Source organism: Bradyrhizobium sp. Tv2a-2 (genome assembly GCF_000472425.1).
In the GTDB taxonomy this organism is placed as follows: Bacteria; Pseudomonadota; Alphaproteobacteria; order Rhizobiales; family Xanthobacteraceae; genus Bradyrhizobium.
The window spans coordinates 1-90,108 of sequence record NZ_AXAI01000024.1 but is presented as its reverse complement, the minus strand read 5'-3'; the positions used below and the strand labels follow the sequence as shown (position 1 = coordinate 90,108).

79 protein-coding genes and 5 pseudogenes are annotated in these 90,108 nt (G+C 62.6%); 38 read left to right on the top strand and 46 right to left on the bottom strand.

Annotated features, from left to right (window positions below):
* A pseudogene (locus A3AI_RS44005) lies at positions 1 to 192 on the top strand (IS256 family transposase); the annotation flags it as partial.
* Between the two features lie 27 nt (positions 193 to 219).
* Here the strand turns inward: A3AI_RS44005 and A3AI_RS0134485 are convergent.
* Positions 220 to 666, bottom strand: a pseudogene (locus A3AI_RS0134485) (FAD-binding oxidoreductase); the annotation flags it as partial.
* Between the two features lie 92 nt (positions 667 to 758).
* Between A3AI_RS0134485 and A3AI_RS0134480 the strand changes: the two are divergent.
* Positions 759 to 1,325, top strand: coding sequence for a TetR/AcrR family transcriptional regulator (locus A3AI_RS0134480; protein WP_024519918.1), 567 nt, complete (start codon positions 759 to 761; stop codon positions 1,323 to 1,325).
* Positions 1,326 to 1,369: 44 nt separating this feature from the next.
* Here the strand turns inward: A3AI_RS0134480 and A3AI_RS0134475 are convergent, their stop codons facing one another.
* Positions 1,370 to 1,732, bottom strand: a complete 363-nt coding sequence (locus A3AI_RS0134475) for a type 1 periplasmic-binding domain-containing protein (protein ID WP_024519917.1) — start codon at positions 1,730 to 1,732, stop codon at positions 1,370 to 1,372.
* Between the two features lie 321 nt (positions 1,733 to 2,053).
* The gene (locus A3AI_RS0134470; RefSeq protein ID WP_024519916.1) at positions 2,054 to 3,034 is read right to left on the bottom strand and encodes an ABC transporter substrate-binding protein; all 981 of its coding nucleotides are present in this window, start codon (positions 3,032 to 3,034) and stop codon (positions 2,054 to 2,056) included.
* 212 nt (positions 3,035 to 3,246) lie between these two features.
* Between A3AI_RS0134470 and A3AI_RS0134465 the strand changes: the two genes are divergently transcribed.
* On the top strand, positions 3,247 to 3,753 hold the full coding sequence (locus A3AI_RS0134465) for an NUDIX domain-containing protein (RefSeq protein ID WP_024519915.1): 507 nt from the start codon (positions 3,247 to 3,249) through the stop codon (positions 3,751 to 3,753).
* 403 nt (positions 3,754 to 4,156) lie between these two features.
* Here A3AI_RS0134465 and A3AI_RS48230 read toward each other — a convergent pair whose 3' ends face one another.
* The 3 genes from A3AI_RS48230 to A3AI_RS0134450 form a co-directional block, all read right to left on the bottom strand.
* Positions 4,157 to 4,402 (bottom strand): hypothetical protein, encoded by a 246-nt coding sequence (locus A3AI_RS48230; protein WP_156928066.1) that lies wholly within the window; start codon positions 4,400 to 4,402, stop codon positions 4,157 to 4,159.
* A gap of 212 nt (positions 4,403 to 4,614) precedes the next feature.
* Complete coding sequence (locus A3AI_RS0134455) at positions 4,615 to 4,803, bottom strand: hypothetical protein (protein ID WP_024519913.1); 189 nt, start codon at positions 4,801 to 4,803, stop codon at positions 4,615 to 4,617.
* A 117-nt stretch (positions 4,804 to 4,920) separates the two neighbouring features.
* Entirely contained in the window at positions 4,921 to 5,406 is a 486-nt protein-coding gene (locus A3AI_RS0134450; protein WP_198030297.1) for an Lcl C-terminal domain-containing protein, read from the bottom strand.
* Between the two features lie 316 nt (positions 5,407 to 5,722).
* Between A3AI_RS0134450 and A3AI_RS0134445 the strand changes: the two genes are divergently transcribed.
* Both A3AI_RS0134445 and ppx read left to right on the top strand, forming a co-directional pair.
* Positions 5,723 to 7,909 carry an RNA degradosome polyphosphate kinase gene (locus tag A3AI_RS0134445; RefSeq protein ID WP_024519911.1) on the top strand — a complete coding sequence of 729 codons (2,187 nt, stop codon included), beginning with the start codon at positions 5,723 to 5,725 and terminating at the stop codon, positions 7,907 to 7,909.
* A 30-nt stretch (positions 7,910 to 7,939) separates the two neighbouring features.
* On the top strand, positions 7,940 to 9,442 hold the full coding sequence (gene ppx / locus A3AI_RS0134440; protein WP_024519910.1) for an exopolyphosphatase: 1,503 nt from the start codon (positions 7,940 to 7,942) through the stop codon (positions 9,440 to 9,442).
* A gap of 82 nt (positions 9,443 to 9,524) precedes the next feature.
* Here ppx and A3AI_RS0134435 read toward each other — a convergent pair whose 3' ends face one another.
* Positions 9,525 to 10,382, bottom strand: coding sequence for a YjbE family putative metal transport protein (locus A3AI_RS0134435; protein WP_051382612.1), 858 nt, complete (start codon positions 10,380 to 10,382; stop codon positions 9,525 to 9,527).
* 41 nt (positions 10,383 to 10,423) lie between these two features.
* A complete protein-coding gene (gene ndk, locus A3AI_RS0134430; protein WP_024519908.1) occupies positions 10,424 to 10,846 on the bottom strand; it encodes a nucleoside-diphosphate kinase in 423 nt (140 codons plus the stop codon).
* Between the two features lie 307 nt (positions 10,847 to 11,153).
* Between ndk and A3AI_RS0134425 the strand changes: the two genes are divergently transcribed.
* The 3 genes from A3AI_RS0134425 to A3AI_RS0134415 all read left to right on the top strand — a co-directional run bounded on the left by A3AI_RS0134425 (position 11,154) and on the right by A3AI_RS0134415 (position 13,689).
* A complete protein-coding gene (locus A3AI_RS0134425; RefSeq protein ID WP_024519907.1) occupies positions 11,154 to 11,405 on the top strand; it encodes a hypothetical protein in 252 nt (83 codons plus the stop codon).
* Positions 11,406 to 11,572: 167 nt separating this feature from the next.
* On the top strand, positions 11,573 to 11,770 hold the full coding sequence (locus tag A3AI_RS0134420) for a hypothetical protein (protein ID WP_024519906.1): 198 nt from the start codon (positions 11,573 to 11,575) through the stop codon (positions 11,768 to 11,770).
* Between the two features lie 56 nt (positions 11,771 to 11,826).
* Positions 11,827 to 13,689 (top strand): ABC-F family ATP-binding cassette domain-containing protein, encoded by a 1,863-nt coding sequence (locus A3AI_RS0134415; RefSeq protein ID WP_024519905.1) that lies wholly within the window; start codon positions 11,827 to 11,829, stop codon positions 13,687 to 13,689.
* 22 nt (positions 13,690 to 13,711) lie between these two features.
* Here A3AI_RS0134415 and A3AI_RS0134410 read toward each other — a convergent pair whose 3' ends face one another.
* The 3 genes from A3AI_RS0134410 to A3AI_RS0134400 form a co-directional block, all read right to left on the bottom strand.
* A complete protein-coding gene (locus A3AI_RS0134410) occupies positions 13,712 to 14,194 on the bottom strand; it encodes a hypothetical protein (protein ID WP_245287015.1) in 483 nt (160 codons plus the stop codon).
* 310 nt (positions 14,195 to 14,504) lie between these two features.
* Positions 14,505 to 14,957 carry a DNA polymerase III subunit chi gene (locus tag A3AI_RS0134405; RefSeq protein WP_024519903.1) on the bottom strand — a complete coding sequence of 151 codons (453 nt, stop codon included), beginning with the start codon at positions 14,955 to 14,957 and terminating at the stop codon, positions 14,505 to 14,507.
* 1 nt (position 14,958) lies between these two features.
* Positions 14,959 to 16,461, bottom strand: coding sequence for a leucyl aminopeptidase (locus tag A3AI_RS0134400; protein WP_024519902.1), 1,503 nt, complete (start codon positions 16,459 to 16,461; stop codon positions 14,959 to 14,961).
* Between the two features lie 377 nt (positions 16,462 to 16,838).
* Here A3AI_RS0134400 and lptF point away from each other — a divergent pair, with 377 nt between their 5' ends.
* From lptF to A3AI_RS48980, 9 genes are all read left to right on the top strand, one after another.
* Positions 16,839 to 18,008 (top strand): LPS export ABC transporter permease LptF, encoded by a 1,170-nt coding sequence (gene lptF / locus A3AI_RS0134395; protein ID WP_024519901.1) that lies wholly within the window; start codon positions 16,839 to 16,841, stop codon positions 18,006 to 18,008.
* Positions 18,005 to 19,102: an LPS export ABC transporter permease LptG gene (gene lptG, locus A3AI_RS0134390; RefSeq protein WP_024519900.1), complete on the top strand. Its 1,098-nt coding sequence runs from the start codon at positions 18,005 to 18,007 to the stop codon at positions 19,100 to 19,102. The genes lptF and lptG overlap by 4 nt, the downstream gene beginning before the upstream one ends.
* Entirely contained in the window at positions 19,102 to 21,600 is a 2,499-nt protein-coding gene (locus A3AI_RS0134385; protein ID WP_024519899.1) for an LPS-assembly protein LptD, read from the top strand. Before lptG ends, A3AI_RS0134385 begins: the two co-directional genes overlap by 1 nt.
* A gap of 75 nt (positions 21,601 to 21,675) precedes the next feature.
* A complete protein-coding gene (locus A3AI_RS0134380; protein ID WP_024519898.1) occupies positions 21,676 to 22,617 on the top strand; it encodes a SurA N-terminal domain-containing protein in 942 nt (313 codons plus the stop codon).
* 2 nt (positions 22,618 to 22,619) lie between these two features.
* On the top strand, positions 22,620 to 23,648 hold the full coding sequence (gene pdxA / locus A3AI_RS0134375; RefSeq protein ID WP_024519897.1) for a 4-hydroxythreonine-4-phosphate dehydrogenase PdxA: 1,029 nt from the start codon (positions 22,620 to 22,622) through the stop codon (positions 23,646 to 23,648).
* A complete protein-coding gene (gene rsmA, locus A3AI_RS0134370; protein ID WP_024519896.1) occupies positions 23,645 to 24,511 on the top strand; it encodes a 16S rRNA (adenine(1518)-N(6)/adenine(1519)-N(6))-dimethyltransferase RsmA in 867 nt (288 codons plus the stop codon). The genes pdxA and rsmA overlap by 4 nt, the downstream gene beginning before the upstream one ends.
* Positions 24,512 to 24,520: 9 nt before the next feature.
* Positions 24,521 to 25,579, top strand: a complete 1,059-nt coding sequence (locus A3AI_RS0134365; protein WP_024519895.1) for an alcohol dehydrogenase — start codon at positions 24,521 to 24,523, stop codon at positions 25,577 to 25,579.
* 57 nt (positions 25,580 to 25,636) lie between these two features.
* Positions 25,637 to 26,842: an ABC transporter substrate-binding protein gene (locus A3AI_RS0134360; protein ID WP_024519894.1), complete on the top strand. Its 1,206-nt coding sequence runs from the start codon at positions 25,637 to 25,639 to the stop codon at positions 26,840 to 26,842.
* 229 nt (positions 26,843 to 27,071) lie between these two features.
* Positions 27,072 to 28,043: a hypothetical protein gene (locus A3AI_RS48980; RefSeq protein WP_024519893.1), complete on the top strand. Its 972-nt coding sequence runs from the start codon at positions 27,072 to 27,074 to the stop codon at positions 28,041 to 28,043.
* Between the two features lie 24 nt (positions 28,044 to 28,067).
* Here A3AI_RS48980 and gmk read toward each other — a convergent pair whose 3' ends face one another.
* The 9 genes from gmk to A3AI_RS0134310 all read right to left on the bottom strand — a co-directional run bounded on the left by gmk (position 28,068) and on the right by A3AI_RS0134310 (position 36,668).
* Positions 28,068 to 28,724: a guanylate kinase gene (gmk, locus tag A3AI_RS0134350; protein WP_024519892.1), complete on the bottom strand. Its 657-nt coding sequence runs from the start codon at positions 28,722 to 28,724 to the stop codon at positions 28,068 to 28,070.
* A 19-nt stretch (positions 28,725 to 28,743) separates the two neighbouring features.
* Positions 28,744 to 29,631, bottom strand: coding sequence for a YicC/YloC family endoribonuclease (locus A3AI_RS0134345; protein ID WP_024519891.1), 888 nt, complete (start codon positions 29,629 to 29,631; stop codon positions 28,744 to 28,746).
* 99 nt (positions 29,632 to 29,730) lie between these two features.
* Complete coding sequence (gene mltG / locus A3AI_RS0134340) at positions 29,731 to 30,993, bottom strand: endolytic transglycosylase MltG (protein WP_024519890.1); 1,263 nt, start codon at positions 30,991 to 30,993, stop codon at positions 29,731 to 29,733.
* Between the two features lie 132 nt (positions 30,994 to 31,125).
* On the bottom strand, positions 31,126 to 32,391 hold the full coding sequence (fabF, locus tag A3AI_RS0134335; RefSeq protein WP_024519889.1) for a beta-ketoacyl-ACP synthase II: 1,266 nt from the start codon (positions 32,389 to 32,391) through the stop codon (positions 31,126 to 31,128).
* Positions 32,392 to 32,488: 97 nt separating this feature from the next.
* Entirely contained in the window at positions 32,489 to 32,728 is a 240-nt protein-coding gene (locus tag A3AI_RS0134330; RefSeq protein WP_024519888.1) for an acyl carrier protein, read from the bottom strand.
* Between the two features lie 287 nt (positions 32,729 to 33,015).
* Positions 33,016 to 33,753 (bottom strand): 3-oxoacyl-[acyl-carrier-protein] reductase, encoded by a 738-nt coding sequence (fabG, locus tag A3AI_RS0134325; RefSeq protein ID WP_024519887.1) that lies wholly within the window; start codon positions 33,751 to 33,753, stop codon positions 33,016 to 33,018.
* Positions 33,754 to 33,826: 73 nt separating this feature from the next.
* On the bottom strand, positions 33,827 to 34,780 hold the full coding sequence (fabD, locus tag A3AI_RS0134320; RefSeq protein ID WP_024519886.1) for an ACP S-malonyltransferase: 954 nt from the start codon (positions 34,778 to 34,780) through the stop codon (positions 33,827 to 33,829).
* A 164-nt stretch (positions 34,781 to 34,944) separates the two neighbouring features.
* Entirely contained in the window at positions 34,945 to 35,970 is a 1,026-nt protein-coding gene (locus tag A3AI_RS0134315) for a fatty acid desaturase family protein (protein WP_024519885.1), read from the bottom strand.
* Positions 35,967 to 36,668: a TetR/AcrR family transcriptional regulator C-terminal domain-containing protein gene (locus A3AI_RS0134310; protein ID WP_198030295.1), complete on the bottom strand. Its 702-nt coding sequence runs from the start codon at positions 36,666 to 36,668 to the stop codon at positions 35,967 to 35,969. The genes A3AI_RS0134315 and A3AI_RS0134310 overlap by 4 nt, the downstream gene beginning before the upstream one ends.
* A 356-nt stretch (positions 36,669 to 37,024) precedes the next feature.
* Here A3AI_RS0134310 and rpsF point away from each other — a divergent pair, with 356 nt between their 5' ends.
* The 4 genes from rpsF to rplI all read left to right on the top strand — a co-directional run bounded on the left by rpsF (position 37,025) and on the right by rplI (position 39,491).
* Positions 37,025 to 37,507, top strand: a complete 483-nt coding sequence (gene rpsF, locus A3AI_RS0134305) for a 30S ribosomal protein S6 (RefSeq protein ID WP_024519883.1) — start codon at positions 37,025 to 37,027, stop codon at positions 37,505 to 37,507.
* Positions 37,508 to 37,512: 5 nt separating this feature from the next.
* Positions 37,513 to 37,752: a 30S ribosomal protein S18 gene (rpsR, locus tag A3AI_RS0134300; RefSeq protein ID WP_007592020.1), complete on the top strand. Its 240-nt coding sequence runs from the start codon at positions 37,513 to 37,515 to the stop codon at positions 37,750 to 37,752.
* 125 nt (positions 37,753 to 37,877) lie between these two features.
* Entirely contained in the window at positions 37,878 to 38,843 is a 966-nt protein-coding gene (locus tag A3AI_RS0134295) for a hypothetical protein (RefSeq protein ID WP_024519882.1), read from the top strand.
* A 42-nt stretch (positions 38,844 to 38,885) separates the two neighbouring features.
* Positions 38,886 to 39,491, top strand: a complete 606-nt coding sequence (gene rplI / locus A3AI_RS0134290; RefSeq protein ID WP_024519881.1) for a 50S ribosomal protein L9 — start codon at positions 38,886 to 38,888, stop codon at positions 39,489 to 39,491.
* A gap of 198 nt (positions 39,492 to 39,689) precedes the next feature.
* Here the strand turns inward: rplI and A3AI_RS0134285 are convergent, their stop codons facing one another.
* Positions 39,690 to 40,739 (bottom strand): hypothetical protein, encoded by a 1,050-nt coding sequence (locus A3AI_RS0134285; protein ID WP_051382609.1) that lies wholly within the window; start codon positions 40,737 to 40,739, stop codon positions 39,690 to 39,692.
* Between the two features lie 316 nt (positions 40,740 to 41,055).
* Between A3AI_RS0134285 and A3AI_RS0134280 the strand changes: the two genes are divergently transcribed.
* Positions 41,056 to 42,306: a cyclopropane fatty acid synthase gene (locus A3AI_RS0134280; RefSeq protein ID WP_024519879.1), complete on the top strand. Its 1,251-nt coding sequence runs from the start codon at positions 41,056 to 41,058 to the stop codon at positions 42,304 to 42,306.
* Positions 42,307 to 42,330: 24 nt separating this feature from the next.
* Here A3AI_RS0134280 and A3AI_RS0134275 read toward each other — a convergent pair whose 3' ends face one another.
* The gene (locus tag A3AI_RS0134275) at positions 42,331 to 42,537 is read right to left on the bottom strand and encodes a hypothetical protein (protein WP_024519878.1); all 207 of its coding nucleotides are present in this window, start codon (positions 42,535 to 42,537) and stop codon (positions 42,331 to 42,333) included.
* A 508-nt stretch (positions 42,538 to 43,045) separates the two neighbouring features.
* Between A3AI_RS0134275 and A3AI_RS0134265 the strand changes: the two genes are divergently transcribed.
* Genes A3AI_RS0134265 through xth form a run of 3 tightly spaced genes read left to right on the top strand, consistent with a single transcriptional unit; the run spans position 43,046 to position 46,598 of the window.
* On the top strand, positions 43,046 to 44,545 hold the full coding sequence (locus A3AI_RS0134265; RefSeq protein WP_024519876.1) for a replicative DNA helicase: 1,500 nt from the start codon (positions 43,046 to 43,048) through the stop codon (positions 44,543 to 44,545).
* Between the two features lie 55 nt (positions 44,546 to 44,600).
* Positions 44,601 to 45,809 carry an alanine racemase gene (gene alr, locus A3AI_RS0134260; protein ID WP_024519875.1) on the top strand — a complete coding sequence of 403 codons (1,209 nt, stop codon included), beginning with the start codon at positions 44,601 to 44,603 and terminating at the stop codon, positions 45,807 to 45,809.
* A gap of 18 nt (positions 45,810 to 45,827) precedes the next feature.
* Positions 45,828 to 46,598 carry an exodeoxyribonuclease III gene (gene xth, locus A3AI_RS0134255; RefSeq protein ID WP_024519874.1) on the top strand — a complete coding sequence of 257 codons (771 nt, stop codon included), beginning with the start codon at positions 45,828 to 45,830 and terminating at the stop codon, positions 46,596 to 46,598.
* Positions 46,599 to 46,779: 181 nt separating this feature from the next.
* Here the strand turns inward: xth and A3AI_RS44000 are convergent, their stop codons facing one another.
* The 5 genes from A3AI_RS44000 to A3AI_RS0134230 all read right to left on the bottom strand — a co-directional run bounded on the left by A3AI_RS44000 (position 46,780) and on the right by A3AI_RS0134230 (position 54,070).
* Positions 46,780 to 47,031, bottom strand: a complete 252-nt coding sequence (locus A3AI_RS44000; RefSeq protein WP_051382608.1) for a hypothetical protein — start codon at positions 47,029 to 47,031, stop codon at positions 46,780 to 46,782.
* A gap of 275 nt (positions 47,032 to 47,306) precedes the next feature.
* Positions 47,307 to 48,905, bottom strand: coding sequence for a sensor histidine kinase (locus A3AI_RS0134245; RefSeq protein WP_024519873.1), 1,599 nt, complete (start codon positions 48,903 to 48,905; stop codon positions 47,307 to 47,309).
* A 97-nt stretch (positions 48,906 to 49,002) separates the two neighbouring features.
* Positions 49,003 to 50,553, bottom strand: coding sequence for a DHA2 family efflux MFS transporter permease subunit (locus A3AI_RS0134240; protein ID WP_198030293.1), 1,551 nt, complete (start codon positions 50,551 to 50,553; stop codon positions 49,003 to 49,005).
* A 53-nt stretch (positions 50,554 to 50,606) separates the two neighbouring features.
* Entirely contained in the window at positions 50,607 to 52,139 is a 1,533-nt protein-coding gene (locus A3AI_RS0134235; RefSeq protein WP_024519871.1) for an HlyD family secretion protein, read from the bottom strand.
* A 359-nt stretch (positions 52,140 to 52,498) separates the two neighbouring features.
* Entirely contained in the window at positions 52,499 to 54,070 is a 1,572-nt protein-coding gene (locus A3AI_RS0134230; RefSeq protein WP_024519870.1) for a winged helix-turn-helix domain-containing tetratricopeptide repeat protein, read from the bottom strand.
* A 154-nt stretch (positions 54,071 to 54,224) separates the two neighbouring features.
* Between A3AI_RS0134230 and A3AI_RS43995 the strand changes: the two genes are divergently transcribed.
* Positions 54,225 to 54,443 carry a DUF1127 domain-containing protein gene (locus tag A3AI_RS43995; protein ID WP_036050610.1) on the top strand — a complete coding sequence of 73 codons (219 nt, stop codon included), beginning with the start codon at positions 54,225 to 54,227 and terminating at the stop codon, positions 54,441 to 54,443.
* A gap of 222 nt (positions 54,444 to 54,665) precedes the next feature.
* Here A3AI_RS43995 and A3AI_RS0134220 read toward each other — a convergent pair whose 3' ends face one another.
* The gene (locus A3AI_RS0134220; protein WP_024519869.1) at positions 54,666 to 56,084 is read right to left on the bottom strand and encodes a cytochrome P450; all 1,419 of its coding nucleotides are present in this window, start codon (positions 56,082 to 56,084) and stop codon (positions 54,666 to 54,668) included.
* Between the two features lie 674 nt (positions 56,085 to 56,758).
* On the opposite strand from A3AI_RS0134220, the gene A3AI_RS0134215 reads away from it, so the two are divergent.
* The 7 genes from A3AI_RS0134215 to A3AI_RS0134185 all read left to right on the top strand — a co-directional run bounded on the left by A3AI_RS0134215 (position 56,759) and on the right by A3AI_RS0134185 (position 64,976).
* Complete coding sequence (locus A3AI_RS0134215; RefSeq protein WP_024519868.1) at positions 56,759 to 57,487, top strand: sulfite exporter TauE/SafE family protein; 729 nt, start codon at positions 56,759 to 56,761, stop codon at positions 57,485 to 57,487.
* A 136-nt stretch (positions 57,488 to 57,623) separates the two neighbouring features.
* Positions 57,624 to 59,072, top strand: coding sequence for a DNA repair protein RadA (gene radA / locus A3AI_RS0134210; protein ID WP_024519867.1), 1,449 nt, complete (start codon positions 57,624 to 57,626; stop codon positions 59,070 to 59,072).
* 182 nt (positions 59,073 to 59,254) lie between these two features.
* Positions 59,255 to 59,884: a CvpA family protein gene (locus A3AI_RS0134205; protein ID WP_024519866.1), complete on the top strand. Its 630-nt coding sequence runs from the start codon at positions 59,255 to 59,257 to the stop codon at positions 59,882 to 59,884.
* Positions 59,885 to 59,979: 95 nt separating this feature from the next.
* Positions 59,980 to 61,500 carry an amidophosphoribosyltransferase gene (gene purF / locus A3AI_RS0134200; protein ID WP_024519865.1) on the top strand — a complete coding sequence of 507 codons (1,521 nt, stop codon included), beginning with the start codon at positions 59,980 to 59,982 and terminating at the stop codon, positions 61,498 to 61,500.
* 92 nt (positions 61,501 to 61,592) lie between these two features.
* A complete protein-coding gene (locus A3AI_RS0134195) occupies positions 61,593 to 62,333 on the top strand; it encodes an SDR family NAD(P)-dependent oxidoreductase (protein ID WP_024519864.1) in 741 nt (246 codons plus the stop codon).
* Positions 62,334 to 62,471: 138 nt separating this feature from the next.
* On the top strand, positions 62,472 to 63,623 hold the full coding sequence (locus A3AI_RS0134190; protein ID WP_024519863.1) for an NHL repeat-containing protein: 1,152 nt from the start codon (positions 62,472 to 62,474) through the stop codon (positions 63,621 to 63,623).
* A gap of 126 nt (positions 63,624 to 63,749) precedes the next feature.
* Positions 63,750 to 64,976 carry an ABC transporter substrate-binding protein gene (locus tag A3AI_RS0134185; protein ID WP_024519862.1) on the top strand — a complete coding sequence of 409 codons (1,227 nt, stop codon included), beginning with the start codon at positions 63,750 to 63,752 and terminating at the stop codon, positions 64,974 to 64,976.
* Between the two features lie 11 nt (positions 64,977 to 64,987).
* Here A3AI_RS0134185 and A3AI_RS0134180 read toward each other — a convergent pair whose 3' ends face one another.
* The 8 genes and pseudogenes from A3AI_RS0134180 to A3AI_RS0134145 all read right to left on the bottom strand — a co-directional run bounded on the left by A3AI_RS0134180 (position 64,988) and on the right by A3AI_RS0134145 (position 72,888).
* The gene (locus A3AI_RS0134180; protein ID WP_024519861.1) at positions 64,988 to 66,229 is read right to left on the bottom strand and encodes a TCR/Tet family MFS transporter; all 1,242 of its coding nucleotides are present in this window, start codon (positions 66,227 to 66,229) and stop codon (positions 64,988 to 64,990) included.
* Positions 66,226 to 67,605, bottom strand: a complete 1,380-nt coding sequence (gene der / locus A3AI_RS0134175; protein ID WP_024519860.1) for a ribosome biogenesis GTPase Der — start codon at positions 67,603 to 67,605, stop codon at positions 66,226 to 66,228. Before der ends, A3AI_RS0134180 begins: the two co-directional genes overlap by 4 nt.
* Positions 67,606 to 67,660: 55 nt before the next feature.
* The gene (locus A3AI_RS0134170) at positions 67,661 to 68,248 is read right to left on the bottom strand and encodes a hypothetical protein (RefSeq protein ID WP_024519859.1); all 588 of its coding nucleotides are present in this window, start codon (positions 68,246 to 68,248) and stop codon (positions 67,661 to 67,663) included.
* Positions 68,249 to 68,282: 34 nt separating this feature from the next.
* Complete coding sequence (locus A3AI_RS0134165) at positions 68,283 to 68,936, bottom strand: tetratricopeptide repeat protein (RefSeq protein WP_024519858.1); 654 nt, start codon at positions 68,934 to 68,936, stop codon at positions 68,283 to 68,285.
* Between the two features lie 157 nt (positions 68,937 to 69,093).
* Positions 69,094 to 70,689, bottom strand: a pseudogene (locus tag A3AI_RS43990) (class I adenylate-forming enzyme family protein).
* 14 nt (positions 70,690 to 70,703) lie between these two features.
* Positions 70,704 to 71,525 (bottom strand): 3-methyl-2-oxobutanoate hydroxymethyltransferase, encoded by an 822-nt coding sequence (panB, locus tag A3AI_RS0134155; RefSeq protein WP_024519857.1) that lies wholly within the window; start codon positions 71,523 to 71,525, stop codon positions 70,704 to 70,706.
* A gap of 4 nt (positions 71,526 to 71,529) precedes the next feature.
* On the bottom strand, positions 71,530 to 72,117 hold the full coding sequence (locus A3AI_RS0134150) for an NnrU family protein (RefSeq protein ID WP_024519856.1): 588 nt from the start codon (positions 72,115 to 72,117) through the stop codon (positions 71,530 to 71,532).
* Between the two features lie 150 nt (positions 72,118 to 72,267).
* Complete coding sequence (locus tag A3AI_RS0134145) at positions 72,268 to 72,888, bottom strand: UCP034077 family protein (RefSeq protein ID WP_024519855.1); 621 nt, start codon at positions 72,886 to 72,888, stop codon at positions 72,268 to 72,270.
* Positions 72,889 to 73,196: 308 nt separating this feature from the next.
* Between A3AI_RS0134145 and A3AI_RS43985 the strand changes: the two are divergent.
* Positions 73,197 to 74,154 (top strand): annotated as a pseudogene (locus tag A3AI_RS43985) (IS1595 family transposase).
* Positions 74,155 to 74,332: 178 nt separating this feature from the next.
* Here A3AI_RS43985 and A3AI_RS0134135 read toward each other — a convergent pair.
* Positions 74,333 to 75,946, bottom strand: coding sequence for a GmrSD restriction endonuclease domain-containing protein (locus tag A3AI_RS0134135; RefSeq protein WP_156928063.1), 1,614 nt, complete (start codon positions 75,944 to 75,946; stop codon positions 74,333 to 74,335).
* Between the two features lie 776 nt (positions 75,947 to 76,722).
* On the opposite strand from A3AI_RS0134135, the gene A3AI_RS45560 reads away from it, so the two are divergent.
* Entirely contained in the window at positions 76,723 to 77,760 is a 1,038-nt protein-coding gene (locus tag A3AI_RS45560; RefSeq protein ID WP_156928062.1) for a hypothetical protein, read from the top strand.
* Between the two features lie 44 nt (positions 77,761 to 77,804).
* Here the strand turns inward: A3AI_RS45560 and A3AI_RS0134125 are convergent, their stop codons facing one another.
* From A3AI_RS0134125 to A3AI_RS48220, 9 genes are all read right to left on the bottom strand, one after another.
* Positions 77,805 to 79,424: a peptide chain release factor 3 gene (locus A3AI_RS0134125; protein ID WP_024519852.1), complete on the bottom strand. Its 1,620-nt coding sequence runs from the start codon at positions 79,422 to 79,424 to the stop codon at positions 77,805 to 77,807.
* Between the two features lie 88 nt (positions 79,425 to 79,512).
* Entirely contained in the window at positions 79,513 to 80,517 is a 1,005-nt protein-coding gene (locus tag A3AI_RS0134120; RefSeq protein ID WP_024519851.1) for an inorganic phosphate transporter, read from the bottom strand.
* A gap of 210 nt (positions 80,518 to 80,727) precedes the next feature.
* Positions 80,728 to 81,372: a DUF47 domain-containing protein gene (locus A3AI_RS0134115; RefSeq protein ID WP_024519850.1), complete on the bottom strand. Its 645-nt coding sequence runs from the start codon at positions 81,370 to 81,372 to the stop codon at positions 80,728 to 80,730.
* Positions 81,373 to 81,571: 199 nt separating this feature from the next.
* The gene (locus A3AI_RS0134110; RefSeq protein WP_024519849.1) at positions 81,572 to 82,540 is read right to left on the bottom strand and encodes a branched-chain amino acid ABC transporter permease; all 969 of its coding nucleotides are present in this window, start codon (positions 82,538 to 82,540) and stop codon (positions 81,572 to 81,574) included.
* A gap of 1 nt (position 82,541) precedes the next feature.
* Positions 82,542 to 83,405, bottom strand: a complete 864-nt coding sequence (locus A3AI_RS0134105; protein ID WP_024519848.1) for a branched-chain amino acid ABC transporter permease — start codon at positions 83,403 to 83,405, stop codon at positions 82,542 to 82,544.
* 78 nt (positions 83,406 to 83,483) lie between these two features.
* On the bottom strand, positions 83,484 to 84,707 hold the full coding sequence (locus A3AI_RS0134100) for an ABC transporter substrate-binding protein (RefSeq protein WP_024519847.1): 1,224 nt from the start codon (positions 84,705 to 84,707) through the stop codon (positions 83,484 to 83,486).
* A gap of 33 nt (positions 84,708 to 84,740) precedes the next feature.
* Positions 84,741 to 85,493, bottom strand: coding sequence for an ABC transporter ATP-binding protein (locus A3AI_RS0134095; RefSeq protein ID WP_024519846.1), 753 nt, complete (start codon positions 85,491 to 85,493; stop codon positions 84,741 to 84,743).
* Positions 85,486 to 86,241, bottom strand: a complete 756-nt coding sequence (locus A3AI_RS0134090) for an ABC transporter ATP-binding protein (protein WP_024519845.1) — start codon at positions 86,239 to 86,241, stop codon at positions 85,486 to 85,488. Before A3AI_RS0134090 ends, A3AI_RS0134095 begins: the two co-directional genes overlap by 8 nt.
* Before the next feature lie 124 nt (positions 86,242 to 86,365).
* A complete protein-coding gene (locus A3AI_RS48220) occupies positions 86,366 to 86,749 on the bottom strand; it encodes a hypothetical protein (protein ID WP_156928061.1) in 384 nt (127 codons plus the stop codon).
* Here A3AI_RS48220 and A3AI_RS0134080 point away from each other — a divergent pair.
* The 3 genes and pseudogenes from A3AI_RS0134080 to A3AI_RS49555 all read left to right on the top strand — a co-directional run.
* A complete protein-coding gene (locus A3AI_RS0134080; protein WP_024519844.1) occupies positions 86,748 to 87,371 on the top strand; it encodes a hypothetical protein in 624 nt (207 codons plus the stop codon). The genes A3AI_RS48220 and A3AI_RS0134080 overlap by 2 nt on opposite strands.
* A gap of 380 nt (positions 87,372 to 87,751) precedes the next feature.
* A complete protein-coding gene (locus A3AI_RS0134075) occupies positions 87,752 to 89,734 on the top strand; it encodes an adenylate/guanylate cyclase domain-containing protein (RefSeq protein WP_024519843.1) in 1,983 nt (660 codons plus the stop codon).
* Between the two features lie 217 nt (positions 89,735 to 89,951).
* A pseudogene (locus A3AI_RS49555) lies at positions 89,952 to 90,108 on the top strand (IS110 family RNA-guided transposase); the annotation flags it as partial.

Genomic DNA, 90,108 nt, shown 5'->3' with positions numbered 1-90,108 from the left:
CACCGGACGGTGCGAACGAAAGGATCGCTCTCGCCGAAAACCGCGAAGCTGATGGTGTTCAAGTTGATCGACGCCGCATCGAAGACATGGCGCCGACTGAAAGGAACAAATCAGTTGCCGAAGGTCATCGCCGGTGTAAAGTTTACTGACGGCATCGAGGTCATTCCGACCACTGAAAGCCACGCCGCCTGATCAGGCCGCGTCACCCAGAATCAGCCATAGCTCGCCGTCGGCACCTGGGTCCACCGTAAAGAATAATCCCTGATCGCGCAGCTCGTCGTTTAGTCGCTTACGGGTTACTCCAGGCTGAACGACGCAGTCGAAATCCTCGGGGTGCACCTCGAGGATGCGGTTCATGTCCTTCAAGTCAATCGAAACTCCGCCGAACGGCGCATTAGTGTGGCCTTCCAGCGAGGTCCCTGTGCCGAACGGGATGACAGGCACACAATGCCGAGCACAGATGCGCACGATCTCCTGAACGTCATTCGTATTTTGGGGAAACACCACGGCATCTGGTGCGGCGACGGGATGCCAGGTCGTTATATTGGCGTGCTGCTCGCGCACCGCGAGCGATGTGACGAGCCGATTGCCGAATAACGCAGCAAGTTCGGCTAGCGCGGCGCTAACCGCCCCGGGGTTTCGCCCTTTTGCTGGCCTATCGAGCATAAGCGCCTCCCTCAACCCTAAGGCACGGCATTGTTCGAGATTGTGGAGATGCTGTAAATTCACTTAGCAGTATACATTGCAGGAGCACACGAATGCCGCGCTCAGCAACAAAGACACGGCAAACCATTCTGGATGCTGCATATGTGCAGTTTCGTCGCCGGGGCTATACCCGCGTTAGTCTCGATGAGATTGCGGCTGCGGCGCGCGTCACGAAGCGCACGCTCTACTATCACTTCAGAAGCAAGGACGACCTCCTTGGCGCAGTACTCGACGCCCAACACCAACTCGCGCGCGCTGCTTTCAAAACATTCGGCGACCATCTCTCTGGCACCCCAGAAGAGATAGTCAAAAGGATGTTTGACGACATTGCTGTATGGTCAACGCGACCGGACTTTGCCGGAACCGGCTTTACGCGGTTTGTCATCGAGCTTGCAGATCTTCCTGGTCACCAGGCGCGCGTCATCGCACGACACCATAAGGCTCTGATTGAGGATCAACTTGGCGAAGTCCTCAGGCGAGCAAAGGTTCCGGCGCCCGAGACCCGTGCGCGCGAGCTAATGCTCCTGTCTGAAGGGACCATAGTAATGCTACTGGTCCATCGCGACCGCCGCTATGTCACGGCAGCATCCGAAGCTGCGTTGCGGCTTCTCAAGGGATAGCGCGGGGTAAGTAAGTGCCCGCGCGCGACAAAGAGGGCATTCGGCTACCGCATGGACAGGCCGCTTTGACAAACGCCGACGAAAACGATGGGAACAGCGCTGGTCTCTGGCTGGAGGGCGGAAAGCACGGCGCTCGAATTGGCGAAGATAATGTCCGGTGAGCGCGCGAGAATTGCGTGCACGACCGCACGCCTCGCATCGAGGTCGCTAGGCGAGTCGAAAAACTCGATGTGTATGTTGCGGCCCTCAACCCAGCCCAGCGCTTGAAGTGCTGAGATCAGCGCCGAGGCGTGGAAGCGAGGGCTGAAGACCGCTAACGTCTTCAGTTGTTGTTGCGCGTCGCCTGCGATGCAACGCACCGACACCATCATCAATACAGCCCCCACGATGACATCGCGCCGCTTCATGGGGTTTGCTCCTCGGCCGGAGTTTCAGGGACCAGTATAGCAGGGGCACGGGCCGTCGTGCAGCGCACTCTAGCAGCCGCTTTGGGTCATCAGCGTCGGTTGGACCGCCTTACCGGCTTTTCCGCTCTACCCCCTGAAAGCCGACATTCGGAGGATCGCAGGAGTTTGTCGGTGTGATGCCTCCAAAACGGAATAGCTGGCTGGACCGAACGGAAGTGGGAGTCTCAGCCTGGTGTGAGGCCCCTCTGCTTCATCCCGGAAGCGACTGAATTATTGCGTGGCCGCGAAATGACGCGCAGGGCCAAAACCAGACTCGGGCCGTTATTCGATCACCTCATCGGCTTGCACAAGGAGCGTCGACGAAATCGTTATGCCGAGAGATTTTGCTGTCCTCAGATTGATCACAAACTCGAACTTGGTGGATTGAACCACGGGCAGATCCGCCGGTTTTGCGCCTTTAAGAATCCGTCCCGTGTAGACACCTACTTGACGATACGAATCCGTTATACGCGTTCCGTAACTCATCAGACCGCCGGCAGTGGCGCATTCGCGAAACTGATACATCGTAGGTACTGCGCAACGCGCCGCCAGTGCGACGAGCTGATTGCGTTGACTGAACAAAAATGGGTCGGAGGCTATCAAAAGTGCACCTGCCCGCTGCTCGATGACTGTTGCGAACGCCGGATCGAAATCACTTTCACTGCTGGCCTTCAGGATGGGCAACTGTAGCCCTAGCGTGCGCGCAGCTCCGTGCACCTCGTTTATCTGGGCCTCTGCATCCGTATAGTTCGGATTCACCAGAACGGCGATCGTCGTGGCGCTGGGTACCAGCTCGTGCAGCAGCCCGATCCGTTTTGCCTCCAAGCCAGCCGTTAACTGGTGGATGCCTGTTGTGTTGCCGCCGGGACGGCTGATGCCGGCGACGAGACCGATTTTCACGGGATCGCTGTCCGAAATGAAGACGATTGGAATTGTCGCGGTCGCCGCCTTGGCTGCGAGTGCTGAAACCGTGCCGCCACCTACGGCGATCACCGAAACCTGCCGATTGACGAGATCGGCCGCCAACGCCGGCAATCGATCATATTGGCCTTCGGCAAGACGGTACTCAATGGCCAGATTTTGTCCCTCGATATACCCCGTTTCGCCAAGACCCAAGCGGAACGCCGCAAGCAGATGTGCGATTGGTGCTGCTGCAGCGCTGTTGAGGCAGCCGATCACTGGCATCGCGGGTTGCTGCGCACGCGCCAAAATAGGCCACGTCGTCGCACCGCCAAGAAGCGCGATAAACTTACGTCGCCGCATCGCTCTGACCTCCTTGCAGCGGAGGCAGAAAGGCTAACACAGCTACCACCCACATCCTCTGGGGCGAAATCGCGCAGCTGTCTTCGCTTCTTTCGCGAATGTCGACGGCTCGGCTTCAGGGGCACCACAAGATGTAGCTGGGACAACAGCCCGAGACCTGGTGCCGGCGAAAGGCTGTCCCACTTACCGGCAAAGGTAGTAAAGGTTGGTCCATGTCAGACCTTGGACAAGCTCGACGTTCCACGCTTCTCGACGCTGCCTGGCGGACAGCATACCGCGTCGGTTTCCCGCTTGCCCGCATCTGGTGGCGGCTGCGGCACCAGCAGCATGAGGGGGCGCTTGTGGCTGTCTATGTCGGTCAGGCGTTACTGCTGGTGCGCTCGTCGTATAGGATCGAGTGGAACTTCCCCGGCGGCACTGTCCGGCATGGTGAGACGCCTGAAGTAGCGGCCCGGCGCGAGCTCGCTGAGGAGATCGGCCTCGCCGGAGCATTCCCGCTGGTCGCCGTGGGCGACGCCCGGGGCCTCTGGGACGGGCGAGGAGATAAAGTGCATTTCTTTGAACTACGACTGGATCGGCTGCCGGAGTTACAGTGCGACAACCGCGAGATCATCGCCGCACGGCTGATACCGCCGAGCGAGTTGTGCGGCATGGCGCTGACCGGGCCGGTCGCCGTCTATCTCGGCAGGACGATTCCGCCGGGCCGCCATTCAGAGTGACCGCACAAAGCTACTGCACTGTTCACGATCCTTGAAGGCTGAAAGCTTCCGACGGACGCGAACGGATGGCGATCGATGGTGCGAATGTCAATGGCAAGGCTTGGGAGCGCAAGGCTTGGGAGCGACAACCAAGCCCTACCAGATCATTTGCATGAGGGGCTGTGTTGTGCGTCACAGCAATTTGGTCACCTGACTTCCGCAACGGGTCTAAGAACGACCAACAGAACCTTGGCAAACGTGGTCCGCTATGCCTCACCGAGCGGACCGCGATCAAGCGCGCTGCCCGCGTCGCCACGAACGTAGAGCAGAATGCGGTGGACGTGATCGTGCTGACTGACGAGCAGCAGATGCGGACGGCGAAGTCGTGTGGTCCTCGCGACCCGACGCTGGATCCGCCGCGAGATCAATTACTGGTAGCAGGATGCGCCACCAACTGATCGTATAACCGGTCGATCTCGCGCGCCTCACCGGGCGTGACATCCTGAAGATGCGATGATCTCAGCTCATTCACGGTCGGTTGGTAGTTGTGACCGTTGCGTATCGGCCATGGTCCTTTATGAACTGGCGGAGCCGGATCTGCGTAGCCGACGTTTGCCAACAATAGCGACAATATAACCAGCGCGGGGCCGACGATTGTTTTTCCTGACATGGATCGCTCTCATTTAGCGCACGAACCGTGGAAGCAGTGCCAAGGGCAAAAACCCTGGTCGGTGTCGCTCTTAAGAGATCGATTTGTCGCTGGTCTTGGTCCAACAACATGGCCTCGGCGACCACACTGACCTATGCCCTTTGCTATGATGTGGTTCCGGCCACCAATCAGCCCAAGCTGGAACGGCTTCACGACTGGTCAATTCGCCGGGATTATGTCGTGATGCCCGACCGCCCGACAAGATACGCTTCGGCGATCCGTGTGACAGCGGCATTCACGGCCTCCATGAAGGACCGTTTCGAGCCAAAAGCAATCACCAGGGTCTGCTTCGCCCCGTGCCCGCTCTGTCTCCTGGAAGCGGACGTCGTGGCGTTGGCCACCGTCGTCAGCTTGTGGGCCACTTCCGGACTCAACGGGGTCACGGGAAATCGCGTGCTATGCGATCACTGCTCGGCACGGCAAGGCAGTGAAGGCACCTCCCCGTACGCGGCGGTCTTGAGAGAGGCTTGGCGTATCAATTATCGTCCTGTTCGCACCATGCGTACTGCAAATGGCGTGGTCTTCAGAAAATTCCATGTTGGCATGCCGGTCCGAAAGAACACAACCCACGCATAGGACGGTCCACTGGCCGTGCTTGTCCAGTACTGGATCGACGGTGTCCCGGGAAACACCTCTTCATTGATCGCCGGCTTCTTGCAGTTCGATGCCACTATGCTCTGCAGTTCGTCTCGCTGCGGTAGTCGCCAGTCTGCATCATCCTGCAAGTGCAGTCCCATTGCGCTGTCCCAGTCCAGCAGCTTGACGGAGCCAGAGCAGCCTCCACCTTCTATCCACTGCTGCCCATAGCTGCATCGTATCCAGGTGAGATCGGTACTCTTGTCATAGACCGTATCGCCGTGGACCTCGAAACGCGAGGCGAGCAGCTCACTCGGCTTGGAGGGGTCGCATTCGGCCCGAGCCATGCTGATTGTTGTGACAAGACTGGCACTCAGCGCGGCAGCCACAACAGGACACCTGCGGGCTCTCATCGGACACCCCTGCATTTTTACAGGCATCAAATAGTACACGGGAAGGAGTAGCGTGGGGACGACCATTTGGTCCGACCACTGCTGAGGAACGCGCCGTGAGAGCGTTATCGCATCTCCGCTGTCTCTCCAGGCATGCCCCCCTTTGCTCCCCGCCAGATGCCGCGCTGCAATGCGGCTTGAACGGCGAAACCAGCGGGAACATCATGTCATTGAATCGTCACCGCGCCTTACGATGGTGGGCGTTGGCTGGCGGCGTTCCGCTGCCGCCCGAACCAAGATGGATCGACCTCTCATGGAATCCTCGCAAATCACTGTAATCAAAGAGAAAGATGCAGACGCCGAGGGCCTGCCGTCGATCGCGACCAGCCCCGAGCGGTTCATCAACCGCGAACTGTCCTGGCTGCATTTCAATCGCCGGGTGCTCGAGGAATCGGTCAATCCGGGTCATCCGGCCCTCGAGCGGGTGCGGTTCCTGTCGATTTCGGCCAATAACCTTGATGAGTTCTTCATGGTCCGCGTGGCCGGCATCAAGGCTCAGGTCCGCGAAGGTATCACCGAGCGCAGCCCCGACGGGCTGACTCCGTCGGAGCAGCTCGCGCTGGTCAACCAGAACGTGTCGAAGCTCGCGATCGACCAGCAGGCGATCTGGCGCGACCTGCGTGGCGTGCTCGCCGAAGTCGGGCTCGTGCTGGTCGACGGCCGCGACGTGACGAAATCCGAGCGCGCCTGGATCGAGGATCACTTCCTCCACAACATCTTCCCGCTGCTCACGCCGCTTGCGATCGATCCCGCCCACCCCTTCCCGTTCATCCCAAATCTCGGCTTCACCGTCGCGCTTCAGCTTGCGCGCGTCTCCGACGGCAAGCCGATGAACGCGCTGATCCGCATGCCCGGCAAGATCGACCGTTTCATCCGCCTGCCCTCGGGCAAGGAAGGCGCGGCACGGCTGATCACGCTCGAACAGGCGACCGGCCTGTTCATCGGGCGCCTGTTTCCCGGCTACACCGTCAAGGGCCAGGGCGCCTTCCGCGTCATCCGCGACTCCGAAATCGAAATCGAGGAAGAGGCCGAAGACCTGGTGCGGCTGTTCGAGACTGCGCTCAAGCGCCGCCGCCGCGGCAGCGTGATCCGGCTCGAGATGGAAGCGAGCATGCCGGAGGATCTGCGCAGCTTCGTTCAGCACGTGCTGTCCTGCACCGATGACGAGATCTTGCTGGTGGACGGCGTGCTCGCCATGAACGAATTGTCGCAGCTCACGCGTCTCGATCGCCCCGACCTCGAATTTACGCCTTACGTGCCGCGCCATCCCGAGCGCGTGCGCGATCATGGCGGCGACATTTTTGCGGCGATCCGGCAAAAGGACCTGATCGTCCATCACCCCTACGAATCCTTCGACGTCGTGGTGCAATTCCTGCAGCAGGCCGCGCGCGATCCCGATGTCGTCGCCATCAAGCAGACGCTGTACCGCACCTCCAACAACTCCCCGATCGTGCGCGCACTTGCGGAAGCGGCCGAGGCCGGCAAGTCCGTCACCGCGCTGATCGAATTGAAGGCGCGGTTCGACGAGGAAGCCAACATCCGCTGGGCGCGCGACCTCGAGCGCGCCGGCGTGCAGGTGGTCTACGGCTTCCTGGAATTGAAGACCCACGCAAAATTATCGCTGGTCGTGCGGCGCGAGGCCGGCACACTGACGACCTATGTGCATACCGGAACCGGCAATTATCATCCGGTCACCGCACGCATCTACACCGACCTCTCCTATTTCACCTGCGACCGGACCATCGGCCGCGACGTCGCACGCGTCTTCAACTTCATCACCGGCTATGCGGAGCCGGTCGACATCGAGAAGATGGCGGTCTCCCCGCTCACGCTGCGCAAGCGCATCATCGAGCACATCAACAACGAGATCGATCACCAGCGCCATGGCAAGCCCGGCGCGATCTGGATGAAGATGAACTCGCTGGTCGACCCCGACATCATCGATGCGCTGTACCGGGCGTCCCAGGCCGGCGTGTCGATCGAACTCGTGGTGCGCGGTATCTGCTGCCTGCGGCCGGGTCTGCCGGGACTATCGGAAAACATCCGCGTCAAGTCGATCATCGGCCGCTTCCTGGAACACGGCCGAATCTACTGTTTCGGCATGGGCCAGGGCCTGCCAAGCGCAAAAGCTGCTGTGTATATCTCCTCGGCCGACATGATGCCGAGAAACCTCGACCGCCGGGTCGAGGTGCTCTGTCCGTTGCAAAATCCCACGGTGCATCAGCAGGTTCTCGACCAGATCATGCTCGCAAACCTGAAGGATACCGAGCAGAGCTGGCAATTGTTGCCGGACGGATCGTCAACGCGTATGAAGGCGGCGAAAGGCGAAGAGCCCTTCAACCTGCATAATTACTTCATGACCAATCCGAGTCTCTCTGGCCGTGGAAAGTCGCTCAAGGAATTCGCGCCGCGCCGCCTCACACGCCGCAACGAGCGCTGACATCTGCGGCTTCCATCGGGAATCGCGGCGGTGAAACAGCCGCGCAAACGCAAAGCCACCGTTGCGGTCATCGACATCGGATCGAACTCGGTTCGTCTCGTCGTCTATGAAGCGCTCGAGCGCAGCCTGATCTCGATCTTCAACGAGAAGGCGTTGTGCGGGCTCGGCCGCGAGGTGCAGAGCACGGGCCTGCTCGCGCCTGACGCCGTCGATCGCGCGCTCACGGCGCTCAGGCGCTTCCGGGCGCTGTGCAGGATCCAGCAGGTCGGCAAGGTCTATGCGATTGCCACCGCCGCCTGTCGTGACGCCTCCAATGGCCCCGACTTCATCGCGCAGGCCGAGCGCATTTGCGGCGTGCAGATCGAGATCCTGTCCGGCCCGCGTGAAGCAAAACTGTCGGCGCTCGGCGTCGTCTCCGGCATCCACAAGCCGGACGGCATCGTTGGCGACCTCGGCGGCGGTTCGCTCGAACTGATCGACGTGCGGGGAAACAGCGTGCGCAGCGGCGTGACGCTGCCGCTCGGCAGCCTCGCACTGCAGGACGTCTCGCACAAGTCGCTGAAGCGCGCCGAGCGGATCGTCCAAAGCGACCTCATGGATGTCGCGCAGCTCAAGGCCGGCCGCGGCCGCACCTTCTACGCGGTCGGCGGCACCTGGCGTGCGCTCGCGCGCATCCACATCATCCAGAGCGGCTATCCGCTCGGGGTCATGCACGGCTACTCCATTCCCGCGACCGAAGCGCTCGACTTCGCGCGTCGGCTGCGGCGGCTTGCGGCGGCAGGACTGCTCGCCAATATCGAGTCAGTCACGGATGCACGGCGGCCGCTCCTGACCTACGGCGCGCTGGTGCTCGAATATGTCATTCGCGTCGCCAGACCGAAGAGCATCATGTTCTCGACCTTCGGCGTGCGCGAGGGCCTGCTCTATTCGATGCTGCCGGACTCCGAGCGCGCCAAGGACGGTCTGATTTGCGCCGCGCAGGAGCTCAACGAGTTGCTGTCGCGCTCCGCTCGCCATGCCCGCGAACTGATCGAATGGACCGACCGCTTCGTCCGCGTCGTGAAATTGCGCGAGACCGAGGAGGACCGCAGGCTCCGGCACGCGGCCTGCCTGCTATCGGACATCGGCTGGCGCGTGCATCCGGATCATCGCGGCGAGCAGACGCTGACCCAGATCATCAACGGTAATTTCGGCGACATCAGCCACCAGGGCCGCGCCTTCGTAGGGCTGGCCGTATTCTACCGCTACGCCGGCTTGAGCGAGGAAAACCAGCCGCCGCCCATCATCCAGGACCTCGTCACCGCCACCATGCTGGAGCGTGCGCGTGTGCTGGGAGCGGCCTTCCGCGTGGCACATCTGATCTCGGCGGCGCGGCCTGGCGTGCTGCCGGCAACGCACTTCCGCGGCGAAGGGCGCAAGCTGATGCTGGTGTTCGAGCACCGCATGGTCGATCTCGTCGCCGACCGCGTCGGCGGCCGCTTCAAGCAATTGGCGCGGCTCGTCGGCCGCTCCGGCTCGATCGTGATGCGGTAGTGCATGAACCGGACCCGGAGGGCCGCGTCAGCGCAAAGCGTGAAACGGCTTTCCGAGAAGATCATGCTCTGTCAAAAGAGCCTTACTCGCCAGGCGCTGCGGCGTCCGCGGAGAGCACCACCTCCTCGGCCCTGGCAAGCTTGCGCTTGCGCCAGACCGTTCCGGCGACGAGGACGACGATCGCCCCGAGCAGCGAGGACAGGGTCTCGGCCAGCTCGCCATCGAGGCTGATCTGCGGCGCGAGGCCGAGAACGGCCGACGTTCCCGTGATGTCGAGCGCGATCTTGCCGTCGATCAGTCGATGCAGCAACGGCGCGACCGCGGGATCGCTCGCGATGACGTCGCCCGCGATCCATCCGAGCAGCATGGCGCCGAGCCAGATCAGAATCGGGAAGCGGTCGAGCACCAGCATGATCAGGGCGGCTCCCGCGATGATCATAGGGATGCTGATGGCAAGGCCCAGGATCAGGAGCGACAATTGACCATTGGCCGCCGCGGCGACCGCGATCACATTGTCCAGGCTCATGATGATGTCGGCGATGACGACGATGCGCACCGCGTGCCAGAGCGTGGTGCCGGCCGCGACCTCATCGCCCTCGTCCTCGGGGACCAGGAGCTTGGCGGCGATCACGAGGAGCGCCAGCCCGCCGGCAAGCTTCAGATAAGGCAACACCATCAGCGTTGCGACGATGCCGGTAAAGGCGATCAACAGCACCACCGCGATGCCGGCGCCGATCACCATGCCCCAGAGCCGGTGGCTGCCGTGCAATCCGCGGCAGGCCATCGCGATGACCAACGCGTTGTCGCCCGACAACAGCACGTTGATCCAGATGATCTTGCCGACGGCGACCCAGAAAGCTGGGTGCTGCATGTCCGCCTGCAGCTGAACGAAGAAAGCGCTCAGATTGGCCGGATCCAACGCCTGCAGCAACAAGATCACAGCCTGCCCCCGTGGGTCACCTCAGCCGACATCGCCCGCAATCAGCCGACGATCTCGTTGCCCGAGAAGAACTGGGCGATCTCGATCACGGCTGTCTCGCCTGCGTCCGAACCGTGCACCGAGTTCTCGCCGATCGACTTCGCATGCAGCTTGCGGATGGTGCCGTCGGCCGCCTTGGACGGATCGGTCGCGCCCATCACCTCGCGGTACTTGGCAATGGCGCCCTGGCCTTCCAGCACCTGCACGACGACCGGGCCGGAGATCATGAAGTCGACCAGTTCGCCGAAGAACGGACGAGCTTTGTGCACGGCGTAGAAGGTCTCGGCCTGGTCGCGGGTCATGCGAATGCGCTTCTGCGCAACGATGCGAAGCCCCGCCTTCTCGATCAGCGCGTTGACGGCGCCGGTCAGATTGCGCTCGGTGGCGTCCGGCTTGATGATCGAGAAGGTGCGTTCAATCGCCATGTGTTGTCCTCAAAACTAGCGGGTGGATTTGGGAGTTGCGGGCTTATATCGACGCCGCCTGCGGACGGCAAGCGAGGCCGCGCGGTCAGCGAAATGCCGCGGGCCGGGCGGCGCCTGCGCGAGTTACGACAATTTCACGAAAGTGAACCCTGTCTGAAACCGCTGGCAGCCTTGCGTTCAGCCAGGCCCGGCTAGGGTCGCGCTCGACCTAGCGCTTCCTCAAGCCGCTCAAGCCGTCAGAGGCGCTGCAGGCCGGATTTGACCGAGGGCGCCAAATTGCACGCGCCTCGAGCTTAAGGAGGTAACCATGTTATTCCGCAAACTCTCGCTCGTTGCCGTTGCCGCGGCATCGTTGGGTGCGGCGGCGCTGGCGCCGACGTCTGCTTCCGCCTGGGCCGGCGGCTGGCACGGCGGATGGTATAACGGCTGGCACCGTGCCTGGTGGGGCCCGCGTATTGCCGTCGGCGGTCCGTCCTACGGCTATGGTAGCTGCTATGTGCGACGCCTTGTCCCAACTCCCTGGGGACCGCGCTGGCGGATCGTCAACCGTTGCTACTGATCGAAGCTCATTTGCAGGACGTCAGCTGCCCGCCCGGGACCTCCCGGCGGGCAGCGGTGGCGTTTTACCGATCCCTAACGCAAAAGCCATGTGACTGCCCGGAAACAATATTCGGGTTCATGACTTGATGTGGCGTAACCCCGGTTGCACGGAACGCCAGAACGCCGATGAACGATCAGCCCACTGACAGCACCGACATGATCGACGGCAAGACCAGCCGTTCGATCTGCAACGCGGTGGGCGAGCGACTCCAGCAAAACCTCCGGCCGGACTTTTCGCGACTGCCCGAGCAGCTGCGCCACCTGATGGACGCGCTGCGCCAGCAGGATGCCCAGACGCGCGAGCACCAGCCCTATCGGCGGTAGCGTGCTTTGCATATAAAGCGGTTGCGTTTGGCCGCGCCTGCGGTGACAAGGCGCGGATGCTCACCATCACCGACCTGTCGGTCCGCCTCGCCGGACGGCTCCTGATCGACCAAGCCTCCGTGCAAATCACCCCCGGCGCGCGGGTCGGCCTCGTCGGCCGTAACGGCACCGGCAAATCGACGCTGTTCCGTGCCATTCGCGGCGAGCTGGCCTCGGAGAGCGGAACCATCAGCGTGCCGGCGCGTTGGCGCGTCGGCAGCTTGGCGCAGGAAGCACCGAATGGGCCGGAAAGCCTGGTTGCGGTGGTGTTGAAGGCCGATCTCGAGCGCGACCGGCTGCTACACGAGGCCGAGACGGCCACAGATCCGCACCGGATCGCGGAAATCCAGACCAGGCTGGTCGACATCGATGCGCATTCGGCGCCCGCGCGCGCCGCGGCCATCCTCTCCGGCCTCGGCTTCTCTGCGGCCGACCAGGCGCGGCCGGTCGCCGAATTTTCCGGGGGCTGGCGCATGCGCGTCGCGCTCGCCGCAACGTTGTTTGCCGCGCCCGACCTGCTGCTGCTGGACGAGCCGACCAACTATCTCGACCTCGAAGGCACGCTGTGGCTCGAGGACCACCTCGCGAATTATCCACGCACGGTCGTCGTGATCAGCCACGACCGCGACCTGCTCGACACCTCGGTCGACCAGATCCTGCATCTGGAGCGCGGCAAGCTCACGCTCTACCGCGGTTCCTATTCCTCGTTCGAAGAACAACGCGCCGCCCGCGAATTGCTCGATGCGAAGCAGGCCAGGCGCCAGGAGGCCGAGCGCGAGCGTCTGCAGGCCTTCGTCGACCGCTTCAAGGCCAAGGCGTCCAAGGCACGCCAGGCGCAGTCGCGCGTCAAGATGTTGGAAAGGATGCGGCCGGTCGCTGCCCTGGTCCGTGAGGAGGTCCGCGAGATCAGCTTTCCCGCGCCGGAGAAAGTCCTGTCGCCCCCGATCATCGCGGTCGATAATGTGTCCGTCGGGTATGATCCGGCAAGCCCGGTGCTCAGGCGCGTCACCTTGCGCATCGACAATGACGACCGCATCGCGCTGCTTGGCGCGAACGGCAACGGCAAATCGACGCTGGTCAAGCTGCTCGCCGACCGGCTGAAGCCGTTTTCCGGCGCGATCACGCGGGCGGAGAAGCTTGCCATCGCCTATTTCGCGCAGCACCAGCTCGACGAATTGAACGAGGACGCCTCACCCTACGATCACATCCGCAAGCTGATGCCGGAGGCGCCCGAGGCCAAGGTGCGGGCGCGCGCGGGCGCCATCGGCTTTTCCGGCAAGGCCGCCGACACCAAGGCCGGAAGCCTCTCAGGCGGCGAGAAGGCGCGGCTGCTGCTCGGCCTGGCGACGTTCTTCGGCCCCAACATGATCATCCTCGACGAGCCGACCAACCATCTCGACATCGACAGCCGCGCGGCGCTTGCGGAGGCGATCAATGAATTTCCGGGCGCGGTCATCATGGTCTCCCACGACCGCTATCTGATCGAGGCCTGTGCCGACCGCTTGTGGGTGGTCGCCGACAGCGCGGTGACGAGCTTCGACGGCGACCTCGACGAGTACAGACGGAATGTGTTGTCGCAACGCGCGCGCGCGGACGCTGACGCTTTCCGCAATGGCAAGGCCGAGCGAGCGGAACGGCCGAAAGCCGAGAAGCGCGGTTCGTTGAAACAGCGCATTGCCAATGCGGAAACCGAGATCGCGCGCATCAGCGATATCATCGCGAAAATCGATACGGCGCTGGCGCTTCCGGATATTTTCACCCGCGATCCCAAGCAGGCAGCCCAGCTGTCAAAGGCGCGCGCCAACGCTGCGACGGCGCTCGAGCGTGCGGAGGAGGAATGGCTGGAGGCGAGCAGTCAGTTCGACGAAGCCGGATCGTGATTCCGACTTCAGTCGATTGGGTTTAGCCAGCGGTTTGCTGCTTCTTCTTGGCCGCCTTCGGCTTCGACTTGTTCGGCGCATCCGGCGGAGCGGGCACGCCCTCGATCGACGCCAGGCGGCCGGCGTTGAAGCTGTAGATGCCCGCGCGCGGACCGCGCGACCAGGTCACGACTGCGACGCGCTCGCCGCCCGGATTGGCCGAGATATTGACGTTGTCTGGTGCGCCGATGCCGCGAACCACGTCGCATTCAGTATGTCCAAGCGCAACCGTGCCCGTCGTCCCCGGCGTAGGAGCGCCGGGTGCCACCGTAGATGCGTTTGCATCGGCAGGCCCCGCCGGAGCCGGCATTCCCGGACACGCCCCTTCGGCGCTCACCAGATCCTCCGCCGTGACCGGCTTATTGGGCGTCAGCGGCGGCGCATCGATCGAGACGTTGCTGATGAACAAGCGTCCTGGCCGCTTAAACCATTCCGCGTCCCTCGATAGCAGGTCGGATTGGAACATGTCTGACGCGCCGGAACAGCCCGCAATTGCAGGCGCCAGCACGAGCAACAGTGCCAGTTGTTTTCGAAGGTCGGTTCTAGCTTTCACGATGTGCCAAGATCTCACCCTAGGGGGTTGGCCCTAAGCATTTGTCCCAACATCACTTTGCGGCACGACCGTGGCTGGCGCAAGGCCGCACGTCAAATCCGAACAATATCGTTAGTTGGGACACTCCGTATATTCACAGCCTCCCTGACACTGCAAGCGTGACGTCGCGGGCTCTCAATTCTGGAAAAGACCGTGCGCAAACAAAAAGCTAGTGCATATTGGCCTAGTCGCGCCGCTGCCAGCGGCCGCGCTCATCGGCCTGCCAATAGGTGACCTCGAAGCCGCGCGACTTGCACGCGGTCCAGGCGCCGCGGGCAACGGCGAGCGAATCGGGGTCGTCGCCGTTGAAGACCAGCACCATGCGTTGGTAGCTCTCGGCATCCGCCGGCAAGGCGGCATTGTCAACCAGGAAGCGGACATTGGCGCCGTTCGGATTGCCCTCCTCCAGCGCCAGCACGATCGGCTGGTCGGCCAGATCAGCCGATCGTGAGGTCGCGTGCGGGAGGAACGAATCGTCGCGGTAGGTCCACAAATGCGCATCCAGCGCATCCGCGCGTTCCTGCGAGGTCGATTGCACCACCACCCGCCAGCCGCGCTCGAGCGATTTCTCAAGCAGCGGCGGCAACACACTGTCCAGCGACATGTTTTGAAGATGATAGAACAGGACCTCGGTCATCTCATTTCTTCGCTTCGTAATGGTCCTTCACCAGCCGGTCCAGGAGCCGGACGCCGAAGCCCGATCCCCAACTCTGGTTGATCTCGGTCTTGGGTGCGCCCATCGCCGTTCCCGCAATATCGAGATGCGCCCATGGCGTGTTGTCGACGAAGCGCTGCAGGAACTGCGCGGCCGTGATCGAGCCGCCATAGCGGCCGCCGGTATTCTTCATGTCGGCAAATTGCGAATCGATCAGCTTGTCGTATTCCGGCCCCAGCGGCATCCGCCACACCTTCTCGCCCGTTGCGAGCCCGCAGGCCTCCAACCGCTCCGCCAACTCGTCATTATTGGAGAACATGCCGGCATGCTCGGTGCCGAGCGATACCACGATTGCGCCGGTCAAAGTCGCGAGGTCGACCATGAACTTGGGCTTGAGCTTCTTGACGACATACCAGAGCACGTCGGCCAGCACCAAACGCCCCTCGGCGTCGGTGTTGATGATCTCGATGGTCTGGCCCGACATCGAGGTGACGATATCGCCGGGACGCTGCGCATTGCCGTCAGGCATGTTCTCGACCAGGCCGATGGCTCCGACCGCGTTCACCTTTGCCTTCCGTGACGCCAGCGCATGCATGAGGCCAACGACGCAAGCTGCGCCGCCCATGTCGCCTTTCATGTCCTCCATATTGGCGGCGCCCTTGATGGAGATGCCGCCGGTGTCGAAGCAGACGCCCTTGCCGACAAAGGCGAGCGGCGCCTCGCCGCGCTTTCCACCGTTGTAGCGCATGATCACCGTGCGTCCCGGCCGCACTGAGCCCTGTGCCACGCCGAGCAGCGCGCCCATCCCGAGCTTGGTCATGGCCTTGACGTCGAGGATCTCGACCTCGACACCGAGTTTCTTGAGCTCTGCGGCGCGGCGCGCGAACTCCTCGGGGTAAAGCACGTTCGGCGGCTCGTTGACGAGGTCGCGCGCCAGATTGACGCCGTCCACCACATGGGAATCAGGCGCAAAGGCTTTGCGCGCGGCCGGCACATCGTCGACGGCGAGCGCGACGTCCGCGCGCAGGCCCCCCTCCTCGCCGTCCTTCTTCTTGGTCTTGTAGCGGTCGAATCGATAGGCACGCAGCCGAATGCCCGCGGCGACCGCGGCCGCCTGGTCGGGATGCATGGCACCGTCGGGCAATTCGGCGATCACGGTAACCGCCTCGCTCCCCCCGTTCAGCTTGCCAGCGAGCGCACCCCCGAATTTCAGGAAATCTCGCGGCTTCAGCTCGGAGGCCTTGCCCGCTCCGATGACTATCAAGCGCTGAATCTTGATTCCTTCCGGCTCCAGAAGGTCGAGCGCGGTCCCACCCTTGCCCTTGAAGCGGCTGGTCGCAGCGGCTCGCTTGACGAGGTCGGCAGCCGTCCCCAGGGCATTGCGGGTGGCGGCGCCAATATTCAACTCGTCGTCGCAAAACACCACCAGGATCGCACGCGGGGCGGCGGAAAAAGGGACGAAGCCGACCTTGACGGCGTCGGTCATAGGTAAATCCTCCAAAAATCAGGACGTTGGCAGGTCAAAGAAGCCGGCCGAGGGCAGTCCGCGGGGTGTTTCGATCGTCCTGCAGACCGCGAGCCAGGCGGCCTGTCGGGACTCAATGGCACAATATGGCCCGTTGGCAGGCTCGGTGCCAAGCCGCGCCGTGGCCGGCCGGTCACATCAGGGAAATATTAACCATGGGCCGACTGTGCCATGGGTCAGCCATTTTGTTGATGGATCAAAGGGATGGTAGTGAGAGAGTAGGTGCTTCGGCGCGTCTGGGCCCAACCATGGGGAACCCTCTTTTTCTGGGGGTTGGTTGGGCTTTCGGCGCCCGAAGGCTTTGGCCTGAGGTCTGGGGCGGGATCGTGCGGTAGCCGATGGGGTCGATCGATAGATACATCTTCCGCACGACGCTGGCGTCGTTTGCGCTCGTCCTGGTCAGCCTGACGGGCGTGATCTGGATTACGCAAGCGTTGCGCGGCATCGATTTGATGACGAGCCAGGGGCAGACCATCCTGACCTTTCTCGGCGTGACCAGCCTTGTGATCCCTGCGCTGGTCCTGATCATCTCGCCAATCGCGCTGATGATCGCTATCTCGCACACGCTGAACAAACTCGCGACCGATTCGGAAATCATCGTGATGAACGCCGCCGGCTTCTCGCCGTTCCGGCTGTTCCGGCCATTCCTCTACGCCACCTGCGTGGTGGCGCTTTTGGTAGCCTTCATCGCCGCCTACCTTGCTCCCGACGGCATGCGCCGGCTGAAGCAATGGGACGCCGAGATCACGGCCGATGTGCTCGCCAACATCCTGCAGCCGGGACGCTTCGCCCAGCTGGACCAGAACCTGACGATTCGCATTCGCGAACGGCAACCGGGCGGCCTGCTCAAGGGCATCTTCATCGACGACCGTCGCGATCCCAAGGAGCGCGTCAGCATCGTCGCCGACCACGGCACGGTGCTGAAGAGCGGAGACGGCTCGTTCCTCGTGCTGGAAGACGGCAATCTGCAACGATTTGAAGCCGGGAAACGCGATCCCGCGCTGGTGGCGTTCGGTCGCTATGCCTTCGACATGTCCAAATTCTCCAAGCAGGGCCACGACGTCCTGCTCGGCATTCGCGAGCGCTATCTGTGGGAGCTGATCGACCCCGCGGAGGACGATCCGGTCTACAAACAGATCCCCGGACAATTCCGCGCCGAGCTGCATGACCGCTTCATGTCGCCGATCTATCCCTTTGCCTTCGCCGCCCTCACCTTCGCCTTCCTCGGCGCGCCCCGCACCACGCGTCAGAGCCGCAACTTCTCGATCGGCGGCTCCATCATCGCCGTGTTCGGCCTGCGCATGATCGGCTTCGCCTGCTCCGTGATGGCGGTGAAATCGCCGATTGCGCCCGTCGTCCAATACCTGATGCTGGTTGCGGCGATCGCGGTCAGCATCTGGGTCATCATCGATGGCATCGTACTCGAGCCCCCCGCTGCACTGCTGGAGGCGATCAACAAATCCAATGCCCGCCTGTCGCGGCTATTCGGACGACCGGCCACCGCATGAGCATGGTCACCAACACGCTTGGACGTTATTTCGCCGGACGCTTCGTCGTCTCGGCGCTTGGCGTGTTCGCGAGCATTTTCCTGCTGCTGGTGCTGGTCGACTACATCGAGATGGTCAGAAAGACGTCGGGCCTGGTCGGCGTTTCCGCGCTGGTGGTGGCGGAAACCTCGCTGTTCCGCGTGCCGCAACTGCTCGAGAAGATGATGCCGTTCTGCATCCTGATCGGCGCCATGACCTGCTACCTCGCGTTGTCGCGGCGGCTGGAATTGGTGGTCGCGCGCGCCGCCGGCGTCTCCGCCTGGCAGTTCATCTCGCCGGCGCTGGCAAGCGCCATCGCGCTCGGCGTGCTCGCCACGGTTGCCTACAACCCGATGTCGGCGAATCTGAGCGAGCTTTCCAAGCGCATGGAAGCCCAGCTGTTCGGCAATGCGCCCGGCGGCGGCGTGCAGGATGCGACGGGCTTCTGGCTCAATCAAATCAACAGCGACGGCCAGGTGATCATCAACGCCGCACGCAGCGAACGGCAGGGCTTGCGCCTCACCGGGCTGACGCTGTTCCGGTTTGATACGGACAGCAAGTTCAAGGAGCGGATCGAGGCACGCGAGGCCACGCTCGAGAATGGCTATTGGCTATTCAAAGGCGTGCGGCGTTACTCGCTCGACGCACCGCCGGTCGATCAGGATCGATTCGAGCTGGCGACCACGCTGACCGCGGCGCAGGTACGCAACACGTTCTCCACCCCCGAAACTGTGTCCTTTTGGCAACTTCCGAGCTACATCCGTGCATCGGAGAATTCGGGGTTTGCGACGGCCGGCTATCGTCTGCAGTACCATAAGCTCATCGCACAGCCGTTTTTGCTGGCTGCGATGGTGATGCTGGCGGCATCAGTGTCACTCCGCTTCTTCCGGATGGGCGGCGTGCAAAAGATGGTTTTGAGTGGCGTGGGCGCGGGCTTTCTGCTCTATGTGCTGTCGAAAGTGACTGAGGATCTGAGCAAGGCTGAGTTGATGCATCCGATCGTGGCCGCGTGGCTGCCCGTGCTTGTGGGCGGCCTCACGGGTTTCTTGGCCTTGCTGTATCAGGAGGACGGCTAGTGGCTTTGGTCGCCGCCCTTCGCGAGCGTTCGCGCCTGTTCCGGCGACGTGCTGTCGCGCGCCGGCGGGAGACGTGCGTCCCAACGCGCGTCCGGTCGCTGTTGCCATTGCTCGTTTGCCTTGCCCTCACCGGCGCGATCGGGACCGTGACGACTACGCCGTCAGCCGCGCAAAGCTTCACATACAATCCGCGCCCGCCCCGCCCGGCGCCACCCAAGGTTGTCAACGACAACCAGATGTTGGTCCAGGCCAACGAGGTCGACTACGACTACAACAACTCGCGGGTGTCGGCGGTCGGAAATGTGCAGCTGTACTACAACGGCACCACGGTCGAAGCCGACAAGGTGATCTACGACCAGAAGACCAAGCGGCTTCATGCCGAAGGCAACATCCGCATGACCGATGCGGAGGGCAAGATCACCTATGCCAACATCATGGATCTGAGCGACGACTACCGCGACGGCTTTGTCGATTCGCTGCATGTCGACACCGCAGACCAGACCCGGATGGCCGCGACCCGCGCCGATCGCTCCAGCGGCAACTACACCGTGTTCGAGAACGGCGTCTACACGGCCTGCGCCCCGTGTAAGGACGATCCAAAGAAGCCGCCGCTCTGGCAGGTCAAGGGTGCTCGCATCATCCATGACCAGCAGGAGAAGATGCTGTATTTCGAGACGGCGCAGCTTGAGTTCTTCGGCGTGCCGCTCGCCTATATGCCGTACTTCTCGGCGCCGGACCCGACCGTCAAGCGCAAGTCGGGCTTCCTGATGCCCAATCCCAGCACTTCTTCAGCGTACGGCTATGGGATCGAGATTCCCTACTTCTGGGCGATCTCGCCCGACATGGATGCAACCTTCAACCCGCGCTTCACCACCACCCAGGGCGTGTTGTTCCAGGCCGAATTCCGCCAGCGCCTGATGGATGGCTCCTACCAGGTGCGCGCCTACGGCATCGACCAGCTTGATCCCAACCTCCTCGCCGGTCAGCCCGGCGACCGGCAGTTCCGCGGCGGCCTCGAAACCAGGGGCGAGTTCGCGGCCAACGACAAGTGGGTCTGGGGCTGGGAAGGCGTCGTCCTGTCCGACTACTACTTCTTCCAGGATTACAGGCTGGGACAGTACAAGGACCCGAACTACGCGTTCCTGAGCTTGCCGACCGAAGCGGTCTCGCAGCTCTATTTGACCGGCGTCGGCAACCGCAGCTTCTTCGACCTGCGCTCGATCTATTTTCTGAGCTTCTCGGGCAACCAGCAGCAGGTTCCGGTGATCTGGCCGGTGCTCGATTATTCGAACGTCGTCAACCATTCGATCCTGGGCGGCGAAGTCAGCTACAAGACCAACTTCACCAACCTGACGCGCAACGACGCGGTGTTCGACCCGATTACCGCAACGGCCATTACCAACGGCCTCTGCACGGCCAACTCGGCCGATCCGTTGGCGCGCACGCCCTCGCAATGTCTGTTGCGCGGCTTCCCGGGAACCTACACGCGCCTTTCGGTCGAGGGCGAGTGGCGGCGCTCGTTCACGGACTCGGCGGGTGAAATCTGGACACCGTTTGCGATCATGCGCGCGGATGCGATCAACTCCGACGTCTCGAATCAGCCTGGTGTCTCCAACTTCCTGCCCGTCGGCGACACCCAGGCACTGCGCCTGATGCCCACCGTCGGCCTCGAATATCGCTACCCCTTCATCAACGTCGAGCCGTGGGGCTCGACGACGATCGAGCCGATCGCGCAGATCATCATCCGTCCGAACGAAGGCTATGCCGGCAAGCTTCCGAACGAAGATGCCCAGAGCATGGTGTTCGATACCTCCAACCTGTTCAGTGTCGACAAGTTCTCCGGCTACGATCGCGTCGAAGGCGGCGGACGCGCCAATGTCGGCGTGCAGTCGACCACGCAATTCGACCGCGGTGGCTCGGTCAAGGTGATGTTCGGTCAGTCGTACCAACTCTTCGGGCTGAATTCCTACGTGGTCCAGGATGAGATCAATACGGGCGTCGATTCCGGCCTGCAGAGGAACGTGTCGGACTATGTCGCGAGTGTCGACTATTCGCCCAACCGGACCTACACGTTCAGCGTCCGCTCGCGTTTCGACGAGCAGACCTGGAACGTTCAGCGCTTCGAAGCCCAGGCCTCGGCGAATTTCGATCGCTGGTCGGCCAGCGTCATGTACGGCAACTACGCAGCACAGCCGGATATCGGCTATCTGGTCCGCCGCGAAGGCATTTTGGGCTCGACCTCGGTCAAGGTTGCTGCGAACTGGGTGGTGAGCGGCAGCGCGCGCTGGGATCTGGAAGCCAACAAGATCAATTCTTATGTAGTCGGCGCAGGCTATGTGGATGACTGCTTCGTGTTGGCAGCCAACTACATCACATCGTACAACTATGCGACGCCGACGACGCCGCCGGTGCTGAGCCACACCTTTATGCTGCAGATCGGCCTGCGGACGATCGCCAATTCGTCCGCCGCGGCCAGCGGCGCGGCGGGTTTTCAGTAAGGCCCGCGTTGAACGGGAGGCGGATTCCGGGCTGCGAAGCGGCTCCAGTTGAATCGATTGACAGCGAAGATGACCATGACGACTACATTCACTTCTTGCGTGCGGGCGATACTGGTGGCTTGCGTCGCGACGATCTGCTCGCCGCTTTACGTTTCGCCGGCGCATAGCCAGACAGTCGTCGTGATGGTCAATGGCGAGCCGCTCACCGATTTTGATATCGAGCAGCGCTCGAAGCTCGATTTCCTGACCGCGCACAAGCAGCCCGCCCGCCAGGACATCATCAACCAATTGATCGACGAGAAGCTGAAGATCAAGGAAGCCAAGAAGTTCGGCGTCGATCCCTCCGGCTCGGATATCGACGAATCCTATGGGCAGATGGCGGGACGAATGCGCATCAACCCGGACCAGCTGACCAAGTCGCTGGAATCGCAGGGCATCCGTCCCGACACGCTGAAATCGCGCATCAGGGCCGACATGGTTTGGACCGCGCTGGTGCGCGGCCGCTACAAGGAGCGGCTGCAGGTCGGCGAAAGGGATGTCAACCGCCAGATCAAGGCCCAAGGCGGCGACGACACGCAGAAGGCTGACGCCTTTGAGTACAAGATGCAGCCGATCGTGCTGATCGTGCCGAAGGGAGCCCCGCCCGCTAGCTTCGAAAGCCGCCAGAAGGAGGCCGAAACGCTGCGCGCGCGCCTGCAGAGCTGCGACGAGGCCAATTCCTATTTCAAAAGCATGCCGAACGCCGCAATCCGCGAGGCCGTGGTCAAGACGTCGGCCGATATTCCCCCGGTATTGCGCAAGGTTCTCGACGACACGCCGATCGGACATCTGACCCCGCCAGAGGTCACCAAGCAGGGGGTCGAGATGGTGGTGCTGTGCGACCGCAAGCCGACCACCGTCGATACGCCGATCCGGAAGGAAATCCGCGAAAAGATCTACGCGCAAAAATACGAGGCAACGTCGAAAGCCTATCTTGATGAAATCCGCAAAGCCGCGATGATCGAATATTCCAAATAGCCATGGCAGAGCCGAATGCGCTTGCGCCCCTTGCACTCACGCTCGGCGAACCCGCCGGTATCGGGCCTGACATAACCATCGCGGCCTGGCTGCGCCGGAATGAGCTGAAGCTCCCGCCATTCTATCTGATTGGCGACCTGCCCTTTCTTGCCGAACGGGCGAAAACGCTCGGCGTCAAGATTCCGCTCGCGGACGTGACCGCCGAGCAGGCCGTGCAGACCTTTGCGACCGCCTTGCCGGTCCAGGCCGCCGGTCGCGGCATAACGGCAAGAGCGGGCAGTCCAGATGACAGCAGCGCGCCTGCGGTGCTCGCCTCCATTCGCCGCGCGGTTGCCGACGTCCAGTCGGGACGCGCCGGCGCCGTCGTCACCAATCCGATCGCCAAGAACGTGCTCTATCGCGCCGGGTTCAGGCACCCCGGACACACCGAATACCTGGCCGAGCTCGCGAGCTCCGACGGCAAGGCGCCGCAGCCGGTGATGATGCTGTGGTCGCCGCTGCTTGCCGTCGTGCCCGTGACCATTCACGTGTCGCTGCGCGAAGCGATCGATCAGCTCTCCACCGAGCTGATCGTCTCTACCGGCCGCATCGTCGCGGCCGAGCTGCGCAGCCATTTCGGCCTCGCGCGGCCGCGCCTGGCAGTGACCGGACTCAATCCGCATGCCGGCGAAGACGGCACGCTCGGCACCGAGGACAAGACCATGATCGCCACGGCGATCGAGGTGCTGCGCGGCGAAGGCATCGACGCGCGCGGCCCGTTGCCGGCGGACACGACGTTCCACGAAGCTGCGCGGAAAACCTACGACTGCGCCCTGTGCATGTATCACGACCAGGCGCTGATCCCGATCAAGACGCTGGCCTTCGAGGAGGCCGTCAACGTCACGCTGGGCCTGCCGTTCATCCGCACCTCGCCCGACCACGGCACGGCCTTCGACATCGCTGGCACCGGCCGTGCCAATCCGGCGAGCCTGATCGCCGCGCTGCGGCTGGCCGAGCGCATGGCGAAAACGCCCGCGCCGGCCACGGCATGAGCGCGATCGACGATCTGCCGCCGCTCCGCGACGTCATTCGCCAGCATTCCCTGTCGGCCCGCAAATCGCTGGGACAGAACTTCCTGCTCGACCTCAACCTCACCGCCCGCATCGCGCGCGCGGCGGCCCCGCTTGAGGATGCCACCGTGGTCGAGATCGGGCCGGGCCCCGGCGGCCTGACGCGGGCGTTGCTTGCGCTGGGCGCGCGGCACGTGATCGCCGTCGAGCATGACGAGCGGGCGCTGCCCGCGCTCGAGGAGATCGCCGCGCGCTATCCGGGACGGCTGGAGGTCGTCTGCGCGGATGCGCAGACTTTCGATCCCGGGCCTTATATCGGCGCCGGCAAGGCCAAGATTGTCGCCAACCTGCCCTATAACATCGCGACCAACCTGCTGATCGGCTGGCTCACCGCCGAGCCGTGGCCGCCGTGGTACGAGATGATGGTCCTGATGTTCCAGCGCGAGGTCGCCGAGCGCATCGCCGCGGAGGAGAACGACGACGCCTATGGCAGGCTGGGCGTGCTCGCAAATTGGCGCTGCGAAACCAAAATCCTGTTCGACATCTCGCCAGCCGCCTTCGTGCCGCAGCCCAAGGTCACCTCCTCGGTGGTGCGGCTGGTGCCGCGGCCGGCGCCCGACGCTTGCGACCGCCGCCTGCTGGAGCAGGTTGCCGCAGCCGCCTTCGGCCAGCGCCGCAAGATGCTGCGCCAGAGCCTGAAATCGCTCGCCGCCGATCCGGCCCGCCTTGCGGCCGCAGCCAATGTCGATCCGACCCGGCGGGCGGAAACCATCCCGGTCTCCGGCTTTGTTGCCATGGCGCGCGAATTGGCCGATATACGGGCGGAAAAAACAAGCATGCTGTAGGAGAACGCCATGGCGTTGATGCGCCGCCAGTCCCTGGTGAAGTTCGACGCCCCGCTCTGCGAAACCATTGTGGATACGCCGAAGCCTGTGGGGCGCGAGGTGCTGGTGCGCATCGAGCGCTGCGGCCTCTGCCACTCCGACCTGCATATCCAGGACGGCTATGCCGATCTCGGCGGCGGCAGGAAGCTCGACACCACGCGCGGCATGATCCTGCCCTTCACGCTCGGCCATGAGATCGCCGGCGTGGTGGAGGACGTTGGCCCCGACGCATCCAGGGATCTGATCGGGTCCAGGAAGGCGGTGTTTCCCTGGATCGGTTGCGGCCAATGTCGCGATTGCCTTGCCGGCGACGAAAATCTCTGCGCCAAGCAGCGCTTCCTTGGCGTTTCCATTGATGGCGGCTTTGCCAGCCACGTGCTGGTCCCTGACGCCAAATACCTGCTCGACTATGGTTCGATGCCGGTCAACCAGGCAGCGACGCTGATGTGCTCGGGCGTCACTGCCTATGGCGCGCTGAAGCGGCTGGTCGACCGGCCACGGCAGCGCAATCTGCTTCTGGTCGGCCTTGGTGGCGTCGGTCAGATGGGGCTGTCGTTCGCGCAGGCGATGTTCAAACAGCCGATCTCGGTGGCTGACTTGAGCGCGGCGGCACGCGAAACCGCGCTGACAAACGGCGCTGCGCTCGCCTATGATCCCGCCGAGCCCGATGTGATCAAGCGCATCCTGAAGGAGACCGATGGCGGCTTTGACGGCGTGGTCGACTTTGCCGGCAACGAGAAATCGATGGCCTTCGCCGTCTCCGTGCTCGCGCGCGGCGGCAAGGTCGTGGTCTCAGGCTTGATGGGCGGCAATTTCAGTCTGCCGATGGTCCAGTGGGTCTACAAGCGCATGACCATCGAAGGCTTCATGGTGGGCACGCTAGCCGAAGGTCACGAGCTGATGGCGCTGGCGCGCGCCGGCAAGATCAAGCCGACGCCGATGCGCGAGGAGCCGATGGCCGACGTGCAGAAATGGATCGATGCGTTGCGGGCCGGACAAGTGGTGGGACGAGTCATACTGAAGAACTGAGCTACAACGAAAACAAAAACAGTCCCGCCGGCCTCACCGAAAATGGGAGGACGGAAGATGCGGAGGAAGCTTTCGATCGGGGGCGCGCTCGTTGCGCTCCTGCTTGCGATCGTGCCGGCGCTGGCACAGAAGCAATACGATCCGGGCGCCAGCGACACCGAGATCAAGATCGGCACGACCACGCCCTATAGCGGTCCGGCCTCGGCCTATTCGGCCGGCGCCATGTCCATCGGCGCCTACTTCGCTATGATCAACGAACAAGGCGGGGTCAACGGCCGCAAGCTGAATTTCATCAGCCTCGACGACGCCTATAGTCCGCCCAAGACGGTGGAGCAGATCAGGCGTCTGATCGAAAGCGACGAGGTCCTGTTCCTGGTCAATCCGGTCGGCACCGCGACCAATATGTCCGTGGTCAAATACATCAACCAGAAGAAGGTCCCGCATCTGTTCGTTGGCTCCGGCGCGACCGTCTTCAACGATCCCGAGCATTATCCGTGGACGCTGGGCTGGACACCGCACTACATGTCGGAGGCGGAGATCTACGCCAAATACATCCTCTCGGTGAAGCCCGACGCCAGGATCGGCATCCTCGCCCAGAATGACGATCTCGGCCGCGATTACACCATTGGCTTCAAGCGCGGGCTTGGCGATCGCGCTTCCTCGATGATCGTTTCCTACCAGACCTACAACACCTCCGATCCGACCGTGGATTCCCAGGTGGTGTCGCTCAAGACCGCCGGCGCCGATGTCTTCGTGATTTTTTCGGTGCCGAAATTCGCCGCGCAAGCCATCCGCAAGGCGTATGATATCGATTGGCATCCGCAGGAGTTCGTCTCCAGCGTCGGCTCCTCCATTGCGGGCGCGATCCGCCCGGCCGGATTCGAGGCCGCCAAGGGTATCATCAGCGCCGTCTATCAAAAGGACCCGGCCGACCCGCAATGGCACGACGATCCCGCCATGAAGGCGTGGAACGTCTGGATGGACAAGTACAATCCCCATGTCGACAAGAGCGATTACTACGCGCCCTACGGCTACAATATCGGCTACGCGGTGGTGCGGTTGCTCAAGCAATGCGGCGACAACCTGACGCGCGCGAACCTGATGAAACAGGCCTCGCACATGGACATGGAACTGCCGCTGTTGCTTCCCGGTATCCGGTTAAAGACGACGCCCACGGACCATCGCCCGATCCAGCAGGTGCGTCTGGTCCGCTTCGACGGCCAGCGCTACGTGCTGTTCACGGACGTGCTGGCGAGCCAGTGAGCGCGCACGATTTTTTTCCTTGCGCAGCGGATCGGGGACCTACAGGCGATCCGACGGCTGCACGGCCGCTGGACCGCCTCCAAACATGAGCGATTTCGGCGCCAAAATCGCACTAAAAATGCCGGCCTGAATTAAGCCCCATCCTCTCCGGATTTGCGGCCTATTGCTACCCAACTTCTTACCGAGATTGGGGTGATTACGCGTCGCGTTGAGTTGAGTGGAGCAATTGATGGCAAGCCGAACCGCGAAAATCGCGTTGAGCATCGTCGCTGGCATCCTGGCCGGCGCCCCCCTGATCATGCCCCGCGATGCCGCGAAAGCCGCCGAATGCCTGACCGAGCCGGGAAAGGACAGCACGCGGGGCCAGCACTGGTATTATCGTATCGAGCACGGCACCAAGCGGCATTGCTGGTATTTGCGCGGCGAGAACGAAACAGTTTCGCAGAGCGAACCGTCGGATGATTCGGCCCAGGCGCCAAAAGCGGAGCCGCGGAACAATGAAAGCACGCCTCGTTCGATCGAGGACGCGCATGCCGAGTATCTGATGCCGCAGGCGCGCGGGAATGCGGTCGCTGCGCCGGCGCCAAGTCCTGCCGCAGGTCCTGCCGCAAGTCCTGCTCCAATTCCAGCCCCGGTCGCAAGCAACCCCGTTCCGCCCTCGGCGCAGCCTGATGCGCAGGGTTCTGCGGTCGCCGCGCGCTGGCCGTCACCTGAGACGGCCACCTCGCCGTCCGCTGCCGCGGCGGCGGCTGCGCCGCAGGCCATGGCTGACGCAACCGTTTCGCAGCCGGCCGCGGACACAGCTGCCGACGCGCCCGCTGATCCGCCGGCGCCTGCTCCCGCCGCTGCAGCCAGCACTCCGCCGGTCAAGCCATCGGCCTCGCTGCAGATGCTGTTTTTGGTGATCGGCGGCGCGCTCGCGCTCGCGGGACTGACGGCAAGCGTGGTCTACCGGCTCGGCCGCCGAAAGCAGCGGCGCCTGGCCACGCAGGAGCGCCGTGCCGTCCTCTGGGAGGGTGTCGAAACCGGCCCCGCCCCGCCATGGATCGAGCCGGTCGTCGAGCCGTTTATGGAAGAAGCGGCGCCACGCCCGAAGGCCGAACGCAGGGCACCGCCAAGCGCCAAGACACAAGAGCGCTACGAGAAGATCGAAGAGATCCTGGCGCAACTCGTGAAGCAGGCACAGCAAAGCGACGCGTGACGCGCGCCGCCTGGCCCAAGGCCGCTATGTCTCCAGCTGCTGCTGCAGATCACGCACGAAATTGGTCAATCCGGTGCGGCGCTCGCGCTTGAGCCGCTCGGCCTTGAGGATCGACTGCACTTCGGCAAACGCTTCATCGACGTCGTGATTGATGACGATGTAGTCGTATTCCGCCCAATGGCTCATCTCGTGGGTGGCACGGCTCATACGCGAGCGGATCACCTCCGCCGAATCCTGCGCACGGGAATGCAGCCGCTTTTCGAGATCGGGTGCCGAGGGCGGCAGGATGAAGACGCTGACGACGTCGGCGCGCGCCTTCTCGCGCAATTGCTGGGTACCCTGCCAGTCGATGTCGAACAGCACGTCCTCGCCGGCGGAGAGCGCCGCTTCGACCGGCGCGCGCGGGGTGCCGTAGCGATTGTCGAACACCACGGCCCATTCCAGGAGCTCGTTGCGCTTCACCATCTCCTCGAAGCGCGGCCTGTCGACAAAGATGTAGTCGCGCCCCTCGACCTCGCCGGGCCGCTTCGGGCGCGTGGTCGCCGAAACCGACATTTTCAGCCCGGGCATGCGCTCAATCAACAGACGCGAGAGCGTCGTCTTGCCGGCCCCTGAAGGCGAGGACAGCACGAACATCAGCCCGCGCCGTTCAACTCCTGAGCCGTGGCGGTGAGCCGTCATGGATATCTCCGGATTTGGATCACTCCAGATTTTGCACCTGTTCGCGAAACTGCTCGACGACGTTCTTCATTTCGAGGCCAGTGTTGGTCAGCTCCACATCGTTCGACTTGGCGCAGGTGGTATTGACCTCCCGATTGAACTCCTGGGCCAGGAAATCGAGCCGCCGCCCGACCGCGCCGCCCTTGCCGATGATCTCGCGAACCTGCCCAATATGCGACACGATGCGATCGAGCTCCTCGCGGATATCGGCCTTGGCCGCGATCAGGAGCGCCTCCTGGTTGAGGCGGTCGGAATCAAACCGGTCGGAGGTGTCGAGCAGCGCCGCGATCTGCTCGGCGAGCCGGGCCTTGACCGCCTCCGGCTTGCGCCCGGGCGCGGCCTCGGCCTTTTTCGCCAGCGCCTCCATCTCGTCCATGCGCTGGCTCAGGATCTGTCCCAGCGACTCGCCCTCGCGGCGGCGCATCGCCACGAGATTCTTGAGCGCCTCGTCGAAGGCGGCGGCCGCCGCCGCGCTTGCAGCCTTGTCTTCTTCCTCGTTGCGCTCGGGCTCGACCACCTCGATCACGCCCTTGATGGCGAGCAGCCCGTCGATGCTCGGCGCGACAGCGTCGATCCTGCCGGCAAGCGAGCTCGCAACCCTCACGACCGCTGCCAGCACATCCTCATTGATGCGGACAGTCGAGAGCGCGTCCGCGCGCTTGACGTTGAAATTGGCGTAGACCGTCCCGCGCGACAGCATTTCGCCGGCGCGCTTCTTGGCGACGGCCTCGAGCTCGTCCCAGCCCTGCGGCAGGCGCAGGCGCAGATCGAAGCCCTTGGCGTTCACCGACTTCAATTCCCACTCGAAAGTATAGGGACCGCTCGCGCCGTGGCTTCGTGCAAAACCGGTCATGCTCGACAGCACCATGCGCAGGATTCTCCGGGCGAGATTCGCCTAAATGCAAAAGCCGCCGGACCATAGGACGTTTTCAGGAAAAGTGGAATCCGATGCCGGCGTGCTGCCTAACTACTGCTGAACAACCGGCGGCGTGGCGGTCGACTGCGCCGCCCCTTGCCGCGCGGGCGCCCGGGCCGGCTTCTTCGGCGCAGGCTTGCTACCTGTCGTAGCGGTGGGCGCGCTGTCCGCTGCCGGCGCACCGGGTGTCGCGGGCGGCGGCGGATCGTCGGCCGGCTCGACGGTGTCGTTCTGGATCTGCTTCTCCATCGTCCGGAGCTTGGCAACGTTCTTCTGGTGCTGGTCGTAGGTTTCGGTGAAAGCGTGACCGCCGGTGCCGTCGGCGACGAAATAGAGGTCTCGGGTGCGCGCCGGATTGGCGGCGGCCTCGAGCGAGGCGCGGCCGGGGTTGGAAATCGGCCCAGGCGGCAGGCCGTCGATCACATAGGTGTTGTACGGCGATGGCTGGGTGATCTCGCTGCGCTTGATCGGGCGGCCCAGCGTGCCCTTGCCGCCGACCAGTCCGTAGATGATGGTTGGGTCGGACTGCAGCCTGATCTTCTGCTTCAGCCGGTTGACGAAGACCGCGGCGACGCGGCTGCGCTCGTCGGGCTTTCCGGTTTCCTTCTCCACGATTGAGGCGAGCGTCACCAACTGCTCGGGCGTCCTGACCGGCAAGTCCTGGCTGCGACGCTCCCAGATCTCCGCCACCACGCGCTTCTGGGCTTGCTGCATGCGCTGGACCACCTGGTCGCGGCTGGTGCCGCGCGGGAATTTGTAGGTCTCGGGCAGCAGCGTACCTTCACGCGGAATCTCGCGCACACTGCCGGTGAAGATATCGTTGTCCTGCAGCTTGGCTACGATCTGCTCTGAGGTCAGCCCTTCGGCGATCGTCACCGCGTGCTGCACCACCTTGCCCTCGACCATGGTGCCGATAACGTCGCGCAGTGAGGCGTTCTTCTGGAACGCATACTCGCCGGGCTTCAGCTCCGAGCTCGCCTTGAGCGCGAAGACGCTGGCAATGAACACCCAGGGATTGACATCGGTGACGCCTTCCTTGTTCAGGACATCGGCAATGTCACGTTTTCCCGCGCGCGAGGGAATGTTGACGATCTTTTCCTCGGTCAGCGGACCGGGCGTTTCCAGGACCTGCCTGCCATAATAGTAAGCGCCGCCGGCACCGAGCATCAGGAACAGCACGATCGTGAAGATGGCGTTCCCGACCACGACAAAAGGATTGCGGGCGCGTTCAGAGCGCTTGGGCGGCGGCGGAACCTGTTCAGGCTCAAGCGCGGCGCGCGGGCTGCGTGGCGAGATGGGCGGCCTTTCACTCATCGATGCAACCTGAATCCTGTCGCTCTTGTCACGACCTCGCGGCAGAAGCTTGCGCGAGAGGCAGTCAGTGTACGCCCGAGCCAACGATTGAGTACCGAATGCGGCGAAACGGTGGTTGCCCCACCCGCCGCATCAGTTCGCCAGACGCTGGAGGATCACGGACGCGTTGGTGCCGCCGAAACCGAATGAATTGGACAATGCAACATTGATCTCGCGCTTGCGCGGAACCTGCGGCACGAGATCGATTGCCGTTTGCACGGAGGGGTTTTCCAAATTGATGGTCGGCGGAGCGATGTTATCGCGAATCGCCAGAATAGAGAAAATCGCTTCGATCGCGCCGGCCGCGCCCAACAGATGTCCGGTCGACGATTTGGTCGATGACATCGAGACACGCGAGGCGGCATTGCCGAGCAGCCGCTCCACCGCGCCGAGCTCAATCTCATCGCCGACCTGGGTCGAGGTGCCGTGAGCGTTGATATAATCGATGTCGGAGGTCGTGATGCCGGCGCGCTTGAGCGCTGCCGCCATGCTGCGATAAGCGCCATCTCCGTCCGGCGACGGCGAGGTGATGTGATAGGCATCGCCGGACATGCCATAGCCGGTCACTTCCGCGTAGATGCGCGCGCCACGCGCCTTGGCGTGCTCATATTCCTCGAGCACCACGACGCCGGCACCCTCGCCCATGACAAAGCCGTCACGGTCCTTGTCGTAGGGACGCGAAGCCTTCGCCGGGGTTTCATTGAAGCCGGTCGACAGCGCGCGCGCGGCGCAGAAACCGGCCATGCCGATGCGGCAGATCGGCGACTCGGTGCCGCCTGCGACCATCACGTCGGCATCGCCGAGCGCAATCAGCCGACTGGCATCGCCGATCGCATGTGCGCCGGTCGAGCATGCCGTCACCACCGCATGGTTCGGCCCCTTCAGGCCGAATTCGATCGAGACATAACCCGATGCGAGGTTGATCAGGCGGCCTGGGATGAAGAACGGTGACACCTTGCGCGGTCCGCGCTCCTTCAACAGGATCGAGGTATCGGCAATCCCCGAAAGGCCGCCAATGCCCGAACCGATCATGGTGCCGGTGGCGCAGCGGTCTTCCTCGGTCGAGGGATGCCAATTGGCATCGTCGAGCGCCTGGCGGGCGGCGGCCATCCCGAAGATGATGAAGTCGTCGACCTTGCGCTGGTCCTTCGGCTCCATCCACTGATCGGCATTGAAGGTGCCGTTGGAGCCGTCCCCGCGCGGCACCGGGCAAGCGATCTTGCTCGGCAGATCAGAGACGTCGAAGGTCTCGATCCTGCGCGCGCCGCTCTCGCTGTTGAGAATCCGCTTCCACGTCGTATCGACGCCGCAGCCAAGTGGCGACACCATGCCGAGGCCTGTGACGACGACCCGTCTCATGTCGAACACTCCGGCCCCAGGTTCACGGCTTGCAATGTAACGCCGGACGGCCGCCCGCAGGCGGCGCGGCCGGCCAGGTTGTCAGCGCGCAGGAGCGTCAGCTCTTCGCGTTCTTTTCGAGAAATTTCGTCGCGTCGCCGACGGTCAGAATCGTCTCCGCAGCGTCGTCGGGAATCTCGCAACCAAACTCTTCCTCAAAAGCCATCACAAGCTCGACCGTGTCGAGGCTGTCAGCGCCGAGGTCGTCAATGAAGCTCGCATTGTCGGTCACCTTCTCGGGCTCAACGCCCAAGTGTTCGACCACGATCTTCTTAACCCGCTCGCCTATTTCACTCATGCTCCAACCTCGTGCTTGTTCCCTTGACCCGACCCCAGGATGATACGAGCCATTGTGGTCGCTAAACTTCCTTCGCAACGCACTTCACTTGATTTGGCCCGTAAGGCCCGGCGAACGTCGGCAAGCTTCGTCCTCGCCAATATACAGGGTTTCGACATCCTGCAATGGCGTTCTTTGAGCCAGCCGTTTCGGTTCGGTTATCATACTCCAAAAACCTTGACTACACGCCTTGATCCGCCTGCCAAAACGGCTTTTCGCCGCAGCCCGCCCCTGGGCCCGGCGGCCGATCAGACCATCGCCATTCCGCCGTTGATGTGAATCGTCTGCCCGGTGACGTAGCCCGCCTCGTTCGAGCTCAGATAGACCGCAGCGGCAGCGATATCCTCCGGCGTACCCAGCCGCGCGGCCGGAACCCGGGTCAGGATCGCCTCGCGCTGCTTGTCGTTGAGCGCGTCCGTCATCGGCGTCTTGATGAAGCCCGGCGCGATGCAATTGGCCGTCACATTGCGCTTGGCGTATTCGGCGGCCAGCGACTTGATCATGCCGATCATGCCCGCCTTGGAGGCGGAATAATTGCCCTGCCCCGGATTGCCGGTCACACCGACCACCGAGGTGATGGCGATAATGCGGCCGAAGCGCTTCCGCATCATCAGCTTGGTGGCGGCCCGGGCGAGCCGGAAGGTCGCGGTCAAATTGACCTTGATGACGTCGTCCCAATCCTCGTCGCGCAACTGCACGAACAGGTTGTCGCGGGTGATGCCGGCATTGGCGACGAGAATGTCGACGCCGCCCATCGCCTGCTCGGCCGACGGCACCAGGGCCTCGACTTCCGACATCTCGGAGAGGTTGCAGGGCAGCACATGCACGCGTTGGCCCATTTTCGCAGCCAGCGTATCCAGGACCTCGCGACGCGTGCCGGAGATCGCAACGGTGGCACCCTGCTTGTGCAGCGCTTCGGCGATCGCACCACCGATCCCGCCCGTTGCGCCCGTGACGAGCGCGGTCCTGCCAGTCAGATCGAACATCGATGTCTCCCTAGAGCATGATCGGGAAAAGTGGGGAGCGGCTTTCCGAAAAGATCATGCTCAACAAAAAAAGCTACTTCGCGGCCGCTAACGCGTCCTTGGCTGCGGTAATGTCGTTCGGTCCCCCGACCGAAACGCCCACCGCGCCGTCGGCAATACGCTTGACCAATCCGCTCAGCACCTTACCCGCGCCGATCTCGAAAAACCGGGTGACGCCGCGAGCAGCCATATAGGCAACCGATTCCCGCCAGCGCACGGTGCCCGTGACCTGCTCAACCAACCGACGGCGGATCTCATCGGGATCGCTGATTGCGGCCGCCAGCACATTCGACACCAATGGCGAAGCGGGCTTGCGGATTGTCACTTCCGAGAGCGCCTTTGCCATGACATCGGCCGCAGGCTGCATCAGCTTGCAGTGGAAGGGCGCGGAGACCGGCAGCAGCATGGCGCGCTTGGCCCCCTTACCCTTGGCGATCTCCACCGCGCGATCAACGGCGGCCTTGTCCCCCGACACCACCACCTGGCCGCCGCCATTGTCATTGGCGGCCTGGCAGACCTCGCCGTCGCCCGCCTCGTCTGCAACCGCAACCGCAGCCTCGTAATCGAGGCCCAGAAGCGCCGCCATGGCGCCGGCGCCGACCGGGACCGCCTTTTGCATGGCAAGTCCCCGGGTCCGCAGCAGGCGCGCGGCGTCGGAGATCGACAGGCTGCCGGCAGCGGCCAATGCCGAATATTCGCCAAGCGAATGCCCGGCAACAAAAGCGGCGTCGCGGCCGACGGAAAAGCCGGCCTCCGTCTCAAGCACCCGCAGCGCCGCCATCGACACCGCCATCAATGCCGGCTGGGCGTTCTGGGTGAGCTGCAGGGTTTCGGCCGGGCCGTCCCACATGATGGCCGTCAGCTTTTCCAACAGCGCGCCATCCACTTCCTCAAACACGGCGCGCGCGGCGGGAAAGGCGTCCGCCAGCGCCTTGCCCATGCCGACGGCCTGCGACCCCTGCCCCGGAAAAGTGAATGCTGCCGTCATCGGCACTCCCTACCTCATGATCTCGCTGGAAAATCGGCGTCCACCTGACGCCGCCGTGGTCCCGTCCGCGACCGCGCCCGCGCTCGCAGCCGGCCGTAAGACACCGCCGGAGGCCGGGATGTCAAGCTGCACCGCGGAACGGAACCCTCTAAGCGGCCCGGCTTCTAGAACCCGCCGGCGGATTGGTCAACGCCAACCTCGGCCCCGGCACGCACCCGCCGCGCGCTATTCACAAGCTGTCCGGGGCGGTCGTCCTGGTCCGGCTTGGCGGTCGCAAGCCGCAGCACGGCCACATAGCCGGGCTGGACCTCCATGCGGCCGGCAAACCGGCTCTGGCTGAGGATGCGATGCACAAGCGGAAGATTGTAGCAGGGCACATAGAACAGCAGGTGATGCTCCAGGTGGTAGTTCACGTAGTACGGCGCGATGAACAGCCGCTCCAGGACATTGGCCCGCGTCGTGCGGGTGTTGCGCAGGGGATCCTGGCTGTCGGGAACGACAGCATGTTCGGCGATGTTGCGGATGCGGGTGATCACCATCATCCAGGTCAGAAGCGGCGCCAGCCACAGCAACGGATAGGCCCACCAGACGCCGGCGGCCGCAAATGCCGCAAACAACAGCGCATTAGTGACGCATTGGGGCCCGAGCTTGTCCCAGAAATGCGCAACGCGCCGCTTGAGCGGCCCTTCCGCTGGCCCAAGCGCGTTGAGCAGTTGCGCCTTGCGCTGCTGGTAGCCGGTCTGGCCGGTGATGTCCCGAAAGAACTTGCGGCGATAGCTGAGCTTCGTGATCGGAAACGGCGCCGACAGCACCAGGTCAGGGTCATCATCCTGCTGCGTCTTCGCATGATGCTGCAGATGGTAACGGCGATAGGCGCGGGTCTCGGCAAAGATCGGATAGGCGCAGAACCACTGGCTCAAGGCCAGGTTGAGCTTTTCGTCGGCCGACAGACATCCATGCGCCCCATCGTGCATCAGGATCGCAAGGCCGAGCTGGCGCGAGCCGATGATCGCGACCGCAAGCAGATAGGTCACGGGATTGGGCCACCACGCAACGAGTGCAATTGCCGCCACGATCAGCGCCCAGGCATGCGCGATCAGCGCCGCGCCCTTCCAGGTCGAGCGGCGACGGACTTCGACCAATTGCTCCTCGGTGAGGAAATCGCGGGCGCGCATCCGAAGTGCGGTCATGATCGATTCTCCCGATCCGGTTTTGCTGCGGGCTCGTTGACCAGGCGCAGCCGCGCCGCATCGCCTGCCTGCGCCGTCGCCTGCTCGCCCAGCACGCGCAGCATCTCGGCACAGAGCGCATCAGACGAACGGCCCATGGCGTAGCCCTCGACCATGATGCCGACAGCGACCGCCCAGAACCGCCGCGACGTCGCGGCAGGCTCGCGCAAGGTCCGCCAGCCGTGCCGCTCGATCTTGCCGGCATAGGCCCTCAGGCCTTCCGCATGCAGCCGTTCAATGGTGCGCTCGACCAGCGGTGCAAGGTCCGGCCGGCGTCGCGTCAAGGTCAGTGCTTCCGCGAAGAAGGCAACGGAGTCGGTCGCCGTCACCGTCTCGACCAAAGCCTGGGTGTAGTCCCGAGGCGTGTTGGCCTGAGCAGCCGCCTGTTCGGCGCCGCGCGCGAGGTAAAGCACGTCTCGGCAGGCGGCTTCGACGAACAGCGCCTCCTTGGTGCGGAAATAATAGGTGATCTGGCTTGGGAAGGCGTCCGCAACCGCCGCGATGTCCGCGATCGAGGTGCCTGATAGGCCCCGCTCCTTGAACAGACGGCTTGCGGCATCGAGCAGCAGCGAGCGCATCTTGCGTCCCGCCGTGCGGGTTGCCCGCACCGCATGCTTTGGATCGCCAGTCGGCGTGTCGGGCATGCTTTCCGTGGTCATCTTGGCCATTCCCTTCATTTATTTGTATGATATACAAACAAATAAATCAAGGCCGAGATGCCCGGGCTCGCCACTAGGTTGGGGTCGGCCGGCAATCGCCGAAATCAAGCCCGGCAGGCGGTCGTTTCGCTTGCCAACCCGGCCGAAATCCGTATAAAGCGCGCCATCCGTGGGTCCCGGCCGGGAGCTGAACGGACGGTCTCAGCAATCTCACCATCGCTGGCGATTTTGATGTGGCAGGGCCAGTCGGCCCGTCGTCCCGTGCTTCCGCCTTCTGAGCTACCCCCGAGTCCTTTCCGAAGGCCTCGAAGGGCTTGTCGCCGGACCTGCGCCAACGACTATAGGAAAGGACCATCATGCCTTTTTATGAGCATGTTTTTCTCGCGCGCCAGGACGCGAGCCCACAGCAGGTCGAGGAATTGACCACCCAGATGACCGGCATCGTCGAGCAGCTCGGCGGCAAGGTCACCAAGACAGAGAACTGGGGCGTGCGCTCCCTCACCTATCGCATGAACAAGAACCGCAAGGCGCACTTCGTGCTGCTCAACATCGACGCGCCTTCGGCTGCGATCGCCGAGATCGAGCGCCAGGAGCGGATCAGCGAAGAGGTGATTCGCTATCTGAGCGTCCGCGTCGAGGAGCTCGAGGAAGGTCCCTCGGCCATGATGCGCAAGGCCGATCGCGACCGTGAGCGCGACGATCGCGGTGGTGGCGGCTTCCGCGGTGATCGTGAGGATCGCGGTGGCGGCTTCCGCGGAGATCGCGGAGATCGCGGCGACCGTGGAGATCGCGGTGACCGTGGACCGCGCCGTCCGCTCGATGGCGGCGAAGGGGAGTAAGAATCATGGCTGAAGCTGGTGCACGCCGTCCGTTTTTCCGCCGTCGCAAGTCCTGCCCGTTCACGGGTGCGAACGCGCCGAAGATCGATTACAAGGATTCCAAGCTATTGATGCGTTACGTCTCCGAGCGCGGCAAGATCGTGCCGAGCCGCATCACGGCGGTGTCCGCCAAGAAGCAGCGCGAGCTCGCGCGCGCCATCAAGCGCGCCCGCTTCCTCGGCCTGCTGCCTTACGTGATCCGCTAAACGTTTCGACCGGCGGCGGTAAGGCCGCCGGTCGCAAGATTTCATAAGGCTTCCGGGTCGTCTGGTTGCCGATGGTTGGGGCTCTCGAAGGAGCCCCTAACCGCTCGAAAGGGGCGGGACAGCTGATGATCAGTCAAATTCTCATCGCGCTTGCCGCCGGCGGTGCCTCGGCGGCCATGTTCGCCTCGATCACGTCGGGCGCGCTGATCTCGCTTGTCCTGCTGTATCTGTCGCCGCTGCCGCTGATGGTGGCAGCGCTCGGCTGGGGTCCCGTCACGGCAGCGATCGGCGGTGGCTTGGCGGCGATCGGCCTCGGCGTAAGCTTCGGTATCGGCGACCTCATCGCCTACGCCATCGCAATCGCCCTGCCCGCCTGCTGGCTTGGCCATCTCTGCCTGCTTGGCCGTCCTGTGAATGGTGGCCAAGGCGCGCAGGCCACCCCGCAGACAATCCTCGAATGGTATCCCGTCGGCCGCATCCTGCTTTGGATCGTGGGCTTTGCGACGCTTGCGACCGCTGCCGCGCTGCTTGCGCTCGGCAGTGACGCGGCGGCGATTGCGGCCACGCTGCGCAGCTTCCTCCTGCGGGTCCTCTCGATGAACGATGTGCGCGCCAGCTCCGACACCGAGCGCTGGGTCGAGGCCATGGTGAGCTTCGCGCCACCGGCTGCGGCCACGGTTGCGATGCTGACGCTGACCTTCAATCTCTGGCTGGCAGCGAAGGTCGCGGCCACCTCAGGCCGGCTGTCGCGGCCATGGCCCGATCTCAAGACGGCGGCGCTGCCGCCGATGACGCTGGTTGTGCTGTGCGCTGTAACCGCCTTCTGCTTTTCCGGCGGGCTCGTTGCGATGCTCGCACGGATCGCGACCGCGGCGCTGGTGATGGCCTATGCGCTGACCGGATTCGCGGTTCTACACACGCTGACACTGGCGTTTAAGAGTCGTGCCTTCTGGCTCGGCTCGGTTTACGCCTTTGTCGTGGTGTTCGGTTGGCCGATGCTCGCGATGGCCGCGCTTGGCCTGGCCGACGCCGTGTTCGGCCTGCGGCAGCGCTATTTGCGCTCGCGCCCGCCGCCGCTGCCGGCCCCCTAGAAATTCAACCTCTCGCACTCTCATAGTTAAAAGGAGAACATCATGGAAGTTATTTTGCTGGAGCGCGTCGCCAAGCTTGGTCAGATGGGTGAAGTCGTCAAAGTCAGGGACGGTTACGCACGTAACTTCCTGCTGAAGCGGAAGAAGGCGCTGCGGGCGACCGCGGAGAACCGTGCCAAGTACGACGGCATGAAGGCCGAGCTCGAGGCCAACAACATCCAGGCCAAGGGCGAGGCAGCGAAGGTCGCCGAGAAGATCGAAGGCCGCGACATTGTCATCATCCGCCAGGCTTCCGAATCCGGCCAGCTGTTCGGCTCGGTCTCGGTGCGCGACATCGTCGTCGCGCTCGCTGCTGACGGCGTCACCATCTCCCGGCCACAGGTCTGGCTCGATGCGCCGATCAAGACGATCGGCCGGCAGAAGGTGACGATTGCCGTGCACCCCGAGGTCGAGGCGGCGATCACGGTGACGGTTGCGCGCAGCGCCGACGAGGCCGAGCGCATCAAGCGTGGCGAGGACATCTCGACCCGCCAGGAGGATCAGGACGCCGCCGCGGAAGCATTGGCCGCCGCCGGCGAGTTCTTCGACCCCGAGGCCCAGCACGACGACATCGCGCCCGCGGCCCAGTCGGAAGCCACCGAGCAGTAATGTCCAATCTCGCCCCCGATCCCGGCTTCACACCGGGGTCGGGACACGGATCGGCAGCCTTACATTCGTCATCGCGCATTCGTCATCGCGATTGACGCCAGCGCAGTCGCGCCCCGGCGTCCCGGCCTGATTAGGCGCGCGTGGCAGACGGCCCTTGCCGACGGCGTGCGACAACCAACGGCCGTCGGCGCAATCGCCTCAGCGGGAGATCGGCGGCTCCGGTGGGCCGGCCGGCTCAGGCGGAGCCGGCGGTGGGGCCGAGGCCGTCACCGACGGCGAGGCAGCGGGAGCCGCAGGCGGAGCGGCTGCGGCCGAAGCAGGCGCAGCCGGGGCCGGCGTCACGGCGGGAGCAGGATCGGGCCGCAAGGACGGCGGCAGCGCCTCGTTCACGTTCTCCTTGGCCGGATCGCCGTTGGCAGATTGCCCCAGGCTCTCGGCAGGCTTTGCGCTCTCTACGGACTTGGCGCTTTCAACAGACTTGGTGCCCTCAATAGACTTGGCGCTCTCAATAGACTTGGCGCTCTCAATAGATTTGGCGCTCTCAATCGGCGTGGCGCTCTCAACGGGCTTACTCTCAACGGGAGTGGCACTTTCGCCGGATTTGGCGGGCTCAGGCTTGACCGGCTCGACCTTCGCAGTGTCGCTCTTTGCAGGCTCGCTGCCGGTCGCCTCCTCCTTTGGGGGGGCCGCCGTTTTGGGCGTCTCTTCGTGCAGGGCCGGCTTGCCGCGCTTGCCCAGCCGCTGCATGGCCCTGCGTCCGTCGAGCCCATGCTCGCTTGCAGCCTGCCCTTCAGCCGCCGGCTTGCCGGCGTCGGACGCCTGGGGAGGATGCGCCAACCGCTTGCGGCCAGGACGCTCGGTCTCGCCTGGGGCGCCCTGCGCTGCGCCAGGATCCGGCTTTGCCGCGGGCTTGGCGTCGGATTTCGCTTCCTTGCCGTCCTTGGCGCCCCTCTGCTTGTCGCCATAGCGGGTATCGGTCGCGCCGTTGGATATCAGGTAGGAGGCCAGCACGCCCGCCATTTCCGGGCTCGTGGTGTAGTGCTGGCGTAGAAAGCCCTGCAGCGACCCCGGCGCCACGGTTTTCAACAGGCCGCGCGCGCTCTTGTGGCAGGCCGCGCAGGTGCCTGCGAAGAGCTGGCTTGGGCTCTTACCGGCATCGAGATTTTCTTGCGCCTCGGCCCTGCTCATTGCGCAACAGCCGACCACAAGCGTCACCGCCGCTAAACTGAGCGCTCGGCTCAACACCATTGGCTGTTCTCCAGATGCCGACGAATTGAGGATGCAGCAATCGCTGCCGGTTTTGCCGCAGTGCCCAACAGACGCCACGGCGGGTCACCTTTTAGCGAATTATCGCGGCAATGGAAGCGCACAGAACGAGCAAGGCTGTGAACGGTATGATTCGGAATATCCGCTTTGACTCCAGCGCAATAGACGGGTCCGGAACTTGCATTATGATCGAATTGGGGCGCCAGGAACCAATCTGATCCAGTTGCGTCAATCCACAGATCGGGGAGGTTCGATATCTGGCGGGATATCAATGATGATATCGCGTGGTGGTGGTGCGATGGACCGTTTGTTGCATAGTCTGCTGACAAAGTTCATTCGCCGCGGTTCGATAAGTTTTACAACGGCCAGCGGCGCGAAATTTACCTGTGGCGACGGAACCGGCGAGCCGGTGCATGCCCGCTTCGTCACATCCGAGGCGGAGCGAAAGATCCTCCTCAATCCCGAGCTAGCCCTCGGCGAAGCCTTCATGGACGGCAGTTTTGTCGTCGAACAGGGCACCATCGCCGATGCGCTGGCGATCCTGATGGGCCAGCCCGACATGCTGCCGCGTTGGGCCAAGCTGCAATGGTGGGGCCGCTATTTCGGCCGCAATCTCAGGCAGTTCAATCGGCGCGGCCGCTCGCGCAGCAATGTCGCGCATCATTATGATCTCGACGGCCGGCTCTATTCGCTCTTCCTCGATGCCGACAAACAGTACAGCTGCGCCTATTTCGAGACCCCCGATAGCACGCTCGACGATGCACAGCTGGCGAAGAAGCGCCATTTGGCCGCCAAGCTTCTGGTGGGACGCGGCCAGCGCGTGCTCGATATCGGTTCCGGCTGGGGCGGGCTCGGCCTGTACCTTGCCGAAATGACCGGTGCCGACGTCACCGGCGTCACGCTCTCGAGCGAGCAGTTGCAGGTTTCCAATGCCGGCGCCGCCGAGCGCGATCTAGCGCAATCGGCCCGCTTCCTGATGCGCGACTACCGCGACATCGAGGGTCCCTTCGAGCGCATCGTCTCGGTCGGCATGTTCGAGCATGTCGGGGTGCGCTTCTACGACACCTTCTTCAAGCGCTGCGCAGAGCTTCTGACCGACGACGGTGTCATGATGCTGCATTCGATCGGCCGCTCGGAAGGACCCGACTCCACCAATCCCTGGATCGACAAGTACATCTTCCCGGGCGGCTATATCCCGGCGCTGTCGGAGGTTCTGCCGTCGATCGAGCGTGCGGGCTTGCTGGTCTGCGACATCGAAATCCTGCGGCTGCATTATGCGGAGACGCTGAAAGCCTGGCGAGAGCGCTTCATGGCGCGGCGCGAGGAGGCGGTGCAGCTTTATGACGAGCGCTTTGCGCGGATGTGGGAGTTCTACCTTGCGGCGTCCGAGATGTCGTTCCGCAAGCAGAACATGATGAACTTCCAGATCCAGCTCACCAGGCGCCAGGGCATCGTGCCGATGACGCGCGATTACATCGCCCGCGGCGAAGCCGAGCTACGGGCCCGTGAGCGCAAGAGCAAGCCGCGCCTGAAGCTGGCCGGCGAATAGCCTAAGGCTTTACTGCTGACGTGTTCAGTGACGCCGGCCGAAGGCTGACGTCGCAAGGGGATGGTGCGACACCGGCTGCGCAAGCTGGGCGCGCAAACCGAGAAGTACCGCCGGGGGACAAGGCTTGGCGCGCACCTCGGGTCGGGCGGCCTCCTCCATGGCGTCGACCAGCATCGACAGCCACAGCTGCCGATCCTCACCGCCCCGCCATATGGCCTTTCGCTGTTCCATCGCCCTGTCCGCCTTCTGGCCCGAGTGCTCCCGGCCACTCCGCGTCGAAAGAAACCCGCTTCGGTGTGAACTACCTCACAAGCGATACGTTCCGATCCCCGTAAAAATGGGGGATGGCCGAGAAATCGTACCAACCCCTCGATTCCATGGACGATCTGCGCACCGACTATGTCTTGATCGCAATGGGCATCGGAGCCGCCATACTGGCCCTCGCCTACCTGCTCATGACCTGACCCCGACCTGACGGCCGGCGCGACCCTCATCAGTTAAGTAGGACGAGGCGGGAAAAGGTTCACCTTCCAGAACCTTGCCGGATTTTCCGTTAAACGGGTTCAAAATTCGCGGGAAAATGCGTCAAGCGTCGACAGCCTTCGTTGCAAGATTCACACACCGCCTGTGTGTGAATCGGGCATAAGGCGGCTTCCCGCTTTCATGACGCTGCGGACTGGCGCTTTATCGCCGCCCCACACCTCTCACAACAACAGCAACTCCCGCGTAAACTCTGACCATGGCCTTGACCGATTCGACCGTCCTCAAGCTCGCGCCCGACGCCGCAGCCCCGTCCTACCGGACTGCACCGCACAATATCGAGGCGGAACAAGGCCTGCTGGGCGCCGTCCTGGTCAACAACGACGCCTTCTACCGGGTGTCGGACTTCCTCGAGCCGAAACACTTTTTCGAGCCGATCCACCAGACGATCTACGAGACTGCCGGTTCCCTGATCCGGATGGGCAAGGTCGCCACACCCGTGACCCTGAAAACCTTCCTGCCCGCGGAGATCGATCTCGGCGGTCTGACGGTCGCCCAATATCTGGCCCGGCTGGCCGCAGAAGCGACCACGATCATCAATGCCCAGGATTACGGGCGTACCATTTATGACCTCTCGCTGCGGCGCGACCTGATCCAGATCGGCGAGGATATGGTCAATGTCGCCTATGAGGCGCCGGTTGATTTTGCGCCGCGGGTGCAGATCGAGGACGCCGAACGCAAGCTCTACGAACTTGCCGAAACCGGCCGCTATGACGGCGGCTTCCAGAAGTTCTCGCAGGCGCTGACCACCGCCATCGACATGGCGGCCAACGCCTACAAGCGCGACGGCAAGCTGTCTGGCATCTCCACGGGCTTGCGCGACCTCGACACCAAGATGGGCGGCCTGCAGCACTCCGACCTCATCATCGTGGCGGGCCGCCCCGGCATGGGAAAGACCGCCCTCTCCACCAACATCGCCTATAACGTGGCGAAGGCCTATCGCGGCGAGTTGCAGGCCGACGGCACGACGAAGGCGGTCAATGGCGGCATTGTCGGCTTCTTTTCCTGCGAAATGTCGGCCGAGCAGCTCGCGACCCGTATCATCGCCGAGCGCACCGGCATCTCCTCGAGCCAGATCCGCCGCGGCGGCATCACCGAGAGCGACTTCGAGAAGATTCGCGACTATTCCATCGAGCTGCAGTCGCTGCCCTTCTTCATCGACGAGACCGGCGGCCTCTCGATCGCCCAGCTCACCGCGCGCGCCCGCCGGCTGAAGCGCCAGAAGGGCCTCGACCTCATCGTTGTGGACTACATCCAGCTCTTGTCGGGCTCGAGCAAAAAGAGTGACAGCCGCGTCCAGGAGATCACCGAGATCACCACCAGCCTGAAGGCGCTGGCGAAAGAGCTGAACGTGCCCGTGATCGCCTTGTCGCAGCTGTCGCGCCAGGTGGAATCGCGCGACGACAAGCGTCCCCAGCTTTCCGACTTGCGTGAATCCGGCTCGATCGAGCAGGACGCCGACGTCGTCATCTTCGTGTATCGCGAGGAATATTATCTCGCCAACAAGGAGCCACGCGCGGGCACGCCGGAATATGAGAAGTGGCAGCTCGACATGTCGCTGGTGCACGGCAAGGCCGAAGTCATCATCGGCAAGCAGCGCCACGGCCCGACCGGCACCGTGGATTTGAGCTTCGACGGGTCGGTCACACGTTTCAGCGATCTCATTCAGGATGGCCATCTTCCGGAGCGCACATATTAGCGTCGCAGCCGGCAAGGTTGAACCAAAGGCCTGCCCCACGTAAAACCGACAGGCCATGACCACTGCCCTCACCGCAAAACCAGCTTCCACCAACTCGCTGCTTTCCCCCGAGGCCGACCAGGCGTCAGCGCTCGCCGCCTATAACGGCATCCTGACCATCGATCTCGACGCCATCGTCGCCAACTGGCGCAAGCTCGAGAAGACGGCGATGCCCGCCGAATGTTCGGCCGTGATCAAGGCCAATGCCTATGGCTGCGGCATCGAGCCCGTTGCCAGGGCGCTCGCGGGAGCCGGCTGCAAGACCTTCTTTGTCGCGACACTGGACGAGGCACGTGCCGCGCGCGCGGCGCTGCCGCAAGCCGCGATCTATGTGCTCAGCGGTTTCCTCCAAAACACCGGTGAGGCCTACGCCAAGATCGATTGCCGGCCGGTGATCGGCGAACTCAACGAGCTTGCCGAATGGGACGTATTCTGCCGCCGCTCCGGCTGGTCAGGCGGTGCCGCGATCCATATCGACACCGGCATGAACCGGCTCGGACTGACTGTCCTGGAAGCGCAAGGCCTGATCCCGCGCATCAATGCCGGCGATCATGGCATTACACTCGTGATGAGCCACCTCGTCTCCGGCGAGCAGCTCAACAGCCCAGTCAATGCTAGGCAGCTTGCAGCCTTCCGCCAAATCGCAAGCTTCTTCACCGGCGTGCCGGCTTCGCTTGCCAACTCCTCAGGCATCTATCTCGGAGCCCCCTTCCAGTTCGACCTCGTGCGTCCGGGCGCGGCGCTCTACGGCATCAACCCGACGCCTGAAGCCGACAACCCGATGCAGCCGGTCGTGGACCTCAAGGCCCGCATCATCCAGATCCGCAATGTCGAACGCGGCGAGACCGTCGGCTATGGCGGCACCTGGACCGCGCGGCGCCCGACCAGACTTGCCGTCGTCGCCGCCGGCTATGCCGACGGCTATTTCCGAGCGGCCAGCGCCAATGACGGCACCCGCGGTGCGGAAGTGATCGTCGCCGGCAAGCGCTGCCCGCTCGCGGGTCGTGTCTCCATGGACCTGATCGGCGTCGACATCACCGACCTGCCGCCGAACGCCGCGCGGCGCGGCCATATGGTGACGCTGATCGGCGAAGGCATCACCGTTGATGAGCTTGCCCATCATTTCGGCACCATCGGCTATGAGGTCTTGACCAGCCTCGGCCGCCGCTTTGCGCGGGTCTACAAGGGCGGCGTGCCCAGCGAGGCCGCGCCGTCGCCTGCCTGATCGCCGCGGCTTTCAGCCATGAAAGTCGCGACCTTCAACATCAACAACATCAATCGCCGGCTGCCGAACCTGCTGGCGTGGCTCCGTAGCGCGAAGCCGGACATCGTCTGCCTGCAGGAACTGAAAGCGACCGACGGCCAGTTTCCGCTTTCGGCCATCGAAGCGGCCGACTATCACGCGGTGTGGCGCGGGCAAAAGACGTGGAATGGCGTAGCCATCCTGTCGCGCAAAGGCGAGCCTATCCTGACCAGAACCGCGCTGCCGGGCGACGAGACGGATCGCGAAGCGCGCTATATTGAAGCTGCCGTGAACGGCATCATCGTCGCCTGCCTTTATGCCCCGAACGGCAATCCGCAGCCGGGACCGAAATTCGACTACAAGCTCGCCTGGCTGAAGCGGTTGCGCACCCATGCGGCAACGTTCCTGAAACAGGATCTGCCGGTCGTGCTGGCCGGCGATTACAACGTCGCGCCGACTGGTCTCGATATCTATCCCACGCGTTCCTGGGACAAGAATGCGCTGATCCAGCCGAAGAGCCGCGCCGCGTTCGCGGCATTGATCGCGCAAGGCTGGTGCGATGCAATCCGTATGCTGCATCCCAAAGAACCGATGTACACGTTCTGGGATTACAAGCGAAACCGCTGGCCGCGCGACGGAGGTTTACGGCTCGATCATCTCCTGCTCAGCCCGCAGCTTGCGCCGCGCCTGACGAAAGCCGGCGTGGACAGGAAGGTGCGCAGTGAAGACGGCGCAAGCGACCACGCGCCGGCGTGGATCGTGCTCGGCTAAAGCAAGATCCGGAAAAAGTGCGTGGCGGTTTTCCGAAAAGATCACGCCAGCAGCCGCCAAAGGTAGCGCCCGGAGGGCCGATGTTCTCCTCCGATGTGATCGCCGCGGCTACACGATCGGCCTGTGACAAGACCATTTCTGCCCTCGAACCGTCGAACATGCGGCGGGCGCGCCGCCGCTGTCAGGGCATAGCTAGCGTTGCCCCAGCCAGGAGCTGGGCACCGGCCTGCAACACGGCGACAAGCTTCTCGGTCACCATCAGGCAGGCCTCCCGATCGGAATCCGCGTCCCGATGGGCGAATTTCTCCAGCCGCAGGCGGATCACCTCGCTCGCCTCCATTGCCAGCATGGCGCCGGACAACCAGGGAAAACTGTCATTGGCGCCGGTCAGCACCGCATGCCGGTCGAGGGCGGAAAATGAAGGCTCGTTCATGGCCGTATCGCTCAAATTCTTTGATCGTGAGACACAGCATACAGATCAAATTCTAAGGACCGGCCCGCGAAGCCGAACGGATTTTGCGCGTCAAGGATACGCGGAGTTAACCAAGGTGCGCCGTTCGTTCGAGGTACCGTAGGGAGCCAAGACCGCTCCGGGCGGAACGATTGCTCGAGTATGTCTCCAAAACCAAGCCTTCCTTTCGAGAACTCGACAGCCATGAGAATCCTCAAACAGGCTACCGAGGAAGCTGCCGTAGTGATCTGGTTCGATCAGGATACGAGCGGATCTACCGGCACTGTAAAGCGAAAAACGGCGCCGCCGCGCTCACTGGCGGACACCCATAATTGCCCTTCATGCGCCTCGACAATCGACCGGCAGATCGACAACCCCATGCCCATGCCGTGCGCTTTGGTCGTGAACATCGGGTTGAATATCCGATTTGTGGCGCCGGGCTCGATGCCCTTCCCCGTGTCTTCCATCGTCACCATCACATCTCCGGAATGATCGAGTTCAGATCTGATGGACAGCACCCGCTCACCATTCTTGCTAGCCATGGCGTCAATTGCGTTCGCAATCAGATTCACCAGCACCTGCTGGAGTTGAACCGGTTCGCCTCTTAGCCGTGGCAGATGTTCGTCGAGGTCCACCGTAACGACGATCCGATGGGCCTGCAGTTTGTCGCGAACGACGGCCAGAGCGTCCCGGATGACATCGCCGATATCAAGCGAAGTCCGTATCCGTGCGCCGACCTTGAAATGCGTCCGGATATTTTCGATGATGACGTCCGCACTGCGTCCGCTGGTCACGACGCGCCGCAACGCATTCCTGACATTATCGAGGTCGGGCTCGACATGATCGAGCCAGCTCAATCCTGCGTTTGCGCTGGCTATGATCGCCGTCAATGGCTGTTTGATCTCGTGGGCAATTGAAGCTGAGACGGCGTCACCGGTCATCAGCCGCGCCTCGCGCTCGCGACGTTGCGCCAACACCGCGCTCAACAGCTGGGCGTAAAGTGTCGTGATCTCACCCAACAGGACAAAGAGCACAAGAATGCTCGAGACAAACCCGAACACCCTGCCGGCATACCAGCCGGCGCTGAACCGGGCCAATCCTGGAAACGAGACCAGATAGATCTCGATTGCATACGCAGAAACGACCACCATCAGCCACAGGTCGAGCACCGAGCGCTGCCGCCTCCAGAGCAAAATCAGCGCAAGCGAATTCCACGCGATGAGACAGCTGGCCAGATAGAGCCAGAGGGCGGAAAAATGAACCGGATCGATTGAGATGCGCGGCAAGTATGCGTCACCCGCAGTGACGATGATCGTCACGACGCACACGACGGCTGCGGATATCGCGACACAGGAGAGGACGGCCGGGCCCGCAGAACCTTTCCACAATCGCTCTGCCGGATCGGCATCCTTCAAGAGGGTGTAGGCGATAACGAAGGTGGGAAAAGCAGCATACCTCAAAACGTAGAGCCAATTCGTGCTCTGCAACCCGGCGCCGAGCAGCCCGGTCGGCGCGAACACACCGGGAAAGGTCAGCATCCACGGAATGACCATGAGCGCGGTGAAGAAGTACCCGCTCGAGATCGCGAGCAGCGCACGCGAACGCAGGACGGCGAACTGGTTGAACAACAGGACCGCGGTGATCAGGTCATTCACGAAGATCGCGGTGCCATAGATCGGGACGAACGGGTCGATCCGCCTCAGCTGGATGTTCGAGAGCTCTCCGGCCGAGAGGACAAGGGCCGCCAGGAAAGCGAGCGCGACCGCAAAAGCCAAGCGCTTCTGCGGGCGGCCAGGCGACACGTTCGCAAGGGTTAGAGGCTGATCCGCGGGGACTAGGACGGCCGGCATCGTCATCGGAGTGCCTCTCCGCAACGCTGAGGCGCGCGACACGAAGCTCTAGCAGCTATGCCGCTTGCCATGAAAGAGACTGCCACGGTTTGCGCGGGACACCTCATTCGCTACCGATGTGAGTGCCTTTCGCGGCCACCGAACGTTTCATCAGCAGCACCAGGGGGGCCAGCACCAGCGTCACCACGGCCAAGGCCAAGAACACGTCGAAATAAGCAAGTGACGACGCCTGCTGCTGCCGCAAGTTCTCGAGCGTCTGCCAGGCCAGTTGCTGCGCCGCAGACGGATCGCCGGTCTGCTGCAAGAACACGCCGCGCGCCTGATCGAGGAAGGAAACCACGGCCGCGTTGAAGGAATCCAGGGACTCGCCGAGCCGGAGAACGTGAAATTGGTCGCGGCGCTCCTGAATTGTCTGCGCCATCGACGTTCCCACGCTGCCTCCCTCGTTGCGCAGCAGGCTGAGCAAGCCAACGGCCGCGCCACGCAGCAGCGGCGGCGTATAGAGGTAGGCCGCGACATTCGCAGGCGCAAAGCACATCGAGAGCCCAACGACCAGCATCACCCGAGGCCACACGACCTGGCCCGGGCTGATGTCGAGGTTCATTTGCGACATCCAATAGTTTCCGGCCGCCATGATCAAAAGGCCGGCGGCGAGCAACCACCGGGCATCGGTCCCCCGGCCAAGGGCCCGGCCGACAAACGGCATGACCAGGACCGCAAAGAACCCGGCCGGCGACATCACCAATCCCGCGCTGAGCGCATCATAGCCGAACAGGGATTGAAGCAAGGCGGGCAACGATGTGCTGGCGGCATAGAGGACTGCGAAAGCGCTAAAGATGATGACGCAGCACACCGCGAAATTTCGCTCCCGTAGGGGCCGGAAATTGACCACGGGGTTCGGATGACGCAATTCCCAGACAATCAGCGCGATCAGGCCGACGACGACGAGAATGGCCAGCGTCTGCACCCGCCAGAACGGATCACTCAGCCAGTCCCACTCCTGACCTTTGCTGAGCATCACCTCCCAGGAGACCATGACGATCACCAGAAGTGACAGGCCAAGCGCGTCAAAGCGCAGCGGCTGGGTCTTCAACTCCATACGCTGCTTCGTGAGATAGTCCGGATCCCGGAGCAGCGCATAACATGCGGCAAGCGCCAGGAGACCGACCGGGACGTTGATATAGAACACCCATCGCCAGGAATAACTGTCTGTGATCCAACCGCCGAGGGTCGGACCCACGACCGGCGCCAAAAGCGCAGCCAGGCCAAACAGCGTCATCGCCGTGCCTTGTTTCTCTATCGGAAAGGCATCCAGCAGCACGCCCTGACTGGAAGGCTGAAGACCGCCCCCCGCGAGGCCCTGCAAGACGCGAAACACGATGAGCTGACCGAGGCTGGTCGCCATGCCACAGAGCCCGGAGGCCAGGGTAAAGACCGCTATCGACAGCAGGAAGTAGTTGCGGCGACCAAGGTGCGCCGACAACCAGCCGGTGATCGGCAGGATGATGGCGTTGGCGGCAAGATAGCTCGTGATGACCCATTCGCCGTCGTCGACCGTGGCCGACAGACCGCCGGCGATGTAGCGGAGCGCCACCACCGTGATGGTGGTGTCGAGCACCTCCATGAAGGTCGGCACCACGACGATGGCGGCCACCACCCAGGGGCTTACCCCCGTTGGCGATCTGGCGGGTGAAAGCACGAGATCTGTCATTTGTCGACGCCTGGCCGGCCTGCCGCCGCAGTCGTGGCCGGCTGCATGTTGCTTTGGAGGAACTTCCCGGCATCGGGTCCCGTGGGTGGCTTGTTGAGGTAGACGTACGGGACGACCGACGAGCCGATGAACAGCGGATTCTTGTCCGGGTCATATCCCTCGAGCTCGATCCGGACCGGGAGCCGCTGCACGATCTTGACGAAGTTGCCGGTGGCGTTTTGCGCCGGCAGCAATGCGAGTGTCGATCCGGTCCCCATGGTGAAGCCCGCGATCCGGCCTTTGAACACCTGCCTGTCGCCATACATGTCGACATAGAGATCGGCGGCCTGGCCGATCCGCAGGTCGCGCAGTTGAGTCTCCTTGAAATTGGCATCGATCCAAATCTCGCTGAGCGAGCGGACCGCCATCAAGTTCTGACCGACCTGAACATCGTTGCCCGGATTGACGTTTCGGCGCGTGACGACGCCGTCGATCTCGGCGACAACGTCGCAATAGCGAAGGTCGAGTTCAGCCAGAGCAAGGTCGCGTTTGGCGGCATCGAGTTTCGCCTCGGCCTGCTTGACCGCAGGCGCTTCCGCTGCCAGCCGATCGAAGGTGCGGTTGACGTCGCCTTTGGGATCGAGCTTGTAGAACTCCTCGAGCATCTGCTTCGGAGTCTGGTTATACGAATGGACAACGCCCAGCTCAGCCGCACTCTGAATCAGCTCCGCCTGCGCCTGCAGGACCGAAGAAAAGGACTGATCGAGATCGGGCGGCACCTGGTCGAGATCGGCGCTGTCTTCAGGCCGCGCCTCCAGGCCCAACGATACACGGATCTGATTCACATCCGCCAATGCCTGGACGATGCCCGCCTGGGCAATCGTTAGCGACGCCTGACGTTGATCATAGAGTTCGCGGCTCGCGGTGTCCGATACGACCAGCTGCGCCGTCCGGTCGAACTCCTGCTTCGCCAGTGTGAGTGTCGCCTTCGCCTTCTTCAGTGCGGCGACCCGGGCATGCAACAGCGATATCTGGTTTTCGACATTCTCGATGGCTTGCTGCAATTGCCAGCGCCGGCTCATGGCTTGTGCTTCGATGCCGCGCGCCGTAGCCCTGGCCGCATCGAGATCCGCTTGCGCCGTATCGACCGCCGCCTTCTTCACGGCGACTGCGTCGCGAAATGGCTCCTTGTCCAATTCAACGAGAAGATCGCCCTTATGGACGCGGTTGTTGTCGTCCACCAGGACTTTGGAAACCTGACCGTGGACGCGAGGGGCGACGAATGTCACATGCCCGTTCACAAAGGCGTCGTCGGTCGAGACCGTGCTGAGCACGAACCGTATCCAGGGAATGCCGTACAGTGCGGCCGCGATAGCCACAGCGCCGAGCGCGGCAGCCAGCAACTTTTGCCGCCGCGTGAACCGCTGATTCGCCGATGGGAGCGGCTTCGGCGGCACTTTGCCGTCACTGTCGACCCCAGCACCCGCTTTGGCCGTCGGCGCGCCGGCCGAACCTGACTTGCCGTCTTGCTCGGTCATCTCGGGAGACATTGGATGCCGCTCCTGACAATTGTCGCTCAATGCAAATGGGTCGTCCTGACGCAACTCACCGGACTTTGCGCATGGTGACACTAGCTCAATGCCCGGCAGACTGCCCGTTGTGTCTTGTTAGACGCTGTTAGCTGTTGCGAGACACCCGGCTCGTCCCGTCGCGCCACAGCGTGCACGGGAACTGACGGCACTTCGCCCTGGTCGGCTTTGGCCAAAAGCGCCGTTCCTGAAATCGGCCAGTCACCTCCCAATGGGTCAGCGTCTCTGGCCCTCGCGCGAAGGCCTCGTTGACGTCAGCAACGGGTCAAAATGCGAGGAAAAGCGTGCCGGCCCCAGATACGAACTCGGGAGGTCAGGAATCAGTCAGGAAGCCCGGCCTTGCGAAGGCCGTCCGCGAAGAGGGTAAAGTGCTCGGGTCGTTCAAACGGTGCAAGGTTCTTCAAATTGGAGAGTCGCGAACCGGGGTCGCATTCCAGTGCGCCCGCAATGGCTCGCTGCCCCACCTCAATCCGACCGGCGAGCGCATTGCTGGCCGCCGCAATGTATACGCCCAGAACGAAGTTTGGATTTCCGCGCCTTGCCTGCTCTGCCAGCGACGATGCGACGTCGTAGCGGTGCAGCAGAAAATGAGCGTAGGCCGCAGCCGCCAGAATGCTGTACATGCTCGGATCCAACGGGCTCAGCCGCTCGGCCTTCGCGGCGTGTTCGATCGCGAGGTCGGGCTCCCCCCTCCATATCCTCACCCAAGCGCTTAGCGACCAGGCATAGGCCGAATTGGGGTTGATCGCCAGCGACCGATCTATCAAGGCGGCGGACTCATCGAAATCACGCTCGAGAAGGCCGAGTACATATCCACCCATGCACAACGGCAACGCGCGGTCCTGGCCCAGATCCACAGCTTGGCGCGCCAGTCGCTTCGCCTCGCCTATCTCGGCAGCCGGATCGTCCATCCACTGATGAAGTTTACGGCGCACATAGCACCACGCGGCCATGGCATACGCGGCCGCCAGATGGGGATCGAGCTGGATAGCCTTTCGAAAATAGTCGAGACCCCGGCTGTTTCCATCTCTCGTCCACAGGCGAACGCTGGCCAAGCCACGCAGGTAATGGTCGTGGGCATCGAGATTCTCGGTGGGCTTTCGCTCGGCACGCTTTATTTCGGCAAGCATCAGTGTGGGCGCAATTGCGCCGACGACATTCGAAGTTACGCGGTCCTGCAGGTCGAACACATCCTGGAGCGCTCCATCGAAGCTATCCGCCCAGAGATGTGCCCCGGTTTCGGCATCGATCAGCTGACCGGCAATGCGAACGCGGCTTCCGGCCTTGCGGACGCTTCCCTCGAGCACATACCTGACCCCAAGCTCCCGCCCGACTTGCTTCACGTCAACGACACGTCCCTTGTATGTGAAGCTGGAATTTCTCGCGATCACAAACATTCCACGGAAGCGGGCGAGCGCCGTCGTGATGTCCTCGACGATGCCGTCGGCGAAATATTCCTGCTCAGGGTCCGAACTCAGGTTGGCGAAAGGTAGAATAGCAATTGAAGGACAGTTTGGGATCGGCAATCCCGGGGTCGGCGATCCCGCCGGATCGCCTGAGACGGCCGCAGTCGAAGGCTTGTTCGATTCACGCACGATTCCGACGAAGCGAAAGCCCTTGCGTGGCAGTGTCTTGATCAGGCGCTGCGCTTCGCCGGAATCGCCAATCGCGCTTCGGACCGCATTCAAGCGGGTCGTCAGCGCCGCATCGGATACGATGCGTCCATTCCAGATCGCCTGGACCAGGTCATCCTTGCTGACGACGCGATCCCTGTTGCGGATCAAATAGCCAAGCAGATCGAAAACCTGCGGCGTCGTAGCGACTACGCTAGACCCGTGCTGTAGCTCGCGACGGTCAGTATCGAATGCGTAATCCTCGAAGAAATAGCGCAAGGCACCATTCCCCAGGTTGCCCCCCAAGGGCGCTTCAGCCGAGCTTGCCCCGCAAGAATAAGCCGTCGGTGAGGAAAAAGTAAGCGGTGAGTCAAGCGTGGCTCCCCGTGTCCCGGCATCTTCCTCGGGCGATACAACACCGGGAGATATTCCGATGGATACGATCCACAACCTCGTAGAGTTGACCCAGACCATGGCGTCAGCGCGGCTCGGATTGACCTTTTTGAAGCCCTCTTGGGCGGCTCTTCTGGAATGGCGCGAACGCTGCCGGTTGCGAGCGCGCCTGTATGACCTCAGCGACAGAGAGCTGCGTGACATCGGCACGACGCGTGGCGAGATTGATTACATCGTCGCAAATCGATCCAAAGACTAGCGCTTCTGGCAAGCACGCCAACCGTGGCTGGGCACGAAAGAACCAGGGGCGTGCAAGGCGCTTGGGATCAGAGCGACGTTTACCCTAATTGGCTTCCATTTTCCGCCGGCGTGCAATCTCGAACTTAAAGGTTGGACATGCAAGCACAGCCGCAAAAATCAAGACAGTGGTGTTCAGCGCGGCACTTAGCCAAGAGCGATGCGTCAGCTATGGAGCCCAAGCTCAGTGCAATGATTCAAGCCGCACTGGCATCGTATTCGGCATCATGGTGAAGGAAGAAATTTCCTTGATGGATGCAGGACTGGTTGCTAACTCCACGGAAAAGTTTCGGGAAAGCATGGACAGTACGAGACGCATCTCGACTCCCGCGAGATGGCGACCTGGGCAAACACGCGGGCCTGCTCCGAATTGGGCATAGGTCTTCGAGTCATGTGGCTGCACCTCCAGGTGCCCGCTGGACCAACGCTCCGGTAAAAACTCGTCAGGTCGTCCAAAGCGCCTACTGTCCAACATGGACGGCCGTAACATGAAAAAAAGCGGCGTCCCCGCTGGCAACGACACGCCGCCCAGAACCACATCCATGATCGGCTCCAGATAGATAAGAGGCACGACCGGCTTAAAGCGGGACGTCTCTTGCGTAACAAATTCAAACAAATCAAGCTTCTTAACGTCTTCGAACGTGGAGCATAACCGCGAGGATCGGAATGCATCAGTGGAGGCAGTATGCAGCTTCGACTGAAGACCTTTGTCCTGGGAGATAAAATAAACGGCCCATGACAAGGAGTGCGCCGTGGTGTCTTCACCGGCCAATAGCAAAGTCATGACATTGGCTACAATGACCTCGTCGGTAATGTCGGAATCGGGCTCGTTTGCAGCGGCCAGCATTGCCTCCAGCAAATTACGAGGGTTGTCGCTCGGTTGTTCGCGCATGCGCTTTCTTGTGCGATCAATGAGTGATTCGACATGATGATGCACGGCATGGAGCGAGCGCTCGAATTTCCGATCGCTTGGCAATTTGAAGTATCGCCACAAGGGAAGTGGCGCATTGATGCGTTTCATTATCATCGGGAATATTTCTGCAAGGTGCTGTTGGATCACGTTACCCGATTCCTCAATCGTGTTCGGGTCTTCACCAAAGGCCAATGCAGTCGTTACATCCACGGTAAACCGGACCAACTCCTCAGTCATGTCCACAACCTGACCGGCTTGTGCTGAGTTTTCCCACTTTTTATGTAGACGCTCGGTGATATCCCTGAGGATCGGAAAAAAAGTGCCGAAATGTTTTGACGCCAGCGCTTGCATGACCAATCGACGCTGAGGACGCCAACTTTCGCCTTCAACCGAGAAAACACCGTTGGCCTTCATCTCTCCAAGAACCGACTCGATGGGTGAAAAGCGCCGGTAGCGATCCGGGCGTTCGCGTAACGCCGTCTGTAGGAGGTCCGCATCCGAGCAAACGAAAATCCGCTTGTGCGCCAAGCCTATCGTGAACATGGAGCCGAACTCCTTGGCCCATTCCTCAAGAACCAGATGCAGTCGCGGGAGGTCGAACTGAAGTGCATTGCCAAGTAACGGGAGCCCACGTGGTGATGGCAGGTCGGACAAGGTGCGAATGGCAGTGCTATCTATTGAGGCGGTCATTTCGTTTCCCTCTAAGTAGGAAGCTTATCCGCAGGTTCGAATTTTACGTGAGGGCTTCTATCCGCATAAGGATCATCCACAGTCCAGGTCAGTGCCCTGTCTGCGAGGCTTGGCGGGAGACGAAACTCCGGGCAAGCAAGAAAAGCGCGCGCTTTGAGCACTGAAGGTGCGCCGCTGCGAAGAGTGGGTGGCGCGTGCTACGACATCATTTCAATGTTCAGAAGTAGCGTTACGGCTGTCATACCCCCCGCTCGATCGACGCCGTTGGCGCAGGTGGTCCTTTGTCGGTTCTTGGCGCAGCTTGGTTGGTACCCGGCCCAAGTCCGATTTGGGGTCATGAACAACAAAGCTCAAGGCGAGCATAATAGGTCTGCTTTCGGTTCGATAGCGACTGAACCTTTCTTTTGGTTCACGCGCGCTCGCGCAATTTCTTTTGCGCGGGGGCCCCGGGTGCATGCGGCCACCCGGCCTTCCCTGCACCCTCTGGCATCCCCGAGGGTGAAAAGAGATACAAAGCTCGGGCGAACTCCGTCGCGAGAACGCGGATTTGTGCCTGTCGCCGGCAGGGACGACGACCGCTAAACTCGTGCGATAGTTAGTTTCAGGCGATTCTTTCAAGCGACTCTTCTTTCAAGCGACTCTTCTTTCAAGCGACTCCTGGAGACGCAGCGACCTTGGGCTTCCTGTTCGTCCTCATCGTCGGCCTCGCCGCCGGCACCATCTCCGGCATCGTCGGCACCGGCTCCTCGATCATGCTGATGCCGGTGCTGGTCTATCAATATGGGCCGAAGCAGGCGGTGCCGATCATGGCGGTCGCGGCCGTAATGGCGAATTTATCCCGCATCCTCGCCTGGTGGCGCGAGGTCGACTGGCGCGCATGCCTGGCCTATTCAATTCCCGGTATCCCCGCCGCGGCGCTCGGCGCGCGTACGCTGCTCGCCCTGCCCTCACATGCCGTCGATGTCGCCATCGGGCTGTTCCTGATCGCGATGGTGCCGGTGCGCCACTTCCTGGTGCGGCACCAATTGAAAGCGCGCCTCTGGCATCTGGCCGTCGGCGGCGCGGTGATCGGCTATCTCACCGGCATCGTGGTCTCGACCGGCCCATTGAGCGTGCCGCTGTTTTTGTTCTACGGCCTGACCAAGGGCGCGTTTCTCGCCACCGAAGCCGCAAGCTCGCTCGGGCTCTATGTGAGCAAGTCCGCAACCTTCCAGCACTTCGGCGCGCTGACGGGGGATGTCGCGCTCAAAGGCCTGATCGCCGGTTCCTCGCTGATGTCCGGCGCCTTCATTGCCAAGCGATTCGTGGTCAGGCTCCAGCCCGACATCTTCCGCCTGGTGATGGACGCGATCATGCTCGTGGCGGGCCTGTCCATGCTGTGGACTGCGGCGACGTCCCAATGATCCGGTTTGCACAGCTTCGCGCCCAGGCTGGATTGCAGCCGACGAGGCCGGGGATCACTATGTTCGGACCTCGCCGCGCATTGATTCGCTTTTTTAAGGCAGCGCGCCCGTTCCAAAGCTGCTAATTCAGCCCCGCATGGCCAAATCCACTCTCTCCTTCGTCTGCCAGAACTGCGGCGCGGCGTACAACCGCTGGCAGGGCAAATGCGATGCCTGCGGCGAGTGGAACACGCTTGCTGAGGAAGACGCGACCGGCACCGTTCCGGTGTCCATCCGCTCCAAACGCAAGGGACGAACGTTCCAGCTCGAAAGCCTGAGCGGCAAGAGCCATGACGCCCCACGCCTGCCGTCCGGAATGACCGAGCTCGACCGCGTCACCGGCGGCGGCTTTGTGCGCGGCTCGGTGCTGTTGGTCGGCGGCGATCCCGGCATCGGCAAGTCGACGCTGCTCACGCAGGCCACGAGCCTCCTCGCCCGCGCCGGCCACCGCGCGGTCTATATATCGGGCGAAGAGGCGATCGCGCAGGTACGGCTGCGTGCCGAGCGGCTCGGCCTTTCCGACGCGCCGGTGCAGCTCGCCTCCGAAACCTCGGTCGAGGACATCGTCTCAACCCTGTCCGAGGGCGCAGTCCCCCGGCTGATCGTGATCGATTCCATCCAGACCATGTGGACCGATACGGTGGAATCCGCGCCCGGCACGGTGACGCAGGTGCGGGCCTCGGCGCAGGCGCTGATCCGCTTTGCCAAGAAGACGGGTGCGGCAATCATCCTGGTCGGCCATGTCACCAAGGATGGCCAGATCGCCGGTCCCCGCGTGGTCGAGCACATGGTGGATGCCGTGATGTCCTTCGAGGGCGAAGGCTCGCAGCAGTTCCGCATCCTGCGCGCGGTGAAGAACCGGTTCGGGCCGACCGACGAGATCGGCGTGTTCGAGATGACGGGGCTGGGCCTGCGCGAGGTTTCCAACCCCTCCGAGCTGTTCCTGTCCGAGCGGGACCTCGGTAGCCCCGGCACCGCCGTGTTTGCGGGCATCGAGGGCACCCGGCCGGTGCTCGTGGAATTGCAGGCCCTCGTGGCCCCAACTGCGCTCGGCACGCCGAGGCGCGCGGTGGTTGGCTGGGACCCGAGCCGGCTCTCCATGGTGCTGGCGGTGCTGGAGGCGCATTGCGGCGTGAAGCTGTCCGGCCACGATGTCTACCTCAATGTCGCCGGCGGCCTGCGCATCCAGGAACCCGCTGCCGACCTCGCCGCTGCAGCCGCGCTGGTGTCCTCGCTCGCCAACGCGCCATTGCCGACGGATGCGGTCTATTTCGGCGAAGTCTCGCTGTCCGGGGCGATCCGCCCGGTGGCCCAGACCACAGCCAGACTGAAAGAGGCTGCAAAGCTCGGTTTCGGCCGGGCCGTTCTGCCCGAATCGGCCCGTGGCGATGTGGGTGGAGATGGCGGCCTCAATCTGAACAGCGTCGGCGGCCTGAGCACGCTGGTTGCCGACATCGCCGCGCGCGGCAGCCGCAAACCGCAACGGGAGGCTGGGAACATTGAGAAAAATGCCACACCAGCAAGATTCCGCCGCCAGGACGGCTAGCCGGACGTGACCTTGGCCTCCCCCGCCGCTATACATCCGGCGCGTGAGGCGACTTTGAATTTTAAGGTGAATGGCGCGTTGTGCGGCCTTGCGGAACAAGGGAATTTGGCCTCTCACCTCAAGCCAGCACTGAAGGCGCCGATTCGAACCCATTCTGGACCTGCGAGCGACCTGACCAGCCGATGCCGATAACGATTCTCGACCTCATCCTGCTCGGCGTAATGCTGATTTCCGGGCTGCTTGCGATGGTTCGCGGCTTCATGCGCGAGGTTCTGTCGATCGCGGCCTGGGGCGCGGCGGCGGTGGTGACGCTTTATTCATTCCAGAAGCTGTTGCCGACCGCCAAGACCTATTTCAGCAACGATACCGTCGCCGCCGTGGTCGTCGTCGCCGGCGTGTTCCTGGGTACCCTGATCGTCGTCTCGGTGATCACGGTCCGGATCTCCGACATGATCCTGGATTCGCGAATCGGCGCGCTCGACCGTACCCTCGGGTTCCTGTTCGGGCTCGCCCGAGGCCTTCTGATCGTGGTGGTCGCCTTCATGTTTTTCACCTGGCTGGTGCCGGACAAGCAGCGTCCGGACTGGGTGTCATCAGCCAAATCCCGGGTGGTCCTGCAGGGAACAGGGGATTGGCTGATGTCGCTCTTGCCGGATGACCCCGAGAACACCATCTTAAAGCGGTTCAAGAAAAACAAGCCCGAGGATGAGCAAACCGACGCTGACCAGCCCCCTGCCGGCGGCAGTGAAGGTTACACCAAACCTGCGCGCGACAGCCTTAAAAAGCTGATCGAAAAACCTGCGGCGCGGTAACCTTGGTTAGTAACTTGGGCTAAAGGCTTTTTGAGCCAGAAGCTCTTGGACCCAGTCTCCCCGGATTCGGAGCATTGGGCCAGAAGAGAGGCGAAATGGACGAGACACAAGGCCTAGACCAGGACGCCCACCATCCCCTCCATTCCGGTCCTGTCGAGCATCAGCTCCAGGACGACCTTGAAGGCGACACGCTGCGCGAAGAGTGCGGCGTGTTTGGCATTTTTGGGCACCCCTCAGCCGCCGCCATCACGGCGCTTGGGCTCCACGCGCTCCAGCATCGCGGCCAGGAAGCTGCCGGCATCGTCTCATTCGACGGCAGCCGCTTTCACAGCGAACGTCGCCTCGGCCTGGTCGGCGACACCTTCTCCCGCCGGGAAGTAATCGAGCGGCTGCCCGGTTCGGCCGCCGTCGGCCATGTCCGCTATTCCACGACCGGCGCGACCATCCTGCGCAATGTGCAGCCGCTGTTCGCCGAGCTCAACGCCGGCGGCTTTGCGGTCGGTCACAATGGCAATCTCACCAACGGTCTCACCTTGCGGCGCGAACTGGTGCGCGGCGGCACCGTGATGCAGTCGACCACCGACACCGAGGTGATCCTGCACCTGGTGGCGCAATCGCGCCGCCCCCGTTTCGTCGACCGCTTCATCGAGGCGCTGCGCGCGCTGGAAGGCGGCTATTCGCTGGTGGCTATGACCAACAAGAAGCTGATCGGCGCGCGGGACCCGCTCGGGATCCGCCCGCTGGTCTTGGGCGAGCTCGACGGCTGTCCGATCCTGTGTTCGGAGACCTGCGCGCTCGACATCATCGGCGCCAAATTCGTCCGCGATATCGAGCCGGGCGAAGTGATCATCTTCGACGAGCACGGCACGCACACGCACAAGCCGTTTCCGCCCAAGCCACCGCGTCCCTGCATCTTCGAATACATCTATTTCTCGCGGCCCGATTCCATCGTCCATGGGCGATCGGTCTATGAAGTGCGCAAGGCTTTCGGTGCCCAATTGGCCCGCGAGAACCACGTCGAAATCGACGTGGTGGTGCCGGTGCCGGATTCCGGCGTGCCTGCCGCGGTCGGCTACAGCCAGTTTTCGGGCGTGCCGTTCGAGCTCGGCATCATCCGCAACCACTATGTGGGCCGCACCTTCATCCAGCCGACGCAGGCGATCCGCGAATCCGGCGTGAAGATGAAGCACTCCGCCAACCGCGCCGCGATCGAAGGTAAGCGCATCCTCCTGATCGACGACTCCTTGGTGCGCGGCACGACGTCGAAGAAGATCGTGCGCATGATGCGCGACGCCGGCGCCCGCGAGGTGCATTTCCGCCTGGCTTCGCCGCCGATCCTCTATCCCGATTATTACGGCATCGACCTGCCCGATCGCGGCGGCCTGCTCGCGGCCACCCACACGCTGGAGGAGATGCGCGACATCATCGGCGCTGACTCGCTCGCGTTTCTTTCGATCGACGGCATGTACCGCGCCATGGGCTACCCCGGCCGCGACCCCGCCAATCCGAAATTCGCCGACCATTGCTTCACCGGCGACTATCCGACCCACCTGACCGATCAAGCCCAGGTCGAGCCGGCCCCGCGCCAGCTCTCGCTGCTGGCGGAGGCGAGCTGACGCGGCGTCAATCCGCTGATTTCCGTCATGGCCGGGCTTGTCCCNGCCATCCACGTCTGTAAAACCCGCCGCACAGACGTGGAAAGATGCTCATGACCCAGCCCTTCGCCTCCCGTATTGCCCTCGTCACCGGCGCCTCGCGCGGGATCGGCTATGCGACTGCGCGCGCTCTCGCCAAAGCGGGAGCGCATATCATCGCTGTCGCACGTACCCAGGGTGGCCTGGAGGAGCTTGACGACGAAATCAGGAAGGACGGCGGCACAGCGACGCTGGTGCCGCTCAGCCTGACCGACTACGACGGCATCGCGCGCCTTGGCGCCGCGCTGCACGAGCGGCATGGCAAGATCGACATTCTCGTCGGCAATGCCGCCGTCGCCAGCACCTCATCACCACTCGGGCACATCGAGGTCAAGGCGTGGACCGACATGATGGCCATCAACGTCACCGCCAATTTCCAGCTGATCCGCTGCATGGAGCCGCTGTTGAAGCAATCCGACGCCGGCCGCGCCGTATTCGTCACCTCAGGCGCGGCAAGCAAGGCGCTCGCCTATATGGGCCCCTATGCCGCCTCGAAGGCCGCGCTGGATACGCTGGTGCGGGTCTGGGCCAACGAGAGCGCGACCACAAATGTGCGTGTCAACCTGTTCAGCCCCGGCCCGATCCGCACCCGCATGCGCGCGCAGGTGTTTCCTGGCGAAGACCCGATGACGCTCGACACGCCCGAGCAGGTTGCCGAATTCATCGTGCCGATGTGCGCGCCTGATTGGACCGAGACCGGCAAGCTCTATGACTACAAGGCTCGCAAGCTGCTGAGTTTCCATCCGCCGGCGTGAGGCGTTCACTCCGTCATTCGGGGATTCGGTGCTATCACCGCCCCGGAATGACTGTGCCCTGATTGACTCTCCCCCCACCTCCCTATTCACTGCGCAGCCAAGCGGCCGAAGCCGTGCACAAGAACAAGGGAGGCTACCATGACGACGGCGCAACTTTGCAAAGTGCGATTGCAAGCACCTGCTCGCTTCAGGAGAACGCTCTCGCTCTTCGCCGCCGCGTTCATCGGCTTCACACTCCCAAATCCCGCCTCCGCCGGCGATATCCCGAGCTTCGCAGTAGATGCTTCCTGGCCAAAGCCATTGCCAAACAACTGGATACTCGGTCAGGTCGGCGGCATCACCGTCGACTGGCAGGGGCATATCTGGGCGATCCACCGGCCGCGGTCGCTGACCGACGACGAGAAGGGTGCAACCCTCAATCCGCCGCGCTCGAAATGCTGCGTGCCGGCCCCGCCGGTGCTGGAGTTCGATGTTGACGGCAATTTGTTGCGGGCCTGGGGCGGTCCCGGCGAGGGCTACGAATGGGTCGGCCGCGAGCATGGCATCGAGGTCGACGAGCGCGGCTTCGTCTGGATCGGCGGCAATGCCGAGAACGACAATGCATTGTTGAAATTCACCCTCGACGGCAAATTCGTCTCGCAGATCGGCCAGATCGCGCCCTCCAAGGGCTCCAACGACACGACCCAGCTCGGCAAGCCCGCGGAGACCGCCATCGACAAGGAGGCCAACGAGCTCTATGTCGCCGACGGATACGGCAATCACCGCGTGATCGTTTTTGATGCGACGACAGGTGCCTACAAGCGGCATTGGGGCGCCTATGGCAAGCCGCCGAGCGACGACAAGCAGCCGCCTTACGACCCCAAGGCGCCGATCGCTCGGCAATTCGGCAATCCCGTTCATTGCGTGAAGATCGCCGATGACGGGCTCGTTTATGTCTGCGACCGTATCAACGACCGCATCCAGGTGTTCAAGAAGGACGGCACCTTCGTGAAGGAGTTCTTCTACGAGAAGAACACGCTCGGCAACGGCGCAGTCTGGGACCTCGCGCTGTGGCCAGATCCGAACCAGACCTACCTTCTCTCAGCCGACGGCGAAAACAACGAGATCCGCATCCTCAGGCGCGAGGATGGCACCGTGGTCGGCAGCTTCGGCCGGGGCGGCCGCAATGCGGGCGAGTTTCACTGGGTGCACGCCATGGCCGTCGACAGGCTCGGCAACGTCTATACGGCCGAAGTCGACAACGGAAAGCGCATCCAGAAATTCAAGCCGACCTCGGACGTGCTGCACTAGACCGGGAAATACAGGCCTTTAGCCGCATTGCCGCTTCGACAGAGAGTGAGGATTATCGCGACGCATGCTGTCGGGACAAGGCTCCGAAAAAGAGAGCCACCCGCATCAACAATGGAGGGAATGCTGATGACAGGGACGTCCGCCCGGCGTAGCGCCGCGCTTATTGCCTTTGCCGCCTTTGGTTTTGCGACCTCGGCGCTCGCCGACGACAAGAACGTCAAGATCGGCGTGCTCAACGACATGAACAGCCTCTATGCCGATATCGGCGGTCCCAATTCCGTGCTGGCGGCCAACATGGCAGTCGAGGATTCCGGCCTGCGCGCCAAGGGCTGGACGATCGACGTCATCAGCGGCGATCACCAGAACAAGCCGGACGTCGGCGTCAACATTTCGCGGCAGTGGGTCGACAACGACAAGGTTGACATCATTACCGATACGCCGAACTCGGGCGTCGCACTCGCCGTCAGCAATGTCGCGCGCGAGAAGAACATCATCATGCTCAATTCGGGCGCGGCGACCGCCGATCTTACCGGCAAATACTGCACTCCCAACACCATCTCCTACACGTTCGACACCTACATGCTCGCCAACGGCACCGGCAAGGCGCTGACCAAGGCCGGTGGCGACAGCTGGTTCTTCCTGACCGCCGACTACGCCTTCGGCCACGCGCTTGAACGCGACACGTCGGCGGTGGTGACCGCCAATGGCGGCAAGGTGCTGGGCGACGTCAAGCATCCGCTCAACACGTCCGACTTCTCCTCCTTCCTGCTGCAGGCGCAGTCGTCGAAAGCCAAGATCGTCGGACTCGCCAATGCCGGCGGCGACACCACAAATGCAATCAAGCAGTCCGCGGAATTCGGCCTTGTCGCCGGTGGCCAGAAGCTCGCTGCGCTGCTGTTGTTCATCAATGACGTGCATGCGCTCGGGCTGAAGACGGCGCAGGGGCTGACGTTCACCGAATCCTTCTATTGGGACCTCAACGACCAGACCCGCACCTGGTCCAACCGTTTCATCAAGCGGTCGCCAAAGGGCACCATGCCGTCGATGACGGTGGCGGGCGTCTATGCAGGCATCCTGCATTACCTGAAGGCCCTCGAAGCGCTCGGTGGCAATCCGCACGACGGCGCCAAGGTCGTCGCCAAGATGAAGGAGATTCCGACCGACGATCCCCTGTTCGGCAAAGGTCCCCTGCGCATCGACGGGCGGCGCATCATTCCGGCTTATCTCTTCGAGGTAAAGAAGCCGGAAGAATCGAAATATCCGTGGGACTACTACAAGCTGGTCGCGACCATCTCGCCGGACGATGCGGCCAAGCCGCTTGAAGCCAGCGAGTGCCCGCTGGTGAAGAAGTGACTGCACAGCAGTCATCGCTTCGCCAACGTCCTTGCCGCAATCCCAAGCGCGAACAGTAGCAGCACGCATGCCAGCAAGAACGGCGCGCCGGGCAGTTGTACCGGCGCGTTGGTCCCGATGAAATACGCGAACGTCAGCGTGAACAGGAACGGGCCGACCAGCTGCGCGATGCTCTGGACGCTCGCGGTTGCCCCTTGCAGCTGGCCCTGCTGGTCGGGCGCGACCATGCGCGTCATCAGCGCCTGCGTCGCAGCGCCCGACACACCCCACAGCGCCATCACCGGAATGCCGATGCAGAACAACAGGCCGGTCGGCGCGATCCCATAGATCAGGAAGCCGAGCGCGCCGCAGACGAGTCCCAGCAGCAGCGCGCGGCGCTCGCCGAGATGCGCCACAATCGGCCCGATCGCTACGCCCTGCACCACCATCGAGCAGAGCCCGACAATCGCAAGCGTCAGGCCAACCATGCCGACGTCCCAGCCGTAGCGGTAGCCGGCATAGAGCACGAAGGTGGACGGCAGCACGACATGCGCGAGCTGAGAGAAGAAATTTGCGACCTGAAGTCCCGCCAGAGCGGGACTCGAACGCAACAGCGGCAGCATCCCGATCGGATTGGCGCTTTTCCACCGGAACGGCGCGCGGCGGTCGGCGGGCAGCGACTCCGGCAAGATGAGCAGGCCGTAGAGCCAGTTTGCAAAGCTCAGGCCCGCCGCAACCCAGAACGGCAGCCGCGGCGAGATATCGCCGAGCAGCCCACCCAGCGCCGGCCCCAGGATAAATCCCGCACCGAACGCCACCCCGATCTTGCCGAACATCGCCGCGCGGTTTTCCTGCGCGGTCCTGTCGGCGATATAGGCAAACGCAGTCGAAATGCTGGCGGAGGTGATGCCCGAGATCACGCGTCCGGCGAACAGCCAGGACAGCGACGGCGCGAGCGCCATCAGCACGTAATCCGCGGCGAGCCCGAAATTCGATAACAGGATCACCGGCCGCCGGCCGAACCGGTCGGACAGGCCGCCGAGCAGCGGCGAGAACACGAATTGCATCAGCGCCCAGGCTGTGCCGAACAGGCCGAAGATGCGCGCGGCGCTCGCGGTATCGTTGGCGACAAAGCTCTCGATCAGCTTGGGCAGGATTGGAATCACGACGCCAAGCGCCACCATGTCGAGCAGCACGGTCACGAAGATGAAAGCAACCGCGGTGCCACGTGGCGCCTTCGCGTCCACTGCGCGCTCGGCGGCCACGTCGTTCATGACGGCCGCTTGCGCTTGTGTGCGAACGGATTGGCCTTCTCGCGCAGCGTGATCCGCACCGGCGTGCCCGGCAGGTCGAAGGCCTCGCGCAAGGAATTGGTCAGATAGCGCAGATAGGCCTGCGGCACCGCGTCCGCACGCGAGCAGAACAGGACGAAGCTCGGCGGCCGCGCCTTGGTCTGGGTGATGTAGTTGAGTTTCAGCCGGCGCCCCGACACCGCCGGCGGCGGATTGGCCTGGATCGCCTGCTCGAACCAGCGATTGAGCGCCGACGTCGGCACGCGCCTGTTCCAGACCGCGTAGGCCTCGACGATGGCGCCCATCAGCCGCTCGATGCCCTCGCCGGTCAGGCCTGACACGGCAACAACCGGCGCGCCCGCGACCTGCGGCAACCAGTGATCGGCATCGGCACGGAGCTGCGAAATCTGGCCGCCCTTGGCTTCCACCAGGTCCCATTTGCTGACCGCGATGACCAGTGCCCGCCCCTCGCGCTCGACCAGATCGGCGATGCGCAGGTCCTGCTCCTCGAAGCGATGTTGCGCATCCATCATCAACGCCACGACCTCGGCAAAGCGAACCGCGCGCAGCGCGTCCGCCACCGACAGCTTCTCCAGCTTCGCCTCGATCCGCGAGCGGCGCCGCAGGCCCGCGGTATCGAACACGCGGAAGCCGCGTCCCTTCCAGTCGATCTCGACCGCAATTGCATCGCGCGTGGTGCCGGCCTCCGGGCTGGTGAGCAGCCGCTCCTCGCCGACGAGTTGGTTGATCAGCGTGGACTTGCCGGCATTGGGACGGCCAACGATGGCGACGCGAATGGGCCGTGTCGCGGCATCAGCTTCCTCCGCATCATCGACTTCGGAAGGCTGCTCCTCGTCGGGCTCTTCCGGCATCACGGCGCGCAGGGCGTCATAGAGTTCGCCCATGCCCTCGCCATGCTCGGCGGAAACCTGGATGGGATCGCCGAGCCCGAGCGCGTAGGATTCCATCGCACCGATTTCGCCGTGCTTGCCCTCGGCCTTGTTGGCGAGCAGCAGCACGGGCTTGTCGGCCTTGCGGGCGAAATCGGCGAAGGCGCGGTCGGACGGCGTGAGTCCGACCCGTGCATCGATCACGAACATCAGGGCGTCCGCGAGCCTGATCGCGGTTTCCGTCTGCTCCTGCATCCGCGCCGTAAGCGAGCCCTTCGGCCCCTCGTCGAGACCGGCGGTGTCGATGATGGTGAAGGCGAGATCGCCGAGCCTGGCCTCGCCCTCCCGGCGATCGCGGGTCACGCCCGGCAGGTCGTCGACCAGGGCCAGCTTCTGTCCGACCAGACGGTTGAACAAAGTGGATTTGCCGACATTGGGCCGGCCGATAATGGCGATCGTGAACGACATGGACGATCCGTGCGCCAGGGAAACAGGCGCATGTCAATCTAGTGTGGAATATAGACTAGCGTGTAAAGCTGCCGCTTGGCATCGGCGCGGGGAATGCCGCCGGCGCCTGCTGCGCCGATTGCTGGGACTGGTCCGGTTGCGCGGTCGAATCGGCGGCCGGGGGTGTGGTGGTGCGCTTGCGGCTGGCGACCTTCTTGCCTTTCGGCGGGGTGGTCGGCGCGGCCTGATCGGCGGCCTGGGCCTCGCCATCGGGCTCGGCCGGTGCCGTGCTCGCTGCCGCGGACTGCTTGGTCTTCTTGGCCTTGGCCTGTTTCGATTTCGCGGCCGGCTGCTGCTCCGGCGGCTGCTGATCGGCGGCGACGGGTGGCTGCGGATTGGCCGCGGCGGCTGCGGCCTGGGCGGCCTCTTCCTGCTGCTGCTTCTCGACCTCGCTCTTGTAGAGATCCTTCGGCACGCCCTGCTCCAGCCCCGGCACGCCGTCCGGGAACACCGGCTTGCGGTCGCCCGGCAGCTTCTTCTTGGTATCGAGGAAGTCGAGCAGGTCAGTCGGATCCCAACTGCCGATGCTGCTTGAGCAGCCGCCAAGCACGCCCGTCAGCGCGAGGAGCACGGTGGCTGCGATCAGACGTTGCGAGCGGCGCATGGTCGATCCCTGGGTCAAGCTTTCGTTCCGCCTCTTAGCTCTTTGCGACCGGCGGCAGCAGCGCCTGAAGCGCCTCCGCCCGCGAGCGCAGGCCCGGCGGGGTCTCGCCGTCGAGTGCAATCATGTCCAGCCATTGCCGGGTCGCAGCACTGTCGTTCCCACGCCAGGCCGACAGCGCCAGCAATTCGCGCGCGCTGTGACGGAAGATGGCGCCGGGCGCAGTCTCCGGCTCGAGCCGCTGCTTCATCTCGGCATAGCTTGCGGTGTCGACCAGCAGACCGGCGGCGCGCAGCCGCGCCAGCGCCTGCAGATCGGCGCCGACGCTGCGGTCGGCAGCAATATCATCGAACATCTTCGCGCCCGCCTTGGGGTCGCTGCTCGCAGCTTCCGCGGCGGCACGGAAGCGGGACAGCACGCGGTAACCGGCCGGGGCCTTGGCGGCGAGATCGTTGAAAGCGGCTTCCGCCTCGGCATGCTTGCCCTGCTCGGACAGCTCGATCGCCTTGTTGAAGGCATCGCCCACCTCGGCGGCCCTCTTGGCCTCCAGATATTGATAGCCGCGCCAGCCCCCGACTGCGGCGATCACCAGAAGCGCCGCGCCAATAATAAAGAGAGAATATTTATCCCACAGCTTCTTGAGCTGCTCGCGACGCACTTCCTCGTCGACTTCGTCAAATAATTCAGACACTTAGGTCAATCCCTTGCCGCCGGCTATCGCCCACGCGGCATCACGGGCGCATCCGCCCAATCCCTGCACGGCGCGCGATAGCCTATGGATATGGCGCTGGCAAGGCAAAGCAAATGGCACCAAGGTGTTAGCGGGGGACAGGCCCCGCCCCCGGTTCCTACCCGGCCGCCAGCATCTCCCGTAACTGCCGCTTCAGCACCTTGCCATTAGCATTGCGCGGCAAGGGGTTAGAGGTGACCAGCATGGTCTCCGGCACCTTGTAATCGGAAAGCCGCTCTGCGCACCACACGCGCAAGACCTCCGCCCCGACATCGCCGCGTGTAACCACGACAGCGTGCACGCGCTCGCCGAGCACCGGGCACGGTTTGGCGATGATGGCACTCTCGACCACATCAGGATGTCCCGCGAGCACGGATTCGACCTCGGCCGAGAAGATCTTCAGGCCGCCGCGGTTGATCATGTCCTTCTGACGGTCGAACACGCGCACGAAATTGTCCGCATCGATCGAGCCGAGATCACCGGAATGCCAGAAGCCGCCGGTAAAGCTCTCTGCCGTCGCCTTCGGGTTGTTCCAATAGCCCTTGATGACGGATGCGCCATGAATTCAGATCTCGCCGATCTCGCCGCGTGGCAACTCATGGCCTTGCGGGTCCATCACCGCAATCGTCGCACCGGGGCACGGCAGTCCGACGCTGTCGATATGTCGCTTGGCGAGTTCACCAGGCATCATGGTCGATGGCGACGTCGTTTCGGTCGCGCCATAGCAATTCGACAGTTTCAAGCCGGGCAGTTTCACCGCGAGCCGCTCGATGGTCGCAACCGGCATCGGCGCGCCGCCGAAGCCGCCGATACGCCAGGCCGAGAGATCGTAGGAATCGAAGTCCGGCTGCAGCAGGCAGAGATTATACATCGCCGGCACCATCACCGTGTAGGTGATGCGCTCGCGCGCGGCGACCTTCAGATAGTCCGCGGCCTTGAATTCGGCGACGATGATGAGTGCGCCTGCGCAAGCGACCATGGTCATGATGTTGGCGACAACGCCCGTTACATGCGCCAGCGGCACGGCCGCAATCGAGCGGTCGGCCTTGGTCAGCGTCAGGCAATTCACAAACACCATCGAGGAATGAATGATGTTGCAATGGGCGAGCATGGCGCCCTTCGGCCGCCCGGTCGTGCCTGACGTGTAGAGGATCATCGCAGTATCCTCTTCGTCGACTTCGGTGGCTTTGGCCAACGGCGCGTGGCCGGCGATATCGGCAAATTGCGACAGGCGCGGATCGTCATCGACAGCGAGGCGATGGGCAAGCTGCGGAATGTCGCGCGCGTCAGGCACGCGATCGGCGAGTGCGACCTCATGGATCAGAAGCCTGGCGCCGCAATCGTTCAGCACATAGGCGATCTCGGGCTTCTGCTGCCGCGTGCCGAGCAGGACCGTGACCAGGCCGAGATGCGCGGCCGCGAACAACAGAAGCGGAAACTCGATGCGATTGCCGAGCAACAGTGCAACGCGGTCGCCCCGCTCAAGTCCCTTGGCCTGCAAACCGGCCGCGATCTCCGCCGACCGTCGCGCCACCTCGCGCCAGTTGAGCCGGCGCTCGCCGCAAGCCAGCGCCTCGCCATCGGGATTTTTCGCGGCGGCATCGGCGACCATCTGCCAGACGCTGCGCGGCCGCTCGCAGAACGCGGGGATCAGGCGATCGCCGAAGCGAGTTTCAAGCCGCATCGGAGGGATGGGATGTTGCGACCAATCCATTGCCGCCCGGCCCTCTAGCTCTTCTTCATCTCGTAGACGTGCTCCGGCCCGGGAAAGGCGCGCGAACGCACGTCGCTCGCGTAAGCTTCGATCGCGGTCTCAATCGCGGGCCCGAGATTGCCGTAGCGGCGGACGAATTTCGGCGCACGCGGCGAGAGGCCCAGCATATCCTCGAGCACCAGCACCTGCCCGTCGCAGGCGGCGCTTGCGCCGATGCCGATGGTCGGAATCGCGATCTCTTTCGTGATCTTGCGCGCGAGCGGTTCGGCCACGGCCTCGATCACAACCGAAAACGCACCGGCATCCCCGACCGCCTTCGCGTCGCCTTCGATTCTCGCCCAGCTTGCCTCCTCACGCCCCTGCGCACGAAACGAGCCGAGAGTGTTGATGGATTGCGGCGTCAGCCCGATATGCCCCATCACTGGGATTCCCCGCTCGACCAGGAACGCAATGGTCTCTGCCATGCGCGTGCCGCCTTCGAGCTTCACGGCACCGCATTGGGTTTCCTTGAGGATGCGCGCCGCGGAATGAAACGCCTGCTCCTTCGACGCCTCGTAGGAGCCGAAGGGCATGTCGACCACGACCAGCGCCTGGCGCGAGCCGCGCATGACCGCGGCTCCCTGCAGGATCATCATGTCGAGCGTCACTGGCACGGTGGTCTCAAAGCCGTGCATGACATTCCCAAGGGAATCCCCGACCAGGATCGTGTCGCAATGGCGATCGACCAGCGCCGCGGTGTGGGCGTGATAGGACGTCAGCATCACGATCGGCTCGCCGCCCTTGCGGGCGCGAATATCCGGCGCGGTCTTGCGCCTGACGGCGGTTTGAACGGACATGACTTTAACTCCCCATCACTGGAATCCCGATCACAACGGGATGGAAGGCAAAGGCGAGCGCAAGATAGGCCACCACGCCGACGGCCACGGCGATCAAATCATTGGTGAGGCCGCCGACAGGAATTGGCGGCGCGCCAGGATCAGCGCGGCGCTTCAGCGAGATGCGATCGTAGACCGCCCAGGCGAGGAACGAGCCGAACAGGATGATGCCGCCGAGATCGCCATTGGCCAGCAGATGGCCGAACGCCCAGAGTTTCACGCCTGCAAGCATCGGATGTTTGACCGTCGCATAGATGCGCCCGCGGATATAGGCCGCCACCACCAGGATCACCGCCGGCAGCATCAGCGCGATATTGAGATGCTTGAGAAATGTCGGGGGCGTCCAGATCTGAACCCATTCGGTGGCGCGATAATGCGCGAAGCCCCAGACGATCAGCGCAAGCCCGATCAGCGACGCCAGGGAATAGACGATCTTGTAGACGTGTTCCCCGCCGATCGCGGCGACCACCTGACCGCGCGCCTTGCGCCGCGTGGTGAGCGTGTGGGCGCCGAAAAACAGCACGAGGCCCAAAATCATCCCCAACAGTCCCACCACGTCTCTCCCCTTGTTTGGCTCCTGCCTATCACCTGGCCCAGGCCAACAGCAAGGCCGTCATTCCGGTCCTGCGCCGGCGGGGAATATGCCAAGGTCGAGATTCCGTGCTCGTGCGTTTTCACGCGCCCCGGAATGACGATATGCCCCTCACTTGGTCTCCGGTGGCGTGCCGGAGTCGCTGCCCAGGTCGCGATTGTCGACATAGCGGATCATCAGGGGACGGCCGGCCAGGGCGCCGCCGAGCGCATCGGTGAATTTCATCGGCAGGCAGGCATTGAGCGAGTCGTTGATGGCTTTCATGTAAGCACTGCGGTTGTCACCCGACGCGCCCGTTGTGGCAAAGGTCAGGCGCGGCGGCCCGATCAGCTCGCCCGAGCGCTTGAAGCTGAAGCGCACCGACATCTGCATCCCCTCACGTGCTTCCTCCGTTGGCGGCGGCGACCAGCACGAGCGCAGCTGGGCGAACAAATCGCCGATCGTGTTGAGATCGTGATCGGGCCGCTGGTACTTGGCCTCGTCCTCTTTCGGCGGCACGGTCTGGACCGTGAGCTGCAGGTTCTCGCCATAGGGGTAATTGATGTCGGGAATGCAGGGCCAGTGACCGAACACGCTACAGAGACTTGGCGTGCAGGGCCGGTGGTCGAACACGCTGCACGGTGTCTGCGAGAACGGGATCGGGTTGATATGGTGGTAGTTCCGCGCCGCAGCCGCGTGCGCGAGGACGACCACGGCGAGGACGGTCAAGCAGAAGGCGATGCGCTGCAGCATGCGAACCGTACCTTCAAAAAGGGAGCGCTGGACACCAAATTTGATCGTTCGGACCCTCGACATCAAGCCCACCTCCATCACATCCCCGCGTTCGATGCTGTGCCTTCTTCGAGTGAGGAACATTCACGCGGTCAGCATTCCGGCCTCGTGGTTCTCGCAGCGATGCGAAGCATCGTCCGGAGACGGCGCTGACGCTCACACCATGGGGGATCTGAGAGCGTTGCCACGTCTGCCGACCTCATACTGAGGGGAATTATCACCTTGACTGAACGCGATCGATAGGGCATATTTGGCCTTAGGAGATAGCCATGCCCGCGACCCCTGATCTGACGAACCCGATTTTCACTGACCTTGAAGCCGCCCGGAAGCACTTCGAAGCGATCCGCTGGCCGGATGGCGTTTATTGCCCGTTCTGCGGTTCGTTTGATCGCGTGGCGGCGCTCGGTGGTAAGTCGATGGGGCCGGGATGGTATCACTGCAAGGACTGCCGGAAGAAGTTCACGGCAGCTGTTGGCACGATTTACGAGCGGTCGCACATCCCGATGACGAAGTGGCTTCTCGCTACGCACCTGATGTGCGCCAGCAAGAAGGGCATGAGCGCGCATCAGCTTCACCGCATGATCGGACTTCCCTACAAGACGGCATGGTTTATGGCGCACCGCATCCGCGAGGGTATGCGTGATCTGAAGCCGCCCGGTCCGCTTGGCGGCGAAGGCAAGACGGTTGAGTTTGACGAAACCTACGTTGGCGGCAAAGAGCGCAACAAACACGTCGCCATGCGTAACAAAAAGAACATCGGCGGCATAGGCAAAGAAGCCGTGTTCTCGCCTGTTGAGCGCGGCGGTAAGGTTCGTTCTCATCACGTCCCGAACCTGACGGCAACGACGCTGCGCCCGATCATGGATGATCAGATTGCGGAAGCTACGCGCACGATCAGTGATGACGGCGGCGCACGTGCCCGCCATGGTGAACCCGATCACCATTTCGGTCAACCACAGCATCAACGAATACGTGCGTGGTGACATCCACACGAGCACCATTGAAGGCTACTTCTCGATTATGAAGCGCGGCATCACTGGCGTTTATCATCATGTTAGCCCGCAGCATCTTAAACGCTACCTCGCTGAATTTGACTTCCGCCTCAATGAACGGTCTGGACTCGAAGTCACTGACGCAGAACGCACGGGGAAGGCCATCAAAGGCGTGGTCGGCAAGCGGATGACCTACCAACAACCTAATGGCGGACCGGACGAAGTTCCGGTCTAGGCTCCACGGCCCCCGCGGCCCTTACCAGCCGCGCGACCCACGCCAGCTTTCTTTTTCTTTTTTGGATGATGAGGAGCAGTAGCCTTTGGCTGCGGCGGAGTGTTCGCCATGCGGCGGATTACCTCGTCGCGCCGACGCGCGGTTTCTTCGCTCGAAAATATCTCTGTATCTTTTACGATCATGATGTCTGTCTATTGCTGTTACACGCTGGATGTACCCACCTAGCATTCACACTGGCAGAACTCCCGCCACTCGCTTTGGGATCTTTGTGGTCCACTACTTTGCCATTTTTATGCAGGAGACCGCCGCAAAGAGCACATCGGGATACACTTGATAGTTCTACAAATGTAGCCGCACTTTTTGCGCCGCTACTAAAAGATTTCCCGCGCGATCCCTTCTTGGATTCCGCCTTCTCCTCGGCCTCATCTATCGCGAGATACTGAAACTGTTTCGATAGCTTCTTCCATGCAAGTTCTTGGTCTCGGTCATCGGTCAGAAGGTCTACTGCACGTTCAAACAACGCAAGCATTTTGCTTCTAGTACGATCCCCGCTCCCAAGCTTATGAGTTGCGGGCTTGGTAATGACTGGATGTGCCAGCAATAAATTTTCGAAGGGACGGCGCACCCGAAGAAATTTTTTGATCTTATTACGCTTTTCCAAACTTAATAACCAAGCTACCGCGTTATGCAGGGCTGCGGGCTGAAATGCGCCTCCACCGCTATAAAAATAAAGGGCAGGATGAAGTCCAAGCGAGAGCTTTTCGTTTGATAGAACTAGCTGAAGAGACCTTCTTACCTTTAAGAGATAAGTAATAGTATCTTTTCCAGTTAGGTCATCTGCTAAGTCTTTGTCCTTTCCCTTGCTTCTCGAAGAGTCGGGGACATCCAAATCGTTTGCCAATCCAACCAGATCAAACGCAACTCGAAGAGCCCCGACGCCATACCCGAAGCCCGCCATCGGAACATCCATTGTTTTAATGGGGGTTTCGAGGGTCGGAGAAAAAAGCAATTTATAGATTTCAGCACCTAATTTAGGTGCTCGTTCCTTTGCATTCTCATCCGTGAAATGATTCCAATATTCATGGCCAGTGCCGCCGCGGGAAATGATGCGAGTTGCAATGGACAAAGCTGAGCGTTTTGCCCGAAGAATTCTAGCTTCCAAAGGATCAATTACAGTGCCCCCCTCATTGATCCTGATAAACGCCGCTGCGGCCTGCTCTGCTTTTGGACTCTTCAACCACTGAATCTGAACGTCCTTCATGTTCAGCATAGATCCACCCTTTTTATGAGCGATCCATGGGCCAACGGTATTGTTAACGAGAGTCCGCGTCTCTTCATCTAAATGCTTCTGCTGATCAGGAATCTTCCCACTAAAAAAGTCAGCCGAGAGTTTTCCATTTCCGTAATCATCCCTAATCCAGGCTACTAGAGCGCTGAGCCGATGCGCGCCATCAACAATAAAAATCTTATTTCCACTCTGCCAAAGAATGACTGATGGAATGATGTCTGCCTTCGAGAAGGTTTCGATCAGTCTCGCGACTTGCTTGGGAGACCAGCTATTGGTCTCTCGCTGAAAATCTGGTTTCCGTAACATGTCATAGACGACACCCGGTTCTAGATCGGACACCCGAATCGCGCTGGTATCCGCAACAACCGAATCCGCGCGCTCGAATAAATCCGCCCTAGGGATCAAAGCGTCCAAATTGACCTGATATTTGCTAGTATTCGCCATGGTTGAGCCTTCCCCATCTTGCACGCAGCCGAGAGTAGACTCGATTTCACGTGCAGTCAAAGTGATAACTCCCGTCCTGAGGGGGCGTCAGCGCCGTCTCGAAGAATGACCGCGAAAGATTGCCAGCACAGCTCTGCATTCTCGCGGCGGGTTTCGCCCGAGCTTTGCACTGACCTTCTCCCTCCTGGAAATCAGAGGGCGCAGGGAAGGCCGGGTGGCCGCTGCACCCGGGGCCTCGCGCGGAAAAAATTTGCGCGAGCGCGAAAACCTAGGGTACAGGCGGTGATCACACCGGCCTTCCCCGCGCGATGGTTTACGGCTTATACGTACTCTCCCCGGTGAACCAGCGTTTGCCACCGTCATTCTCGCAAAGCCTTTGGAGCCTTGCGACAACTTGGCGCCTGCATGGGCGCGCCAGGACCACACGACTTCGCCGTCCGCGACCATGCCGTACGTCTATCGGCACAGTCCCGTCCACCGCATTCCGCCCCACGTTCGTGACGACGCGTACGCCCCTGTTGTCGGAGCGGAACGGAGAGAAGCAAAACACGATTTCCGAAAATACGAAAGAGAGATATTTTTGCCCGAAGGACTGGACAGCCCAATCGGCTTGAACAAGCTCGCGAAATTCTATTGTTCGCGCACGCGATTTCGGAGTCCGTTGGACCGCGCGGCCAACGTGCGGTCAGTCAAATTGAGCTGATTTTACCCGACGGGCAAATCGGTCGTCGTTACCAGACCAATTCGGGCGATCCTATTGTGGTTGCACCAGACGATTATTAGATCATTAAACGTGTCGGCAACAATGGCGAGCAGTTTCCGTAGGGTCGGTCATAATGGCCGCGTGTGCTGCCTCACCAGAAATTCCCAAGCCAGAAATGCGTTCTTCGCTGCCTTCAAGTTTCTTCATACTGGAAGCATTCGATCGCGATTTGCAGTGTCCCATCGCGCAGACGCGCTTTCAGGTCGGTGATATGGAGGCACTTCGCGCGATCCTTAGATCGGCAGCGGACGAAGATCCCGAGTTGGACAACATTTACTATCCTGACGACGATCAGCTGGCAAAGCTGATCGCGCAATTCGACGCCAGATTTGATCGTTCCGAGTTCAAGTCTCTTGATCTTGAAGTCGAACTCTTTCGATGTGATCGCTCAGGTGAAGTGCCGTATCTGATCCACACGAGGTATGAGCTTCCGCTGCTTCTGGAAGGCCGGAAGAAGCTCGCGCGCATGAGCCACCTTTATCCGCCAATGACCTTCGATGGCGAGCATCGTTTCGATCAGCGGGTAAACCAGGGCCTGCTCCATCGCGAAGTGCTGATCGAACCATTTGAAGCTCCTGCGAAAGGCTATCTTGGCTCGCGGACGGTGTTCTACACCCCAAAGGGCGAGGAGTGGCGGATTCCGGCGCATAAGCTGATCTGGCGAGCCTGCAGCACAGGCTGGAACGAGACGTTCGAGCGTCTCGAGGGCATGCTGTTCGGCTACGAGGATTGGCAGAACGATTGGTGGATTGACGATATATTGCGACGCCGTGGCGCTGTCGGCGGCCTTGCGCTTTGTTGTCCCGTCACTCGAACGGGATTGAGGTGGATGGAGGTCGCCGGCTTTCGCGCGCTCCCGCCCATTGAGGGTCCCTCATTGACAGTCGCGAACTATGACCCCGACGCCAATGCCGATGTGTGCGCCCTCTTACTCGAAAGCATCGATAACGCGGCGGTGGTACGCTTCAACGTTCTCGGCCGGGAAGCCGCGGAATTCATCGACTTCCACAGCGCCGGATCGTGGGAGATCCGGGCAGAGCTTATCGGAAAGCTGAACAGGTACCTGCGAGGGTCAGTCGTCGTCGTCGCTCACCGGAACGATCCGGACTGACCGGAGCGGACTTGCTGCGACAATTACCTGCTTTCAGCTGCCACTTACGCCTTCTTCTTCACGTCCTTGACGCTGGTGAACGCGATGCCCTCGGCGCGTTCCTTGGTGTAGCCGAGGTAGAACTCGTTCTTGGCGAGATAGACGGGGTCGCCGTCGACGTCGTCGGCGATCGAGGAGGTGTTTGAGGCGACGAAGGCCTCGAGCTTCTTGCGATCGTCGGAGGAGATCCAGCGGGCGAGCTGGAATTCGGAGACCTCGAACTCGACGGGCAGCGAGTACTCTGCGTCCAACCGCGCCTTCAGCACGTCGAGCTGCAGCGGGCCGACCACGCCGACCAGCGCCTGCGCGCCGTCGCGGGGACGGAATACCTGGACGACGCCCTCCTCCGACATCTGCTGCAGCGCCTCTTTCAGCTTCTTGGCCTTCATGGCGTCGGTCAGCCGCACGCGACGGACGATTTCCGGCGCGAAGCTCGGCACGCCGACAAAGGTGATGTCCTCGCCTTCGGTGAGCGTGTCGCCGATGCGCAAGGCGCCGTGGTTCGGGATGCCGACGACGTCGCCGGCAAAGGCCTCGTCGGCGACGGAACGGTCCTGGGCGAAGAAGAATTGCGGGCTCGACAGCGGCATGGTCTTGCCGGTGCGCACGAGCTTGGCTTTCATGCCGCGGCTGAGCTTACCCGAACAGAGACGCGCAAAGGCGATGCGGTCGCGGTGGTTCGGATCCATGTTGGCCTGGATCTTGAAAACGAAGGCGCTCATGCGCGGTTCGGCCGCCTCGACCTTGCGCAGGTCGCTGTCCTGGGCGCGCGGCGGCGGGGCGAAACGGCCGAGGCCCTCGAGCAGGTCGCCGACGCCGAAATTGCGCAAGGCGCTGCCGAAATAGACCGGGGTCAAATGGCCCTCGCGGAAGGCGTCGAGCTCGAACGGCTTGCAGGCCTCGCGGACCAGCTCCAGCTCGTCCTTGATGGCGCCGATGTCGAGATTGCCGTTGAACTTCGCGAGCTCGGCGATCTCGATCTGCTGGGCCGCGCCGGTCTTGGCGCCGCCGCCTTCGAGCAGCCGCACGCCGCCGTTCCTGATGTCATAGGTGCCGACGAAATCGCGGCCGCGACCGACCGGCCAGGTCACCGGCGTGGTGTCGAGCGCCAGCGTCTTCTCGATCTCATCCATGAGATCGAAGGTATCGCGGCTCTCACGGTCCATCTTGTTGATGAAGGTGATGATCGGGATGTCGCGCAGGCGGCAGACTTCGAACAGCTTGCGCGTCCGCGCCTCGATGCCTTTGGCGGCGTCGATCACCATGACCGCGGAGTCGACCGCAGTCAGCGTGCGGTAGGTATCTTCCGAAAAGTCTTCGTGGCCCGGCGTGTCCAGCAGGTTGAACACGAGACCTTCGAACTCGAACGTCATCACCGAGGTGACGACCGAGATGCCGCGCTCGCGCTCGATCTTCATCCAGTCGGAGCGGGTGTTGCGCCGCTCGCCCTTGGCCTTGACCTGGCCGGCCAGATTGATGGCGCCGCCGAACAGCAGGAGCTTCTCGGTCAGCGTGGTCTTGCCGGCGTCCGGATGGGAGATGATGGCAAAGGTGCGCCGGCGCGCCACTTCTTCAGACAGCGGCGAACGAGACGGCGAATCGGTCGTGACGGCGAGATCGGTCATGAAGCTGATGCGTTTGGCAGGGAAAACGCGCGGGATCAAGGGATTCCGCTGCATCCCCGATATAGGCACGGACTGGTCGATTCCCAGTCTAACGGAACGGCAAAACCGCCCAATAAGCCAGCGCAGCGACCAGGGCCGAGGCCGGTATCGTGATCACCCAGGCGTAAACGATGCTGCTCGCCACGTTCCAGCGCACCGCGGACATGCGCCGCGCGGCGCCGACACCGACAATGGCGCCGGTGATGGTATGGGTGGTCGAAACGGGAACCCCGAGGAACGTCGCCATGAACAGGGTCGCCGCGCCGCCGGTTTCGGCGCAAAAACCCTGCATCGGGGTCAGTTTGGTGATCCTCAGGCCCATGGTGCGGACGATGCGCCAGCCGCCCATCAGCGTTCCCAGCGCCATCGAGGCCTGGCAGGCCAGCACCACCCAGAACGGCACCGAGAATTCGCTGCCGAGATAGCCTTGCGAATAGAGCAGCACGGCGATGATGCCCATGGTCTTCTGGGCGTCGTTGCCGCCATGGCCAAGGGAATAGAGCGAGGCCGAGGCGAACTGCAGGACGCGGAAGGCGCGGTCGACCGCAAACGGGGTCGAGCGCACCGAAGCCCACGAGACGATGGCGACCAGCATCATGGCCAGGAAAAAGCCGACCAGCGGCGACAGCACGATTGCCGCGATGGCCTTGGACAGCCCGCTCCAGACCGCAGCCGAGATCCCAGCCTTCGCCATGCCGCCGCCGACCAGGCCGCCGATCAGCGCGTGCGAGCTCGACGAGGGAATGCCGAGCGCCCAGGTGATCAGGTTCCAGACGATGGCGCCGACGAGCGCTGCGAAGATCACCTGCGGATCGATCACACTGGGCTCGATGATCCCGGTGCCGATGGTGTGGGCGACATTGAGCCCGAACACACTGAAGGCGACGAAATTGAAGAAGGCGGCCCAGAATACTGCAAATTGCGGGCGCAGCACGCGGGTGGAGACGATGGTCGCGATCGAATTGGCGGCGTCGTGCACGCCGTTGAGAAAGTCGAACAGCAGCGCGACCGCGATCAGCCCGACCAGGATGGGAAGCCCCAGCGTGACGTTCACGGCACTGCTCCACCTCTCCCAGGAGAGGTCGGATCGCATCGCAAGATGCGATCCGGGTGAGGGGTTTCTGTCCCTCGCGAGCGCAGAGTCCCCTCACCCGGATTGCACCGGACGATGCTTCGCATCGCCGAATGCAATCCGACCTCTCCCCGCTGGGGAGAGGTGAAACGAGCCCGCGAATAGCTGGATACAGTCACTGACGATCGGCCTCTAAACCTGCTCGATGACGATCGAGTTGATCTCGTTGGCGACGTCGTCGAAGCGGTCGGCGACCTTCTCCAGGTGATCGTAGATGTCGGCGCCGACGATGAAATCCATCGTGTTGGCGTTGCGGTGCTTGAGGAATAGTTCCTTCAGCCCGATGTCGTGGAGATCGTCGACGCGGCCCTCGAGCTTGGTCACCTCCTCGGTGATCTGCGTCAGCAGCGAAACGTTTGCGCCGATTGATTGCAGAAGCGGCAGCGCGCGGACGACGAGTTGGGCGCATTCGACCAGGAGTGTCCCCATCTCGCGCATGGGCGGCTCGAACTCGCGCACCTCAAACAGCAGCACGGCCTTTGCGGTCTGCTGCATCTGGTCGATGGCGTCATCCATCCGCGTGATCAGGTTGGTGATGTCGCTGCGGTCGAACGGGGTGATGAAAGTGCGGCGCACGGCGGTCAGCACCTCCCTGGTGATGCCGTCGGCCTCGTTCTCGAAATGATTGACCCGCTGGCAAAAGGCCTGGGTCTGATCGCCGCCGCGCAGGACGCCCTGCAGCGCCTCGGCGCCTTTCACCACGGTCGCGGCATGGCGGGAGAACAGGTCGAAAAACCGCTCCTCCTTGGGCAGAAAGGCGCGAAACCAGCGCATCATGGCATCGGATCCATTGTTTCTTCTGACGTTTGCGCCGGCCGCAAGCCGCCCGCCCCTCGCCTTACCAGCCAGCGAGGGTAATGTCACACATCTGTCATAAATGGAATTGGCCGCAAAAGCCCACCCGCACGGCCGCAAGCCGGGCGGCTCATCCACCACTTTGTGAGGTGACGCGAAAAAAGCTGCCGAAACCGATGCCTTACAGCGATCGTTTGAAGAAGTGCGCGACCTCGCCGACGATGCCGCGGCGGAACAGCAGCACGCAGGCGACAAAGATCACGCCCTGGATCACCGTAACCCACTGGCCGAAGCTGGCGAGATATTGCTGCATGGCGACGATCACGAAGGCCCCGACCACCGGGCCGAACACGGTCCCCAACCCGCCGACCAGGGTCATCAGCACGATCTCACCTGACATGCTCCAATGCACGTCGGTGAGCGAGGCGTTCTGGGCCACGAACACCTTCAGCGCGCCGGCGAAGCCGGCCAGCGTGCCGGACAGGACGAAGGCCAGCCATTTGTAATGGTCGGTCTTGTAACCGAGCGAAATCGCGCGCTGCTCGTTCTCGCGGATCGATTTCAAGACCTCGCCGAAGGGCGAGTTGATGGTGCGATAGATCAGCAGGAACGCAGCCAGGAAGCCGATCAGCACCATGTAATACAGCGTGGTCGGCCTGGAGAGATCGAAGATGCCGAACAGGCGTCCCTGCGGGATGCCCTGGATGCCGTCCTCGCCATGGGTGAACGGCGCCTGCAGATAGATGAAATAAAGCAGCTGCGACAGCGCCAGCGTGATCATCGAGAAATAGATGCCCTGGCGTCGGATCGACACATAGCCGGTGATGATGCCGAGCACGCACGCCGCGGCTGTGCCGACCACGATGCCGAGCTCCGGCGGCAGGTTCCAGACCTTCAGCGCATGCGCCGCGCAATAGCCCGCCGTGCCCAGGAACATCGCATGCCCGAAGGACAGCAACCCGCCATAGCCGATCAGGAGGTTGAAGGCGCAGGCGACCAGCGCAAAACACAGCCCCTGCATCACGAAGAACGGGTAGATGCCGGTGAACGGCACCACCGCCAGCAGCACGGCCATGATGCCGAACATGATCATCTCGTCGCGCATCGCGCGCGGCGTCATCGGCAGGGTATCGTCGGTCAATGCTGTCATATCAGGCCGCCCGTCCCGTCAGTCCCGTTGGTTTCACCAGCAGCACCAGCACCATCAGCACGAACACCACGGTATTGGAGGCCTCGGGGTAGAAATACTTGGTCAGTCCCTCGATCACGCCAAGCGCAAATCCGGTGATGATCGAGCCCATGATCGAGCCCATGCCGCCGATCACGACGACGGCGAACACGACGATGATGAGATCGGCGCCCATCAAAGGCCGCACCTGGTTGATCGGCGCCGACAGCACGCCAGCAAGTGCGGCAAGACCCACGCCGAGGCCGTAGGTCAGAGTGATCATGCGCGGCACGTTGATGCCGAAGGCGCGCACCAAAGTCGGATTTTCAGTCGCAGCGCGCAAATAGGCGCCGAGCCGCGTGCGCTCGATCAGGAACCAGGTGGCGAGGCACACGACCAGCGAGAACACCACGACCCAGCCGCGATAGACGGGCAGGAACATGAAGCCGAGATTCATGCCGCCCCTGAGCTGATCCGGAATCGAGTACGGCAGGCCGGATGAACCGAAAAAATTCTGGAACACGCCCTGGATGATCAACGCGAGGCCGAAGGTGAGCAACAGCCCATAGAGATGATCGAGGCCGGTCAGGAATTTCAGCATCGTCCGCTCCAGGATCATGCCGAAAATGCCGACCACGATGGGTGAGAGCAGAAGCGCCCACCAGTAGTTGATGCCCCAGATGTTGAGCAGGAAGTAGGCCACGAACGCGCCCATCATGTAGAGCGCGCCATGGGCGAAATTGATGATGTTGAGCATGCCGAAGATGACGGCGAGCCCGAGGCTGAGCAGCGCGTAGAACGAGCCGTTGATCAGTCCCACCAGTAGCTGTGCGTAAAGCGCTTGCATCGATTCTCTCTCGGCGCCCGTTCGTTTCAATTCAGGCGTCTCGGCGGCCATTGCGGCCGCCAGAGACGCCAAAACGGATCATTTCTTCAGCAAGGGACAGGTGCTCTTGTCCAGCGGCGTGAAGGCATCTTCCGCCGGAATGGTGGACACGAGCTTGTAGTAATCCCAGGGCCCCTTGGACTCCGCCGGCGTCTTGACCTCGAACAGATAGGCCGGATGAATCTTGCGGCCATTCGGCTCGATGCTGCCCTTGCCGAACAGCTGATCGTCGGTCGGCATGTCCTTCATCTTCGCGACGACCTTGGCGCCATCATGCGGGTTGCCGCCGAGGGCTTCCAATGCCTTGAAATAATGCAGCAGGCTCGAGTAGACGCCGGCATGGACCATGGTGGGCATGTTGTGGTTCTTCATGCGCTCCTGGAAGCGCTTGGCGAAGGCCCGCGTGGCGTCGTTCATGTCCCAGTAAAACGTCTCGGTGAAGTTCAGCCCCTGCGCCGTCTTCAAGCCGAGCGAGTGGACGTCGGTGATGAACAGCAGCAGCGCTGCGAGCTTCTGGCCGCCGCTGGTGATGCCGAATTCGGCGGCCTGCTTGATCGAGTTGGTGGTGTCGGCGCCGGCATTGGCGAGGCCGATGATCTTGGCTTTCGAGGCCTGCGCTTGCAGCAGGAAGGAGGAGAAATCGGCCGTCGAGAGCGGCGCCTTGACGCCGCCGAGCACCTTGCCGCCTGTCGCCTTGACCGCCGCGGTGGTGTCGCGTTCCAGCGCCGCGCCGAAGGCGTAGTCGGCGGTGAGGAAGAACCAGCTGTCGCCGCCGCTCTTGGTCAGCGCGGTGCCGGTACCATGCGCCAGCGTGTAGGTGTCGTAGGTCCAGTGGATGGTGTTCGGCGTGCACTGCGCGTTGGTCAGATCGGACGTACCGGCGCCGGAATCGAGCAGGATGCCGTTCTTCTCCTTGACGATGTTGGAGACCGCGAGCGCAACACCGGAATTGGGCACGTCGACGATGACATCGACCTTGTCGACGTCGAACCACTGGCGCGCGATATTGACGCCGATATCCGGCTTGTTCTGGTGATCGCCGGCGATGATGTCGATCTTCCAGCCTTTGCCCGTCATCCCGGAATCCTCGACCGCCATCTGGGCGGCGAGCGTCGAGCCGGGACCGCCGAGGTCGGCGTAAAGGCCTGACTGGTCGGACAGCGCGCCGATCTTGACGATCTTGTCGTCGGCGCACGCTGCGCTGATCGCAGCAAACGACAGCGCGGTCGAAAGCAGCAGGGAGGCGACTGCGGTTTTGCTCATTGGTCCTTCCTCGTGTCTTCTCGTTGGCGCTCGTTAGACGCCGAGATAGGTATGGAGCTTGTCCATGTTGGCGGCGAGCTCGCTATTGGCAAAACCGTCGATGATCTTGCCGTGCTCGACGATGTAGTAGCGGTCGGCGACGGTGGAGGCGAAGCGGAAATTCTGCTCGACCAGCAGGATGGTAAAGCCCTGCTTCTTCAGCCGCGCGATGGTGTGGCCGATCTGCTGGATGATGACGGGCGCAAGCCCCTCGGTCGGCTCGTCCAGCATCAGAAAGCTGGCGCCGGTGCGCAGGATGCGGGCGATCGCCAGCATCTGCTGCTCGCCGCCGGAGAGCTTTGTGCCCTGGCTTTTCAGCCGCTCCTTCAGGTTCGGGAAGAGATCGAAAATCTGCTCCAGCGACAGCCCGCCGGGGCGTACCACGGGTGGCAGCAGCAGGTTCTCGCGCACGTCGAGGCTCGAGAAGATGCCGCGCTCCTCGGGGCAGAAGGCGACGCCAAGGCGCGCGATCCTGTCGGACGGGCTCTTGATCAGCTCTTTCCCGTTGAAGCGGACCGAGCCCGTGCGCTTGCCGATGACGCCCATGATCGACTTCAGCGTGGTGGTCTTGCCAGCGCCGTTGCGCCCGAGCAGCGTGACCACCTCGCCGGCATTCACATTGAAATTGATGCCGTGAAGAATATGGGACTCGCCGTACCAGGCCTCGAGATTCGAAACCGCGAGAATCTCGCCGCCGGTTGCGGGTGCGGTTTTTGCGGCGGCCTCGGCCAATTGTGCATCAGGCATGACCGGCTCCGAGATAGGCTTCCTTGACTCGCTCGTCCTTGGAAAGCTCGGCGTATGAGCCCTCCGCGAGCACATGACCGCGAGTCAGGACGGTAATGACATCCGAGAGATTGGCGACGACGCTCAAATTATGCTCGACCATCAGGATGGTGTATTTGGCCGAAATCCGCTTGATCAGGGCCGCGATCTTGTCGATGTCCTCATGGCCCATGCCGGCCATCGGCTCGTCGAGCAGCATCATTTCCGGATCGAGCGCAAGCGTCGTTGCGATTTCCAGCGCCCGCTTGCGTCCATAAGGCATTTCGACCGCAGGCGTATTGGCGAACTCGCTCAGGCCCACATCGGTCAACAGCTCCAGGGCGCGGCTGTTGAAGCGGTTCAACACCGATTTGGAGCGCCAGAAGTCGAACGAGTGGCCGTGCTGGCGCTGCAGCGCCACGCGGACATTCTCCAGCGCAGTCAGGTGCGGAAACACCGCCGAGATCTGGAACGAGCGCACAAGCCCCAGCCGCGCCACGTCGGCCGGCGGTGTCGCCGTAATGTCCTGCCCTTTATAAAGGATCGTTCCGGCGGACGGACGCAGGAATTTGGTCAAGAGATTAAAGCACGTCGTCTTCCCGGCCCCGTTCGGACCGATCAGCGCGTGAATGTGCCCACGTTTAACCTTCAGTGAAACATCGCGAACGGCAAAGAACCCCGCGAATTCCTTGGTCAATCCGTGGGTCTCGAGAATGATCTCATCGGCCAAATAATTTCCCCCCGCCGTGCACGGCCTTTTGGCCAGCGCACAGCTCGTTCTTGCTCACGGGCAGCTTCCCAGGAAACGCTCGGGAACTGTTCCGCAACCGCCGCCTCCGGGGCGGAATATGCCGTCATCCGGGGGAGTTAGGCAAGGCGGAAAGCTTGAAACCGCCGCCTTGGGGGCCCTGGGCGGGTTCGTCCTTCGTCGGATCGTCGAAAAGATAGCCACGCTTAACATTTGTTGGCCGGCCGGGCGCGCCTTCATAGAAAATTTTCCTCTGTCCTCGAAAGTTTGCGGGTTTCCGATAGGAAAGGATTTTTGCCCTGAACTTCGAGAGCGCCACCCCTCGGTCATCAAGCCGATCAGGCAGCGTGAGCTGCCGAACGGCTGGCTTGCGCTCATGCGCGGAAATGACGCGCTGCCGAGGCCGAGGTTTCGCGTCGTCATCGACCGCGAGCTCTGTTATCGCCCGCCCGCGCGCATCACAGCCGACCTGATCGCATTCAGCTGACATGGAATTTGAAAGCGCCAATCCATCCGTGGTCCGGTCGATCAAGCAGCGCGTGCTGCTCAACGCCTGGCTGCGCGCCAAGCACGGGCCGGCCTTGCTCCCCGTCGTTGCCGACTTCAAGCCGGACCGGCTTGCCGACGAGATCCCCGATATGATGGCCTTTGACGTCGAGGGCGCGGGCGAGCACGCGCGATTCTTCATCACCCACGAGGGATGGCGGCTTGCGGCGGCCTATGGCAACGAGGGGCTCGATCCCGCCGGACGCATCAATCGCTATCTCGATGCCTCGATCGATGCCGTGCGCTACGCACGCGTGCTGCCCTGCTACATGACCTGCATCACGCGCAAGCGCCCGACCTACTCGATCGCGTCCCTCAAGGACGAGGACGGCAAGGAAGTTTCCTTTGAGCGACTGCTGCTGCCGTTCGGCAGCGGCGACACAGTCGAGAAGATCGTCGGCTCCTACAAGGCGATCTCGATCGAAGGTGGCTTCAAGGTGGAAAACCTGATGGGCCTGCGCGCCGACACCGGGCCGGTGCGCCTCCTCAACGCCGTGGTCGACCAGGAGCTGACCCGCCGCCCCCACGGTGTGCGCATCTCCGACGATATCGTCGTCGCGGACTAGAGCATTTCCGGTTCTGATTGAATCAGAACCGGAGCTCTAGATTTTTGTTTTGACGCGTTTTCTTCACGCGAACCGGTCCCCACTTCGCTCGAAAACACTCCAGGAATCGCGCACCAGCACGATCGTTTCCGCGCCGAACGCCGCGCCGCTTGTTCGGGAGCACCGCGGCCCGTGGCATCGGCCCCGGCAAACGCTCGGGCAGATAGGGCTCTCCCGCGATTACCGCTCACAGGTAAGCAGCAAAGTGCTAAGCTGCCCTCCTACGGCGTGGTTAAGCCTGCCCGTTCGGATGGCGCCGACCGAGCAGCGGGTTCGATCACAAACCAGAACACTTGCGGGTTCCCATTGTTGTGGAGATCAGGGGATTGCGTGAGGCAAGCATGACCGTCCCATGGGAGTGGAAGAAGATCGGTAATTTTGGTTCGCTACGGGAGCGAGACTGCTTTGTGTCGTGGATGGGCGGCCAGATCGAAAGCGGAATATCCGAGGAGATCGAGCCTCCACCCGATCAGCCTCGCGAGCCCGGCGACCGATGGTTTCGGCATATCCCAACCGGCTCTCTTTGGCGTCTGGTGCCAATCGACAACTCGTACGGGCCGGGCTTCTGGCCTGCTCAGGACAAGCCGCGGGTTCAAAGGCGGTTAGCGGCGATCCTGGCCGCCGACGTGGTCGGTTATTCCGCGCTCATGGAACGCGACGAGGAAGCCACCTACGCCGAGTTCGAACGGCTCAAGCGAGAATTGATCGAGCCAGGCCTCTCCCGCCACGAGGGGCGACTTGTCAAGACAACGGGTGATGGTGCGCTCGCCGAGTTCGCGAGTCCGTTAGCCGCCGTGAGATGCGCGGTTGAGATACAGGATCATCTCGCCTCGAGCAGCAGTCCGTTAAGGTTACGCGTCGGACTCAACCTTGGCGACGTTATCGTTGGGCAGGACGGCGAGCTCTACGGCGACGGGACCAACATTGCTGTCCGGCTGGAGGGGATCGCCGATCCGGGTGGCATCCTGATTTCCGAAAAGGTGTACAGCGAAATCGAAGGCAAGCTGGAGGTTGGGTTCGAGGATCGCGGCGAGCAGCGGCTCAAGAACATCTCCAGGCCGGTCCGCGCTTACGCCGTCCGTGCGGGTGGAGCGTCCAGCGCGCTGATGGAGAGACTAAGTGCGGCCCCGCTACTGCCAGACAAGCCGTCGATCGCGGTGCTACCGTTCGAGAACATGAGCGGCGACCCCGAGCAGGAATATTTCGCGGACGGAATGGTTGAGGAGATCATTACCGCGCTCTCGCGGTTCAAATCGCTGTTCGTCATCGCTCGCAATTCGAGCTTCACCTTTAAAGGCCGAGCCGTCGATATCAAGGAAGTCGGGCGCAGGCTTGGCGTGCGCTATGTCCTTGAGGGCGCTGTACGCAAGGCGTCGGGGAAGGTGCGCATCACAGGGCAGCTGATTGATGCGGTGACGGGTGCGCACATCTGGGCGGACAGGTTCGAGCGCGACCTGACAGACGTTTTCGCTCTCCAGGACGAAGTCACGGTCGCTGTCGTCTCAGCCATTCAGCCAAAATTGCTTCAAACCGAAGTTGCAATGGCGGCGCGGCGGCGACCGGAGAACCTCACCGCCTATGATTTTTATCTTCGCGCTGGGCAGCAGTTTTACCTGGAGACCCGCGAAGGATTGACAGAGGCGATAAGGTTGGCTCATCGCGCCTTGGAGCTAGACCCTCGGTTCGGCCTGGTTGCGGCTCTGGCAGGTCTCTGTCACATGCAAAGCGTCACGTTGGGCTATGCCAACGATCCTCAATTCGACCGCAAGGAAGCGGTTCGACTATTTCGCTTGGCATTGAGCCTCGACGATTCTGACCCGGATACACTGGCAATCGCTGCCGTAATCTCGGCGTTCATGGTCGGCGATCGCGAAAGTGAGATCGAAATGGCTGACCGGGCGGTTGCGCTCAACCCCAATTCTTTTGTCGCACGGCGCGCCAGAGCCTTGGTCTATAAAGTTACGGGGCTGCCGGAGGAAGCGGTTAGGAGCTTCGAATGTGCCATGCGCCTGAGCCCCGTTGACCCGCTGCTACACCAGACGTTTGCCGCGCTCGGGCAGGCCCTTGTCGAGCTTCGTCGTTTTGACGAGGCCATCGTCGCAGGAAAGAAAGCCCTTCTTCGGAACCCCTCCTATTCTGTGACTTATCGCTGTCTCGCGTCCGCCTTCGCCCATCTTGGACGTGACGCTGAGGCGCGTGAGGCAGCGACGCGCCTGCTTGAACTCGATCCCGCCTTTACAATATCGACATGGATCGCTCGGGGCGGACAGTCAAACGCGCGGCTAATGGCCGAGGGTCTCCGGAAAGCGGGGCTGCCCGAATGAGCCGCGCACATCTTGCTGGCGGGTTGATCGAATGACTGCTCCCGGTGCCCGAGCAGCGATCGGCGGACGTCTGCCATTCCGCCGCTATCAGGGATAAGATGGGGTAATCGGCCGATCCAGCTTGTGGATAGCTGAAGATTTTAGGTGCTGCGCTTCAGGCTGATGGTGAAACGAGGTCCGTGGTGACGGCCTCAAGCATCAGAAGGAGAAGCGCAGCATGGACCATTTTGCCGGAATGGACGTATCGGTCAAGGAGACGAGTGTCTGCATTTTGGATGACGCGGGCAAGATCGTGAAGGAAGTGAAGGTGGCGAGCGAGCCTCAAGCACTTTTGAAGGTTCTGGGGAATCCCGCCTACCGCTTCAAGCGGATCG

Bases quoted from the DNA above. Each gene is read 5' to 3' on its own strand.
- A3AI_RS0134220 (WP_024519869.1), bottom strand. From the start codon at position 56,084: ATGACCGCCTCAATAGATAGCACTGCCATTCGCACCTTGTCCGACCTG.
- A3AI_RS0134420 (WP_024519906.1), top strand. From the start codon at position 11,573: ATGAACGATCAGCCCACTGACAGCACCGACATGATCGACGGCAAGACC.
- A3AI_RS0134115 (WP_024519850.1), bottom strand. From the start codon at position 81,372: ATGATGCGCTGGTTTCGCGCCTTTCTGCCCAAGGAGGAGCGGTTTTTC.
- A3AI_RS0134095 (WP_024519846.1), bottom strand. From the start codon at position 85,493: ATGCCTGATGCACAATTGGCCGAGGCCGCCGCAAAAACCGCACCCGCA.
- A3AI_RS0134245 (WP_024519873.1), bottom strand. From the start codon at position 48,905: ATGACGATGCCGGCCGTCCTAGTCCCCGCGGATCAGCCTCTAACCCTT.
- A3AI_RS0134195 (WP_024519864.1), top strand. From the start codon at position 61,593: ATGACCCAGCCCTTCGCCTCCCGTATTGCCCTCGTCACCGGCGCCTCG.
- rsmA (WP_024519896.1), top strand. From the start codon at position 23,645: ATGAGCGCGATCGACGATCTGCCGCCGCTCCGCGACGTCATTCGCCAG.
- A3AI_RS0134470 (WP_024519916.1), bottom strand. From the start codon at position 3,034: ATGCGGCGACGTAAGTTTATCGCGCTTCTTGGCGGTGCGACGACGTGG.
- A3AI_RS0134145 (WP_024519855.1), bottom strand. From the start codon at position 72,888: ATGCTGCAGCGCATCGCCTTCTGCTTGACCGTCCTCGCCGTGGTCGTC.
- A3AI_RS48980 (WP_024519893.1), top strand. From the start codon at position 27,072: ATGGCAAGCCGAACCGCGAAAATCGCGTTGAGCATCGTCGCTGGCATC.
- A3AI_RS0134075 (WP_024519843.1), top strand. From the start codon at position 87,752: ATGACCGTCCCATGGGAGTGGAAGAAGATCGGTAATTTTGGTTCGCTA.
- A3AI_RS0134480 (WP_024519918.1), top strand. From the start codon at position 759: ATGCCGCGCTCAGCAACAAAGACACGGCAAACCATTCTGGATGCTGCA.
- A3AI_RS0134110 (WP_024519849.1), bottom strand. From the start codon at position 82,540: ATGACAGCATTGACCGACGATACCCTGCCGATGACGCCGCGCGCGATG.
- A3AI_RS0134205 (WP_024519866.1), top strand. From the start codon at position 59,255: ATGCCGATAACGATTCTCGACCTCATCCTGCTCGGCGTAATGCTGATT.
- mltG (WP_024519890.1), bottom strand. From the start codon at position 30,993: ATGAGTGAAAGGCCGCCCATCTCGCCACGCAGCCCGCGCGCCGCGCTT.
- A3AI_RS0134275 (WP_024519878.1), bottom strand. From the start codon at position 42,537: ATGGAACAGCGAAAGGCCATATGGCGGGGCGGTGAGGATCGGCAGCTG.
- A3AI_RS0134445 (WP_024519911.1), top strand. From the start codon at position 5,723: ATGGAATCCTCGCAAATCACTGTAATCAAAGAGAAAGATGCAGACGCC.
- A3AI_RS0134170 (WP_024519859.1), bottom strand. From the start codon at position 68,248: ATGCGCCGCTCGCAACGTCTGATCGCAGCCACCGTGCTCCTCGCGCTG.
- A3AI_RS0134190 (WP_024519863.1), top strand. From the start codon at position 62,472: ATGACGACGGCGCAACTTTGCAAAGTGCGATTGCAAGCACCTGCTCGC.
- purF (WP_024519865.1), top strand. From the start codon at position 59,980: ATGGACGAGACACAAGGCCTAGACCAGGACGCCCACCATCCCCTCCAT.
- der (WP_024519860.1), bottom strand. From the start codon at position 67,605: ATGTCGTTCACGATCGCCATTATCGGCCGGCCCAATGTCGGCAAATCC.
- A3AI_RS0134180 (WP_024519861.1), bottom strand. From the start codon at position 66,229: ATGAACGACGTGGCCGCCGAGCGCGCAGTGGACGCGAAGGCGCCACGT.
- A3AI_RS0134280 (WP_024519879.1), top strand. From the start codon at position 41,056: ATGGACCGTTTGTTGCATAGTCTGCTGACAAAGTTCATTCGCCGCGGT.
- A3AI_RS0134285 (WP_051382609.1), bottom strand. From the start codon at position 40,739: ATGGTGTTGAGCCGAGCGCTCAGTTTAGCGGCGGTGACGCTTGTGGTC.
- A3AI_RS0134465 (WP_024519915.1), top strand. From the start codon at position 3,247: ATGTCAGACCTTGGACAAGCTCGACGTTCCACGCTTCTCGACGCTGCC.
- A3AI_RS0134125 (WP_024519852.1), bottom strand. From the start codon at position 79,424: ATGACCGATCTCGCCGTCACGACCGATTCGCCGTCTCGTTCGCCGCTG.
- A3AI_RS0134415 (WP_024519905.1), top strand. From the start codon at position 11,827: ATGCTCACCATCACCGACCTGTCGGTCCGCCTCGCCGGACGGCTCCTG.
- A3AI_RS0134405 (WP_024519903.1), bottom strand. From the start codon at position 14,957: ATGACCGAGGTCCTGTTCTATCATCTTCAAAACATGTCGCTGGACAGT.
- rpsF (WP_024519883.1), top strand. From the start codon at position 37,025: ATGCCTTTTTATGAGCATGTTTTTCTCGCGCGCCAGGACGCGAGCCCA.
- A3AI_RS0134295 (WP_024519882.1), top strand. From the start codon at position 37,878: ATGATCAGTCAAATTCTCATCGCGCTTGCCGCCGGCGGTGCCTCGGCG.
- A3AI_RS0134360 (WP_024519894.1), top strand. From the start codon at position 25,637: ATGCGGAGGAAGCTTTCGATCGGGGGCGCGCTCGTTGCGCTCCTGCTT.
- A3AI_RS0134380 (WP_024519898.1), top strand. From the start codon at position 21,676: ATGACGACTACATTCACTTCTTGCGTGCGGGCGATACTGGTGGCTTGC.
- xth (WP_024519874.1), top strand. From the start codon at position 45,828: ATGAAAGTCGCGACCTTCAACATCAACAACATCAATCGCCGGCTGCCG.
- A3AI_RS0134185 (WP_024519862.1), top strand. From the start codon at position 63,750: ATGACAGGGACGTCCGCCCGGCGTAGCGCCGCGCTTATTGCCTTTGCC.
- A3AI_RS0134080 (WP_024519844.1), top strand. From the start codon at position 86,748: ATGGAATTTGAAAGCGCCAATCCATCCGTGGTCCGGTCGATCAAGCAG.
- alr (WP_024519875.1), top strand. From the start codon at position 44,601: ATGACCACTGCCCTCACCGCAAAACCAGCTTCCACCAACTCGCTGCTT.
- fabG (WP_024519887.1), bottom strand. From the start codon at position 33,753: ATGTTCGATCTGACTGGCAGGACCGCGCTCGTCACGGGCGCAACGGGC.
- A3AI_RS43995 (WP_036050610.1), top strand. From the start codon at position 54,225: ATGGATACGATCCACAACCTCGTAGAGTTGACCCAGACCATGGCGTCA.
- rplI (WP_024519881.1), top strand. From the start codon at position 38,886: ATGGAAGTTATTTTGCTGGAGCGCGTCGCCAAGCTTGGTCAGATGGGT.
- A3AI_RS48220 (WP_156928061.1), bottom strand. From the start codon at position 86,749: ATGTCAGCTGAATGCGATCAGGTCGGCTGTGATGCGCGCGGGCGGGCG.
- ndk (WP_024519908.1), bottom strand. From the start codon at position 10,846: ATGGCGATTGAACGCACCTTCTCGATCATCAAGCCGGACGCCACCGAG.
- A3AI_RS0134365 (WP_024519895.1), top strand. From the start codon at position 24,521: ATGGCGTTGATGCGCCGCCAGTCCCTGGTGAAGTTCGACGCCCCGCTC.
- A3AI_RS0134235 (WP_024519871.1), bottom strand. From the start codon at position 52,139: ATGTCTCCCGAGATGACCGAGCAAGACGGCAAGTCAGGTTCGGCCGGC.
- A3AI_RS0134310 (WP_198030295.1), bottom strand. From the start codon at position 36,668: ATGACCACGGAAAGCATGCCCGACACGCCGACTGGCGATCCAAAGCAT.
- radA (WP_024519867.1), top strand. From the start codon at position 57,624: ATGGCCAAATCCACTCTCTCCTTCGTCTGCCAGAACTGCGGCGCGGCG.
- A3AI_RS0134105 (WP_024519848.1), bottom strand. From the start codon at position 83,405: ATGCAAGCGCTTTACGCACAGCTACTGGTGGGACTGATCAACGGCTCG.
- lptG (WP_024519900.1), top strand. From the start codon at position 18,005: ATGAGCATGGTCACCAACACGCTTGGACGTTATTTCGCCGGACGCTTC.
- gmk (WP_024519892.1), bottom strand. From the start codon at position 28,724: ATGACGGCTCACCGCCACGGCTCAGGAGTTGAACGGCGCGGGCTGATG.
- lptF (WP_024519901.1), top strand. From the start codon at position 16,839: ATGGGGTCGATCGATAGATACATCTTCCGCACGACGCTGGCGTCGTTT.
- A3AI_RS45560 (WP_156928062.1), top strand. From the start codon at position 76,723: ATGGCCGCGTGTGCTGCCTCACCAGAAATTCCCAAGCCAGAAATGCGT.
- A3AI_RS0134475 (WP_024519917.1), bottom strand. From the start codon at position 1,732: ATGAAGCGGCGCGATGTCATCGTGGGGGCTGTATTGATGATGGTGTCG.
- A3AI_RS0134315 (WP_024519885.1), bottom strand. From the start codon at position 35,970: ATGACCGCACTTCGGATGCGCGCCCGCGATTTCCTCACCGAGGAGCAA.
- A3AI_RS44000 (WP_051382608.1), bottom strand. From the start codon at position 47,031: ATGAACGAGCCTTCATTTTCCGCCCTCGACCGGCATGCGGTGCTGACC.
- pdxA (WP_024519897.1), top strand. From the start codon at position 22,620: ATGGCAGAGCCGAATGCGCTTGCGCCCCTTGCACTCACGCTCGGCGAA.
- panB (WP_024519857.1), bottom strand. From the start codon at position 71,525: ATGTCCGTTCAAACCGCCGTCAGGCGCAAGACCGCGCCGGATATTCGC.
- A3AI_RS0134265 (WP_024519876.1), top strand. From the start codon at position 43,046: ATGGCCTTGACCGATTCGACCGTCCTCAAGCTCGCGCCCGACGCCGCA.
- A3AI_RS0134410 (WP_245287015.1), bottom strand. From the start codon at position 14,194: ATGTTCCAATCCGACCTGCTATCGAGGGACGCGGAATGGTTTAAGCGG.
- fabF (WP_024519889.1), bottom strand. From the start codon at position 32,391: ATGAGACGGGTCGTCGTCACAGGCCTCGGCATGGTGTCGCCACTTGGC.
- A3AI_RS0134345 (WP_024519891.1), bottom strand. From the start codon at position 29,631: ATGGTGCTGTCGAGCATGACCGGTTTTGCACGAAGCCACGGCGCGAGC.
- A3AI_RS0134425 (WP_024519907.1), top strand. From the start codon at position 11,154: ATGTTATTCCGCAAACTCTCGCTCGTTGCCGTTGCCGCGGCATCGTTG.
- A3AI_RS0134330 (WP_024519888.1), bottom strand. From the start codon at position 32,728: ATGAGTGAAATAGGCGAGCGGGTTAAGAAGATCGTGGTCGAACACTTG.
- A3AI_RS0134100 (WP_024519847.1), bottom strand. From the start codon at position 84,707: ATGAGCAAAACCGCAGTCGCCTCCCTGCTGCTTTCGACCGCGCTGTCG.
- A3AI_RS48230 (WP_156928066.1), bottom strand. From the start codon at position 4,402: ATGTCAGGAAAAACAATCGTCGGCCCCGCGCTGGTTATATTGTCGCTA.
- fabD (WP_024519886.1), bottom strand. From the start codon at position 34,780: ATGACGGCAGCATTCACTTTTCCGGGGCAGGGGTCGCAGGCCGTCGGC.
- rpsR (WP_007592020.1), top strand. From the start codon at position 37,513: ATGGCTGAAGCTGGTGCACGCCGTCCGTTTTTCCGCCGTCGCAAGTCC.
- A3AI_RS0134400 (WP_024519902.1), bottom strand. From the start codon at position 16,461: ATGACCGACGCCGTCAAGGTCGGCTTCGTCCCTTTTTCCGCCGCCCCG.